This window comes from Paenibacillus naphthalenovorans, assembly GCF_001465255.1.
GTDB classification, from domain to species: domain Bacteria; phylum Bacillota; class Bacilli; order Paenibacillales; family NBRC-103111; genus Paenibacillus_G; species Paenibacillus_G naphthalenovorans.
In genome coordinates, this window is record NZ_CP013652.1 from 4,789,045 (window position 1) to 4,904,387 (window position 115,343).

Sequence of the window (115,343 nt, forward strand, 5' to 3'; positions counted from 1 at the left end):
TTTGCCCCGCCCCGCAAAAATCCGTAGCAATTCCGTCGATGTGACAGGAGGCTCACACTCCCAGATCACCTCCATGAGTTCCATTTCCGTATCCGATAGCTTCTGAACTTGGTTCACGGTGAACACCTCACTACAGTCGTTATGCGTCCATAACGAAATGAATTACTACACTACGTAGTGATTATAATTTACTACAGGTTGTAGTGGGTGTCAAGGGAGAGGGGATTTAGGACGATTTGTAGTGGGGGAAAGCCAAACCTAACTGGCTCCTGCTGCGTCTGCTTTTACAACGGAATTTATTTACTGAAGCTTTGAGATAGGCGTGAACTGATCTGTCTACAAATGCTATCATTTAGGTAGCTTGATTGAGGAAATGACGGATACCTGAGGAAAGGAGCGATCATATGAGTAATACGAACAAACAAATCGCTTATAAAGCACTAGTCAATCAACGGAAAAAAATGCACGATATGTGATCCTGCGCAATGCGAGCTGATAAATCCAGGACTGGTGCAGGACAAGTCCCTTGATACCAATAAAATCGGCCACTGGACAGAGTGGCAAGGCAGTCTGGATGCCAAAATAATGGTTGTTGGACAGGATTGGGGAGATTTCAACACACTGGTTGGACAAAAAGGGAAATCCAACGTAGAAGAAAGTGCGACGAACCGCGCATTGGTTCAATTGTTGAATATCGCTGGTGTGGACATTGACGAGCGTACTGCAAGAAACAGACACGAGGATTTATTTTTTACCAATGCGATATTGTGTATGAAAACAAAAGTCGGTTTAGCAGGTAAAGTGAGAGGATCGTGGTTTCGAAATTGCGTGTCCACATTTCTTAAGCCGCTCATCGAAGACATTATTCAACCTAAAGTTGTAATCACTCTGGGAGAGAAGGCTACCAGGTCCTTACTGTGTGAATATGGGCATAAAGGAATAAAATTCAGAGAATTGGTCGAACGTGATTCACCGATCAAGGTCAGCGGGAATACGGTTGTGTTTCCGGTATTTCATTGCGGCAGTTTAGGACGAAGAAACAGACCATTCGAACAGCAAAAGTTGGACTGGCTGCGAATCAAGCGTTACCTGGAAAGTCCATACGATGATAGAATGTCAATCTAGAAATGAAAGGATTGGTTCATTTTTGCATAGGAGTTGGTCCAGATGTTGGCACTGAAAACGATGATTTCAAGCTTTTTTCAGCATGTACAAGATCATAAAATCGAAATATACAACGAATTCAGCTTACAGCACGAGTTGGGGATTTACTTACGAGAAAGGCTCCCTCAATATAAAGTTCAGTTTGAGCGTAATGTTTCGTATTTTTCAAGCCAATCCAGCACCATTAAAAAGGAAATCGACATCTCAATATTTACGAAGGATTACACGGAGAAGTATGCAATTGAGCTGAAATGCCCTTTAAAGGGACAGTATCCTGAACAAATGTATTCCTTTGTGAAGGATATAAAATTCATGGAGCAGCTGAAGGCTCTAGGATTCGCTAAGACAGCTTGTGTTGCACTGGTATCCGACAAACCCTTTTACCAAGGGACAAATAATAGAGGCATCTACAAGTTTTTCAGGGAAGAGTATGCGGTTTACGGGAACATCTACAAACCTACGGGTTCCGGCAAAGATGAAGAATCCATGTCGCTATCGGGTAGCTATGCGATTGACTGGAAGGACTTAAATGCTCAAAGTAAATTTTATATTGTAGAAATAGAGTAGGGAGTAGGGGACAAATCTAGGTTTATGAGCTAGGTTAAACATAGAAGACATCTTATATAACCCTCTATTCACTAGAGCCTTTATGCTCTTCAGTTATGATAAAATAAAGATACATAATTAACCATGTAAAGGATGAGAATCTATGCCGGTATACAATAAGCTAGTTCGGGATCTGATTCCCCAAGTCATTGAAGCTACAGGCAAAGAATTTCGCACGCGGATCTTGGATGAGGAAGAGTATAAGAAAGAGTTGATACTAAAGCTGAAGGAAGAGTCGGAGGAATACTTTGCTGCTGAGAGTTCGAAGGAGTCGTTGGAAGAGCTTGCAGATATGCTTGAGGTCATCCGGGCATTGGCGGTTGTGCATGGAGCAACATGGGAAGAGCTTGAAGCCCTGAGAGAGAAGAAGGCGGAAGCTCGAGGCGGATTCCAGAAACGGGTGTATCTAATCGATGTCGACGACAACGCTTAATGTCAAGCTGATTACGGAAAACTTAGCAGATGATCTAATCACCGGGATGCAGAATGCTTCCGGAATCTATATTATGACTTCGTTCATTATGCAGTCAGGAGTACGATTGCTCGCGCCCCATTTGAAAGGTGCAATCGAACGGGGAGCTGAGGTTAAGGTTCTCGCTGGGGATTATTTGTTCGTTACGCAGCCGGAGGGGTTGCAGGCATTACGTGATATTGATCCTCGGCTGGAGGCAAGGCTATGGCGTAGTATGGGAACATCCTTTCATCCCAAAGCCTATTTGTTTGACTACGAAAACGGTGAAGGGCTCCTTATTGTTGGCTCCTCTAACTTCTCCATGTCCGCCATGAGAATGGGGATGGAGTGGAACCTGGCTATGAATGCAAAGGCCGAGCCTTATACGTTCCAAGTGGCATTAGAGAAGTTTATGCAAAACTTTTATCACGATTCTACGCTGCCGCTCAATGACAACACCATTGCTCTGTATGAAGCGGAATATCGGACGTACCATCGCAAAAATCCAGAGCTAATTCGAATGATCACCGAGATGGAGGAGAATGAGTACCGAACCGAAAACGCCAGCGATCCTGTAGAGGATAAGGTTCCGGAAGACGAACAAGCTTCGATTCATCCACGTTTTGCTCAGATTGATGCTCTTGACGCGCTAGAGAGAACGTTAGAAGAAGAATATGACAAAGCCATGGTCGTGATGGCCACCGGACTCGGAAAAACCTATCTTGCGGGCTTTTTCGCTCAGCGTTTTCAACGCGTACTGTTCATTGCGCATCGAGAAGAAATTCTCTATCAAGCCAAACGGTCATTCCAGCGCATCATGCCGGACAAAACTTTCGGTATCTATAATGGTGTAAAAAAAGAAGGGAACGCGGATTGCGTTTTTGCTTCCATCTACACGCTTGGGATGAAGAAGCATCGTGAATCGTTCGCACCGGACGGATTTGATCTTATCGTGGTGGACGAATTCCATCATGCAGCTGCAAACTCATACCAATCGGTTATCCAGTATTTTGAGCCGAAATTTCTACTAGGTATCACAGCTACCCCAGACCGAATGGACGGGAAGGATGTGTATGCGCTTTGTGATGGCAACGTCGCCTACCAAATTCATTTCATTGAAGCCATCCGTCGCGGCTGGTTGTCCCCGTTCCAATACTATGGGGTCTATGACGATACAGATTATTCATCCATCCGATGGCTTGGAACGCATTATGATGACGAGCAGTTGACTGCAGCTCAGTTGAGAGAGTCGCTGGCTGACAAGATCTACGATGCCTGGAGAGAGCATAAGCAAACACGGACGATTGGCTTTTGCTCATCAATCCGACAAGCGGATTTTTTGGCGGGGTATTTTCAAGACAGAGGAGTAGCTGCAGTCAGCCTTCACTCTGGTACCGTAGGAATTACGAGGGGAGAGGCAATAGACCGTCTGGATAGAGGAGATTTAGAAATCATATTTACGGTGGATTTGTTCAATGAGGGAGTAGATATTCCTAGTGTCGATACGCTGCTCTTTGTCCGACCGACCGAATCCTTAACCGTATTTACACAGCAGGTTGGCCGAGGACTGCGGTTATCAGAGCAAAAGACGCACTGCACAATCATTGACCTCATCGGAAATTATCGTAATGCAGACGTGAAGCTGCGATTATTCGCTAATGACGGTGAAGGGAAGAGAACGGCCAAGGAACCGGTCATCCCGACGGTACCGGATGGATGCGAGCTCCATTTGGAGACGTCTGTTATTAATCTGCTGGACGAATTAAGCCGTAAGAAGCTGCCGCATCGCGAGCGTCTACACCGTTCTTTCCTGGATCTCAAGAATGAGCTTGGTCGAATCCCTACCTATCTGGAGCTTCATCTTCATGGGAGCTCGAACAGCTGGGAATATCGGAATGAATTCGGTTCTTATATCGGCTTTCTCCTCTGGGCCGAGTGCTTAACGAAGGAAGAAGAGGACATCTATTATCGATATGAGGCTTGGATACGCGATGTCGAGAAGACCGTCATGACCAAGAGTTATAAAATGATCGTGCTCCTGTATATGCTCGAGCGTGGGCCTGAGCACTGGGCAGAACCGGTTACTTCTCAGGAGGTAGGGCCATTCTTTCACAGCTATCTAACAGAAAAGGAATACCGGAGGCGAATCGATTTCTCCGATAAGGATTCGAAGCGACTCTGGGAATACAATGAGATCGGCGTTAGCCAGCTCATTGAGCGGATGCCAATGACGAAATGGGGCTCGGCTAAAGGAAGCATGACCCGCTTCGAGGATGGTGTGTTTAGTCTAAGATTCGAACCTGCTCCTGAGCATCTATCCATACTGCACCGGTGGACGAAGGAGATTTGTCTGTATAGGTTGCATCATCATTTCGAGCGAAAAGAGGAAAAGCGGGGAGCTCATCTATGATATGTGGAATGGAGGTTATTACCTACCGAAAAAAGGAGATTTGCCGCTGGATGTTGGCAATCTCCTTTTTTACTATTCATTATTCTCCTTATTTTTCATTAGTTCGCTTGGTAAGTCAGCATCAAGATTCGACAAACCTTCCAAATAGGATTGTCTGAATTTTTTTGCATTGGAAATTAGAACTTCATCTTGTGTTTTGTCTTGGATAGCAGTTATAAAATTATCATGTACAATTAATTGTACAACATAACCCATTGCCATGGACCGAAATGAAGCGAACATGTTCTTTCAGTTCATCAACAAGCTTTATGGTCAAACATCGATTATTTTAACTTCCAACAAAGGCCCCGAAGATTGGGGCGAACTCTTGGGGGATCAGGCCATTACAACGGCGATCCTTGACCGAATCCTGCACAAAAGCGAGGTGATTCAGCTGAACGGAGACAGCTATCGCTTGAAGTATCGGCAGACGATTTTTCAGAACGTTTAGTGTTCAAAATTAATTAGCAAAAATTGTTCAAAAGGTCTTGACGGTTACAGGCAGATCTACACCTCTAATCCAGGGGGCTGGCCCCCGGCTATTTATCGCGAAAGAATGCTGGCACAAGCCGCTTAGTAATGGGATTTCAGTATGAGGGTGTTTTCAAACTGCACTTTTTTTGACAACTCCAGTGCTTTGCTCTTTCCAAATGATGAGCTCTCAATTGATCGTGGTAACGTGACATTTTCATGTGCCATTCGTGCATCTGGCGAATATAAGTGGCGTGGTCATGGGTATACATAGGCATTGCATAGTGAGTAAAAGTAAAATGGACTTACCCTGTTCCCTGCCTGTTTAATATATTTTTTAGTTCTAAAACAATCCAGACTAATACTGGAATTGCCACAGAGACTGTCGCCGATAACGGGTAAAGCGTTGTAACGTAAAGATCGTCGAAATGGCGATGATTTTCAATGCCTGCAAAGGTGATAACGAACACCGCAATTGTGATTGCCAGATGCACCGCCCACTCTTTTTTAAGTCCTAACCATTGGCGAATTCCGTTATTCAGAACAATCTGGAATGTTGACATCCTTATTACACAACCTAAAACCATGACGGCTATACCATAGACATCAAAACGTTCAATAAATCCGAACTTTACCATTCTAACGACGCTTTGAGCCGCATATTCAAGATTCTTAACTTGTTCCAGACCGAAAATCATTAGAGTACTCGAGATGGTCCCTAGAAACATGAATGTAATGAGTAAAACGAATACGGAGTTGGTAAAAAACAACGATTTCGATTTAGCGTGATCTTTTTTTAACTTCAGCATCAGCAGTATGATAAATTCCCCGAACAAGGCTGTAGTTACTAACATGCCGCTCATCAGAGGCATCAACCCTTGCTCGAATAAAGGAAACAGATTTTGGTGATCTTTTTCCGGTATCGTTGCAATTCCTATTGATACTCCGGTAAAAATAATAATTAACAGTAAAATTTCACTTATGCGCGCTATACTTTCGATTCCTGTATGAACTGCATACAATACCACAAGATAAAAAGCTGCCCCCAAAGCCCAACTAGGTGTTTCCGGCAAAAAAACTACTTGGATAAAATCGAGTAATGCGTAGAGTGTAATCACTAACATATACATAAAATAGACCAGGAATGCCAGTGAAAGAGCTTTTCCCAAAATGGTGCCGAACCCCAGCTCCGACAACTCAACAAGCGTTTTTGACGGGTACAGCTTATGAAGACGAAATAAAATAAAGCCAAATAATAAGCCAATGGGAATTGTACATAAAATGGCCGCCCATGCATCTCTTCCGGACAAGAGAAACATAGTATGCAAAAGTACCATATGGCCCATAACAGGCAAAATCATTGAAAGCAAAAAGACGGACTGTCGGTAGGAAATAAATTGCATATCGTCTCACCTGATTTTATTTTCCAGGGTTATTATTAATTAACCCATTTTTAGGAAGGTGGGTTTTCACACGAACATCCACTTCAATGGAGGGATATATCGTTTCCCAGTGCTGATGATGATTTTTCCAGTACTGTTTATCTTGACGGTTAATGACTCCTGCGAATCCGAAAATATTTGCTTTTAATTCTTTTTGAATTTTTCTTATCGCATGTTCGACTTCTTTTTTAACCGTCTGTGCATAGGATTGTTCAATTGACTTTATTGTCGTATCATTTAGTTCCAATGGCCTGGTTATACTGCCTAGGAATCCCGTCTCATTAATCTCTATAATGATTTTGGGTTTATTATCCATCACCTGACTCCGCATAGACGATTGAGATTTTTTAATCTCTATAGAAAGATAATTCGGCACTTCATCATTCCCGGGTTTATATTGGACCACTTGAAGTCCACCCTGAACTTCACCTACTACTCTTAACATCCCCCTCGTTTCCTTTGAATTTAACTCTCCCACCATTTTGTCGTCTTTAAAAACCGCCGTGCCGAAAATTTCAAAATTTTGCTTTCCATTCCGTATTATTGGAAGATAAGGATCTTCGTATGGTTCCATTAATTTTTGAATAAAATCATGCAATTCCACTTTCGGCGCCTTGGCCAAGCTTTCTTGTTCTTCCAAGGCAAGCTGCATTGCGGCGGCAGGAATGGGATTGATATTGCTTTTCATGTTTAAGAGATCCTTGGCCTTGCCCTTTGTGACAAAAACATTCATGCGAAAACGGGGTTCGTGATCTCGGGCCAAAAAATCAATGCGGGGGCGAACTCCGGTCTTGGCAGCTTCTTCACCTATAATATAGGCATTAATATGATGCCAGATTTGTTTTTTTCCCCCTTTTATAATTAAATCGCGTACCGCTTCAAAAACGGTAAAGCCAGTAGTACTATTCACAAGTACCGCACCTGATTTGTTCTTTTTCACCTCGCCGGGTTTCACTACCTGAGTCGTGGCCTCAAATTTATTTTCATCTTTTACATCAATGCCGACTGCAGCAACAATTCCAACATCCTTCAATTCAGACCTACCCCAACATCCTGTTAATACAAGTATAGAAATAATAAGAAAGACCCCACCCGAAATTCTCATTTATTTCGCACTCCTTTAATCATTTTCGTAATTTTTCGGAGGATGAGGTCTCTGTCCTTCGGCTTGTCGAATTTCATTTACTGTATTTAAAACTTCGGGACGCCGATTTAGAGCCCACAATGGAGTTCGAATAAATAAGTCCTTCCATCCGCTCCATGTAATCGGAAACAAAGGGGACATATATGGAATGCCGAAGGAACGAAGGGATGCTACGTGAAGCATCAATGCAGCAACGATTAAGATCATACCGTATAGCCCGAATGTTCCCGCAGCGAACAAATATAGAAACCGAAGTATTGCCGCGACATCGGCAAGACCGGTGACCAGAAACCCGGTAATTGCAGAAACAGCAATAACTATTACTGTCGGTGCTCCGACAAGACCTGCATTGACCGCCGCTTCACCGATCACCAAGGCACCCACAATGGAGACAGCCTGTCCGACCGGTCTTGGCATTCGAACTCCTGCTTCTCTAAGCCATTCAAATGTAATGAGCATTAATAACACTTCTATGGCCAAAGGGAACGGCACACCTTCTCTGGATGCAGCAATGCTGATTAATAATTCAGTTGGGAATATCTCCTTATGAAAATCCTGAAATGCCACATATGCACCCGGTGAAAGAGTGGTTACCAAGAAACCGGCCAGTCTGAGCAAGCGGATGATGGTTGCATAATAGGGACGCGAATAATAATCTTCTGAAGACTGAAACGATTCAAACATAAGATGAGGAATGACCAATACCGTGGTACTTCCTTCCACAAATATAGCTACTCTTCCTTCAAGCAACCGTGCGGCAACGACATCCGGTCTTTCAGTATTGGCGACCGTAGGAAATATTGAGAAGGGAACATCTTCGATAAATGCTTCGATATAACCGCTTTCCAATACGGCGTCAATTCGAATACGCTGGAGTCGTTTCTTAACTTCTTCTACAATTCCAGGCGAGACAATGTCATCAATATATGCGATTGCTACTTCAGTTTGTGTAACCTCGCCCACAACCATTTGGGTAATCTGCAGCTTGGGATGATGAATCCGGCGCCGCAGCATGGATGTATTGATACGAAGGGTTTCAACGAACCCTTCCCTTGGTCCGCGCACAGTGGTTTCCGTTACCGGTTCCTCAATGCCTCTGCTTTCCCAGGCCCGCACTCCCAGAACCAAAGCTTCGTTTAACCCATTAATGAATAGAAGTGAATCCCCTTTCATTAACTGCGCGGTACTTTTTTTCATTGAACTTTCTTTTTTTATACTGCTTATGTTAATTACGGTATTCTCAATATGCTTAAGAAGATCAGATTCATTTCCTTCTTGAAGACTAAGACTCATTAGCGGTTTTAGAACATGTTCATTTACCATCGTTTTATCGAACAGACCGTCGACTGCCACAAAAAAAGCTTCTACATCTTGATTTTTACCGATTGAAAAAGATCGAAAAACAATATCGGAGCTTTCTTGATATAGTTTTGTTAAAAAAGAAACATTATCAGATAATGTAGCAGATATGAACTGCTCTTCTATCTCAGGTTGTCTGCGTATTTCTTTTTGATACTTTATTTTACTTTTTATCCATTTAATCAAGGGAATCACCAATAATAATATTCCCTAAAAATGGGTAACTATTCAGGTACCCCTTAAATCCCTGCTGGACTCAGCGGGATTTTGTTTTAAACTCGAACCATGAAGATTCAAGGACGAAACCTTGCTCAAGAAAATATCGAATGGATCAGCGGTCTTATCGCGGATCATCCAGACTGGCATCGAAGCCGCCTTTCCCAGGAAATTTGTATAGCGTGGAACTGGGTGAATGCCAATGGTCAACTCAAAGACATGGCTTGTCGGACCATGCTTCTTAAATTAGAGCGAATGGGACAGATCACGCTCCCGCCACCACGCTCGGTTGGTGTTGGAAATGCGGTCAGACATCTTCGCTCTGTCCCCCATTCCACATATGACATTGTGTGTACGCTGCGCGAATTGACACCTCTGCGTATCGAGGCGGTTCGTGAGAAGGCCATGTCCCGCCTGTTCAAACATCTGCTGGCGGAATACCATTACCTCGGCTTCAGCGGTACCGTCGGCGAGAATATGAAATACCTCGTCTTCGATCGGCAGCAGCGTCCGCTTGCTTGTCTGCTCTTCGGTTCCGCCGCGTAGAAGGTCGCTTACCGCGATCAGTGGATCGGCTGGAATGCGGCTGCTCGGCAAGAGGCTCTGCCATTCATCACAAACAACATGAGATTTCTCATTCTGCCATGGGTCCGTGTTCCTCATTTGGCCAGTCACATTCTCGCTGCCATCGCCAAACGCGTTAGCGACGACTGGATGTACAAGTATGGACATCCCATCTATATGCTCGAAACCTTCGTCGATCAAGAGCGGTTTCGCGGCGTCTGTTACCGGGCTGCCAATTGGATTCGCGTCGGACAGACGCAGGGGCGCAGCCGCGACGACACGCAGCGTCTGTTCCAAGTCTCGAGTCAAAGATGTGTATCTGTATCCCCTCATCCCGCACGTAAGGGAGGTGCTCTCCGATGAAACGCGAAGATATTCTTAAAGTGTATGAAGCTGGTCCCGATGCCGTCGTCAATTTGGTTCAAGGGTTAATTCGGGAATTCACCGCCGAAATCCATGAATTGAAAGAACGAGTCAAAACACTTGAAAACCAATTGATCAAAATAGCCGCAATTCCGGTAAACCGCCATCATCGGACGGATTCAAGAAACCGAACTTGGACCATATTGAACCGGGGCGGTAGAGAGACCGTGGAATGGATGAACAAAAGTATAAGAATGAGTTTTTACGACAAGGAACGGGAGCTATTAGAAAGGAAAGGCACTAAAGAGACCACTTCTTCTATACAAGTAGATTCGTAACGCTTGTAAGGAACTAAAAAGTCCGGTAGCTCATGATGTATCTTACAACAACCGGTACAGCGTAATCTTCGAAGCGATAACACCTTGACTTCTCCCGTAGCATTCCTACTGATTCTTTTCCGACTCCCCACAACAGGGGCAGGGAACCACTTCCACACACCTAACAAAAAACGCCGGTAATCTTCTCAACCAGCTCATAATTTGATACAATGACCATGTTGAATTTTTGTGTGAGGATGTCTCCAGTGAACCTGCTCGAACAGGTACACGTTTATGGGGGCATCCTTTTCCTTTACTGTGATACGGTCATTATATTCGTCAATCCCTGGACAGGCAATTCAGTCAGCTATTGGGCATTATGATTCAGCGGCAACATTACTATATTTAGTATGTATTGACTATTACAATTTATACATATATTGCACATAATTGAATTTGTTACAAAAAAACATACGTGGAGGTTTTGTTATTGAATAAGATTTTTGGTAAGAAAAAATTGCTTTTAGCATCCACTTATACTACAGTTGCTAGAGCTCAGTTAAGTAATACTGCGGTTACCTACCAAAACAATGCACGCAGCTTGATTACGAATTTTAATAACTGGGATAACTCTGACCCAAGTTGGGGTGTAAGTGTAGTTAGCGGATTTTAAGTAAGTATTGACCTTTGTATCAAATAACAGAAGGAAGGAGAGCATTCTTATGGATAGATCAACATTATGGCGCTCTCTTGCTTTTATCTCCATAGGAATCATGTTATTGATAGATATTATAGGTGTTATTTACATTGTTATGAATAATGATCAGGTCATCAAAGGAACAGTCTATATAATTATATGGACTTCGATAATAATCTTTTGGTTATTTAGATTGCGTTCGTGGATTCGTGAAGGTAGATTTTAGAATTAAAGCATATGGCCCTAGCAGTAACACCAGGACAAGGTGCTGGTCAGATTGACGAGAAAGCCCCTTCTATTTGAAGGAGCTACTGAGAACGTACTAAGTTTTGTGTAAATGGTTAAACTTTCCATTAGGGAGATGATCATTTATGCAAGATGCAAAAGACAAGACATTGAAGGAATTAGCTAAGGATTGCCGGACGGTTGAAGATGTTCATGAGATGCTAAAGAATATGTGTCGCGACACCCTACAGCCAGTTGTTTGAAGCCGAAATAGACAACCATTTAGGCTACATCAAGCACAGTTCTGAAGGCGATCTAACAGGCAACAGTCGGAACGGCTACAGTAAAAAGACCATCAAAACAAAGTTTGGCAACACCGAACTGCAGATACCACGTGATCGAAACAGTGAGTTTGAGCCTCAAGTTATCAAAAAGCACGAAACGACCCTCAATGGCTTAGAGGAGCAGATTATTGGCCTCTACGCGAAAGGCATGTCTACTCGAGACATTGAAGATCATATGCGGGATCTGTACGGCATTGACGTATCGTGTCCTAGCTTCACTTTCTCAATAATGCCTAGAAATCGGTGCATGGTGCGGTTTCTAGGCGTTTTTTACTTTGGGACTCGCACCAAAACGCACTAATTTAGTTATCAACCTTAATATAACGAACTGCTCTATACCCCTATATTTAACACATATAACCTTCTAGATATGTTTTATAAGACCATTTTAATCAAAATCAATGTTTGACAATTTATAGGGAATTGATTAAGTTTGTATGTGGGTGTGTAAAAAAATGGAAAGTCAAATTGTTGAAAATTTCAAAGCAAGATATGAGAAGCTTGGTGATCGGACAAATGAAGAAAACATTAAGATTAGGGTAATAGCAGTAAGTTTCGGGAGAAGCTGAGGAAGATGGATTTGCTGATTCTCGATGAGATGGGATACGTCCCGTTCAGCCAAACGGGCTCAGAACTACTGTTTAACGTGATTGCGGATTGTTATGAACGGCAAAGCGTGATTGTGACGTCTAATCTGGAATTTGGACAATGGACGAGTATTTTGGGGACACGAAATTGACGTCAGCGCTGGTAGACCGGCTTGTACACCACGCTCACATTCTCTCGTTTACCGGGGATAGTTTCCGTCTGAAACAGGCGATGGAACGAATTCCGGGTTGATGATTCTACTGGCAAGTGTCTGTCGGCATTTTTCGCTGCCGAAATTAGCATTTTTCTCTTGCGAAAAACAAGCAGTCTGAAATCGAGCAACATTTAAAACAGGAATTGACCTCCGCGCAGTTCAAGCTCATCCTCGAATGGGAGGAAACGTTGAATTACCGACATACGACATACGATTGAAAAGAAATGGATGTACCGTGCCGGACTGCGGGACGGCATGCAAATGGCGCGGGTCTTTTATGCTCCACGATAAGAGGGCAAAGCCTAATGTCATAGATTCGTGTTCTCTATAAAGCTTGGCAATCGGTGTATGGTGCAGATTTCTAGGCTAGATTCATGCACAACAATTTTGATTTTGATAGTACTATCTATAAGAAGTAAGGTAGTTTATACTAAATTATTCATTGATATCAGTCGATAAATATATCAATTAGTATTTACACCTCGGGTGGTTTTCGTGAGAATAGCTCATAATATATCAGCATTAAATACATTAAATAGACTTAACAAAAATAATAGATCTATTGGGAATTCTTTAGAAAAACTATCCTCGGGTTTACGCATTAACAGAGCGGCAGATGATGCAGCAGGACTAGCAATATCTGAAAAGATGAGGGCACAAATCAGAGGATTAGAGCAAGCGGAGAGAAATATTCAAGATGGGATATCCTTAATTCAAACAGCAGAAGGTGGATTAACAGAAATAACTGATAATTTGCAACGAGCTAGAGAATTAGCTGTCCAAGCGGTAAATGATACATTAACTGATGAAGATAGATATATGATTCAGAAGGAAATAATGCAGTTAAAACAAGAAATTGATGATATTGCAAATCTCACTCAATTTAATGGGATTAACCTTTTAAATGTTGAAAACAGTAATTTAACGACAGTAAGCTTTTCTACATATGTTGGTGATAATATATCCTCACTAACAAGATCAACTTTGATTGGAAACAGTGAGAACATACATACGGCAAGTGGAATAAATATTATTTCTGGAGTTAATGATGGGTTGACAATCAAGTTTGATGGTACAGCGTACTCCATTAATATATCGCCAGGATTCTACAGCGGTTCTTCTACTGCATTATACAATGATATTAATACCAAGCTGTCTGCTCTAGGCGCACCTGTTACACTATCTGATGTATATAGTGACTGGGATGATACTCATATGAGAACGTTATTAACGAGTACAATTCCAGGTAACCATACGATTGAGGTTGAAGGGACAGCATTTAATGAGATATTTGCAGCAGAACCCCAATTTGGTGGAAATTATGAAGTTTGGGGAAGAGAAGCTGATTTTTCCGTAGGGTATACTGTTGAAGCAGGCATTAATGATACGTTAAACTTTATTGAAAATGGGGTATCTAAAACAATTGTTCTTACTGAAGGCTCGTATAGTAGAGATGAACTGATTGCGGAGTTAAATAATCAATTTGCCAATGTAGGTGCTAGTATTACCGCTTCAATGTCACCTTCAATTGGAGTAAATATGAGTGCTGGACCTGGAAATAAGCATTATATTCTTAAGCTCACACATAACTACAGTAGTTCGGAAAATGCAATTCAATTAGTGTCAGGCAATGCACTTAATCCCTTGTTTTTGCGTTTATCCCAGCTAGGAGATGTATGGACTCCAAAGACAACCAGTTATCTAAAAACGGATATTGATATTATAAGCGGAATAACGGTAAGAGCTGGACAGAATAAGTGGGAGTTTACTGTTGACGAAGGTATTAAAAAGGTAATAACACTATCACCTGGTTCATATACAGCTACGAGTTTAATCAGTGCTTTAAATAATGAATTCAATAATGTAAGTGCAGGTATAATCGCAGTAAACGATAACGGGGTTCTAAAGTTTGAAAGGGAAATGAATGGTAGTAGTTATACAATTTCAAACTTCAGAGTAATTAATGAAACAAGTAGCGTTACGTGGAGAAGTTTACAAATAGGTGCAAACTCAAGCGATACATTTCAAATCCTCTTAACTGATGCGAGAGCAACTGCACTTGATGTGGATAATATTGACATTTCAAACAGCCAAGGCGCAGAATCTGCTATCTCTAAAATAGATAAAGCATTAGAAAAAGTATCATCAGAGCGTGCTAAATTTGGTGCATATCAAAATGCACTAGAACACATTCATAATAATATTTCAAATTATAAAATTAATTTAACGGCATCAGAATCACGAATAAGAGATGTTGATATGGCAAAAGAGATGATGGAGTTTACAAAAAATAATATTCTCGCTCAAGCCTCCCAAGCCATGTTAGCTCAAGCGAATCAGCAGCCTGAAGCCGTATTGCAAATATTAAGTAATAGTTAACTGCTCTCCAATAATATGGAGGGTTTCTTATTTTTTCCTGCATATTGGGCCGGATCCGTTCCTTGCAGCGGCTTTACTTCGTCCGATGTAGCTGCCTTTGGCAGATGGCTTCCAAGTAGGCGGCAGCCAGCTGCGTGTCGGAGAACTGCCTTGTCACGCTTTCCAAATAAGCACGGATACCTTTGGTTCGGTCTCGTCGGTGATTGGTGTTTTGAATGAGTTGCCCTTTCAGAAAGGAACGTTCATGTTCGGCCAGATACTCTCTAGTATCCAAATCATAGATCCGCAGTCTGGTTTCACATGCTTGTACACCGACCTCTTTGGCAGTGCCGTCATATGTGCCAAGCGGAACCGAGTACCGGTTGCCTTCATACCAGATGGTATTGTCCTTTCGCACGGTCCTTGTTATACTCATTTTAGGAGATTTTATTTTTTCTAGGATCGGGCGAAGGATGTTGCTTTTCGATGGCAAACACTTCGGCTGGTATTTTTTTCGTCGTATGGTGAACCAGGGTGTTGCCGGTCCGATCCAGCCAGGACAAACATTCCTCATTGAGCTTATCTACACTGACAAACATCCGATGGCGGGCAAAGTTTTGTTTCACATATTTCACGACATTCTCCACACGCCCTTTGCTTTCGGGATCCTGTTTCCGGCACATGCGAACGTGGAAGCCGCGCTGGCGTACATAGGATGCAAATTCATGGGTCAGGATCAAGTCGCCGTAGTTTTTACTCGCAAGCAGCAAATGACTTGGTCGTACACAATCTTCCGAGTCATTCCGCCATAATAGACAAAGGCAAGTTCGTGCGCGTCGATCACGTCCTTGGTGACAAAGGGACGGTCTTGCCAATGGATGAATTTATACCTGGAGTGGGAGAGAACGAACGTGATGAACCATAACTTCACCGGGATGCCTTGCAAATTTTTTATTTTCACTTCTCCTAAATCCACTTGCATTTGCTCGCCCATTGGTGGACGTAACTTCTGACGGTGCTCGCTCCGATTTTTAAAATCGGCATGGCGCTCTTTCAGCCAGCCAGGATTTGTGTTGCGGACAGATCCGGGTATTCCCGCAGCCACTGCAAGATTTGCTGCTCATAAGGGTCTAACTTTTTTGCACGGGTTTCAAGCTCTATAAGTTCGTTTTCTTCTGGTGTACGGTTCCGACGAATGCGGAAGCGGATCGCGCAGCTTTCGTGGTTCGGACATTCATGAACAAATTTCGTTTGAAATAACGGTGAACGCAGATAGCACGCACCTCGCGACGGCGCTGCAATCGACTTATTTTCCGTTCAAGCAAAGGACGCCTGGCGGCATGTACAGCGATCAAGCAGTTTCCAATCTGATGGGAGATTTATTCAAATAATAGTTGATATTGAATCAATCAACATTCTTTTGGAGCATCCGCTTAACCCTTTTAATGTTGCTAAGAACACTGATAAGTGTCGATTGGTTTTCACATAACCAATATCAAGTAGAGCAACTAAATTCTTGGACGACAACATTTAACAACAAATTGAATGTACTAATTTCAAGGAGTTAGAAATTCTGAAATTTGACCGAAAAAAGCACTGCGAATATCAAATGTATGAAATATTTGGTTCCGATAATGGGTTCTGTGAGTGGAAAGTAAAAGCAAAAGGATTTGTCCTTTACTGGAATGATTTCGTGTCAGACGCTTGGTTTGTTAATTGGAACAAGCCCTACATAAAACATGGATTTGAATACAAAGAGCATATTTTTCAAAGAGCCGGTTGCCTCAAATATAAAGGTAACCGGCTTTTTGCATGAAGGTAGGAAAGTCAAGTGCCGAAGGTGATTGCTCTGGCCAACCAGAAAGGTGGAGTGGGAAAGACCACAACGGCGATCAATTAAGAAATCGGACTGGCTACTGAAGCGTGCATGTCCTGCAGGGCAACGCTCAGTCATTTTATAAAAATTCCCTTATAATTGGTAAGTCAGGAGGACGGGCTTCACGAGCACGGCCGCGAGGGATACCGGTTCCGCAAATTGCAAACCATCCAAAAAGACGATCAAACGGATTCAGTTCATTCGGGTGCTTAGATCGAATTTCTTTACTCAACCTTGTAATGCGATGTATTATTGTGATACGATGTAATCGGTTGATTTTGAAGGTGAGGTGCAGGTATGGACAAAGAGATCATGAAAGGCAGTATTGATATTTTGCTTTTGTCACTCCTAGATAAACGGGACATGTACGGTTATGAAATCGTAAAGATATTGAAGGAAAATAGTAATGAACTGTACAACATGAGTGAGGGAACGCTGTATCCCGCCTTAAAAAGATTAGAGAATAAAGAATGGCTGCAATCGTATTGGGGAAATTCCGAGAGCGGCGGGAGAAGAAAATATTACAGAATTACACAAGATGGAAAGAAAGAATTGGAAAAGAAATTAAAAGAATGGAATCAAATCAATCATTTAATAAAAGTATGTTCGGAGGGAATCGCGTGGATAAAAAAATCGAAACCTATATTGATAAAATTGTAAGCGAATTAAATTGCGGCGAGGAACAAAAAAGGGAAATCATTGATGAAATGAGGGATCATCTATACTTATTGAAAAATGAATATATAGAACAAGGTTTTACAAATGAAGAAGCGACGCAAAAAGCACTGGAAAATTTCGGGGAACAAAAACAATTGATAAATGGTTTACAAGAGTCGTTATTTCCCTTTTATAAGGTATTCAAGATGGGAACATGGATTTTATTTGGTCTGTACTCCTTGATCATTCTGTTTAAGCTGCTATTTCAGAGAATGATTATACGTATTACAGATTATGCAAACGGTTTTGCGAACCCCTATTATGTTTTTATTCCACCGAATTCAGAAGGATATTTTGATTTGGAAGCTTTAAAGTTTAATTCGAATATCATCCCTTTTAAAAATACGATGGAATACATAACTGGATATGACCGGTTTAACTTAGATATAATCATCAATAACACATTAGGGAATATTTTAATTTTTCTACCATTAGGAATTTTTCTTCCTCTGTTATTTAAAAAATACCAAACCTTCACGAAAGTATTTGCTGCGTCAATTCTAATCAGCTTTTCAATCGAATTCTTACAACTTGTTCTTAAAATTGGACAGTTTGATATCGATGATATCATTTTAAATGTCACCGGTAGTATCATCGGTTTTTTACTTATAGGGACAATAAAGAGTATGATCCATTTACCGAAAGGAAGTATATTCCGAAAAACAACAAATTAATTGCTTTTTCCCTTGGTTGCCTTCCGCAGCTGCTGGTGGTAGCTCTCGATCATATTGGTCGTGTAGATCAGCTTGCACAGATCAGGTGGATACTTAAAGAAGGTAGCGAGCTCGTCCCAGTTGCTGCACCATGAACGGATAATGTTGTGGAGTGCTGCTCACTGTTAGTCAGGAAAGACTAAGAGTTGAGATGTATTGGCGGATATCGTAACGGAGCGGGAGAATGCCCGCTTCTTTTTTTGAACTTATTATGATAGGGGCGGCTAAGGAAGACGCTCTTCTTCTACATACCCCCTCAGTGCCGAATGATTGACTTTTTTGTCGTTGTAACCCTTAACTTAAGCATAATTTTCCTTCGTTTGTTTAAAACCATTTCCATTATTTAATTACTAATGTTTTAACCAATGAGCAGGAACTTTTAAGTAACGAGGTAATCTGGTCTCTTTATTACCTTTAGCCGAGTTAACCTGAGCTTGAGTAAGAAAAATACTTCCGGTAAGATTTGCACCTGATAAATCAGCATCTCTTAAGTCTGAACCAATAAAATCCACTTTTCTTAAGTCAGCGCCCCTCAAATTAGATGCAATCAACAATGCCCCTCTTAAATTCATACCTCGTAGGTTAGCACCTTTTAAATTCGCACCTATAAAATCCTTGCGTATCTTGCTTTCCTTATTACTTTGAATGAATTCTTTTCGAATGAATTCACTTGTTTTGAGTAATAAATGATTCACGATTTCTCTATGAGCCGGTACATCTAAATTAAGAATATCTTTCGGATTAAGATTAGTTAGAGATAAAGTTTTATCGAAAACGCTTTGCAATTCATTCCGGATGGGTTGAGTTTCTTCTAAATCTAAAGCTTGACTTAAGTAGCAAAGCATCTCATGCAACTGTTGAACAATAGGAAATACTGCAAACATTTCCTTTGATAACTCTGGATTCTTTCTCCAATCTTTACCTTTAAAAATTTCTTGTGAAACATGTTGTCCAGCACCAAAACATTCATAGGAAACACACCCATGAAAACCTTGATCTCTTAGATGTTCATGTATGCTGCAACGATGATCTGGACACAAGTTACGACAAGGGACTCCGCCTTCTTTATTAAAAGCAAAATCTGCTGATTTTGTATAGGGTAAGGCCACACAACATAACCCAAAGCAATTTTCACAGTCAGACTGCAATTTACTATTCAAAAAATCACTTCCTAAATTAATTTGACCCGCTTGCCCGTCGCCAGCGGCGAAAAGCCAAGGTAAGCGTTCCATTTGGTTCATCGAATCATTCTTCTTGATACGTGACCATATAACATCATAATGGATGCTGTTCCATTTGTCACGCCGGCACAAATGTAGGGGCTCTCAACAATGAAACGTCTATATTGTCTAATCTATGAGATCTATCCCCAGCCCCTGGGGGACTACCCCAAGCTTGCGACTATCATAGTGCATAGATAGACAGGCAAAACAAAAAAACTACCCATTGCAGTAAGGTAGGTCTTATTTCTCAGCAACCTGGCGATCATATCACTGGGTATTTAGACCCATGGATTTGCGTCCCTATTTTTCGATAGGTTTGCCTTGTGTATAAATTTTATTGAAAAAAAATGTGCAACCTTCCATACTGGTCGTACAATGTTGATTATTCGACAATTTATTTATTGTACAATTATAGTCCTAAGGAACTCCATTTGCAACCATTTCCAATAAAATTCCTTATGCCAATAGGCCTATAAAATGTCCGCGAAACATTCCTCTACGTAATCAGGAGCAGCTTTGTTCAATTGTTCAATCGTATGTAAATACCTTTGAGTCGTATTAATGTGAGCGTGACCCAGATTTTCCTGAACTTGCTGCAAAGAGGCACCGTTAAGAAGAGCAAGCGTTGCATTCGTGTGTCGAAGCCAATGTGGGGTTGGTTCCTTTCTCAGATCGCTTTGTTTACGAACTTTCTGCATAATTCTTTCGACCTGCCTGACCGTTAGGGGAAACAGACGTTGTTCCGGTCGATAGTGGGAAAAACGTTCTGCATAGATCATCCAGAGTTTTTTGGGAACCTTCACTTCTCTTTGTTTACCCCCTTTGCCGTCAACGACGGTTAACCACATGGAAATGCCAGCGGGATCCGAGTGGAAATGCCCCCATTCGATTGCAACCAGTTCCGATACTCGTAATCCCATTAATATTAAAGATAGGCCAATCAAATAGTTGCGTTCACCTGATTTTTTTAGCTCGATTAGGAGATGTATTGCTTCCTTTTTCGTCAGATAATGATTTTTGCTGGTTACCGGTACTTTGGGGGAGCGGATGCAAGTTGTTGGATTTACCGTAAATAGACCAATATTCGGATCACTCCCCCATTTGTATAGCGAACGAATAGGAGCAAGGAAATTTGCTACTGAAGCAGGGGATAAGGGCTTTTTACTAGGACTGCAAAGCCCCTCAGATAAACTGATCTTGAATACCTCGACCTCTTTCCATGTTACTTCACGAAGCGGCTTGAAGGATAGAAATTGACGAAATAATTGGATCGCTCTGCTGTAATTTCTCAAGGTGAATTCAGATTCCATGCAAGTCATTTTTAGGAACATAGACACGATTTGGTCATCTGTGTACGTTCGATTTTTCTGCTCTGTTTGTTGTTCCGGTAATACCATAACTTGATTCATCTTGGTTGTTTCTCCTCCATGATGTCGAATAATCAACATTGTGCGACATTGTACATCGTGTTTCGCATTATTTGCAATATGTTCTAAACGGAGGGACACCACATTGAATCAACGAATCGCAAGTTGGCTGTCCAAATTGCGGTTACACGATTCGTCTACCTATCATCACAGTATTCGCGTTAGTAATATGGCAAGACGAATAGCCGCAGAATTAAATTTAAATCAAGAGCAAACCCAAAAACTTGTGCTGGGATGCATTTTACACGACATCGGTAAAATTTTCGTTCCAAAATCGATTTTAGGAAAATCCTCCGTACTGACCCACAATGAATGGGTCTTGATGAAGCAACATCCGATCTGGGGAAACGATTTTTTACGGAATGAGGGCATTACCGATCAGGATGTTACCGGCGCGGTTCTCTATCATCATGAACGTCCGGATGGAACGGGCTATCCATTCGGTTTGGCTGCCGGTGACATTCCATTCTGCGCCAGAATTTGTGCCATATTGGATGCGTTCGACTGCATGGTTTCGGGCCGGCCCTACCGTAAAAGCATCACGTTCGCGGATGCCAAAATCGAGCTATGGGAAAATAGAAACAAACAATTTGATCCGTATGTTTTGACCGTATTTTTACAGATGAGTGAATCGTACTTTATTGAACTGCACCATACCATGAATTCAGAATATGACAGACAGTATCTTTCCCAGAACGATCCGCCGTATCTTTTATCCGAATCCGCATTCCTTGGTTGAGTGAATATCTAGGGGGTGAAATAGTGGAAGTTTTACAGCAAGACCAGTATATCGTGATTGAACTGGGCACAGAAGAATACGCTCTAAAGATTTCTGAAGTTTATGAAATTATCAAAATGCAAAAAATAACAGCAATACCTAACAGTAGGGCTTTTTTGGAAGGTGTTACGAACATTCGGGGTAAAATTGTGCCGATCATCAGTTTGCGTAAAAGATTTCAATTGGGAGAGACGTCCGTAATTCATAAAGCGAGAATCGTAGTGGTGAATCATAACGAAGAAATGATCGGCATCGTTGTAGATGGAGTTAATCAAGTGATCAAATTTTCCGATATACAGCCCTCTACCGAAATTGTTTCTGGAGTTGATGGCAGTTATTTTCAAGGGATTGGCCAGTCGGAAGAAGGACTTATCGGCATTTTAAATCTAGAACATGTTCTTGTAGGGTAAGGGGGAAACCCATATGAATCGTTCGGAATTGATGGGAGTTTTCTTGTCTGAAGCGGAAGAATTGCTCCAATTACTGGAAATAGAGATCCTGAATTTGGAACAGCAAGGCGATTCCCCGCAAATCATACATAATATTTTTCGGATTGCTCATACATTAAAAGGTTCATCCGCTGCGATGGGTTTCGAGGAAATAAAACAATTGACCCACGAAATGGAAAATATTTTTGACAAGATTCGAAATCAACTTCTACCGGTGACGCAGCAGGTTGTAGATATCCTATTTCAATGTTTGGATCATTTAAACTGGTTGAAAAGAGAAATTGAACAAGAAGGTGTTACAAAAACAAATATCGATTCCATCGTGCATCAATTGCGGCAATTGGAAAAGAGGACGGAAGAGAACTTCGAATCGAATAGTAAGTTGTTTGAAGACAAAAAACAGAAATTAAAAAAGTGGAGATGTAAAGTTCGTTTATCCGAACATTGTGAGATGAAGCTTCCTCGGGCCCATATTGTGTTAAATCATCTTAAGAAGTGGGGATCCGTTATGTCGTCGGAACCGGAATTGGACAGCGTCATCGAAGAAACAAACCTCAATGAAATTTCCTATATCGTCAAGACGAACGCGGATTCCGATGCCCTTCAACATTTGCTGAGCCAGCTTATTGATGTTGAAGATGCCGAAGTGGTGCCTTTTTCAAACGACAATTTGGTTGATGCTTTCGTGCCATTGACAGATGCCAATAAGGACTCGGAGCCGGACAACCCGATCCCAAACCAGGGCAGAAAAGAAGAAAAGAAAATAGGACAAACGATTCGCGTCGATGTGGAACACTTGGACAGCATTATGAATTTGGTTGGTGAATTGGTCATCGACCAGACAAGAATCGCCCAAGTCGGAAATTTGTTGCGCGATCGTTACTCTACGGATGAAACGATCGATGATTTGGAGCGAATTTCCAATCATTTCAGCCGAATCATTGGGGAACTTCAAGAATCCGTGATGAAGACGCGAATGCTTCCCGTCGAGCGATTATTCAACCGATTTCCAAGAATGGTACGAGATTTAGCCCGGACGTTAAACAAGGAAGTCAATCTGCTGCTTGAAGGGAAAGAAACTGAACTGGATCGGACAGTCATAGAGGAAATTAGCGATCCGTTGATTCATCTGATCCGGAATGCCATAGACCACGGTATAGAAGAAGTAGAAGTTAGAAAAAAACGGGGAAAATCCCTTAAAGGTACGATAAAGATTAGGGCGTCCCATCAAGAAAATCAAGTGGTGCTGACGGTAGAGGATGACGGGGCGGGAATTAACGCGGAGAAAGTAAAAGAATCCGCCATACGCAAACAATTGATTACTGCGCAAGATGCCGAAATGATGTCGGAACAGGAATGGATTCAACTTATTTTTCTTCCTGGTTTTTCGACAGCCCAATCCGTAAGTGATATATCGGGACGCGGAGTCGGGATGGACATTGTCCGAAATCATATCGAGAAATTAAACGGATTGATCGATGTAGAAACCCGTTTGGGCGAAGGGACGAAGTTCACGATTAAATTGCCTTTAACTTTAGCTATTCTTCGAGGACTTCTGATCAAGTTGCAGGAAACAACTTATGCCTTGCCCATGAACAGTGTGATCGAAATCGTCCGTATATCGAAAAAAGAAATCCACTCCGTTAAGGGACAAGCTGTTGTAAAAATCAGAGAAAAAATTCTTCCACTCATCGGTCTTCACGATCTTTTTAGAATGTCCTGCGGCAAAAGAAAAACAAAGCATGTATTTATCGTGGTTGTCGGACTGGCAGAAAAACGGCTCGGTTTGGTTGTCGATGAATTGATCGGCAGCCAAGAAATTGTAGTAAAATCCATCGGTTCCTATATCGGACAGGTCGAAGGCGTTTCGGGGGCCACGATTCTGGGCGATGGAAGCGTAGCGCTGATCTTGGATGTAACCGGAGTATTCAAATTGGCAAATAACCTTAAGTCTATCGAATCCGAAGTAATGGATGATGTGGTCTAACCATATCCATTTTTCACAGTAAGGAGGGACTCATCGTTGACATCTGCCCAAGCCATCAAGCAGTTGGTTACCTTTCGGATAGAAACGGAGGAATTCGGGCTTCCCATTACAGATGTATATGAAATTATATTTGTTCCTCAAGTCACATCGATCGCAAAAGCACCCGAATCCATAGTCGGAGTTATCAATCTTCGCGGGGAAATCATACCGGTAATCGATCTTAGAATTCAATTTTTGAAAGAACCGATTAAGTCCAAAAAACAGCGCATTATTATAACCCGCTCCCAAGGAAGAGTTATCGGATTATTGGTCGACGAAGTGAAAGAAGTGCTGCGAATCGATGAAAACAGCTTGGAACCGGTTCCTGATACGATCGTTACTACACAAACGGCTTATATGGGAGCAATCTGTAAAATGGACAATCGTCTCATTATATTGCTTCATCTCGATCACTTGTTAAACAAGCTGGAAATAAATTTCATCATCAACGAAGTTGAAAAAAGGGAGGAAAACATTCCATGAGCACTTTGATGAAAAAACTTGCTCACAAATTTATGAAAGCTGCAGGAGTTTCCGAAACCATTGAAGCGGCTATAACCGATTCAAAAAGATTAGAGCAAAATCTGAAGGATCTTGCCGTCATGACGGAACAGATTTCTCATGGGACCAGCCAGCAGTCTTCAGCCATTGAATCCACATCCGACATTGTTGAAGAGATATCGAAATCCATTGAAGGGGTAAGCAAAAATTCAGATCGTCTGGCTGCTTCCGCCAGTGAAATATCGGAAGTCATCCAAGAAATGGTCGCTTCCGTTCAACAGGTTGCTGGCAATAGCCAAAGTACGGCAAGTTCAGTGGAGCAGATTTCCGCTTCCATTGAAGAAATAGGGCAATCGATCCAAGGCGTAGCCGATAATGCGGCGAGCCTGACCGCCTCGGCGGAAGAAGCTTCGAATGCCATCCAGGAGATGGTGGCTTCCATTCAACAGGTTGCCGGAAATAGCCAAAGTACGGCAAGTTCAGTGGAGCAGATTTCCGCTTCCATTGAAGAAATGGGGAAGTCGATCCAAGGCGTAGCCGATAATGCGGCGAGCTTGACCGCCTCGGCGGAAGAAACTTCGAATGCCATCCAGGAGATGGTGGCTTCCATTCAACAGGTTGCCGGAAATAGCCAAAGTACGGCAAGTTCCGTGGAGCAGATTTCCGCTTCCATTGAAGAAATGGGGCAATCGATCAAAGGCGTAGCCGATAATGCGGCGAGCTTGACCGCCTCGGCGGAAGAAACTTCGAATGCCATCCAGGAGATGGTGGCTTCCATTCAACAGGTTGCCGGAAATAGCCAAAGTACAGCGAGTTCTGTGGAGCAGATTTCCGCTTCCATTGAAGAAATGGGGCAATCGATCCAAGGCGTAGCCGATAATGCGGCGAGCTTGACCGCCTCGGCGGAAGAAACTTTGAATGCTATCCAGGAGATGGTGGCTTCCATTCAACAGGTTGCCGGAAATGCTGAAAGCACAGCCAGTTCGGTTGAACAAATCTCCGCATCCATTGAGCAGATGGGAAAATCGATTCGCGGCATTGCTGCCAATGCAGACCAATTGCAGAAAATCGCCGGCGATACCTCTGCTTCGATTCAGCAAATAGCGGCTTCGATTGAACAGGTGGCTAAAAATGCGCAAAATGTGAATTCACTTGCGGACCAGGTTCAAACGGATGCCAAAGATGGACAAAAGGCGGTTAGTCAGTCCCTCACGGGAATGAAAGAAATTGCGGATGTCGTAAAACAGGCCTCTGGCGTCATAACTAATCTGGGGAAAAGCTCGGAAGAAATCGGAAGCATTATTGAAGTCATCGACGACATTGCCGAGCAAACCAACCTTTTGGCACTTAACGCCGCAATTGAAGCTGCAAGGGCTGGTGAACACGGAAAAGGGTTCGCCGTTGTTGCCGATGAAGTGAGGAAGCTCGCCGAAAGAAGCGCAAAAGCCACCAAAGAAATTGCCCAATTAATTAAAGGAATCCAAAGCGAAACAACTGATGCCATCAAAGCCATCGAGATCGGTATGGTAAAAGTCGAACAAGGAAACAAATTGGCGGATGAAACAGGTATAGCCATCGAAAAAATAGTAACCGGAGTCGAAAAAATTACGAATGAAATCAGACAGATCACTTCAGCTACGGTTGAACAGGCTAAGGGAAGCGAACAAATCGTGATGGCCGTAGGCGCATTAACCACTCAGGCAGAAATGATGACTCAGGCGACGAAGGAACAAGCCGCCGGCGTCGAAGAAGTCATCAAGGGTGTAGTGAATGCCCGCGAACAAGTGCGTCAAATCACCATAGCAACTGGTGAACAGGCAAAGCAAGGCGAAAATATCGTAAGGGCGGTAGAAAATGTAACCAAACAGGCCGCGATGGTGACTCAGGCGACGAAGGAGCAGGCCGCCGCCGTCGAAGAAGTCGTTAAGGGCGTATCGAATGCCCGTGAACAGGTGCGTCAAATCACCGTAGCAACTGGTGAACAGGCAAAGCAAGGCGAAAATATCGTAAGGGCAGTAGAAAATGTAACCAAACAGGCCGCTATGGTGACTCAGGCGACGAAGGAACAGGCCGCCGCCGTCGAAGAAGTCGTTAAGGGTGTAGTGAATGCTCGTGAACAGGTGCGTCAAATTACCGTAGCAACTGGTGAACAGGCAAAGCAAGGCGAAAATATCGTAAGGGCGGTAGAAAATGTAACCAAACAGGCCGCTATGGTGACTCAGGCGACGAAGGAACAGGCCGCCGCCGTCGAAGAAGTCGTTAAGGGTGTAGTGAATGCCAGTGAACAGGTGCTTCAAATCACCGTAGCAACTGGTGAACAGGCAAAGCAAGGCGAAAATATCGTAAAGGCGGTAGAAAATGTAACCAAACAGGCCGCTATGGTGGCTCAGGCGACGAATGAACAGGCCGCCGGTGTCGAAGAAGTCGTTAAGGGTGTAGCGAATGCCCGGGAACAGGTGCGTCAGATTACTGCGGCCACAGTGGAACAAGCAAAACACGGAAAGGATATTGTAAAAGTCGTCGAAAATGTAACCAAACAGGCTGCCGAAGTAACAGAAGCGATAAAATTTCAAGTGAAAGAAAGGGACAAACTCGAAAAGGCGATATCCGATACGGAACGTGTTGTCCAACAGAATATTCAAGACGTGGAAGGGATGGTTGTGGTTGCGCGAGAATTGTCAGACCGATCCGCAACAATCAAAAATTCACTTCGAATATTGCAAGCCTAGCATCCGTCCGACGGAAAGCATCAGTTCTTTATTATTCTCTAATGCGAACCTTTGAGAGAGCTTTGAGGACCTTGTTAATGCGCTGCTCATATGGGAGATGTAACATTAATGAATATGGAGTTCATAAACGAAATTCAGGATAATGATATGTGCTTAAAAGATTTGGGGCAAATGATTTATGACTTTTGCGGACTGAATTACTTGGACAATCTTTCGTTGCTCGCCTCGAAGGTCTCGAAGAGACTATCCATTTTGAATATGACGTTCGGGGAGTACACCGAATTCTTAACAAGGAACCAGCAAGAATGGAATCACCTTGTTGAACTCATTACTAACAACGAAACCTATTTTTTTCGTGAAGAGAGTCAGCTAAATGAATTAAGCAATGCGATTCTTCCCCAATTGCGGAATAAGAAATGGATTCGGATTTGGAGTGCCGCTTGCTCAACGGGAGAAGAACCTTACAGCTTGGCGATGACAATCGCAGAATCAGGGATTGTACCGCTGGAATCTGTACATATCATTGCAACCGACATTAATAAAAAAGTTCTGCAAATTGCGAATCGTGGGTGGTACCATAAAAATTCGCTATGCTTCCGCCGGACTCCTAAGGAGATGTTGGATAAGTACTTTTTTCCGCAAGATGAAGGATTTCAAATCAAGAGCTTCATAAAAGACAGGATTGAATTCCGGCATTCGAATCTTTTACATGATGAGGATATGGCGGCGGTCGAAAAAGTCGATATCATTTTTTGCAGAAATGTGCTTATTTATTTCGATTCCGTAACTACAAGCCGGGTCATTGCGAAATTTTATCATCGTTTAAATCCAGGCGGATTTTTATTTCTGGGACATGCCGAAACGATAACGGGCTTGAACACCAATTTCGAAACCATAAATGCTCGTGCGACATTTTATTTCCGAAAAGGGGACGTTGAGCGTTCGCAATATTGAAGAGACGCCAGCTTCAGAAACTATTCTCATAAGGAGGCAAAGCCAATTGAGTCGGTACGGTGTGCTGATCGTCGATGATTCTGCATTCATGAGGAGGGCCATCAGCCTCTTAATTGAGAAGGATCCGGATTTTTTTATCGTGGGTATCGCCCGCAATGGCCTGGAGGCAATTGAAAAGATAAAGCGGTTCAAACCGGATGTCGTTACGATGGATGTGGAAATGCCGGAAATGGACGGAATAACCGCCTTGGAACAAATCATGAAATATCATCCGGTTGCCGTCGTAATGCTGAGCACATTAACAGGCGAAGGAGCGGAAGCCACTCTAACGGCATTACAATTAGGTGCGGTAGATTTCTTTCCAAAAAGCTCCTTGATGAAGAATCCTGCGGAACCTAAAATAATAGACGATTTTTTGATGAGGGTAAAGGCCGCCGCTAATGCAAAATTACCCTTACAAAACAATGTTGCATCTGTGAAAGAAGCAGTGGAAGAAAATAAGAAAAGAGGTTCCGCTTCCGTTGATCTGCTCATTATCGGGTGTTCCACAGGCGGACCGTCGGCCATACAATCCATACTTCCTCGATTTACACCCGACTTTCCTGCAGGAATTGTTGTTCTACAGCATATGCCGCCCGGATTTACCAAACCATTGGCAGACCGTTTCGATAACCTATGCAATTTGAAAGTGAAAGAAGCGGAAGATGGCGATGTCGTAATGCCAGGAGTCATTTATGTTGCTCCTGCAGGATATCAGACCTTGTTTCAAAAAACAAATGACGGGAAGACGACGTTCAAAATCGTGGTAGACGAGAGCAAATTGTACAAGCCATCCATTGATGTTTCGCTTCAGTCCGGATCTTCGATTTATCGCGATCGTTTATTGGTCGTTATTCTTACTGGAATGGGGACAGATGGGTTAATCGGTTGCGGTGAAGTGAAGCGGCAGCGGGGTCATGTGATCGTTGAATCTGAAGAATCATGTATCGTATATGGTATGCCAAAAGCGGTTTATGAGGCGGGATATGCTGATCGGCAAGTATCTTTACCCAATATATATCAAGAGATCCTATCATTTATTTAGATGCGGGCGATCGTTTTTTTGGATACCCAACCGAACATTTGCTGGCGAAGGGGATCCTCTTGCCCCTTTCATGCTTTTCATTGTTGAATACAAAATCCAAACGTTTTCAGACAAAGAGGAGATTGCGGCATCTTCACAAGTTGCTTGTTTCAATTGGCAGATGATCTCAATAATTTGGTATCCATGATTGCAAGGAGGCTCTAAAATGGAGAAAGAAAAGGAAATCCTCACTCCGGAAGAAATCGAGGAACTCATCCGCAAATTGGAGGTTGAATATCCAGAATTGGTAAATCCCAGACAAACCGAAAAATCAGATAAGGCGAGAGAAGTGTAATTGAATTGTTAAATATTCATCAAGCCGTAGAGAAGGATTTGTCTCCAGTTCTGGACACGATCCGTCCCTTTCCGTGTCACATCCATCGTAGCCAAATAGAGCATCTTGGGCAATGCTTCATCAGTTGGGAAAATGCTCTTGCCTTTGGTTACTTTCCGGAGCTGGCGATAATAGCTCTTGATCGGATAGTCGTATAAATGAAAGCCACGAGAGCCGCTATCAGAGCGGCCTTCGTGGCTTTGGTATTAACGTACAGCCTTACATTCCATTCTTGATTCACTATTTAAACGTATATCCGCTTTGAATCAGCAATTTTTTCACATCATCATTTGCTTTCTTCATGGCCTGTTCAACGGGCATCTGGCCGCTAACCGCTTGAGAGATTGCGTTCCCGATGGTATCGATAATTTGGAAGCTTTCCGGAATCCGAGGGCGGCAATCGGCGTAAGCTTTCTCGGCGGATTGGGCCAACGTATCAATCCAGTGGAACTTTTGTTTGATCTCGTTGTCGTTCAATTCGGATAAACGGGAAGGAGGTCCGCCTTGAAGAACAAATTTCTTATGGTTCTCTTTGTTGTTGGCCCATTTAATGAAATCCCAAGCGGCCTCTTTATTTTTACTGTATTTGTTAATGCTCATCACCCATCCGCCAAGAGGAGCCACCGGATCTTTGCCGGAAACACCAGGTACAAGGGCTGTAGCAAATTTATCTGAAACTTGAGAACGGCTTGGATCCAAAAGACCGGGGGTCACAACCGACCATGCGGCCATCATAGCTACTTTGCCCTGTGCAAAGGCTTGAGTACGATCATCCCAAGCGAAGTTGAGCGCGCCATCAGGCTGGTATTGCAGGAGCTCCTTGAACATGTTGACTATTTTAATACTTTCAGGCGAATCTATTCTCGGCGTCATGTCGGCATAGGCATCTTTGCTGCCTGGATAGTTGCTTTCAAAAGGCTTATCTACGTTAAAAATGTACTCAAACCAAGCCTGGCCTGCAGGCGCTCCTTTGGCATTATTCATGGCAATCCCGGACATTCCGGGATAGTTCGGATTGTTTGTAAAACGTTTGGCGATGGCCACCATTTCATCATAGGTTTTTGGAGGCTGAAGACCTTCCTTTTCAAAGAGATCTTTGCGATAGTGAAGCATCACGTAATAAGGCGCGAAAGGAACTCCGACAATTTGTCCCTTCCACTCGGCAACTTGGCGGAATGAAGGGATATAATCATCCCACTCGAGATCAGGCGTTGCTTCAATTCTTGCTTTCAAGTCCTCTGTAATTTGTCCTTCGGCAAATTCGCCAATCCAAGGGGAATCCAGGACTATGACGTCTGCAGCGTCCGACTTTTGGGTTCCTAACAGGACTTCTTTTTGGTGTGTTTGATCGTAGGAATAGGAATCGATTTGGACTTTGATTCCAGTGGCTTTCTCATATTCCGCCCCGAAGTTTTTCATTACGTCAACCCAGGGGTCGGCAATCATAATAATTTTCAAGGATTTTGGGGTTTCGTTGTTCGTATTTTCAGCCGCGGTTGAACCTTCCGGCTTGTCATTAGAGCAGGCGCTAGTAAGAAGCAGGGTACCGGTTAAAACGGCGGGTAGAGCTTTTTTCAGGTAATGTATAGATTTCATAGGAAGCCTCCTTGGAATTTTTAGAAATCGCTTACACAAGTGTTGCAATGGAGTGCAGTCCTGTTCGTTCATAAAATGCCATGAGCGAAAATAGGGACTGCACGAAGGATAGGGATTAGCTTTTATTTATCTTGTATCGTATCTTTTTTTTATTATATAATATAAGTTGTATAGTTTTTTTTTCTTTCGGTACTGTAGTTTCTTTTGGTTGTTACCATTGGAAATTCAGTACTGTTTTTTTCCATCCTCGATGTTCCGCAGCTTCTTTCATTACAGCGGCAAAGTCCTCTGAGGTTCGAATGGTGACATTCTGGTCAGGAAGCAATCTGCGCAAGGTGGTTTGAAAGCCGATATCTTTCATAGCAGAAATCAAAGGATGGTAATCGGAATAGGAGCTTCGACTGCTTCCGATGACCAATAAGCCCTTCTCCAATATATCCCTCGTATTCATTGGAACTCTCTCTTCGGTAACCCCCATTAATAATAAAGCACCGCCAGGACTTATAATATCAATCGCCTGATTAATGGCACTTTCGGAGAAGCGACCGCCTGTGCATTCAACCGCAATATCGAATGAAGCCGAATGGGTAAAATCGTATTCCTGCACCAACGCTCTAGAAGCGAATTGGAATTGCTCAAGCTTCTCTGGAATCGCACCAAATACGTGCAGCCGGTCTTTTGTAACCCCGAAAACATGATGCAAAACTGCGGCGGTCAAGTAACCTACGGGTCCGTCACCGAACACGGCGACACGACTTGCGGGTAATCGGTCGGCAATGCGGCTGGCTGCCTGATAGGAGACGGAACACAGTTCCGCCAATACGGCAATTTCGTCAGGAACCTCGTCCGGAATCGGTATGGTACATGCGGCCGGAAGGACGAGATGACTTTGAGCAATGCCGTCGAAACCGCTTCCCAAAAATTTGCCGTAATGGCAATAGTTTTCCCCCAATCCTTTTTGGCAGGCTGGACAGCAAACCTGCGGAGAAATGTTTCGAAGCAAATATCCTGGTAAATTAGGAACAATGATAACCCGCTGGCCCATTTGGATATCCGGCGAAGTGCTTTCAACAACGGTTCCGATGCCTTCATGGATCAAGGCCATCGGTAATTTTTTGGCCAGTGCTTCAGGCCGTCGTTGACCGGTAAAATACCTTAGGTCTGCATGACAGATGCTGCCCATGGACGGTTGAACAACAATTTCCCCATCGCGTATCTTGTGTTCGAGGGTCACCTCACTGATTTCTCCCGGTTTAAGTAATCTGTACGCGCGGGACTGAACGGATGTCTTGTTCTTGAGTGGTTGCAATGAAAATCAATACCTCCCTATAAGGATATGAATGATATAAGAAATTTCTTGCAGCCCTCTTCTGAGGCAGAGATCCGGAATGCAAGAAATGTCCTAACGCATGGCATTTTATTTAAACCGTAATCAACTGAATCCCTGAATCCTTAAATTGCTTTCGGACGGATTCGGATATGTCGTTACCGGTAATTATCGAATGAATCGATTCGATCGGAGCAACCGTATGAAGCGACACCTTGCCTACTTTCGATTGATCGGCGACCACAATGACCTCTTGAGCCGCTCGAATCATACCTTGCTTCGTGGGAACAAGCTGGGCCTCGGGATGAGTAAGCCCAAACTTAGGATGAATAGCCGGTGTCCCGATAAATGCTTTTTGCACATGTAAAGTATGAAGTACCTGATCTGTGAACATGCCGTTGAGCATAAAACTCGATTTATATAAAAGCCCCCCCGTAACGATAACCGTAACCCCCGGAGAGTCGCGCAGCTCACTGGCCACATTAATGTCATTGGTCACTAAGGTAATGTTGTTACGGTGAGTAAGATGCTTTGCGATATGAATCGTTGTTGTACCGGAATCCAGAATGACATGATCGCCGTCTTCAATCATTTCAGCCGCCTTTTTGCCGATCCGGATTTTTTCTTCTATCTGATCGATAGCCCGCTCGGAAAAGGATGGCTCAAAATTGGCCCCCTTATCCAAAACGACTCCACCGTGTGTACGACGTAACAGGCCTTCCTGTTCGATTTCAATCAAGTCTCTGCGGATCGTTGCCTCATGAACATGAAAATGTTTGGCGAGAGCGGCTACAGTGGCAGTATGTCGTTGTTTTACATATTCAACAATAAGATGCTTTCTTTCGGCAGCAAGCATAGTCGATGACCTCCACTGTTTGAAATTGCTCGTTTGTTTTCATAATTGCTTGATATAAGCTTATTATCGAACACGATGTTTTGTCAAGAGCTTATCATTTCAGCTAAAACCGTAAGATTACCTCTATGTTAAAACGAAATCACGAAGGTTACTTACTAAAAATCAAGCTTATTAATGTTTATATATGTTCGATAATGCGTATAAATTTTCGTTTTGTTGAAAATTAATCTTGATTTAACGGAAAGAAATCATTTAAAATAAACTCATAAATTCGAGTAATCGCTTTCAAGTAGGAATGATGAATTGGGTATGCGCGAAAATGTTCATTTTTACGTGAATGACTTTGCGTGAATAAACAACATGTTAGGAGTGGTCATATGCAGGCGAAATATATGGAGGGAGACATTAAGTTGCTAGCCAAAAAGAAAAAACTGGGGCGATCCCATTTGACTGGCTGGATCATGCTGCTGCCGGCACTGATTTATTTGCTGGTCTGGAATGTGTATCCGTTGGTTTATGCGCTTTACGTCAGTTTTAGCAATTTGAATCTGACCAGAATCAACGCTGCAAAGTTTATTGGATTCACGAATTACACGGTGTTGTTAAAAGATAAGACCTTTTATACCGCCGTTGGAAATACGTTGCTGCTTACCGTTTCGACGATTGCCATTGAACTCATTATAGGTTATTTCATTGCCAAGCTCTTTACGGCTGCCGATGGAGTAAAGGGAACCGGTATTCTTAGGACATTGTTTATGATTCCGATTATGGTGACGCCTTTAATTATAGGTTTACTTTGGTCGTACATTTTGAATCCTACCCTTGGAGTGATGAACTATATATTGGACTTGCTCCATTTGCCGACTCTGGCGTGGTTTGGCGACCCAAAAGTTGCCCTGTATTCCATTTTGGGTATCAATGTATGGCAATGGGCGCCTTTTATGATGCTTCTGATTATTGCCGGATTAAACAGCATACCGAAAGATTTAACGGAAGTAGCTCAAATAGAAGGCGCCGGTTTTTGGTCCAGACTGAAAAATATTGAAGCTCCATTTATATGGCATGTTGTCGTTCTTGGTATTTTTATCAGGGTGATGGAAAGCTTGAAAATGTTTGATGTAGTCTATGTAACTACTAACGGTGGCCCTGGAACCGCTACAGAATTGATGAGCTTGATGGCGTACCGGCAATCCTTCTTGTACTACCAGACGGGGAGCGGAGCCGCTGTTGCCATAATCATTTTGATAATAAGTACTGTGATTGTTCAGATGCTGTTTAAATACTTATGGAAGAGAGATGTGGTATGAACCGTAACTTAGTTAGAAATGCTGCCGGCGTATCGGTCTATTTGGTAACTGCTGTTTATATACTTCCGTTGATTTGGCTTCTGCTTGCCGCGTTCAAATCAAGAGCTGAAATGTTTACTATGCCTCCGTCTATTTTGCCAAAATCATTAAATTTTAATAACTTTGCCGTCGTTCTTTCCGAAACGTGGCCGTACTTTATTAATTCCTTTACCGCCGGTGTATTTTCAACCGTGATTGCCCTGCTGCTTGGCATACCTGCGGCTTATGCGTTAGCGCGATATACTCTTCGCGGCTCGAAACATATCGAATTATGGATCTTGAGCACGAAAATGATGCCCCCGATTGCCGTTATTATTCCACTATTTATTATTTTTCAAAAAGTTGAGCTTTTTGATACGCGCATGGGGCTGGTTTTGCTTTATACGGCATTCAACTTGCCTTTTGCCGTTTGGATGCTGGTCTCTTTCATTAAGAAAATGCCAAAAGAAATTGAAGAGGCTGCATTGATTGACGGGTGCAATCTGATGCAGACGCTGCTGTTCATCGTACTGCCATTAATTCGCTCCGGCATTGCTGTAGTGGTGATCTTCTCTTTTATTTGGACTTGGAACGACTTGTTGTTCGGGCTTATCATGACGCAGGATGCGGCCAAAACATTGCCGGTCGCATTGACCTCCTATACGAGTCAACTCGATATTAAGTGGGAGTTGATGGCGGCATTATCTGTTTTACAAACGATTCCTATCGTCTTGTTTACATTCTTTAGCCAACGTCATATTGTTTCTGGACTGACATTTGGCGGTGTTGAAAAATAATTACGGAGGCTATTGTCATGAATACTCCAACATGTTCGCTGGGAATTGATTTTGGCACGGAGTCCGGTCGTGCGGTTCTTGTGGATGTGTCGAATGGCGAAGTGCTTGCAAGCCATGTAACGCCGTATGCTCACGGGGTGATTACAGAACGTTTGCCTCATGCAGAATCCAACTCGTTTGTTCCCCCGGATTGGGCTTTACAGCATCCCCAGGATTACCTGGAGGTGCTTTACCGTTCCATTCCGGCTGTCCTTCAGGCGGCCGGCGTATCGGCGGAGCAGGTGATTGGGTTAGGAATTGATTTCACTTCATGCACGATGCTGCCGGTCGATGCTGCTTTTGAGCCGCTCTGTCTCAAAGCGGAATATTCGAATCATCCCCACGCTTGGGTTAAGTTATGGAAGCATCATAGTACCCAAGAGGAAACGGACTTATTAAATCGTATCACTCTGGAACGCAATGAACCTTGGTTAAAACGATATGGGGGGAAGATCTCCTCGGAATGGATGCTGCCCAAATGTCTTCAAATACTCCATGAAGCCCCTGAGATTTACCGGGATGCAGCTTATTTTATTGAAGCGGGAGATTGGATTGTCGCCAAGCTGATTGGTCAGTTGAAACGCAGCGGCTGTATGGCCGGATTCAAGTCGTTTTGGCATGAGGCCGAAGGGTATCCGGCTCCCGATTTTTTTGCGGCAGTAGACCCTCGCCTCCAATCGATTACCGATACCAAATTAAGCGGTGAAGTAGTGCCGCTAGGAAATCAGGCGGGGACGCTTCTGCCTCATATGGCTGCAAGACTTGGGTTAACTCCCGGCCTTCCGGTAGCCATATCGATGATTGATGCCCACGCGGCGGTTCTGGGCACCGGAGTATGCACCCCCGGGAAATTAGTTATGGTCATGGGTACTTCAACTTGTCACTTAATGTTATCGGAGAAGGAAATCTGTGTTCCAGGCATCAGCGGTGTTGTTAAAGATAGTATCATTCCAGGTCTTTACGGGTATGAAGCGGGCCAATCGGCTGTAGGAGATATATTTGCTTGGTTTATGAAACAAGGGATTCCGGTTCAAATCATCGAAGAGGCTGCAAAAGCACAAATGTCCGTTCAGGATTGGATGGAGCGGCTGGCGTCTGAACTGAAGCCTGGAGAAAGCGGGATTCTTGCACTGGACTGGCATAACGGCAATCGTTCTCCACTGGATGATGCTGAGTTAACAGGTGCGATATTCGGTATGACGCTGCGCACTCGACCTCATGAAATTTACCGGGCGCTGCTTGAAGCGACGGCATTCGGTGCACGCAGCATCATGGAAACATTTCGAAACAATGAATTGCCGGTTCATGAGCTTTATGCTGCCGGGGGCATACCTCAGCGCAACCGATTGCTAATGCAAATTTATTCCGATGTGATGAACATGGAAATCAAGGTGGCCGACTCTCCGTTTACACCGGCCATTGGCGCGGCTATTCTGGGCTCCGTAGCAGCAGGAGAGGCCGGGGGCGGATATAAAACCATTCAGGACGCAACGGCGGTCATGGGGAAAACAAAAAGCGGGGTGTTCAAGCCGATTCCCGAGCATGTTTCCATTTACGAGACGCTTTATAAGGAATACAGCACACTGAAGACATATTTTGGCGAGGGCGGCAATGACGTGTTAAAGCGTCTGAAAAGGATGAAATGATTGTCGCAAGTACGGGCATGGCTGCATTCGAGCACGCCTTGCACGGACAAGCCAATCCGTCATCGTAGCGCAAGCCTTCTCTCTGCGAAAGCGGGGAGGGGGCTTTTTCTTTTTCATACGATTCATATGAATTTACGTTCGGATTCGTCTCGTTATTGAGCATATGTGTCTGCATCCCGCAGGCAAATAATTATTTATGATAATACCATAGCAGCGAGAAAGACGAGTGTAAGAAGGAGGCATGTAAAGTGAAAATAATGGGGACTTGAGACTGCTTGGGCGGAGACGAAGGGGACGCAACTTTTTTGAAATCGAATTGTAAGCGTTTTAATTAAAGGAGGTATGTACAGATGGCGCTTAGCAAAATCCAGGTCGAACAGCATTCCAAAATTCAAGCGCTTCTCGCAAGCGCGGAAACGATCGGAAAGATCGCGGAAGCGGAAGCCATTGAGGCGGATCGCAATGCCCGCTTCTCCCCACGCGTGGCGAAGGCGATCGAGGAAGCCGGGTTTCACAAGATCATGCGGCCCAAAAAGTACGGAGGGCTGCAGATCGATCTCAAGACGTACGCGAAGATCATTCGAACCGTGTCCCGTTACAGCGTGCCTGCGGGGTGGCTCGTTTACTTCTACTCCGTCCATGAGCTTTGGGCCGCGTATCTTCCTCCGAAGGGCAGGGACGAGATTTTGGGCGGCGGAGAACTGCTGGCCGATGTTGTCGCTCCCATCGGACGCGTGGAGAAGGATGGAGAAGGATTCCGCCTATACGGGCAGTGGAATTTTTGCAGCGGGGTGCTCTGGAGCGGTTGGATCGGGCTCGGAGCCATGATGGAACTGCCGGACGGACAGGGACCCGAATATTGCTTGCTGGCGCTCCCGAAGTCGGATGTCAAAATCGTTGAGAATTGGGACACGATCGGTCTTCGTTCCTCGGGCAGCAACGGAGTTTTGGTGGACGGCGCTTATGTGCCGCCGCATCGCATTTTTCCTGCCGGACGGGTCATGGCCTCCGGAACGCCGGCCGGCGGCGAATACGATCCGAACGATCCGGTGTATCGCATGCCGTTTATGCCGCTTTTTCTCCTGGGATTCCCTATTGTCGCTCTGGGCGGCCTGGATCGGATTTTGTCTCTCTTTTACGAACGCACGGAGAAACGTGTCCGCGTCTTCAAGTTGGGAGCGAAGGAGAAGGAGTCTTCCGGCAGCCAGCGGCTTCTGGCCGAGATGAAGATGCAGCACCACGCACTGGAGGGAATCGTGGACAGTTACGTCCGTCAGTTGGAAGAATGTCAGGTGGAAGGAAAAACGGTCATGAACGATGAAGAACGGGAGCGGATGTTCGCCATGCGGGGTTACGTCGCGAGGTCCGTTTCTGAATTAACGCTTCGGGCGATGCTCACCTTGGGCGGAACATCCATCTTCAAGGGCGATCCGGTGGAGCTGTTTACAAGAGATCTGATTGCGTTGGCGGCTCACCCGAATCATTTGTATGAGGATGCCATGGCCGCTTACGGACGAACCATGTTCGGCCTGCCGGGGGACCCGGTCTGGTAATAAGCGTCTTACTGTCGAAGGCAGACACTTACTATATATAAAACAAGGAGGCAATTCAAATGCAAAAAGAACCTATGTTTGATGTCCATCAGTTGGCCCATGTGGAAATTTTCAGCCCGAAGCCGGATGAAACGTTGTGGTTTTTCAAGGAACTTCTCGGGATGGAAGAGACCGTACGTAAAGGCCAGTCCGTATACTTGAGAGCCTATGAAGATTTCTATCACCATACGCTGAAAATTACGGAAGCGAAGGAACCCGGACTCGGTCACGTCGCATGGAGAACGTCCTCGCCTCAGGCGCTGGAGCGCCGCGTTAAAGCGATTCAGGCGACTGGACTTGGCAAAGGCTGGTTGGAAGACGAAGAAGGCCACGGAGCCGCGTATCAATTCATAACGCCGGACGGGCATAAGATGGAACTTCTATGGGAGGTAGAGTACTGGCAGGCGCCCGAGCATCTGAAGACGCCGCTTCTTAACCGTCCGCAAAAGCGTCCGACCCGCGGCGTGCCGGTACGCCGCCTCGACCACGTAAACTTAATGGCGCACGAAATGAAGCCGAACGTAGATTTTTTGATGGATCAGCTTGGCTTCAATCTGCGAGAGCATATCCGTCTGAACAACGGTAACGATGCCGCGGCCTGGCTGAGCGTGAGTCCGCTTGTGCATGAGATTGCGATGATGGGAGACCCGCTTGGCGGCAAAGCGCGCATGCACCATATATGCTACTGGTACGGGTTCCCGCAAAACATTTCGGATATTTGCGACGTGTTCATCGAGAACGGCATAAAGATCGATGCGGGACCGGGTAAACACGGGATCAGCCAAGCGTATTTCTTGTATGTAATTGAACCGGGCGGAAACCGCGTGGAGCTGTTTGGCGATCCGGGTTACTTGATTTTCGATCCGGCCTGGAAGCCGATCACCTGGAAGGAAGAGGATTTGGCCAAGGGCATCATCTGGTTCGGCTCTCAGCTTCCGCAGGAATTCTTCATGTACGGCACGCCTGTCATTGACAACACACAAGAAGTGGCCAGCACGAAATAAATCTTCCGATCCGAAAAGCATTGCCGCTGCGTGGTAATGCTTTTCGGTCATCAGACTACCTTAATTGAAGGAGTTGAACGGTATGGATGATCGCGCGTTTCGGAACGCTATGGGCCAATTCGTAACCGGGGTTACTGTTATTACGACGAACGTCGGGGATGAAACGCACGGCATGACGGCCAACGCATTTCTGTCCGTTTCTTTAAACCCGAAGCTGGTTCTCGTATCGATCGGAGAGAAGGCCAAGATGCTTCAAAAAATCAAGGACGCGGGACATTACGCGGTCAATTTCCTGGCGGAGGACCAGCAGGAAATCTCCATGTTGTTTGCAGGACAAATCAAAGACGGGCGCTCCGTCGATTTCGAATGGCTGAACGGAATGCCGGTCATTCCCGGAGCGATCGGACGGGTCACATGCCAAGTCGTAAACGAATATGTCGTTGGCGATCATACGTTTTTTGTCGGTGAGGTTACAGGCATCGAACTGAACGACGGCGCCCCCCTGATTTATTTCCAAGGCAAGTACCGCGAGCTTGCGTCGATGAATGAAAACGAAACATTGCTAATATAAAGGAGGTTAGAGATGGCTGCTCCATTCGAATACACGGTGATTCCCCCGAAAGCGATCGAATCGGGGAAGACGTATCCGGCCGTTTTCGCTCTTCACGGGATTGGTTATACCGAGAAAGATATGCTGTCCGTTATTGAGCCGCTGAAAGGCGAGCTGTTCTTGATCGGCATTCGCGGTCATCTACCTTACGAGGCGGGACACGCCTATTATTATTTGAAGAGCTTCGGCAATCCGGAGCGTGACTTGTTTGACCGCAGCGTGGAAATGCTGCAGCACTTCATAGACGATGCCGTCCGTCGCTTTCCTATCGACCCGAGACAAGTCTATTTGATCGGCTTCAGCCAAGGAGCCATCTTGAGCTTGACCTTGGCTCTAACGCTCGGCAGTAAAGTCAAAGGCGTGATTGCAATGAACGGGTACATTCCATCCTTCGTAAAGGAGGAGTACGTTATTCTGCCGGCCGGTCATCTGTCCGTCTTTCTTTCCGACGGCGATTGCGATCCGATCTTTCCCCCTTCAGTAGGAGCGGAGAGTCATCAATACCTCAAAGACAAAGTCGAACGCATCCAGTATGTAACGTATTCCGCGGCACACGAAATTACCGACCGGAATAAAGCGGACGTCGTGGCCTGGATCGAGAAGGAGATTGCGCGTTAGGCGAATTAGGCGGCCCTCATCGGAGGGCCGTTTTCGTTAATGATTGTCCTGGCTATGGCTTTGGCCGGCGTGCGATGGAGTTTCGTACGATTCGTACGGAAAGATCATCTGCAGCCCCGGTATTCCCGCACAAATCGGCGTATTTCCAAGAACGGAGATGGTGTATAATTCGCCAGAGAAGCAAAAACGTAGTACAATGATTATTGAATACGCTTACAATGGGAAAGCATCAAATGCTTTCCATCGTAAACATGCAGAATCATCATTGCCAACTTTCAGTAAGGTGGGGAGATTATGAGGTCTGCTGATTTAAAGTTAAACGAGTTTTACAAAACGTCCTTCGATGCCGATCCCCGTTACGAGAAGATGATATCCATCCCAACGTCGGCGATCGGCACGCTGCGCAAGGAATTGATCGAAACGATCGGTCCGGAACGAATGAAAGGCTTTTTGATGCGATATGGCTGGCATTGCGGCGTCAGCGATGCACTGAAAATGAAGCAATTGGCTTGGGACGACCCGGCCGAAGCGCTGCTTGCCGGACCCAGGATGCACATTTTGCACGGGAACCTGGAAGAAGTGATTATTCTGCAGAACGACTTCGATTTCGAGAAAAAGGCGATGCATATGGAAGCGCTCTGGCGGAACTCCTATGAGGCCAAGGAGCATCTTGAGAAATTCGGGAAGGGCGGTCATCCGCAATGCCACACTCTGGTCGGCTATGCCAGCGGGTATTTGTCCACCATTATAGGCGAGAAAGTCATCGTCATCGAGCAAAGCTGTCAAGCCATGGGGAACGACTGCTGCTTCCCGATTTGCAAGACCGTGAAAGAGTGGAACGGCAAAGCGGACGACGTGTTGAAATATTATGAGCCTGACAGCTTGATCAACGAATTGGACCGGATGTTCGAGAAGCTGAGGATTGAACGGGACAATTTGAACAGAACGTACCAAGTGCACGAAAAATTAATGAATGAAGTGCTGCGGGAGAAGGATCTGTCGTCGATTGCCAAGGTGCTGTTTCAAACGACGGGCATTCCCGTGCTGATCGAGGATAAGCATCAAACGGTATTGGCGATGTCCGGGATTGAACAGCATGAGTTAGCGGAGCGTCAAATCAAAGGCTTGTCGGGTATTACGCGGACGGAATGTTTGTCGGTGAAGAATACGTGTTACCTGGTGACGCCTATTTTTTTGCAGCGGAATATTGTGGGGTATTGCTATTTTCTTTACGACAACGGACTGCCCCAGGAAGTCGATTGGATGATTCTGGAGCGTGCCGCCGTTACGTGTTCCATGTATCTGTTAAATGAGCGAACCCGCTTGATGGCGGAGCAGCGGATGAAGGGCAGTTTTCTGGATGAGATGATCTCCGGTCATCTCTGCCGGGAAGAATTCATGCGCCGGGCGCAATATTTCGAATTTGATGTGCGGCCTCCGTTTTTTATGGTGACGCTGCACGAGAAATCGAAAAAGCTGTCCTCAAGATATCCCCTTGATTTCAACGACGAGCTTGTAAACAGCTTATACAACTTCTGCAGAGACCGCCAAATCAACAACCTCATAGCAGATAAGTCCGGGAAGACAGCGCTGCTGTTCTCGGAAACGGCCTTAACGGAACGAGGGTATACGAAACGCGATGTAAGCAAAAAAATCGTGGAGTGTTTGCAGCAAAAGTATCCTCATTTGGACTTTAAGGCGGGCGTAAGCTCCTCCTCGGAACGGCTGGAAGAAATCGGGCAGCTTTTTGAAGAAAGCTTGGCCGCGCTGAAAATTACGAACCCGAAATCGTGCGTCGTTCATTACGACAGCCTGGGCATCGAGGGGGTCTTGTTCCAGGCCAGCAACGTGAATTTGATCGAGAAATTCGTCGACAAAAGACTGGGCAAGCTGATCCGGGAAGATCGGCATAAGGACATGGAACTGACGAAGACACTGTACCATTACGTCAGCAACGGCTGCAACGTCCACAAGACGTCCCGCAAGATGAATATTTCTATCAGCGGATTGAGATATCGCCTTCAACGGTTGAACGAGATTCTGGAGTGCGACATCAACCGGCCGGCCGTTACGTATCAAATCTATTTAGCGCTTCAATCGATGATTGCATTAGGAGAATTGGATATGAACCTGGAGCTTGAAGAATTGTGAATCGCTTTTAGCCCGGCCGATCGCGTCGTGATTGTTTTTTCGGGAAGGTTGTCGCCGGCGCGTTCGTACCTTTCATACGAAGAATGCCGCGATTTGGGCGGAAATCCAATAGGAATCGTCTGCTTACTTTGATCACGCCCTGTATTATGATCGGATTGTACGCACCGACGATGATTTTCATTAAAAGGGGGACGATACATGGTGCATTCCTTTGCAAAAGCGGCCGCGTATGCGGACCACCTGGCTGCTGCGGAACAAACGTTAGCCGGCGCCGCGCCGCTGACGGAGCTGGATCCGGAGCTTACGGTCGAGCAGGCGTATCTGGTGCAGCTGGAGACGATCGGGCGAAGAGTGGCCGGCGGAGCGAAAATCGTCGGCAAGAAGATCGGGCTGACCTCGCTTGCCATGCAGAAGCTGCTGGGCGTCGATCAACCGGACTACGGCCATTTGTTAGACGATATGGCCGTTGAGAATAACGGAGACATCCCGGCGGGACGGCTGCTGCAGCCGAAGGTGGAGGCGGAGATCGCGTTTGTTTTAAAAAAAGACCTGGCGGGCCCGAACGTAACGGCTGCCGATGTGCTGCTCGCCACCCAATACGTCTTGCCCGCTTTGGAAATCGTGGACAGCCGCATCGCGGATTGGAAGATCAAGCTGCAGGATACGGTGGCGGATAATGCTTCCTCGGGGCTGTTTGTGCTTGGCGGCAAGCCGGTGAGGGTCGATGAAGTCGATTTGCCGCGTCTCGGGATGGCGTTGTACAAGAACGGCAGCCTCGTCAATACGGGGGTCGGCGCGGCGGCGCTGGGGAATCCGGCATACTGCGCCGCTTGGTTGGCCAACAAGCTGCATGAGTTCGGGATTACGCTGAAGGCGGGAGAGGTGATTTTATCCGGAGCCCTCTCGGCCGCTGTGAACGCGGAGCCCGGGGATACGTTCTCCGCGAGGATTGCCTGTCTCGGACAAGTCGGCGTTTCATTTCGATGATCGGGGGATGGGATATGACAAAACTGAAAGCGGCTATTCTGGGTTCCGGCAATATTGGGACTGATCTTATGATGAAGCTGAGAAGCTCGCCTGTGCTGGAATTGACGGCCATGATCGGGATCGATCCGCTGTCGGACGGTTTAAAACGGGCGCAGGAACGAGGATACGCCACCTTTAGCAGGGGCTTGAAAGCGTTTCTTGAAGAGGCTCCGGATATGGCGGATATCGTCTTTGACGCCACCTCCGCCAAAGCGCACATTCGGCACGCCAGGATGCTTAAGGAAATGGGGAAAATCGCCATTAATTTGACGCCTGCCGCGGTGGGATCTTATGTCATCCCGTCTGTCAATCTGACTGAGCATCTGAAGGCGGAGAACATCAATTTGATCACCTGCGGCGGGCAAGCGACGATTCCGATTATTCATGCGATCGGCAAAGTCGTTCCGGTCAGCTACGGAGAGATCGTGGCAACCATCTCTTCCCGGAGCGCGGGTCCGGGGACAAGGGCCAATATCGACGAGTTTACGGAGACGACCTCTCATGGCATTCAGCTCATCGGAGGGGCAAAGCGCGGAAAGGCCATTATCATCCTAAATCCCGCCGAACCGCCGGTCATGATGCGGGACACCGTCTATGCGCTGGTCGAAGGGCAGGCGGACGCGTCGGCGATCGCCGCTTCCATTGCCGAAACGGTCGACTATATCCGGTCGTACGTGCCCGGCTATCGGCTGAGAACCGAGCCCATCATTGACGGCAATAAGGTATCGGTGTTTCTCGAGGTCGAGGGCGCGGGGGATTATTTGCCTTCCTATTCCGGCAATCTCGATATTATGACGGCGTCGGCTGTGAAGGTTGCGGAGGAAGTGGCGAAGAACCGGCTGTCCGAAGCCGCCGTATCATGAATCCGGGTCCGAGGGAGGAAGAGGGATTGAAGACGAATCAACGGATTACGATCACCGAGGTGGCGCTTCGCGACGGCAGCCATGCGATCAACCATCAATATACGGCAGATCAAGTGATCAGCATAGCGAAAGCGCTCGATGAAGCGAACGTTCCTTATATTGAAATATCCCACGGCGACGGACTTGCCGGGTCATCGCTGCAATACGGATTGTCGCGGACGAACGAGATGGAATTGATCGAAGCGGCCGTTTCTGTTTGTACCGCGTCGAAGATCGGAGTGCTGCTGCTCCCGGGGATCGGAACGATTCGCCATTTGAACGAGGCGGCGAAGTTGGGGATCGGCATGGCACGCATCGCCACCCACGTCACGGAGGCGGACATTTCCGCACAGCATATCGCAAGGTCTAAGGAGCTCGGGCTGCACACCGTCGGCTTTCTCATGATGTCGCATATGGCCCCGCCCCGGTTGCTCGCCGAACAAGCGAAATTAATGGAAAGCTACGGGGCGGATACCGTCTACGTGGTCGATTCGGCCGGAGCGCTGCTGCCCCATCAGGTGACGGAGCGAATCCGCGCGCTCACGCAGTCGCTCTCCGTTCCGGTTGGGTTTCACGGGCATAATAATTTGTCCCTTGCGATGGGAAATACGCTGGCGGCGATTGAGGCGGGCGCGACCTGGATTGACGGCAGCGTCCGCTGTCTCGGCGCAGGCGCCGGCAATACCCAGACGGAAGTGCTGGTCGCGGTGCTGGACCGTTTGGGCATCGAAACCGGCATCGACGTTTATAAAATCATGGATTTGGCGGAGGAGATCGTTGCGCCGATTCTGCTGAAGCCGCAGGAAATTACAAGAGGCAGTCTTATCCTCGGTTATGCGGGGGTGTACTCCAGCTTCCTGCTTCATGCGGAACGGGCGGCGGAGAAATTCGGGCTTGATGCCAGAGACATTCTGTTGGAAATCGGAAGACACAAGGCGGTAGGCGGGCAGGAGGATATGATTATGAGCGTTGCGGCCGAACTGGCGAAAGGAAAGCGGGAAGCGCCGGTTTAGGATGGGGGGATGTCCATGAATCCAAGTGGTTATGAGGAAATGGCCTTGTTTTTAATCGAGTCGGAGGTCGGCAAACGAGAAGTCGAGCGGTTTACCAAGCGGCGGCCCGAATTGACGGTGGAAGACGGCTACCGCATTCAGGAAGCGCTCATCGCCCGAAAGCTGGAGCAGGGCTATCGGGTGATCGGGCCCAAGATGGGGCTGACGAGCCGGGCGAAGATGAAGCAAATGAACGTTGAAGCGCCGATTTACGGATTCATTTTTGATTATATGGTCGTGGAAGGCGATGTGCTTCGACTCGATGAGCTGATCCATCCGAAGGTGGAAGCGGAAATCGCGTTTGTGCTGGCAGCGGACGTACAGGGACCGGGAGTGACGGCTGCGCAGGTGTTGGCGGCGACGGAATATGTCGTGCCTGCGCTGGAGATCATTGACAGCCGATATGAGGACTTCCAGTTTGCGCTGCCGGATGTCGTAGCGGACAACGCTTCGTCGTCTCGCGTGTTTATCGGCTCGGGCTTCAGAAGTCCCGTCGGCTTGGAGCTCGATTTGATCGGCGTTACGTTATCGATCAACGGAGAATGGAAGGACGCCGGAGCGGGAGCGGAAGTATTGGGCCATCCGGCCGAATCGGTGGCGATGCTGGCCAATATGTTATCCCGCAGAGGTCAGTCGTTAAAGGCGGGTCAGGTCATCCTGAGCGGCGGCATAACGGGTGCGCACACTTTGAAAGCCGGGGATACGGTCACGGCGATCTGGGACCGGCTGGGAACGATGCAATTCAGGGTGCAAGGTTGAAGTGCCGGCTTACATTCATATTATTTATCGGGGAGGTTGGCGTATGCAGGAGCAAGGATTGTATGACACGATCGGCGGTCATCGCGTGTATTATCATGAAGCCGGACAAGGGGAGCCGCTGCTTTTGATTCACGGTTCCGGGCCTGGGGTTTCGGCTTGGGCGAATTGGCGTTTGGTGTATCCGATTTTATCGAAGCATTATCACGTATACGCTCCGGATCTGATCGGCTTCGGCTCGTCGGAAAAACCCCCTTCGGCTCAATACGGGGTGGACGCGTGGGTGGAGCAGCTGATCGCATTCATTGAAGCGAAGCATATCGGGCCGACGTCGATCGTCGGTAATTCCCTCGGCGGCTGTCTTGCTCTGCATTTGGCCTATCGAAGGCCGGATCTGGTGAAAAAGCTGGTGCTAATGGGGAGCGTAGGTGTTTCCTTCCCTCTGACGGAAGGTCTGGACCGTGTGTGGGGCTATACGCCGGATCCGGAAACAATGAGACAGTTGATCCAAATTTTTTCCTATGACAAAAGCTTTGCCGAAAACAGCGATCTGGTGCATATGCGTTATCAAGCCACTTTGAACGAAGAAAACCAGTCGGCCTTCGCTTCGATGTTCCCCGCCCCGCGGCAGCGCCATATCGATGCGATGGCTTTAAAGGAGGATCAAATCAAACGGATCGATTGTCCGGTGCTGCTCGTGCACGGTCGGGAAGACGAAGTGATTCCGGTCGAACAGACCAGCTGGAAATTGGCGCAGCTGCTGCCGAATGCGGAGTTTCATATGTTTTCAACATGCGGACATTGGACGCAGATCGAAAAGACGAATTCGTTCTGCACATTGGTGGAATATTTTTTGCAAAAATAGATGCTTTATAACGGAAAAGAAGCCGCGCCGCAGGCTGCCGCGGGCGGCTTCATGGCGTGATCGCCCGCCCGTTGAATTGAAAAAAGGAAATGTGCAGTGTGAAGATCAGGCTGGGGCCCTGGTCTTTTTTTCGTTCCCGGCGGATCATTTTACAATCAAGATATTGGAAATTAATTTTCGATCGTTTATAATAAAAACCAGGTCCGTCGTCCTAGAAACAGGAGCGCGCGAGAAGCGGACTATTCCTCTTCATGAGGCCGAAAGGCTACCCGTCAGTCCCGGCAGCCGGCCCGGATAAGGGTGTCTTTCTTGGAGTATTGTGAACGCAATGATGATCATAACCCCCATCTTTGTGGAAGCCATGATCAGCCATTCTCAACTGGGCACTTGAATGGCTGGGAGCGAGTAGTGCAACCGACCCCATAATCTATAGGGTCGGTTTATTTTTTACAATGAATTTCGGTGGAGCCGAACCATTCCGGCGGCATCCTTCCAAATCAAATTTAACGGGTGATGAGAGATGAGAAATCAAGGTTCAAATCGTGTGTCCGTTTCACCAACATATCCTTTTTTGGAAAGCCCATTATTCGAAAAGGACGAGAAATTGAAAAATATTTTAAAGGAATTGGCCGATATCAGGCATGCCTTGGACCAGTCCTCCATTGTGGCCATAACCGACCCGCGCGGGATCATACTCTACGTTAATGAACAGTTTTGCAGAATCTCCCGATATGAAAGGGAAGAATTGCTTGGTCAGGACCATCGGATACTTAATTCCGGGTATCACTCCCGTGATTTTTTTAAGAACATGTGGGCCACCATCGGATCCGGAGATATTTGGAGGGGGGAAATACGGAATAAAGCCAAAGACGGATCATTCTATTGGGTAGATACGACCATCGTTCCTTTTTTAAATGAACAAGGAAGACCGTATCAATATGTTTCGATTCGAAATGATATCAGCCTCCGAAAACAAATGGAAGAAGAGATCAGGAAAAGCGAGGAAAGATACCGTTTAATCACCGAAAATTCGTCGGACCTGATTTCAATCATTGATGCGGAGGGGAATTTTTTGTATGTGTCTCCTTCCCACGCAAGCTTATTAGGACACGATTTGGCTGATTTTGAATCCAGCCAAATCCTTCAATGGGTGCATGAAGAAGACCGCGAGACGGTCGTTGATGCGATTGAGAGCCGGCTGGCCGCAAGAAAAGAGTCTCCGCCGCTGGAGTTCCGGGTCCGTACGAGGGGCGGCAGCTATTGCTATATGGAAACCAAGATCAATCCGATCCTCAACCAATCGGGCGAAGTCAACAGCCTGACTCTGATTATGCGGGATATCACCGAACGGAAAAAGTCGGAACAAACGATTTACCATTTAGCTTACCACGATACATTGACGGATTTGCCGAACCGGAGATTATTTATGGATCGGTTGCGTAAAGAAGTCCATCAAGCTAAGCGCCGTCATTCACAATTGGCCGTCATATTTCTTGATTTGGATCGGTTTAAATATATTAATGATTCGCTCGGTCATGAGGCCGGAGATCTTTTTCTCATCGAAGCAGCCAAAAGAATCAGTCATTGCATTCGTTCGAATGATATGGTCGCCCGATTGGGGGGCGATGAGTTTATCGTATTATTGACGAACCTGTCGAGTTCGGCGGAGGTCGAATCCATATCTCAAAGGATCCAAACCAGCCTCCAGGAACCGATCGAGCTGTTCGGGCAGCGCCATTGTATTTCTTGCAGCATGGGTATCGCCCTTTTTCCATCGGATGGGAGGGACCCGGATGAATTGTTAAAACGAGCGGATATGGCTCTATATGCTGTGAAGGATAGCGGCAGGAATGGAGTTTCATTCTTTCATTCGGATATGGAAGAGCGTTCTTTGGAACGCATCCTGTTGGAAAATGAACTGAAAAAGGCCATTCAATATGAGCAATTTCGTATTGATTATCAGCCCAAACTCGACCTTGCGACAGGGAAAGTAACCGGCATGGAAGCGCTTGTTCGTTGGGATCATCCCGAATTAGGGAGGATCGCGCCGAATAAATTCATACCTATAGCCGAAGAAACCGGATTAATCATTCCTTTGGGAGAATGGGTTCTTCGCCGAGGATGTGAGCAAAATAAACATTGGCAGGATCAAGGATACCCTCCGTTAAAAGTTTCCGTGAATTTGTCTGCCCGACAATTCTATCAACCTGACCTGTTGGACATGATCAGCAGGATATTGAAGGATACCGGACTGGAACCGCAATGGCTGGAACTTGAGGTTACAGAAAGTATTTTTGCGGACATAGACAATGCGGCAGCGATTCTGCAGGAAATCAGGAATTTAGGCGTTCATACGTCTATCGATGATTTTGGAACGGGATACAGTTCATTCAGTTATATCAAGAATCTTCCCATAGACACCTTGAAAATCGATGCTTCTTTCATCCGGGATATTCACCGGAATAAGGAAAGCCATGCGATTGTAAAGGCGATACTGACCATTGCCCAAACGTTAAATCTAAGCGTGATTGCCGAGGGAGTTGAAATTCCGGAGCAGCTGGCCGTTTTGAATGAGGACGGATGCGGTCACGGGCAGGGCTTTCTATTCAGCAAACCGTTGTCCAGTCAGGATTTTGAAAACTATTTGAAAGATTTGCCGATAACCACTTAGGCATTGTACCTATTTCTCCCCTATGCGGGTGAACAGGTCAAAGAGACCAAGAAAACGAATGCATTGGCCGAAGAGGGGATTCCCCTCTTTTTTGTTTTCATCGTATTTTTAAAGCCAAATGAGGGACTGGGGTGTCTAATAAGTGAAACCGGGAGGAGGGAGACGACATTTGGATACCATCAACCTTGTCCAAAAGGCGCAAAAGGGTGATGAAACGGCCTATTTGGAACTTTTTAGGCAGCATGAGGAACGGATTTACCGCATGGCTTTTGTCTATGTGAAAAATCAGGAAGATGCTTTGGATGTAGTCCAGGAAACGGCTTATCGCTCATTTAAATCGATAAAGACTTTAAAGCAACCGCAATATTTTAAGACCTGGCTTACAAAAATCGCCATTCGTTGTTCTTTAGACTTACTACGCCAGCGAACCAAGGTGATTCACTTTGAACCGCGGAAATGGGATTGCGTACGGACGGAAAACGAAGATGATGTAACGATCTCCATTATGCTGGAAGATGTCATCGAGAAATTGGATGAAACGGAAAAAAGCATCATCTTGTTAAGATTCTATCAGGATTACACCATCAAGGATGCAGCAGAGATGCTGGAGCTTCCATTAGGAACAGCCAAAACGGTTTTGTATCGGGCATTGGATAAACTTCGCGGGATGTGCGGGGAGGCGGAAGCGAATGGGAAATAACATCAAGAAGGAAATGGACAAAATAGAAATCCCGGCGGAGCTTCATCAAAGAAGTGTACTCGGTGTTCAAAAAGCAAAGCAGGAACTTGCCGGGCAAAGAGATGGGAGCGGTATGGGAATGAAACGGTTATGGCAAGGAATTGGGGGCGTCATCGCCGCTTCCGCCTTGGTCTTTGCATTAATGATGGCAGTTGAACCCGGCCTTGCATCATCCGTTAAGGGATACTTTAAAGATATAGTAAACGGGAGAGGGGCAGTAACGGGTACGGAATATAGGCAAGCGACCGATGAAATCAAGGTTGAACTTGGCGAGCCTGATATGAATGCAGAGAACGCCGTTGTGCCGCTGACCGTAACCATACTTCACGGAACCAGTGTACCTTATCGTGAGATCGAGGTGGTCTCGTTGGGGGAATTCACGATTGTCGGAAGCTCGGGTGAAATGTTGGATGATAAGGAAGTGACCGTTCAAGCGATAACGGATCAGGACTACAGCTTCGAGATCCGGGATTCCAGTAAACTTTTATCGGAAGCTGTACCCGACGACAATAGCAGTAAAAAATTTCAAGCCCGTCTGATCATACCAAGAGATATTTTTGAACGAAATCATCATCTTGCGTTAAGAATTCATTCTTTTTATGGGCATAAAAAGGGCGATGCGCCGTTGGAAATAAAGGGGGAGTGGGAAGCGCAAATTAAATTACAGGAGTCATAACAGGGATGATGATTTCGCTAATAAAGGCAATCGTTTAACGGAATGAGTTAATCCATAAGGCTTTGGACTGTGCACTTAACAATGGTTAGGAAATCATTGAGATGTAAAGAGGGGAATACCCCTCTTTTTTGTTTGGATTGTTCATGCCGTCAAACGTTTGGAATATCGTGTCAACTTGAGGATATTTGATGTTCCCAGTGAACAAAATAAAACAATCAGGTAATGGGGCTCGAAGCGGTCTATCCGAAGCGAACCTGAGCAAGCGTCTCCACGCCACCTATACTCGCCCCTACCTGCTCTGCTGCAAGCCGGAAATCATGAACAGCGACCAGGGCTCTCACTTCACATAAACGAATTCGAAGACCCTCGCGCGTTGCGTCAAGGGATAGCTCGTTATATCCAATTTTACAACGGGGAACGTCCTCACCAGTCCCTCGGCGAGGCAAGGCCCATAAGGAGGTTTTCACCATGACTCAATCGATTGAGCGTGCAAACATGCGACGCATCACAAGCAACATCTTCAAAGGATCGGTTGGAAATCTGATCGAATGGTACGACTGGTACGTATATGCAGCTTTCGCCGTGTATTTCTCGTCTGAGTTCTTCCCGAAGGGAGACCCGACCAGCCAACTGCTCAACACGGCGGCAATCTTCGCCGTCGGCTTCCTGATGCGCCCATTAGGGAGCCTGCTGCTGGGCCGCTACGCCGATCGTTATGGCCGCCGTGCCGCGCTGACGCTTTCCATCACCGTCATGGCCAGTGGCTCCCTGATCATTGCCTGTACTCCAAGCTATGGCACCATTGGCGTGCTGGCCCCCATTATTCTGGTGCTTGCACGCTTGCTCCAAGGGTTGTCGCTGGGCGGAGAATATGGAACCTCGGCAACCTACCTGTCCGAGATGGCCAGCAGCGGCCGCCGCGGCTTCTACTCGAGCTTCCAGTACGTCACGCTTATTGCCGGACAGCTGGTGGCGCTGGGCGTCCAGATCATCCTCCAGCAAATACTCAGCGAACCCGATATGAAATCCTGGGGCTGGCGTATTCCCTTCTTCATCGGAGCCGTTGGAGCATTAGCCGTATTGTGGCTGCGCCGCACGATGGACGAATCGGAGCAATTCTCCAAAATGGGATCTGAAAGCAGGCAGCGTGCCGGAACCATTCGGACCCTGATGAAACACCCCAAGGCGGTGTTGACAGTGGTCGGACTAACGCTTGGAGGAACCGTCGCTTTCTATACCTATACGACGTATTTGCAGAAGTTCATGGTGAATACGGTGGGCCTCAGCAAGGAGGTCGTCAGCTGGATCAACTTTATTGCCCTGCTGGTATTCGTCGTGCTTCAACCGCTCGCGGGCCTGCTATCGGACCGGATCGGCCGGCGCCCGCTATTGATTAGTTTCGGTATCCTCGGAACGCTGCTGACCGTGCCGCTGTTCCTGATCTTGGAGCAGATGAAGAACCCTATCGGAGCATTTTTCCTCATGCTGACAGGTCTCATCATTGTCACCGGCTATACTTCCATCAATGCGATCGTGAAAGCCGAACTGTTCCCGACCGAAATCCGCGCCCTTGGCGTGGGATTCCCTTACGCAATTACCGTTGCGGTGTTCGGAGGGACGGCGGAGTTCATCGCGTTATGGTTCAAGAGCATTGGAGCCGAGTCGCTTTTCTATTTCTACGTAGCCGCCTGCATTTTCGTGAGCTTCATCGTCTACTGGCGTATGGATGAGTCTTCCAAACATTCCCGTATCGAAGCTGAGCTCGACGGTAAAAGGGGCTAGCTGTCCGCGAACCTGGCTCAGGCACTCTGAAGCTACAATAAGTGGGCTCAAAGCGCCCCGTCAAAGGCCAGCTTTTTATTTTCTTAAAGACATTCAAAGCAGTCGCCGCGGCGGCTGCTTTTTCAGTGAAAGAAAAGACGGCGATTCCGGTGACCGGATGCTTCCCGGGGCAGATTCTTCTAGAATTTATGCATTTATTAATATATCTGATCAATCTTATAAGGTTATTCTAATTGACCTGCACCGCCAGCTGTGATAGGTTCAGAATAGTAGGAAATTATTAAGATGTGTATACTGGGAATTTCATATCATTTGGAAGCTTTGCGAGGTGGATATTGTTGAAACTGGAAGTAACAAACAGCCCTTTTAATCAGGAGCAAGTAGAACTGCTCAATCGCGTTCTGCCTCTGCTGACGGAAGCACAGCGTATCTGGCTGAGCGGATATCTTACGGCTCTTCAAGGTTCGGCGGCCGCGGTGACGCCTGTTCCTGCGCCGCTGGCGGCTTTGCCGGCGAATGAAGCGGTCGTTTCCAAGGAGGTTACCGTACTCTTCGGATCGCAGACAGGCAACAGTCAAGGATTGGCGAAGAAGCTGTCCAAGAAACTGGAAGAGCGGGGCTTTCAGGTATCGCTCTCTTCGATGGCCGACTTCAAGCCGAATAGCTTAAAGAAGGTCCAAAACCTGCTCATTGTGGTGAGCACCCACGGGGAAGGAGAGCCGCCGGATAACGCGATTGCTTTCTATGAGTTCCTTTACAGCAAGAGAGCGCCCCAATTGGAGGGCACGCAGTTTTCCGTGCTCGCGCTCGGAGATACGTCCTATGAATTTTTCTGTCAAACGGGCAAGGATTTCGACAAGCGCCTGGAAGAGCTGGGCGCAAGGCGGCTTACCCCGCGCGTCGACTGCGACGTGGACTTTGAAGAGCCTGCAGCAGAGTGGATGAACCGCGTCCTGGAATCCCTCAGCGGTGCATCGGCGGCCCCGGCCGTCGCAAGTGCAGCCGGCGCGGCGGTCGTGAGCGGGACGGAAACGGAATATTCGAGATCGAATCCGTTCCATGCCGAGGTTCTTGAAAATTTGAATCTGAACGGCCGCGGATCGGAGCGGGAAACTCGCCACGTTGAGCTGTCCCTTGAGGGATCCAATCTTCAGTATGAACCGGGCGACAGCCTGGGCATCTATCCGGAGAATCATCCCCGCCTTGTGGATGAATTGATCGAAGCGATGGGCTGGAAGGCAGAGGAGCCCGTTGCCATTAATAAGAATGGCGAAGAGCGGCCATTGCGGGAGGCGCTGCTTCGTAATTATGAAATCACCGTTCTGACCAAGCCGTTGCTGGAGCAAGCGGCAAAGCTGACTTCGAACCAGGAGCTGAAAAAGCTTCTGGAGGTAGGACGCGAACAAGAGCTCAGAGCGTATCTCAACGGGCGGGATCTGTTGGATCTGGTACAGGATTACTCGCTTAAAGGTGTGCCTGCGGGCGAATTCGTATCGATCCTTCGGAAGATGCCTGCCCGTCTGTACTCGATCGCGAGCAGCCCGAAAGCGTACCCGGGTGAGGTACACCTGACGGTTCGCGCGGTTCGCTACGAGGCTCATGGACGAAACCGGTACGGCGTCTGCTCCGTTCAGCTTGCGGAGCGGGTACAGCCGGGCGATACGCTGCCTGTGTACATTCAGCATAACCCGAACTTCAAGCTTCCGGAGAATCCGGATACGCCGATCATTATGATTGGACCGGGTACCGGGGTCGCTCCGTTCAGGGCCTTCCTCGGAGAACGGGAGGAGATCGGAGCCGAAGGCAAAACATGGCTGTTCTACGGCGATCAGCATTTCTCTACGGACTTCCTTTATCAGATCGAATGGCAGCGTTGGCTGAAGGAGGGCGTGCTGACACGTATGGATGTCGCGTTCTCCCGCGATACCGACAAGAAGGTGTACGTACAGCACCGTATGCTTGAAAAGAGCCGGGACCTCTACCAATGGCTGCAGGAAGGAGCCTGTGTGTATGTCTGTGGCGACGAGAAGAAGATGGCGCATGACGTCCATGCGGCTCTGATCACGATCCTCGAAAAAGAGGGAGGCTTGGGCCCTGAGGAAGCCGCGGAATATTTGACCCGTATGCAACAGCAGAAACGTTATCAGCGGGATGTTTATTAAGTCCGAGTCCCGAAGATCGCGAGAGGAGAAAATCCAACATGTCAGAAAATAATTTACTATCACCGAACAGTGCGCCGCACAGTGATGTAGAGGAAATTAAGAAAAGAAGCAATTATTTGCGGGGAAGCCTTGCAGAAACGCTGGAAGATGTGATCACAGGCTCCATACCCGAAGACGATAACCGGTTGATGAAATTTCATGGCAGCTACATGCAGGACGACAGGGATTTGCGCAACGAACGGCAGAAGCAGAAACTGGAGCCGGCTTATCAGTTCATGGTGCGCGTGCGTGCGCCAGGCGGGGTGGTTACGTCTGATCAGTGGTTGATGATGGACCGCATCGCGCAGAAATATGCGAACGGAACGATTCGATTGACGACGCGTCAGTCCTTCCAGCTGCATGGCGTACTCAAGTGGAACATGAAGAATACGATACGGGAAGTCAACGATGCGCTGCTGAGCACGCTAGCCGCTTGCGGCGACGTAAACCGCAACGTCATGTGCAACCCGAATCCGTACCAGTCGGCGGTTCACTCCGAAGTATACGAGTGGGCCCGCCGGATCAGCGAGCACCTCAATCCCCGGACCAGAGCCTACCACGAGATCTGGCTTGACGGGGAAAAAGTGGTGGATAGCCGGGATAACGGGGGAGAGCAGGAGCCGATATACGGGCCTGTCTATCTGCCCCGGAAGTTTAAAATCGGCATAGCCGTCCCGCCTTCCAACGATGTAGACGTATTCTCTCAGGATTTGGGCTTTATCGCGATTGTCGAAGATGGACGCCTGAAGGGCTTCAACGTCACGGTAGGCGGAGGCATGGGGATGACGCACGGCGATCCGAACACCTATCCCCAGATCGGTCAAGTGATCGGGTTCTGCTCGCCGGAGCAAGTCATCGACGTCGCGGAGAAGACGGTCACGATCCAACGGGATTACGGCGATCGCTCGGTCCGTAAGCACGCGCGGTTCAAGTACACGATCGACGACCGCGGCATCGACTGGTTCATCAATGAGCTAACCGAACGTCTAGGGTGGAAGCTTGAGGAAGCGCGTCCTTACCATTTTGACCACAACGGGGACCGCTATGGCTGGGTAAAGGGAACCAACGGAAAATGGCACTTCACGCTCTTTATCCAGAACGGCCGGGTCAAAGACGATGGCGGCTATCTTCTGATGACGGGTCTGCGGGAAATCGCCAAGGTGCATTCCGGAGATTTCCGGCTCACTCCCAACCAGAACCTGATCATCGGCAACGTAAGCAGCCAGAAGAAGAAAAAGATTGAGGAACTGATCAAGCAATACGGGCTTACCGACGGGGCCCACTATACCGCATTGCGGAGAAATTCCATGGCCTGTGTGGCGCTGCCGACCTGTGGATTGGCGATGGCCGAATCGGAGCGCTACCTTCCTACGCTGCTGGATAAGATCGAGCCGATGCTGGAGGAAGCGGGCTTGCGCGACGAGGAGATCGTCATTCGCATGACCGGCTGTCCGAATGGCTGCGCCCGACCGATGTTGGCGGAAATCGCGTTTATCGGCAAGGCGCCCGGCAAATACAACATGTACTTGGGAGGCGGCTTTGCCGGAAACCGGCTGAATAAGCTGTACAAGGAAAACATCGGCGAAGCGGAAATTCTGGAGTCGTTAAAACCGATTCTTACTCATTATGCAAAGGAACGGCGGGAAGGCGAGCACTTCGGCGATTTTGTCATCCGCGCCGGCTATGTCAAGGAAGTTCGTTCCGGTCAGGATTTCCATTCGTAAGTAAACCTGCGTTTGGATTAAATGCATCATAGGGCAAGACCAACAGGAGCAGTCTGAAGCTGTCATTGCAGCTTTAGACTGCTCCTTGCTTATCTCGCGGAGAGGCGATGAGGATTAAGGAAGCTCGACGACTTGAGCCGCCGCGTTCCATTGATAATGCATCTGCTGCCCATGGCTGGTGAGGATGAAATGCAGCCGGTTCCGATCCCAGAAGTAAGTGTGCGTTCCTTCCACTTTTGTGGCGGAGAGCGCATCTTCGAGCATGGATGCGGTACCTTGTTCGATGTCCAATAGAAGAACATGGGATTGGAACTGCTTATCATCGTCCGAGAAAAGATCCAGCGCTGCGTACCGGCCGTCCGGCGATACGATGATTCCTTCTACACCAACATTCTTCATGCCGTTCATGGCGGTGACATGCTCCAATAGCTTGAACGTTCCGTTGGCTATGTCATAAGTAACGACCTTCACGGAGGACGCCTGACCGATGCCCGGATCCTGTAAAACCTGGAGAGAGAAAATAACCTGATTCTGCTTCGAAAGGTAGGCTAACGACGAAATACGAAAATTTCCTTCGGGCCGAAGCTCGTTTGGAAGGGAATCAGCTGAAAAGAGCCTTTGCTTCGAGCCGTCATCCTTTTCCATCACGATGAATCCGTCCGGCTGCTGAAGTATCGATCCCCCTCCCGGCAGGTCCTTCGTTTCATCAATAAGATAACCTTGTTCTTTTGGCGTAAGATAGTATCGGACGTGGCTGAAGGAATAATACGGATTAGCGGTATAGGCCCAATGTTCTTCCACATCCACATAAGGCCTGTTATTCTCCGTTCCCGAACCTGTAATGGTATAGCTCACTTGGTGCGGATTGGAAACGATGAGGAAGTCCTGATGATCTTTCAAGAGACTCCGGGCAAAATCAAGGTCGCGCAGAATCTTCGCCTGATTAAAAGCACGGACCGTTTCTTCTTCCTGCAGCGCCTTTTTCGAGAAATCAATGCGCATCACACTCATGGTCGAGCCTTCCGAGTTCTTGCTTTTCAAAGCAAACAAGCTTTGGGAATCGCTGCTCCAAACGGGATGATAATAGCTGTACAAGCCTGTAACCTTGAGCACTTGCGGCGTATCGCCCGGCTTAAGTCCTTTAGGCAGGTCCTGTTCATGGATTTGGCGGTTTGGCGTATTGGAAGTTACCACTCGCTTGGTTTTGCCGTCAATATCGGAAATCCGGATTTGGTCTACCGTATCCTCCGCATACACATGGGATTGCAGCTCACGTCGGTTGTTCTCGGATGTAATATAGGCGATATATTTTCCATTGGGAGAAACGGCGGGATTCCGCCCTTCATCAATCACGGTCTCTTGGCCGCTGGCTAAATCTTTGAAGACCACTTCAGACCGGGTGTCTGCCGTTTTTTCAAATACGATGGCATTCTCTCCGTTAACATAGGAGGGAGATGCTCCATCGCCAAGCTTTGTCGGCGCCAGGCTGTCCAGAGTCATTTCGTAGATGCCGGATTCTTTCACTGTAAATCCATGCTCTTGTTGTTCCAGCACCTTTTTGACATACAGGATGGTTTGATGATCCTTCCAGGAAGGCTGTTCATAGAATACCGCAGAACCATCGCCTTTAAGGAGCTCTGTATACTTCTTTTGCGCAACATCATAAACGCCCAGCGTGCCGCCGGTTTGCAGAATCAGCTTGCTTCCGTCCTGATTGATTTTGGCCTCGTTGACTTCCTGCTGAAGCAGCTGGTGAAATCCGCTTTGGTCATAGGCGAACAAGCCCTTTCCGGCAACCGGGAGGTATACCGTTCCTTTGTACTCGGAAACTCCTAACGGGCTTCCGGAGCCTATATCGATAAAGGATATCTGGTTTTGCACATGCAGCTCCTGAGCCTGAACCGTTTGCAGCCCTCCCGGGCCCTGAAGCATAAATGTCCCTGCCAACAACAGGAGCGCCGCGGCAAGACCCCATTTTTGCAAAGTTCGTTGTCTTTGCCGCCGTTTGAACGCTTTTCCAAGCCGTTGTTTGAGTTCCATATTGACAGGTATCCGTTTTTTTAATTCCTTTAAAGCTTGCTCGACTTGATGATCATCCACCGATTTTCTCTCCTTCCAAACATTGCTTAACAAGCACGCCCAGCTTTTTGATTAAACGATAGACACGCGTCTTGATGGTTTCCTCCGACTTACCTGCAATCTCCGTCATCTCTTTGTACTTTAATTCTGCAAAATATCTTAGCTGAATGAGTTCCTGGTCTTCTTCGGAGAGAGAGGACAATGCTTTTTGCAGGCATTCCATATCCTCTTTAAGCTCTACCTGTTCTTCAAAGGAGAACGGCTGAATCAGCCTATCCATTCCCTCGCCGATGAACGAATCCTTCTTCTTGCGGTAAAAATCGATGATGGTATTGCGGGCGATCGTAATAAGCCATGCTTTCGCACTCGACTGCTCCTGAAGTGAAGCATAGCGTTCAAACGCCTTGCGGAAAATATCGCTTACGATGTCGTCGGTATCCCATTTGTTGCCTAATTTCATGTAAACATACCGGTAAATATCACTAAAAAAACGATCGTATATCTCGATAAAAGGTTCTTTCATCGGGGCCCCACCTCTCACACTAAATAACGAAGCCAAACGAAAAAAGGAACACGTTAGTTCAAAATAAATTAATAATCGGAATACAAAACAACAGGTTTTCGCTGTAAAAGTAAGAGGATGGAGTGCCGCGGCAAGGAATATGCAAATTTTTCTTGATCCCTTGGATCATCCGACGATACAATCATGATAGATCGTAACGCGTTAAGGCGTTATCGCGCGGCTAATCCCGCTTATGATTCATCATGCGGCCCATCATCATACCATGCCGTTGATGCTATTCATTTTATAATTCACCGTATGAAAAATGGAACAAATAAACCGGAGCATATCCTATGCGGAAGCGGTTGAGAGGATGTTTATGAAGACAAAATCCATTTATTTTCTGTTTGGCGTGTTCGCCAGTGCTTTCCTCAAATCGTTGTTTATGGCAGTAACCTATCCATCGAAGAGCGATTATATCCTTTTTCACAGCGAAGGGAAACCGCATTTGTTTTTCATTTTTCTGGGAACGCTGCTTCTTCTGGATGCGCTTGTGATTTGGTTCATACTGAGGCCTAAAGCGATCGGGTTTTGGTTAGCCCTCGCAAGTATCGCCGTATCCAAATTGGAGGAGTTTACCGCATTGCAAATCGCACTGAGGAATAATGATCTCATTAAACAACTGTTCATTGAACAAAGAGAAGCCAGAGGCCGGCCGATGGACGATAACGCGTTGCGGATGACCGACGTTCTCTTTTCGCCAACGGGGTTGTATGCAGGCTTCTTTTTGATGCTTGCAGGCTCACTTCTGGTGCTGCTCGTACTTTGGCGGAATAGGGATTACTTCTTTAAAAGCTATATATGGCGCTAAAGAGACAACCGTTTCCGGATTTGGTTATACGAATGACCTTAGATGCAAGGACCTTGCCGCAATAAAAAGACACAGATGAAAGGATAGCGGAGAATATGTATAATTACATATACATGGAAACCTCATTAGGTGGAATGTTCTCCTCGCCAATTATATTATAAAATATAAGCTTCCTTAACTTTATTAGAATGGGGGAAAGCCCTTGACAGTAACCTACGACGCTCACTATTATCCGTATCCTTCCCGGCGAAATGTGGTCTATGGACGAAAAGGGATGGTGGCCGCCTCTCAGCCGCTGGCAGCGCAGGCCGGTTTGCAAATCTTGAAAGCAGGCGGGAATGCCATTGATGCAGCCATTGCGACGGCAGCCTGCTTAACGGTAGTCGAGCCGACATCGAACGGAATCGGCTCGGACGCTTTTGCGCTTGTCTGGGTTAATGGAAGGCTGCATGGCCTCAACGCCTCGGGTCCAGCCCCCAAAAAGCTGACGATGGAAGCCGTCAAAGCGGCTGGTTATGATCATGAGATGCCTAAGCGCGGCATGATTCCCGTTACGGTTCCCGGGGCTGTCGGCGCTTGGGCCGAACTGTCGAGGAAGTACGGAAAGCTGCCTTTGACGCAGGTGCTGGCCCCGGCTATCGACTATGCCGAAAGCGGTTACCCTGTTTCCCCGACGCTGGCAAAGTTTTGGCAGCTTTATTATGAGGACTATAAAGAAAGCTTTAAAGGGGAAGAGTTCCGGCCCTGGTTCGATACCTTTGCACCAGGAGGAAGAGCTCCGAAGGCGGGGGAGATCTGGCGGTCGACCGGACATGCGGCGACCCTGCGGCTGATTGCCGAAACGAATGGAGAAGCCTTTTACCGCGGGGAGCTTGCCGAACGGATCGATGCCTTCTTTCAAGAACATGGCGGATTTTTGCGGAAGGAAGATTTAGCGGAATATGCCCCGGAATGGGTGGACCCCATTAAGGTCAATTACCGGGGGTATGATGTGTGGGAGATCCCGCCTAACGGGCAAGGCCTGGTTGCGCTCCATGCCTTGAATATCCTGAAGGGATTCGATTTCCCGGAGAAAGAGAGCGTGCAAACCTATCACAGGCAAATCGAGGCCATGAAGCTCGCTTTTGCCGATGGAAGGAAGTATATTACCCAGCCTACAGACATGAAGGTCACGGCAGAAGAACTGTTAAGTGAGCAGTACGCGGCGGAACGCCGCGCCCTGATTGGTGAAGAGGCTCTTGCGCCCGAACCCGGACATCCGCCGAGGGGAGGAACCTTTTATCTGGCCGCTGCGGATGGGGAAGGGAATATGGTATCCTTTATTCAAAGCAATTATATGGGATTTGGATCAGGTATCGTCGTTCCGGGTACAGGCATAGCGCTGCAAAACCGCGGCCATACCTTTTCCCTGAACCCGGATCATGCCAATGCGTTAAAACCGGGCAAGAAAACCTACCATACGATTATTCCGGGGTTTCTGACAAAGGACGGTCAACCGGTCGGCCCATTCGGTGTAATGGGCGGATTCATGCAGCCTCAGGGTCATGTTCAGGTCATTATGAATACGATTGACTTCCATTTAAATCCCCAGGCTTCCCTGGATGCACCGCGTTGGTTATGGATCCGGGATAAAACGGTGGAGGTTGAAGCGGGCTTCTCCAGCGAGATAGCCAGAGCATTAATACGCAAGGGGCATCAGGTGAATGTCGTATTAAAAGAGGATGGCTTTGGCCGGGGACAAATCATTTGGCGTGATCCTGAAACCGGCGTTTTATCCGGAGCTACCGATCCGAGGACGGATGGAGAAGTGGCCGCGTGGTAGGCCTGTTCCCAAAAAACGTCTGACGACCGCAAGATCGTCAGACGTTCTTCGTGCTTCGCTTTATCGATGAGCATCACACATAATATTTCAAATAGACCGATTCGTAGTAAGGGCTTGCAGGATTGGGGGTGACAATTTCGATCATATGTCCGTCAGGGTCTTTAAAGAAGACCTGACGCAATCCGCTGGGGGCGTTTTCCAGCTCATACCAGGGAATATTTTCGGATTCGACTTTTTGGATAACCTTTTGGAGTTCTTCTTCATTGTCAACAAAAAAAGCAACATGGGCGTCCTGTGCGGACAATTTCGCCCGATCAACATGCTCGGGCTGATCTGGCTGTTGAATGATATGAATCATAATATCGCCTAATTTATACCATATTCCGGGGAAGCTGAAATTGGGCCTTGGAATTTCCGGCAAGCCCAAAATCCGGCTGTAAAAATCCTTTGATTTCACGGCATCCTTCACGGACAAAGCTACATGATCAATTCGGGATAATTTCATTATGCATCACTCCTTTTTGGTTTTAAACCGGTTTACGTAAGGCCGTATAAACAGCCGTGTCCAATTTTTGGGACAAATCGGCAGCATACGTTTTGATATACTTGGGCTCGGAGGTAACCTTACCCCCGTAGAACATAATGTCGTCCGCTCTGTCAATGGCCAATTCCACACAAAGCATGGGAAACGGCATATCGGGAATGGGATCGGGCAGAACACGGGCAGTTCCCGTAACGGCTAACGTTTGCTCCGGAATGGAAAATAATATTTGCATCCTTGGACGCTCATTCACGTTGCGGATCAAGGGTGACTTGGGTGAAACCGCAAAGCGAATCAGATGGGGATTGACGGCCGCCAACCAGGAGATCGCCGTCGAATAGATTTCGTTGTCCGTATTGGTGGTGACCGCGAACGCCAATTTTTCTCCTTGAAGCTGATCGACGACCGCTTGAGGCAAAAGCGTGGTATCGGTTTTCATAAGTTAACTCCTTTCTTAATTATGATTTTTTTTCTAACCAGCCCGCGTTCACATCAAGGCCCAGGCTCGCCTTTCCGATAATTTCCAAGCATTTGTCGTTATTCGGCGGCATGACCATCCCGGCGCGGGCATCGCGGTGGATTCTTTCCAGAGGGAATTTTTTCATGTAAGCTCTGCCTCCGCATACACGAATGGCTAAATCGGTTACTTTGACGGAAACCTCTGTTCCGACATATTTGGCGATCGTTACAGGCAGAACCCGGTCTTCCGCGGTACCGTAATCACGTGCGTCCGCAGCTTGATAAAGCAGCTGCTTCGCAGCTTCAATTTCCAGAGCCATTTCAGCGACACGATGCTGAATCGTAGGATAATGGCTGATCGGATGAATTTCCGGTTTAAATGTGGTGTTTTGGGCATAACTGACGGTAAAATCCAAAGCGGCCTCCGCCAGACCTATGCCGACGGCAGCGAAGCCAAAGGCATAACCGTCACTCACATTTTTACGAACGGCATCCCCGGGTTCTCCGATCGCATTCGCTTCTTCTACAAAACACTCTTTAAAATGAATGGTATGGCTGGCCGTTCCCCGCATCCCCATGGCATTCCAGGTATCTTCAATCGTTACCCCCGGAGTGCTGCTGGGAATTGTCAGCATGATAAGGCCGTCTTCCACCGAGGTGGTGCCTTCGATTTGACACAGCGTATTGAAATAGTCCGCCGCAGAGCTTAACGAGGCGAAATGTTTTACCCCGGAAACGACGTAACCGCCGTCCACCTTGCGGGCGATGGTGCTTGGCTTGAAATTCCCCCTTAAACTGCTTGTAGGTTCACTGGTAACAGATGCGAACAATTTCCCATGCTCAACCACTTCCCCGAACAATCGCTGCTTTTGCTCCTCATTTGCCATTTCCTTCAAAATATTGATGACCGTACAATGCATATTAAATGTATTTGCGGTGGAACCGCACGCTTTCGCCAGTTCTTTAAGAACTTCCCCCATTAACCGGGAATTGGCTCCAAGCCCCCCATACCGCTCGGGGACCATGAGGGAGAGAATCCCGTGCTCCCGTAAATCCTGATAGTTTTCATAAGGAAAACGGCTTTCAAGATCGTATTGGCTTGCACGGGCGGCGAAGTTTTCTTTCGCCAATTGCTTTACCACACCGAGAATATGGCGGGCTTCCTTGCTATGTGTTAATTGCATGAGCATCCTCCTCGAATTTTACGTGTCAATGATATACACAGCATTTTCCATGCCAAACTTGGCTCCAATCATAAAATCATCGTCAACCTCAAGCCTTTCGTGCGTATTTCCCTGCATATGATGAAAAAGTTTGATCCTTCGGAAGCAAGAGGCTGCATGTTTCGATCAGTTTTTGGTGTTTTTTTGCACCGAATGGTGGTGAATTGCACCGATGGAGAAGGAGGCCGCACCAGCGAATGGAAGTGAAGGATGGGAATACTCCATTGATTCAGGAAAGAAGGTCAAAAAAGTAAAGCTGGCATGAAAATTGCTCTTTAAATGCTAATAGGGGATGGAAATGAAGCCGCAGAGAGTAAATGGAGGACGAACGGATGACGCAATTTTGGTTTTTCCTGTTGACGATAGTTGGAGGAGCGATATGGGGAGCCCAGGCTTCCATCAATAGTGCTTTAGGTAAAAAAATAGGCACGTTGGAAGGCGCTTTTGTCAATTTTGCAGTGGGTACGTTAATTTTGGCGATCATTGTTTTATTTTTTGGCAGGGGAAACCTCCTTCAGGCAGTGACGGTTCCGAAATGGCAGCTGGTTGGAGGACTTATGGGAGCGGCGGTCATTTTCACGACGATCATCAGCGTACCCCGGATCGGAGCGGCATCGATGCTTCTGGCCATGATTAGCGGACAAATCGTCATCAGCATGATCATCGATCATTTCGGCTTTTTCGGTGTTCCGCGAATCGCTTTTGATTGGCAGAGGCTTCTGGCCTTATTGTTAATGAGCGGCTCCTTATTTTTAATTTTCAGAAGCAGTATTTAAATGCATATTCATTATTGACACGAGAGGGAGACGGTTAGATGAGTTTTCCGAATCCAATGGATCCTATTCTGGGTATTCGCTTTGTGGTCTCGAGCTCTAACCTCCGGGAGTCCGTCAAATTTTATGGAGAGACTTTGGGTTTGAAGGAGGTTTCCTCCGGTTCAGAATTCACAAGATATGATATCGGTGGAATGAACCTGGATATTATTCCGGGAGCGATCAAAAAAGAAAAGCAAAATCAACTTGCCATCTCCTTGAGTGATCCTCATCTTGTGTTTGAAGTCGACCCTCAACGGTATGAGCGGATGAAATGGCTGTTGATACGGGAGGATATCACGTTATTGGAATTAAGCGACTTGGAAGGGAGGAACAAAATGTTTTTCAAAGACCCGGACGGCAACCTCAACGCGATCTTATCCGGTTAAGGCTTGATAACAAAATGGGCCGCGCCGCATTTCCCGGTAACGTTAAGGGGATGACTTTTATTCTTTCTTTCCATTATAATGAAGGATGTATTTCATAAATTATGGATGCAATCCCCGACATTGGAGGTTGACGAGCATGGAGATGGATGCGTCAAGCCTGCCTTCTGCAAGAGAGAGTGAATGGCATACCATTATAAACGCATTGTTCGATGGAATTTGGGTTGCTGATGGTGATGGCAGAACCGTACTGGTGAATAAAGCCTATGAGAAATTAACCGGGATTCGCATAGATGATGTGATCGGTCAACGCGCCCAGGATTTGGTTGAAGCAGGAGTGCTGTCGCAATCCGCCATTCCCGGTGTTATGGAAACCTTGCAAACCGTCACGATCATAAACAAAGTGAATGGAAAGCGCTTACTCGTCACCGGGGTTCCGGTTTTAAATGATGAAGGGGAATTATGGAGAATCGTATGCAGTGTCAGGGATATTACGAACCTTGCCGAGCTCCAGCAGGAAATCGAACGGAAAAGCGCATTAATTAAACACTATGAAACGGAATTATTAAAACTTCAACAGATCGACAATGGCCCTGTTATTCGCAGCCCGCATATGATCCGGTTGTTTGAATCGGCCAAGCATGTCGCAGCCACATCGTCTACGGTGCTTATTTTAGGAGAATCTGGAGTAGGGAAGGAAGTGTTGGCCAAATGGATTCACCAAATGAGCCAGCGGGTAAACCAACCCTATATGACCGTGAACTGTTCGGCTATCCCTGAAAATCTCATTGAATCCGAGCTTTTCGGGTATGAAAAAGGGGCATTTACAGGCGCACAGCCGACCGGGAAGGCAGGATTATTCGAAATGGCTCATAAAGGGACGATTTTTCTCGACGAAATCGGGGAGCTTCCTTTTGCCATGCAGTCTAAACTGCTCAGGGTGCTGCAGGAAAAAGAAATCCGGCGCATCGGTTCCGGAAAGCCTGTCCCTGTTGATGTGCGGGTGATTGCCGCTACCAATCGATCCTTGGAAAAGATGGTGGCGGAAGGAACGTTTCGAGAGGATTTATATTATCGCATTAATGTCATTCCGTTTACCATACCTCCGCTCAGGGAACGTAAAGAAGATATTCCTATATTAGCCGCACACTTTTTAAATGAATTCAACCAAATCTATGATCGGGATGCAGAAATAGGTCCCGTCGTATTGAACCGCTTGATGGGATATCATTGGCCCGGCAATGTGAGGCAGTTAAAAAATATCATTGAACGCATGATCGTACTGTCCAAAAGCAAAGAAATTACGGCAGACGATTTGCCTGAATTTTTGGGAACGGCCCCCGTATTGCAGCAGGACAGGGATACGATTGTCCCCCTGCGCCAGGCCCGGATGGAGTTTGAAAAGAACCTCATTATCCAAGCGTTGAAAAAAAGCAAGTCGATTCGTCAGACCGCGCAATTGTTGGAGCTGGACCATTCGACCCTGATTAGGAAAATCCAACAGCAGGATATCGATCCTGAGTCCTTCTTGGGACGGGAATGGTCTATCTAAAACGATAAATAACAACAAAACAGTCTGCCATTAGGTGAAACGGCACTCCATTGTTAGACATCGCTAACCCTTGGAGGGCAGTTCGCAAGGTGCAGACTGTTTTGATTATCCATACACGATTATTTGGGAACGATTAAAGTGACCTTGGTTCCTTCTCCGGGCTTGGATTGGACGGAAAACTGGCCATGCACGGACCGGGCTCTCTCTTCCATGCTGAAAAGCCCTACGCCTTTGGCGCCGGTTCCACGGATAAAGCCCTTGCCTTGATCCTCAACACTGACTTCAATATAATCATCGAACTCATGAAATCTTACGCGTGCCTCGGCCACATCCGCGTATTTTGCAAGATTGGTTAAAGCCTCTTGAATGACACGGTAAATGGTCGTCTCTTTTTTGGCCTCCAAGCGTCTGCGAAGATTGCAGTCAAAATGAACCTTGATGCCGTAGTGGTTGGAATAGCTGTCGATGTAGGAACGGATGGCCGGAACGACGCCAAGGTCGTCCAGGACGGACGGGCGCAATTCCCACGCTAATCCGCGCACATCCTCGATAATTCCTGCCACTCTGTTTCGCAGGTCGCCCAGCTGCTGCACTCCGGTTTCCCCGATTAAACGGTCAATTTCAATGAGCAGGGAAAAGAGGCTCTGTCCGATCCCGTCATGCAGCTCCCGTGAAAATTTGCGCCGCTCGTCTTCCTGAACCTGCATGACATGCCCCATCATATGCTTCAATTCTTCTTCTACCTTTTTGAGCCGGGTCACCTCGTTGCGAATGGCTAGATACTGGTAAGGACGCCCATTGTCGTCTTGAAACGGCACGATGGTGGTGTTTACCCAATAGTAGGTGCCGTCTTTGGCTTTGTTCTTGATGTCTCCCCGCCACACCAGTCCGGAGGAGATCGTTCTCCACAGCTCTTTCATGAACTCTTTGCTGTGAAAGCCGGAATTGATAATCCGATGGTCCTGACCGATCAGTTCATCGCGGTCATATTTGGAAATTCGGCAAAAATTGTGATTCACATATTGAATGATTCCGCGATGGTCGGTGACGGCAACAATAGAGGATTCGTCCAGTGCAAATTTGACATTCGCCAGCTGGTTTAACGATTGCTTCAGAAGATCGCGAAAGGATGGATCGGCGATATGGGTATCCAGCTGTTTTTGTAATTCAGCGACATTCTGGCCAATGACCTCAGGGTGAGTCTTGCTTGTTTTAGGCTTCAATACAATCCTCCTTCCTGCCGGGTTCATTTCTTATCTTAGCAAAGAAGGAAGAACCGGTACAATGCTCGCGGCGCAAAAAGTGAAACAAATCAAGACCGGCTAAGCTTGCTGCTGCCCGGTCTTGATTTGTTTTCCGAATGGATTATTTATGGGCCGGCACCTTCATGCGGCTTTTGGCTATCGGGTTATGCCCGCCGTTCCTATAATTCAGGTGAAACCATTTGCGCAGCAGCGGCAGCAAGTAATAGTCGGCGCCGAATTTGCCGGCATTGGCGCCCGCGACCAGCACGATTCCGCCGAGCAGGATCATCCACGGGTTTGTGCTTACCGTTCCGGCGAAAAGAAACATGAAGTTCATCAATAATCCAAAGCCGGCGGCGGCCGTCGTTAAGGCGCCAAGAATCAGACCGAGACCGACCAGCGTTTCTCCCAAAGGGATGATGAAGTTGATCAGTTTCGCGTTAGGCAGTGCGAAATGGTTCAAAAATGCAGTATAGTTAGGATAGATTAATTCGTTTGTCGCTCGATCGAGAACCGGTTTGTTTATTGCGTTGTTCAAAAAGCCTGTCGAGTCAAACTCACCTGTTAGCTTGTGCCAACCCGATGTCAGCCACATCCAGCCAAGATAGATGCGAAGGACAAGAAGCAGGCCGGCGGCATAAACATGCTCTCTTAAAACATTCATCATGACAACCATCTCCTCAACAGCAGTAGACTTTCCTTTCACGACTTCACTGTACATCAAGCGGTAAAGCTGCGATATGATTCGCATCACAGGATAAGAAAAAGTCTTTGAGTCTGTTGCTCCAAGGAACCTGATCCATACGTTTGGCCTCAAATACGGCAAATATGCTTCGGACAATTTTCACAGTGGCAGATATCGCGCAAATAAGTCAAATCCTTGATAATGAAATAACCGTTAACCATGTCGAGGATGTTTTCCTTTCTCATATCGTTCAGCATCCGGTTGACGCTTTCCCGGGTGGCGCCGATCATTTCGGCCATTTCCGTATTGTTCAGCTTAACCGAGATGCGGCTGTACTCACCGAAGGGCTCCCCGTAGGAATTGTTCAGGCGAATGAGAAGGGAGCAGAGCGCCCCGGGCTTACCGAACATCATCAAATCGCGGAATTTGGTTTGTGTCAGCAGGTGCATCGTCGCCTGCCAGCGCATGAATTCTACCGCAAGATCGCCATGCTGCCAAAGCAGAACCTCCAGATCCTTTTGCTGAATCAGGCCAAGGTCGCAATTCTCAAGCGCTTCTGCGCTGAGGAGGTAAGCAGAGCTCGCCATGCCGTCTCCATAGCCGATCAAGTCTCCGTCGTGGTGCAGATACAAGGTGAACGTACCGCCGTTATCGGCCGATTTGGTGATTTTGACGCTGCCTTGTTTGATGTAATACAAGTATTCGGCTTTATCGCCTTCCCGGAAAAGGCGGGAGCCCTTCTTCACCTTTTTCGAATACATGATACCGGTAAGCCGTTCAACATTCTCTTCCGTAAAATACTGCTGCAGCCCCCGGGTTTGAAACCGAACGGCGTCCGATGTATGATTAACCGGATAATGATGAATCATCCGCGCCTCCTCCTTTTTGCGTTCTTTGTATTTATTTTACCAACTCCAATGACCCGGCGTTATCGGGGAATCCTCTGATATTCAGGGGGGGAAATCCTGAATTGCGGCATATTCCCCGACCGTGAAATCAGGGTATTCCCTGACTTACAAACGAAGCTGCAGCGGTTACAATGAAAAGCATCGGGATATGGATTTCGGTTGGAGAAGTGCACGGAGCAGCATGGAGGGAGGCGAGAAGGGTGGACACGGAGCACAACCGGATTCTAAACGAGTTGTGTATGATCCGATCCTTGGTATCAGGAGACTTTGCCGCACTGGCCTTAGGCGTTGGCGATGGCCGTCTGTTTCGCTGGACATTGTTTTCCGGTAATGAGACAGAGCGGAGCGAAACGATGACGTTTCGCTCGGGGCGGGGTGTGGGCGGTCTGACGATTCGGATCGGACGGACGATAGCATGGAACGAAACCGATGAGGCTATGGTCCACCTGTATCGCGAATGTCCCCTTACGCTTGCGGAAAGATTGCGAACCTCCGTCACGGCTCCCGTTGTCGTACAGAGGGAGAGCCGGGGTGTGATATTGGTGGGTTCCCGTACGGGACGTCTGTTTAGCGAGGAGGATATAGCCGCGGTGACGCTGGCGGCGCAGCGGATCGGCAAGCTGATGGAGGATGAGCGGTTTTGAGACCGGGTATGATAAAGAGGAGGGTGATCGTATGATAAAAATCATGGTAGTCGACGACCATGCCGTTGTACGATCGGGGTTGAATCTGCTGCTCCACGGCAAACATGACATGGAAGTCGTAGGGGAAGCGGCGGACGGCGACGAGGCGATTCGCCTTGCCGGAGAGCTGAACCCCGATGTCGTGCTGATGGATCTAAGCATGCCGCACGGTAAGGACGGCCTGACGGCGGCCGCCGAGCTGAAGCAGAAGCAGCCGGATACGGCGGTGCTGATATTGACCATGCACGATGACGAGGAATATTTGTTCAGGGCGATTCAAGCCGGGGCGTCGGGCTATATTTTGAAAAGCGCGCCGCACGAGGAACTTCTTGCGGCCATTCAATCCGTAGCGGAAGGAAACGCATACTTGTATCCAAGCGCGACCAAACGTTTAATGGGCGAGTATCTGGAACGGCTGAAGCAAGGCGAGAACACAGGCCCTTTCGACACGCTATCCGAACGGGAGAAGGAAGTATTGGCGCTGGTCGCCAAAGGGTATTCCAATAAAGAGATAGCCGATCAATTGATTATCAGCGTCAAGACGGTGGAAACGCACAAAAGCAATGTGATGGAAAAGCTAAAGCTAAAGACGCGCCCGGAGCTTGTGAAATTTGCGCTGAAGAAGGGGCTTTTGAACTTCGAATAAAGACGGGAAATCCAATGAATAAGGAACAGGGGACTGCAGCGGCACGCGTGAAGAGCCGCTGCAGTTTTTTGTCTAAACTGTGACAAAAATCACAGCTTAAATCCGGGGTACGCGATATGCTGAATCCACCACATGAAGGAGGTCTGATTGATGGAACGGGGAAAAGATCGGTTCTTGAATGCTGCACGTCCATCGGATTTGGTTGTCATGTTGGAACGGATGAGGGACGAGCACTTGAAAATGAAACAAACCATAGCAGAGCTCGAAGCGGCGGTGGAACGGGCCGACCGGATGCCGGATGTATTGACGGTGGCGCATGAAATGCGGCGCATCAAGCAGCCGCTGATCGCGTATATGAATGAACTGGAACGCCATGCGACCTGGGAAGAGAAAGAACTGCAGCCTTTGCTCGACGATTATTTTTTTAATAAGCATGCGCCGAAGATCAAGGATTCGATCTGGGCAATGGAAAAAGACCACCAGTTGGGCACCGCCAGCCTTGAAACGTTCCTTCAAAGACTGGACGAATTCGGACTTCGGCCGCACGCAGCTGCGGTGGCGGAAGCGGTCGGCTGTTTTATGCAAGGCTGCGGCCTTCTTAAGAAGCATTTCAGACTCGAGGAGGAAGTCATAATGCCCCTGGTGGAACAAATGCTGAATGATTCGGATGCTGATGGTCATAGCAAACGAAAATGACTGGCAAGGAGGAAATCGCCATGCTGACAGGCCTTATTTTAGCCGGTGGGCCTAATACGCGGATGAACGGCGATCCGAAGGCGCTGCTTCCTTTTGGAGGGGAGACGCTTATTGAGCGGCAGATCAGGGTCATGAGGCAGATTTGCCGGGAAGTCATCGTCGTCACGAGGGAACCGGCTCCATTACTTCGATTGCTGGACAAGGAGGTCCGCATCATTACCGACTTTTTTGGCGGCAAAGGTCCCCTTGCGGGCATGCATGCCGGATTCAGTTTGGCCAAGTTCGATCAAATTTGGGTGGCGGCCTGCGAGATGCCGTTTCTTTCGGCGAAAGCGGCTGAATTGCTATTGGAATCCAAGAAAAGCGGTTGGAATGCGGTTCTTCCTGAGGTGAACGGCAGTCCATTTCCGCTGCACGCCGTTTATGATAAAGCCTGTGCCGGCCCCATAGCCGCTTTATTGGAGAAAGGGGACTACCGTCTTTCGGAGCTGTTGAAGTCCCTTCATTGGCTGGGGATACCGGAAGCGGCTTTTAGGGAAAAGGGGATTGACCTCCGGTTTACTGTGAGCATAGATACCCTTGAAGATTATCGGCAGGCGCTCCAAAGTGAGTAAGGTTACGGAGGCTACATGCAAGCCCGCATATTGCTAATATTTCACCGCTAGGGGGATGGATGATGGATTTATCGGAAAAACGCAAAAAGCAAATCGACTACTTGGGCATAACGGCGGATGACTTATTCCTTTTAGAAAGTAAAAAGGCGGAATTGACGGCGATCGCTGACGCTCTGGTGGAAGAGCTTTATAACCGCATTATGCTCCGTCCCGAGCTCAGGACCATTATTGAAGCGCACAGCACGATCGAGCGATTGAAAAAAACGCAGAGATGGTACTTTCTTTCACTGACCGACGGGAAAATCGATGAGGCTTTTATCGAAAAAAGACTATTGATCGGGAGCATGCACTCCAAAATCGGCTTAACGACGCAATGGTATTTGGGAACGTATATGCTTTATCTGGATTTGGCGGCCTCCCATCTCCGGCAAGTGCTTCCAAACGAGTGGCTGCCGGTTCTTCATGCGATAACCAAAATGTTTAATTTGGATTCGCAGCTTGTGCTTGAAGCCTATGAAGCCGAAGAGAAGCAGAAAGTGCAAAGACTTGCGGATGAACGCGGCCATCTCTTGGCCGGCATTAACGCGGCTGTGCAGGAGCTGGCCGCGATGATGGTTGAGCTTAGCAGCAGTACGCAATCCGTAGCGGAAACCGCCATCCATACGGCGGAATCCCAGGAAAAGTCGCTTGGTACGGTAAATGAGCTGACCCGGGAAATTCAACACATTCATCATATGGGATCATTCATGGAAGAGATATCGGAGCAAACCCATCTGCTTGGGCTTAACGCGGCCATTGAAGCAGCACGGGCGGGCGAGCATGGCCTCGGTTTTGAAGTGGTGGCCAAGGAAGTCCGCAAGCTCGCCGCCAGATCCAAAGACGCTCTTGTACAAATTCACTCCAAGCTGGATATGATTTCAAGATTGCTGAAAGAAGTGAAGAAGGAGTCCGAGCAGACGAGCATACAAGCACAAACGCAAGCAGCAAGCTCCGAAGAGCTGTCCGCGTTTGTTCAAATGATTGAGAAGGTGATCGCAGAGCTGGAGCAATTGAGGCAATAAGCTGTGAAAGGCATGGTACGGGATATCCCTTATCCATGAAAAGAAACGGACATCGCTTGGGATCCCGTATTGCTGCCGGGGGAGATGATATGAGGTTTTGACGCAACCAACGGATCGTTTTATAAGAAACGGCGGAAGCCGACCCTGCTAATGCAGCGATAGCTCCGCTAGAACGATCACTGCCGCAATGACAATAGACGGAAGCAGATTGGCGACATTGATGTTTTTGATGTGAAGGATGTTGAGCCCGATGCCAATAATCAATACCCCTCCAACAGCCGTAACTTCAGTGATGACGGCACTCAAGTCAGCCTCGCTGATAAATAGGGTAAATAACGTTGACGTAAGCGCAATGGTCCCTTGATATAAGAACACCGGGACTGCTGAAAGCGTGACGCCGATGCCTAAAGTGGAGGAGAGAATGACGGCAGAAATGCCGTCCAACATCGATTTGGTGTATAAAATATCATGGTTGTGCCTCAGTCCGCTGTCGATCGAGCCTAGAATGGCCATGGCGCCTATGCAGTAAATGAGCGTCGCCGTAACGAAGCCTTCCGCGATGCCGCCTCTATTCGTCGGACCGGTCTTCTCCTCCCGGCGGAATTGTGACTCCACCCAGTGACCGAGCTGGTTCAGCCGATATTCAATTCTCATGACTTCTCCGAGAATCCCCCCGACTGCGATACTGATAATGACTATTAAGAAATTCTCCGATTTAAGCGCCATCGTGATGCCAAGAACGGCAATTGCAATCCCCAGTCCTTGCATGACGGTATTACGAATTCCTTCCGGAATACGGGGCAGAACTAGACTGCCCAATAAACCGCCTACCATAATGGCAAGCGCATTGATGATGCTTCCCCATAAAGCCATAAATGCTAATTTCCTCTCTGTTCGGGCCAGGTATGTGACAAAATATCGGTCCGCTGTCTATTGATTAATCCTATAAACCATATACCATAATAACCATTTCTATTAAGCTCATCAATGATTGAATTGGAAAAATTTCTTAACACCGTTCGAGTGAGTGAAGCCTTGACAATGAAATTGATTATCATTACCATATATTTATAATAAAAAATGATAATGATTATCAATATCTTTGGGTTAGTCAGGATAAAACGACCAATGAAGCAGGAGGCTAAGGGTGGAAACCAATTCAATAATTGAAGACAGGTGTTTAAGTGACTGCCATGAACAGGACTTGTGTGCTGCGGTCTCCAAAATGGTCCGGGAGGATCCTATTGGTTCGGCGGCCGGGCATGAGCGTTATTTGTTCGTGGAAGTTCCGGTTCCCTGGGACTACGATGTCACGGCATCGAGGCATTTCCCGAAGGGCTTTATGGAAGTCCTCAAAAGGGCGGCCGAGAACGCGCCAAAATTCCGATTTTTATCTTTTGTATCCGATGCTCATCCCTCGCCCGCAGGGTACAGAAGAGTCATGTATTTTCAGAAGCCGCTTCCCCCTTTTGCCCGGTACGAAAAGAAGGAGTATGTAGCTCCCGAAGCAGAGTTAAACGCTTTAGCCGAAGCGCTGCTGAACGGCTCCGAGCTTATGAATCGTTATGAATCTTACAGGTTTCATTCGGAAAATGTCAGGGATTTGTTTGTCTGTACCCATGGAAGTCATGATGTGTGCTGCGGCAGGTTCGGTTACCCCATGTATAAAATGCTTGAAGATCATTATGCGGTGAAATCGTCCGGAAAGCTCAGAGTCTGGCGTGCCAGTCATTTTGGCGGTCACCGCTTTGCTCCTACGATTGCCGATTTGCCCGAAGGACGCTATTGGGCCCAAGTGGAGCCGGAAGATCTTGACACGCTCGTTCTTCGTCAAGGGCCGTTTTCCGATATCTCCCGAAAATACCGGGGATGGGGAGGTGTCGGAAAATATGAACAAATGGTCGAGCGTGAAATCTTCCTTCGTGAAGGATGGGGTTGGCTTGACTACAACAAGAAAGGCACGGTGTTGAGGGAAGAAGGACATTCCGCGGTGGTGAGAATAGATTATTCTTCCGCGGATGGAACGGTTTCAGGAGCATATGAAGGAACCGTTGTTTCCGCAGGTACGATCAAAATGGGCGGTTGCGGAAGCGCATTGAAAGATGTTCAGCAATATCAAGTCTCCCGGCTGACCAAGCTTTAATCCGGTTTAAAACATCATGACATAAGGCAGGAATTTCATAAAATGAAGAACAGCTCTGTAGTTTTCAAATGTTTAATTGTTTTTTTGTTGGGTTTTATCGCTGCCTGCGGGGTCAAGCAAGACCAGGCAGCGGAGAATCAGGGAGTGGCGGCTCCGGATCAAGTGAAGGCGGCACAGGAAGAAAGAACGATAAAGCACAAGATGGGGGAAACGAAAGTACCTGCCGATCCCAAGAACATTGGCGCCCTTCAGCCGTTTATCATGGATCATTTGTTGGCGCTGGGAGTCAAGCCCGGTTCCGGCGTGATGTTCGACCAGAAGTGGCCTGCGTTTCTTGCAGATGATTTAAAGGAAACGAAAGTAATCGGCAATGATGCGAACCCGAATCTGGAAGCGATTCTGGCCGCCGGTCCGGATTTAATCATAGGGCAGCCCTTTCAGGAGAAAGCCTATGACGGGTTATCGAAAATCGCTCCTACCATCATTTTGGACACGAATGCAAAGGATTGGCGCAGTACCTTTCTAGAGGTAGGCGAAATCACGGGTAAAACCAAAGAGGCCCGGTCCGTGCTGGAAGCTTTCGATAAAAAAGCCTCCGAAGCCAGGAAGACGCTTCAAGAGTCCATTGGTAATGAAACGGTCATGTTTCTGCGGGTCACCGATAAAGAGCTTCGTTATTACGGAATCAAAAATTATAAAATTTTGTACCAGGATTTGGGGCTTCAGCCTCCGAAGGAATTTGTGACGGACGAATCCAAAACATTCCAGGCGATTTCGATGGAAAAGCTGCCGGAGATTAATCCGGATCATATCCTGCTGCTCGTACAAAGTGAAGAAAAGCTGAATGAATTAAAGGGAAGCTCCCTGTGGCAAAACATGACTGCCGTGAAGAAAAACCAGGTGCACTCTGTCGATTATGATCTTTGGCTGCAGGGCTGGGGGCCCATCGCTTATAGCAAGCTGATTGATGAGACGCTTCAGTTTTTGGCGCGCAAATAACAGAGGCCTCCATGAAGATGCCTATGAAAAAGAAGAGGGGCAGACCATGAAGCAAACCTTATACTCGGAACATTTGAATATTGCTTATGCGGATCGGATGATTGTTGAGGATTTAAACTTGCACTTTCCAGAAGGGAAAATCACCGCGCTCGTAGGTGCCAACGGTTCGGGAAAGTCAACCATTCTGAAGGCGATGGCAAGAATTATGAAGCCTGAAGGGGGACAGGTATATCTCGACGGCAAATCGATCTACAGGCAGTCGACCAAAGAAGTCGCCAAACAGGTGGCCATTCTTCCGCAAAATCCAGCCGCTCCTGATGGATTGACGGTCAGCGAGCTTGTCTCTTACGGCCGGTTTCCGCATCAAAAAGGCTTTGGCACGCTGACGAAGGAAGACAAAGAAATCATTCAGTGGGCGATTCAGGTAACAGGGATGACGGAATTTTATGATCGCCAGGTAGATCAGCTTTCCGGCGGTCAGCGGCAGCGGGCGTGGATTGCCATGGCTCTGGCCCAAGGAACTCAAATTCTTTTTCTCGATGAGCCTACGACATTTCTGGATATGGCCCATCAGTTGGAAGTACATCAGCTGTTAATGAAGCTCAATCAGGAAGAACAGCGAACGATTATTATGGTAGTCCATGATTTGAATCATGCCTCCCGATATGCCCACCATGTGGTGGCCATTAAACAGGGGAAAGTGGTCAGTGAAGGAAGTCCGGACAAGGTCATGACCAGAGAAGTGCTCAAAGAGGTTTTTGGGATCGAAGCGGACATTATATCTGATCCGAGAAGCGGGGTTCCTCTATGCCTGCCCTTTGCGCTGGCTTAGGAAGGGATCTGCCGTGCGTCGCCCGTATTCGTATTGAAGTTATGAATTTATAGTGAGGATGTTTTAACGTGTCAATAACAGAAGCAACAGAGCCTATTGCGGATTCTTCAACCCCAAAGCTTCATTCGCGTCCCGCAGCCGCCGCCATCGTTTTGATCGGAGGTCTTGCCGCTCTTGTTCTCGGCATCGCGGCATCCATTTCATTCGGTGCGGCGGATATCGGATTGATGACCGTATGGGAAGCTGTATTCCGGTTTAATCCGGATCTTACGGCTCATCAAATCATCCAGGAACTGCGATTGCCGCGGGTGCTTGGAGGTGCCGTAGTCGGGGCCAGCTTTGCCGTCGCCGGAGCTTTGATGCAGGGCATGACCCGCAATCCGCTGGCCGATTCCGGTTTGCTGGGACTGAATGCCGGAGCCGGCTTCGTCATGGCGTTGTGCTATGCCTTATTTCCCGGCCTTCCTTTTATTTATCTGATGCTGTGTTCGTTTCTGGGTGCCGGACTCGGGGCAGGGCTCGTGTATGGCATCGGCTCTTCCGCGACAGCCGGGCTTACACCGGTTCGCCTTGTCCTTGCCGGCGCGGCGGTCACCGCCTTGTTGTCGGCGCTTAGCGAAGGGATTGCGATCCATTTTAATGTTGCCCAGAATCTGGCTATCTGGTATGCGGGGGGGCTGGAAGGCACCCGATGGATTCAATTGCAAATCATTTTTCCGTGGATTCTTGGCGCATTGCTCGCCGCCATGCTGCTGTCTCGTTCCATCACGCTGTTAAGCCTGGGCGAAGAGATTGCGGCGGGACTTGGCCAGCGCACGGAAGTAATCAAGCTTGCGGGACTGATCATCGTCCTTATACTCGCCGGTGCGGCGGTTTCGGTCGCCGGTACGATCGGTTTCGTCGGTTTGATGATTCCCCATGTAACCCGGTTTCTGGTTGGCGTCGATTACCGTTGGATCATTCCCTGCTCGGCTGTTCTCGGAAGTCTTCTGATGGTTTTAGCCGATCTGGCGGCGAGAATGGTTAACCCCCCGTTCGAGACGCCGTTAGGGGCGCTCATCGCTTTGCTGGGGGTTCCTTTCTTTCTCTATCTGGCGCGTAAAGAAAGGAGGGGGCTGTAATGGGAGCAACGCCGGAATCCGTCTTGGAAAACAGAAGAAAAAAAGGCGGGTTTACCGTCATGGCCGTTCTCGGCATACTGATTATCGCTGCTTTCATCATCAGCATGAACACCGGATATATACGTTTGTCGCCGCTTGATGTGATAAAGACGTTGTTTGGATGGGGGACCGGCAAGCAGGAATTGATTCTGTTTGAATTCCGCTTGCCGCGCATTGTCATTTCCGTTCTTGTTGGTGCCGGCTTAGCCGTGTCCGGCTGTATTCTGCAGGGCATCACCCGCAATGCGCTGGCTGATCCCGGCATTCTTGGCATTAACGCAGGCGCCGGTTTAACAGTCATGCTGTTTATTTTTTTATTTCCGACATCGGCAGCCGCCCCGGTACTTTGGCTTCCGGTAACGGCATTGGTTGGTGCGGGGCTAACCGCCGCATTGATCTGCATACTCGCCTACAAACGGCATAAGGGATTTGTGCCGACAAGGCTGCTGCTTACCGGGATTGCAGTGGCCACAGGCATCAAAGCGGCAATGATCGTACTGACGCTGCGGTTTGATCCGGATCAGTATCAGTTTGTGGCCACCTGGCTCGCAGGCAGTATATGGGGCTCGAGCTGGAAGTTTGTGCTCGCGCTTTTGCCATGGATTGTGGTGCTTCTTCCGTTTGTATTTTTCAAAGCCCGCGTGTTGAACGTGCTGAATCTTGGGGATCAGACAGCTGTTGGGCTTGGCACACCGATTGGGAAGGAAAGGCTTATGCTGCTGGGTGCAGCGGTAGGTTTGGCCGGATCGTGTGTAGCGGTAAGCGGAGGCATCGGTTTCATCGGGCTGATCGCTCCGCATTTGGCGCGAAGGCTTGTCGGGCCGAAGCATCAAATGCTTTTGCCGACATCGGCTTTGGCCGGGGCTTTGCTCCTTATCGTGGCGGATACCTTGGGCCGTTGGATTGTGCAGCCGTCAGAGGTTCCGGCCGGTCTCGTCGTTGCTGTGATCGGAGCGCCATATTTTCTTTATCTGCTGGCGCATGCGAAATCTTGAATCAGTTTGAATGTTGGAGGGAAATCTGTGTTTTTAATAAAAAATAGATTGTTGTATGTAACCTTGATGATCTGGCTAGTCATTGCTCTTGCTGCCTGCGGAGGCCAAGCGGGATCCGGGGCGTCGAATGCTCCGGCGGAGCAGACCGGCGATTCTTCCCCTGTGACCGACAAAAGCACGAAGATATTTAAAGCGGCGAATGGGGACGTTGAAATTCCGGTTCATCCGCAGCGCATCGTTGCGATCACGTTCTTGGGAGATCTGCTCGCGCTCGGGGTCAAACCGGTCGGCGCCGGTTCGATCGCGTTGAACAATTCCGTTCTTTTGGAAAAGGAGCTTGAAGGTGTAGCCGATGTCGGGGATGTCTCCGTGGAAAAGGTACTGGAGCTGAATCCGGATTTAATTATTGTACCGACGTATCTTCCGTCTGAAACGGTCGAGCAGCTGAAGAAAATTGCTCCTACCGTAGCGATTCCTTCCGTTGGCCTGGAGGGCGGAGATCCGCTGGAAGAATTGAAGACCTTCGGCGTGATGCTCGGTAAAGAAAAGGAAGCGGAAGCCTTCATTGCCCGGTATAAGCAAAAGGCTGAGGAAGCAAAGGCAAAATTAAACGGCATCATCGGTCCGGACGAAACGGTGGGAAGCTATTCCATTTGGGCGAAAAATCTTTGGGTATGGCCTAAAACGCGCGATGCGGGCTACAATCTGTTCGAGATGTTACAATACAAACCGCAAGACAAAATAGCCAAGGAAATTTTCCCGGATGGCAAAGGGAAGGACATTTCCTTGGAGGTGCTGCCCGAATTTGCCGCCGACCATATGTTTATTACGGTATACGAACCGGACGGAGGGGCCGAACGGGCGAAGGAAGTAGCGAATGGCGCCATTTGGCAAGGCCTGCCCGCCGTGAAAAATAACCATGTTTACTATTTGGATTATAAAAAATTCTGGATGATCGACGGGCTTAATTTGGAGAAGCAATTAGACATTCTGGTCGATCTCATCGTGAAGCAAAATCAAAAATAACCGGTCCCCCGGATATTCAAGTCTTGATGAAAAACCCGTCCTCACCGGACGGGTTTCGTTCGTTACATATCCATATCAGGCGTGCCACCGCTGCCTTTCCTTTTCTGTTCCGGTTTATCGCTAACGACACATTCCGTTGTCAGGAACATGGCGGCAACGGAAGCTGCATTTTGCAAGGCGGAGCGGGTTACTTTAGCAGGGTCCACAATTCCCTTCTCAATCATATGTACCCACTCGCCGTTGGCCGCGTTATAACCTATGCCCGCAGGCTCCCGTTGAATCCTTTCCACCACGATGGAACCGTCGATCCCGGCATTGGAAGCGATCGTTCGAATCGGGGCCTCCAGCGCATGACGCACGATGTTGATGCCCGTCGCTTCGTCGCCGCCGTCGGTTTTTATGTTTTCCACAGCCGAAATCACATTGATCAGTGCGACGCCCCCGCCTGCGACGATTCCTTCCTCGACTGCGGCACGTGTGGAGTTCAATGCGTCTTCGATACGTAATTTTTTCTCCTTCATTTCGGTTTCCGTCGCTGCGCCTACTTTAATCACAGCAACACCGCCGGCCAATTTGGCCAGCCGCTCCTGCAGCTTCTCGCGGTCGAATTCGGAGGTCGTTTCTTCGATTTGTTTTTTAATTTGTTGTACGCGCGAATCGATATCCTGCTTTTGTCCATAACCGTCGACAATCGTCGTGTTCTCTTTGGTTACTTGCACTTGACGAGCGCGTCCGAAATGTTCGAGCCCCGCATTCTTCAGGTCAAGACCAAGTTCTTCTGTAATGACTTGTCCACCCGTTAGCACTGCAATATCCTGCAGCATCGCCTTCCTGCGGTCGCCAAAACCAGGCGCCTTCACCGCTACGCAAGTAAACTTGCCGCGCAATTTATTAATGACAAGCGTGGCCAACGCTTCCCCTTCCACATCTTCGGCAATGATCAGGAGAGGCTTGCCCTGCTGAACCACTTTTTCAAGCGCGGGCAGCAAATCTTTGACATTGGATACCTTTTTGTCCGTAATCAAGATATAGGGCTCATCCAATACCGCTTCCATTTTATCCGTATTTGTAATCATGTAAGGGGAGATATAGCCGCGATCGAACTGCATCCCGTCAACCGTTTCCAGTTCGGTCGTAAAGCCTTTTGATTCTTCAACGGTGATGACCCCGTCTTTGCCGACTTTCTCCATCGCTTCCGCGATCAGTTGTCCGATTTCTTCATCCGCGGCGGAGATGGCAGCCACCTGTGCGATTTCATTTTTGTGATCCACCGGTTTTGCGATTTTCTTAATCTCATCAACCGCAACGCGAACGGCTTTCTCTATCCCTTTTCGGATGAGCATCGGGTTTGCGCCGGAGGTCACATTCTTAAGACCTTCACGAATCATTGCTTGGGCGAGTACAGTAGCGGTGGTAGTACCGTCGCCGGCTACGTCATTGGTCTTGGTTGCCACTTCCTTCACCAATTTGGCGCCCATATTTTCAAACGGATCTTCCAGTTCGATTTCTTTTGCAATGGTTACTCCATCATTGGTAATCAGTGGAGAGCCGAATGACTTTTGCAAGACCACATTGCGTCCCTTAGGACCAAGAGTCACTTTCACGGCATTAGCCAGCGTGTCCACACCGCGAAGCATAGCGCGGCGAGAATCTTCGTTGAACAGGATTTGTTTAGCCATGGGTTACCAGCTCCTTTTGACCTGAAGGTTCCAAAATCGCCAAAATATCCGACTCTCTAAGGACTAAATAGTTTTTTTGCTCAACTTTTATCTCGGTGCCCGCATATTTGCTGTAAAGAACGAGGTCACCTTCATGCACATCCAAGGGTATGACGTTACCCTTTTCTATTCGTCCTCGACCCACCGCAACAATTTTGCCTTGCACCGGTTTTTCCTTCGCCTTTTCGGGAAGTACGATGCCGCCGGCTGTCACTTCTTCCTGCTTCTGTGGTTCGATCACCACTCGGTCACCTAACGGTTTCAACATCGAGTACCAACCTCCCAACTGAATGTATTAGCACTCGTAAAGTAGGAGTGCTAATGCTGATAATTAATATACATCATTTGTATCGTCGATCAAAGGCGGTTTTCCCGTATGAAAGCTTATAAAAATGAATTCAGTTCGTGATTTTTTATCATTTCTCTTGATTTTGAAGGAATACTTGTATTTTTTACCGTGGACGCACAGAAAAAAAGAGAAAAATTAAGCAAAGAAAAGAAAGAAAAAGAAAAGCCGGGATTTTTTTGTTCAGGTTGCCCAAAATTAGCAAAATGTACCTTTGAAAAAAAGCAAAAAGAAAAAATATACTCAAATTAGCACTCGTCTCATTAGACCGCTAACAAAAAATGATATGAAGAAGACAATCATATTTGAAGCTTTTTATTGATCGTGGGAACATGACGGTAAAGAATTTCACCTATGATCATGTCTTCTTTTTTTGTGGGGTGAACCGGTATGAAAACATGATGAAGTGCGACTCTCATTGCCAGACAGGGGGTTGACATACAGGGCCTGTTATTGATTCATTTGATAGGAGGTATTTGCCGTATGAATGCATTACTGCTTGCCGGAGGTCTCGGAACCAGGTTGAAGCCGCTCACGGAAACATTGCCCAAACCGATGGCTTTAATCGCCAATCGTCCGTGGCTGGAGCATGTGATTGTTCATTTGAAAAAACAGGGTATTCAAAATTTCGTTATCGCGGTCAAGCATCATCCGGAGAAAATACAGAATCATTTTGGCAATGGAGAGAAATGGGGGATCACGATCCAATATGCGATGGAAGATTCCCTCAAAGGCACTGCCGGAGCCATCAAAAACGCGGAGCGTTATCTTGACGATCGGTTTATCGTGGTCAACGCGGATATCGTTCATGAAATCGACCTTAATCCCTTATTGGAATTTCACCGGAAGCACGGGGGAAATGTCACTATCGGCTTGACGGAGGTGGACGATCCCACCCAATATGGCGTCGTGCAGCAGGACGGGGCTGGACGCATCCTTCGGTTTGTCGAAAAGCCCCGTTTGGAAGAAGCGCCGTCACGTCGGATCAATGCGGGAATTTATGTGATGGAAAAAAAGGTGCTGAGCTTCATTCCCCCGGATCGGGAAGTTTCCATCGAGCGTGAAACCTTCCCTCTGCTGATTACCAGGAATGCAGGTGTTTACGGAAAAGTGATTTCGGGATACTGGATGGATATGGGAACCAAAGACAGGTACCGCCGAATTCATTGGGATGTGTTAAATCGCGTGAACAACCTTCCGATCCCCGGCAAAGAAAGCGGAAAAGGAATCTGGCTGGGCAAAAACTGCGATATTGGCCCCGGTGTACTGCTCATTCCGCCGGTTCTTATCGGAGATAACGTGGTTATCGGGGAACGCTCCATTATCGGGCCGTTCAGCGTAATCGGAAACGATTGTGTGATCGGCCGTAACGTGCGCTGTTCCGAAACCATTATGTGGGACCGCTGCAAAATAAACGACGCAACCCATTTAAGCAACTGCATTTTCGGTTACGATCTTGAGATGGGCTCGAAGCATATTTTGCATGAAGCGGTCATGAATCGAATGGGGGTGCTGCAAGCATGACTCGAGTGGCTTATGTCAGTACGTACGTGCCTCAAAAATGCGGGCTGGCCACCTATACGTTTCATTTAAGGCAGGCGGTCAATAACGCCAAGGGTTGGAAAGGGAAGGACCCCGTCGTTGTGCTCACGGAAAACCCGGCCGACCGGTCCGGTGATCCCGTTTTGTGGCCGCTTCAGCGCAATCAAGTTGAAGATTACGCCAAAATGGCGAGGAAAATAAATGGCTCCGATATCGACGTTGTTTCCCTGCAGCATGAATTCGGGATCTTTGGCGGTGAAGCGGGAGCTCACATCTTAACCTTTATCCAAAATCTAAAAAAACCTCTCATCACAACCTTTCATACGGTTTTCAAGAAACCCGAGCCACCCTACGCCTCGATCCAGAGGGAAATCGCGGAAAAAAGCGCAAAGATCATCGTGATGAACCGGAAGGCAATTGCCTATTTGCAAGAAGCGTACGGAATCCCGAAAGAAAAAATTTGCTTTATCCCCCACGGTACACCAGAGCCGAGTTCGGAAAAAAGGCAGCATGTCCGGGAGCAGCTTGGCTGGCAGAACCGAAAAGTGCTCATGACGTTCGGGCTGCTGAGCCGTGGCAAAGGCATCGAACTGATCCTGAAGGCATTGCCGGAAATCGCACGCAGGATTCCCAATGTTTTATATGTGATTGCCGGACAAACGCATCCGGAAATCAGGAAGCGGGAAGGAGAGTCCTATCGGAACGAGCTGCAGGAACAAATTCGAACCAGCGGTATGCAGCAGCATGTTGCAATGATTGACAAGTACATGGACGAGGACGAACTGATCAAGCATATTTCAGCATGCGATATCTATGTGACCCCTTACCCGGGGATGCAACAGATTACAAGCGGCACATTGGCATACGCTGTCGGGTTGGGGCGGCCGGTATTATCCACGCCCTACGCTTATGCGCAGGATTTGCTTTCCGACTATCCGGAACTGCTTTTGCCTTATGAAAATGAACAGGCATGGATCGATAAAACGGTCTCGCTGTTGACCAACGATCCTTTATTGAAGAGCTGGAACAAACGAATGGAGCGTATCGGGGAAACAATGCATTGGCCGGTAATCGGAAGGCAGCACGCAAGCTTGTTCGCCGAGGTGAGGGAACGTGAATCCGTCATCAGTTAGTTTTCGGCATATGTTTCGGCTGACTGATGATACCGGAATCGTAGAGCACGCTCTTGGCCGCATTCCCCGCCGCCAGGAGGGCTACAGCACGGACGACCAGGCCCGGGCGCTCTGGGCGTGCCTGGAGTGGCTTGATTATGTTCCCGAGAAGGAAGCTGACGGTTTACATTCGCTCATCGATACGTATCTCTCCTTTTTGCTTTGGACACAAAACGAAAACGGACATTTTCACAACAACATCGCTTTTGATCGGACGAGAGAAGCCGAAACGCCCTCGGATGATTGCCTGGGACGCTGTTTGTGGGCCAGTGCGCTCGCTTTTATAAAGCTGCAGGATCGGGAACGCGCGCTTGCGGCAAAAGAAATCCTTGAAAAGGCGATGAACCAGGTGGCCAATTTGCAATACCTGCGGGGATCTGCTTACGCGATGGCGGCGATAAGTCTCTTGATTCGCCATAACTATCCGCGCGACTTGGATGCTGTATTGGCGGCACTGGCGGCGAAATTGCTTCATGCTTACCGGACCCATGCCAGGCCGCAATGGTTATGGTACGAACCGGCATTATCCTACAGCAACGGGATTATCCCCTGGGGATTGTTTTGCGCGTATGAGGCTATGAAAAACAATGAGCTTCTTGACGTTGCTGTAGAAAGCCTGGATTTTCTAATCCGGTTATCGCTGAATGAGAAGGGGCATATTCGTCCGGTAGGGAATAGGGGATGGTGTACGCCAGAGTACAGAGCACTGTGGGATCAACAGCCGATCGATGTCATGAAGCTCGCTTTGGCCGCTTCCAAAGCCTACGAAATGACAGGAAAAGCCCGTTATGCAGAGATCGTAGGTAAATGCAGGGGCTGGTTTTACGGCGAGAACGATGCGGGGGTTCCGATGTGCAACGCGCTGGAAGGGAGCGGATACGATGGATTGGGGGAAAAGGGTCCGAATCTGAACCAGGGAGCGGAATCTACACTATCTTATTTATTGACAGAGGCTGTTTATCTGAAACTTAACGCGAACAAAAGAGGTGCAGAGAACTATGCGGCTTATCGATGCTAAACGTAACCTGCTGCCAACCCAGGTTTTTCGGGAATATGATATTCGCGGAAAAGCCTACGCGGAAATCGATCTTTCTTTCTGCTACTTGCTTGGCAAAGCGTTTGGGGAAAAGGTTAGGGCTACGGGAACCGACAAGGTGATTGTCGGCCGTGACAACCGTAAATCGTCTCCGGAATTTCATCGTGCGCTAATTTCCGGTTTGCACCAAGCGTCCTGTCACGTCGTGGATATAGGGGAAGTCACGACACCGATGTTTTACTATGCGCTTGAATTTCTAAAAACGCCCTGCGGTGTAATGATTACTGCAAGCCATAATCCCGGTGACGAGAACGGATTTAAGATTGCGATGGACTATTCGACCATTTATGGAAACGCGATTCTAGAGCTGCGGCAAGGGATGCGCCGGCTTTCGGAAGAGGAGGACATACCGCAAAAATACAGATGGAACATGCGTCTGCTGAAGCGCGAAGACGTGGAAGAGCCGTACTTGACCATGCTGGCCGAAAAAATAAAACTTGGCCCGAGAAAATTAAAAGTAGTGGTGGACTGCGGCAATGGCACGCCGTCTCCTTTTGTTCCGAAAGCGTTGAAAAACTGGGGCTGCGAAGTAATAGAGCTTTATTGCAAGTCCGACCCGGATTTCCCGAACCATCACCCGGATCCTGTGGATCCGGACAATTTGAAAGATCTGATCGACAAGGTGAGAGCGTCGAAGGCTGATATTGGTATTGCCTTCGACGGAGACGGCGACAGGCTCGGCGTCGTGGATGAGCAGGGGAACGTGTTATGGGGCGATCAATTAATGATTCTGTTCTGGCGCGAAATTCTTCCCCGATATCCCGGCTGTGACGCTTTAATTGAGGTGAAATGCTCAAAGGCGCTGGTGGAAGAAGTCGAGAGACTCGGCGGCAAGCCGGTGTATCACCGCACCGGGCATTCGCATATCAAAGCTACGATGCGCAGGCTGAATACGCCGTTCAGCGGCGAAATGTCTGGTCATCTATTTTTCCGTGACGAATACTACGGATTTGACGACGCCCTGTATGCGGCCGGTCGGCTCCTACGGATATTGACCCATACGGATAAGCGTCTTTCGGATTGTTTTAAGGATGTACCCCGTTATTATGCAACACCTGAAACGAGAGTTCCGTGCAGCGACGACGCCAAGCTTCGCATTTTGAACAAAGTGAAGCATTACTTTCATGGAAGTCATGAGATGATCGAGGTGGACGGAATTCGTGTTTTGTTCCCTGGAGGATGGGGGCTTGTCCGCTGCTCCAACACGCAGCCGATTTTAGTATTGCGTGCGGAAGCGGAAACGGAGGAAGGGTTGAATGAAATCAAGTCGGAACTGGAAAAGGCCTTGAAAACTGCATCCGGAAGCCTGCAAGTCAACTGGTAATTGGCAGTGCCCGGTTAAGGAGTGGAACATGGATTTGGACTGCTTGGAAGGGGGTTACATGCAATGAAAGTATCCCGATATATCGGCAACCCGATCATTGAGCCCAAAGATATTCGTCCATACCTTAAAGATTATGAAGTCATAGGCGTTTTTAATGCCGGTGTCATGCGTTACGGAGATGAGATCCTGCTGCTTCTGCGCGTAGCGGAAAGGCCGGTACACCGCGATCCGAACGTTGGATTGAGTCCGTACTACGACGTCGCCAACGGCAGAATGGGGATCAATCAACTGGAAAAGGGAGTCCCGGGATATGATTTTTCAGATGCTAGGGGCATCGCTACACCGGAAGGCTCATTGCTCACGTCCCTTTCCTATTTGAGAATAGCGAGGAGCAAGGACGGCGTTCATTTTGAGATCGATGACCGTCCCGCTTTATTTCCGGAAAACCAATATGAGATTTACGGAATTGAGGATTGTCGGATCACTCAGATTAACGATACGTATTTTATCAATTATTCGGCCGTGTCCAACCTGGGAATTACAACCTGCCTGGCTTCCACGAAAGATTTTGCATATATTCAACGCGAGGGCGTGATTTTCCAACCGGACAGCAAAAATATCGTCATCTTTCCGCAAAAAATTAACGGCAAATATTATGCCCTTCATCGGCCTTCCAGCTCCAGCTTTGGCAAACCAAGCATGTGGTTGGCGGAATCTCCCGACCTGCTTTGCTGGGGGAATCATCGTTTCTTGATGGGCTGCCGGCCGGGCCTGTGGGATGAAGCACGAATAGGGGGAAGCTGCGTTCCTATTAAACTCGAACAGGGGTGGCTGGAAATTTATCATGGCGCCGATCGCAATAATAGATATTGCCTGGGGGCCGTGCTGCTGGATTCGGAACAGCCCTGGCGCGTCATCGCCCGCAGTACGCAGCCTTTTTTGGAGCCGGAAACGGACTATGAAAAAGAAGGTTTTTTTGGCAATGTCGTTTTCAGCTGCGGGGCGCTTTATGAAGACGGCAAGGTAAAAATTTATTATGGCGCAGCGGATACCTCTATGTGTTATGCTGAGGTAGAAATGAGTGAAATTCTGGAGCAATTGGAACAGGTTTGACCGGCAACCCGGCGATGAAGGAGCGAATGGAGACTGTTTCACAAGAAAGACATCAACTTTTGGGACAGTCTCTTTAGCATCTTTCTAAACGTATTCAGTCCGAACAGGTCACACGTCGTTTGAGGATGACTCTTTTTTCAGCGGGCTGTTACCTTTATGATGATGTGGTTATAATAGTTATATATCTTGAATACGTTTTAAAATGAAGCGGCGGTTTTATAATGGGGAGTGAGTGTTATGAATAAGAAGAATGTGAAATTAAGAGTAGCCTGGATCATCCCCAATATATGCTTATATTTGCTTTGTATTGCGGTCGGCGTCTTTGTGATGGCGAATGCCAGTGGATTAAGTGAGATCGATAGATTAGGTACTTGGGTGGTTTTGTTGCTTGCGCTTTTATCGGTCGCCCTCATTGGCACGCTCAGAATCGTATTTTGGATTAAAAAAGGTAAGATGTGATCCTGTGGGAATATTTGTAATATATTAGCATAAATAGTAGTAAAAGCGTTTCTTTGATTGACGAATGTTTAACTATTAGGTATTATTATAGTACGCTTAATTTCCGAGTCATCGGAAAGCGGGGGAACCAATTTTCTGGGGCGAATCATGATGTAGGGAACCATCTTTCCCGAGCCCGGCAGCTAACCTCGTCAGCAGTTAGATGGGTCAAATTCATTTTTTATTCGAATGATGGTTTACATTGACCCGTATTGCGGGTCTTTTTGTTTTGTTAGACCCGCCATATAGCTGCTGATCGTCAAAGGCATCTGCGGTCATGCTGCTTATTGCGGGTTTTTTGATGCGGCGAATTTTAAAGGAGGAGTGGAGCAGGAGAGGACTCTTCTTTAAAAGGAGATGCTGTAAAGCTATGATTATGAAAACAAGAGATGGGAAAGTCGTTGAAATTTTATATAAGGATGAACAGGGATTTTGTTATTGTGATGATGGGATGACCCGGCCTAAAAGCGAATTAACCGTACCTACCAAAGAAGAGGTTTTGGATAAACGTAAAAGCAATAAACTAAAGACAGAGGAAAGGAACATGCCATGATTCAGAGAATTACTGCCGCTCATTTACAGCAGCTATCCAAAGAACAGCAAGAAAAACTGCGCGAACAATGGCATCCGGAAGAAGGGGAATATATCTTTTACAGCGGACAAGAAGAGATGATCTACTACATGGGCGGTTTTCATAAAGAGAAAGCGCTCCCGTTATTGACGATTGGTCAAATGCTGGCGTATTTGCATCAATATGACAGCTATATTCGCATTGATAAGATTTACGAAGAATGGCTGATCAAGACTTCAAGCCTTGAAGTGAAGGGTCGCGAGCTGTGCGATGCGCTGTGGAATGCCATGATATTGATCTTATAATGAACCAAGATCCCCCATTTCCAGGGGGATATTTTTATTAACTCCATTGACACTCTCTATGTCAGCAGGTCATAATCAATTTTGAACCGGTACAAATATGTATTGGATGGATGAAGTGAATACAATAAAGAAAGAGGTGTTTACGATCGAAACAAACCCGCGTGAAATATATGGCAGCCTGGTTTCAACGGGGGAATATGTATGCGTCAGCATTGTCGGCGAACGCATCTTTTCCGTCACGCCCACAGAGAAACAAAAGCGTGCCGATAACGAAAGGGAAGTCTGGATTTGTCCCGGTTTGATCGATCTGCAAATTAACGGTTTTGCTGGCTATGATCTGAATAGGGCTGATGCGGACCTGGAGGAACGTGTGGAAGCGATTCGGCAAATGACACGGGAAGTGCTGCGAACGGGTACGACTTCTTTTTGTCCGACGATTATTACGGCCGGATTCGAACAGATTCATTCCAGTTTAACGGCGATTCGTCTGGCCTGCAGCCGGGATCCGATCGTAGACAGCTGCGTGCTGGGCGTCCATTTGGAAGGACCTTACTTGTCTGATCAGGACGGTCCGCGAGGCGCTCACCCCCGCGAACATATTAAGGATCCCGACTGGGAAGAGTTTACCGCTTGGCAGGAAGCCTCGGGCGGGCGCATCCGTATGGTGACATTGGCGCCGGAACGCACGGGAGCTGTCGAGATGATTCGCAGGCTTGTTCAAGAAGGCATCCTCGTATGCATAGGCCATACCGCCGCGTCTCACGATGAAATTATTGCGGCTGCCGATGCCGGTGCGAGAATGTCCACTCATCTGGGGAACGGAGCGCATGCACAGCTTCCCCGGCATCCGAACTATATTTGGTCACAGCTTTCCGACGACCGTTTGACTCCGGGCATCATTTCCGACGGACATCATCTGCATCCTTCTGTCATGAAGGTGATGGCGCGGGCAAAGAATAATCAAATAGTTCTTGTCAGCGATGCGGTGCATTTGGCCCATATGAAGCCGGGCATTTACAAGACGCACGTTGGCGGGGAAGTGGAGCTGCTTCCTTCCGGGCGGCTGCAGATGGTTGCCGATCCGCTGCTCTTGGCCGGAGCGGCCGTATCCCTTGCAGACTGTGTGCAAACCTATATGCGGCTTACTTCAGCGAGTCTCCATGAAGCCATAAGGTTGGCTACGATCATGCCTGCCCGCTTAATCGGAGAGCCGCTGCTTGGACAGGTGCGGCCGAATGGAATGGCGGATTTGTTGACCTTTACTCTGAATCCAGAGGACGGCAGGATCGATATGCTTGCCGTTACAAAACGTGGACAAACGGTATATTCAGCTGCGCAGGAAAATTTGTGAATAAAGAAATCTACCATTGACGATAAAAAATGAAAGCGCTATAATTTGATTTGAAACGGTTCAAAAATTTCGTCCCAAAATGGTCGAAAATGATGTTAAATGGTTGAAGTTGCAAGCCATTTAACAAATTTAAATCCATTTGCAAGCGCTTGCATAATTGTAGAAGGTGATTGGTTTTATGGCAATCGTCTAATATCCCACTAGAAACGCAAAGGTCACAACATTAACACGACAAATTATGTTATATATATGTTATTAATTTTATGTTAATCAAATTTATATTGATTAATTCCGTTTTTTGATGTTAATATAAATAACATAAATTGCTTGAGAGCAGCGTATTATTTTTTTAGTCCTTATTTGAACCGGTTCAAAAAATGAGCCGAATCAATAGTATTCACTATCAGAAGGGGGAAGTGATCATCCGCTGCACCCACGTCAGGAAGTGTAAGTAGTCGCAAGTTAGAAAGCGTGAGGTAAACTTCTGCTGGTTTTCGGTTTTGGCATGACATGTTCGATGGCGAAACGTAAATAACTTAGGGGAGTGATTGCAAAATGGCATCTAAAAAAGCAGTCTCAAGCGGTCTTGCAGGTGTGTTGGTATTATCGGCAATGTTGTCTGGCTGTTCGGGCGGCGGCGAACCGGCCCCCGCAGGCGGAAATGCACAGGGCGGTGGGGGCCAGCCGGCAGATCAAGCGGTGAGTCTTTCCATCTGGACAGGATGGCCGGAGCTTGATCCGTATTTCAAAAAAATGGCTGAGGAATACAAAAAAACAAAGCCGAACGTATCCATTGAGGTCTCTTCTTTCCCGCTGCGCGATTACGAAAAGAAGGTGGCTGCGGCGCTTCCGTCCAAAAGCGCAGCGGATATCCTCCCCTTAAATCCAAACCTGGCGCTCCGCTACATTGAGGGAGGCTTGATTCAAACCACCCCCGAGGATCTCGTGAAGTACGTGAATTCCGGGATTCACGAGAAGTTGATCGTCGATACGACCAGCGTGAACGGTAAACCATACGGTGTGCCTTCTTTCATGGGGGCCGGAGCGATTTATTACAACAAAGACATGCTGAAGGAGGCCGGGCTGACAGAGCCGCCTAACGTCGATAATCTGCTGGAATATGCCCAAAAACTGGCCAAACGCGATGCTTCCGGCAATCTGGAGCGGGCGGGAATGAGCTTGCGGTTAAGCGGCGGCGGCAGCGGCGTCGGGGAGAAATTCTGGAACCTTCTGGCCCAGCGCGGCGGCAGTATCGTCAAGGAAGTGTCACCGGGAAAATATACGGCGAATTATAACACCGAAGAGGGTTACCAAACGTTGAAGCTGTATGTGGACATGGTGCACAAGTTCAAAACGGACGATCCGAAGCTCAAGCACGACACGGAAGCGTTCCAGACGAACCTGGCTGCATTCTATATTCGTGAATCCAATGTCATTATGGACACGAAGAAAAAAGCTCCCGATCTAAATTATGATGCCGCTCCGCTCAAAGCCAACGTCATCAGTCTGATCAACTATTATGTCTCTAGTACGGATAAAGCGAAAGCCGAGGCGGCATGGGATTTCATCCGTTTCCTGACCAAGCCGGAGAATCACAAGCAAATCATCACGATGAGCGGCTGGCTGCCGGCCCGCAATGATCTGGATCTCAATGACGTGTATAAGGAATATCCGCAGTATAAAGCGTTCTTTGTGAAGCAGGACCTGCAAATGTATCCGCCACTGCCCGAATTCGATGAAATTCTGACGAAATTCGCCGACCGTCTGGCAACCAAAGGGTTTACGGATCCATCCTTTGTTGATAATCCGGATAAAATGAAAGCTTTCCTGAATGATGCGGCAAAGGAAACGAACGATATTTTGAAAAAAGCAGGCCGATTGGCGGAATAAAAGGAAGTTTATGATCGAAATCATTAACAACCTACAATTTTAGCAGTACTAACTAAACCGCAGCCGGGTCCGATGGTCACGGTCGGGCCCGGTTTGCCAGTTGGGGTGGGAGTATGCCGGACAAAATCAGATTCGCTATCGTGGGTGCCGGTGTGATTGCAAAGTATCACGCAGAATCCATCCGTCAGCATCCGGATGCAGAGTTGGCGGCGGTCGCCGACAACAGCACCGAGAAGGCAGGACGGTTGACGGAAGGACTTACGGACGCTCGCTTGTTTAAGGATTATCGGGAAATGCTGAAGATGGAGGACATTGATGTGGTCTGTGTTTGCACGCCGAGCGGTTCTCACAGCGATGTGACGATAGCCGCCGCCCAAGCGGGAAAGCACGTGCTTTGTGAAAAGCCTCTGGATATCAACGGCGACCGGATGACCGCGATGATCGATGCTTGCCGCAAAGCGGGAGTGAAGCTCGGATGCGTATTTCAAAGACGCTTGATGCCGGCCATGCTACATGCCCGTCAGGCGCTGCAGGACGGCAAAATCGGCAGGCCCGTTCTCGGCAATGCTTATCTCAAGTACTACCGCAGTCCGGAGTATTACAAGAGCGGCGGCTGGCGCGGAACCTGGAGGCTCGACGGCGGCGGGGCTCTTATGAATCAGGGGGTTCACGGCGTAGATTTGATTCAGTATATCATGGGTGAGGTCGAGTCGGTATTCGCTTACACGGCCACGCTGGCTAGGGAGATTGAAGTGGAAGATACGGCCGTTGCGGCATTGAAATATAAGAGCGGAGCGTTCGGCATCATTCAGGCCGCGACCTCCGTCTATCCGGGTCAGGAGACCCGGTTTGAGATTCACGGAGATCAAGGGACGATCGAATTCGGTGATGAAGGCATCAAGCAATGGACGTTCATGGGGCATGACGAACCGGCCCCGGTGTTGGAAGATACGCTCGGCCTGGCCTCAAGCAGCAATCCGCAGCAGATTTCCAGTGCCGGTCACTACTTTTACGTGGACGATATGATTCAGGCGATCCGCGGCAATCGTGAGCCTCACGTGAACGGCGAGGAGGCCAGAAAGTCGGTTGATCTGATTCTGGCCATATACGAATCGGCAAGGTCGGGTAAAGAAGTCAAGGTGTAGACGCCAAGGAGGAGACGGATGTGGTAAAATTGGCAATAGATGGGGGAAGTCCGGTGAGAAAGAAGCCATTCCCGGAATGGCCGATTTATGACCAGTTGGAAGAAAAGCTGCTGCTTGAGGTTCTGCATTCGGGAAAGTGGGGTGGAGCAACCCGCAGCAAGCTTCCCGAAGCGGAGAGGCTGTTTGCCGAGCTTCATGATGCGAAGTATGCGGTGACGGTCGTGAATGGGACGGTGGCCATCGCTATAGCCCTTCAAGCGGCCGGAGTAAGAGCCGGTGACGAGGTCATTGTACCTCCTTACACGTTCTTTGCTACCGCAGCGGCTCCGCTCCTGTTCGGAGCGATTCCGGTATTCGCCGATGTGGAGGAACAAACGCTTTTGATCGATCCGGATCAAGTGGAGGCGCTGATTACCCCGAGGACAAAGGCGATTGTACCGGTGCATATCGGGGGAGCGCCGGCGAACATGACCAGGCTGAAGGCGATTGCCGAGAAGCACGGCTTGCGCATCATCGAGGACTCGGCGCAAGCGGCAGGGGCCCGCTGGAACGGAACGGGTGTAGGCGCTATCGGCGATTTGGGCACATTCAGCTTCCAGTCGTCCAAAAATATCAATTCCGGCGAAGGCGGCATGATTCTGACCAACAACGAAGCCTTGGCGGATCAAGCCTGGTCGCTGGTCAACGCGGGCCGCATCCGTGACGGTGCTTGGTACCAGCATGAAGTGATCGGTTGGAATTTACGCATGACCGAATTTCAGGCGGCCCTGCTTATCGGTCAGCTCAGCAGACTGGAACAGCAAATGGCCGTCCGTGAGAAGAATGCCCGCCTCCTGAATGAACTGCTTCAAGATGTGGATGGCGTAAGTCCGTTGGCAACGGACCCGCAGGTTACCCGGCACGCTTATCATCTGTATATTTTCAAATTGCATAAGGATCTGGCCGACAAGCTGAATAAAAGCGATGTATGCCGTATGCTGAACGCGGAAGGCATTCCCGTTCATGAAGGCTATGTGGCTTTAAACCAAAACCGCGCGATTTCGGAAGAGATTCGCAAGAGGACAGGGCAAGCCCGCAGGGATTCTTGTCCGGTAGCCGAACGCGCATGTGAAAAAGAAGCCCTGTGGCTTCCACAAAATGTTTTATTAGGGGACGAACAAGACATGCACGATATTGCTCAAGCCATTCGCAAGGTCGTGCAATCGGTTTAGTTCCTGCAGGAAGGAGAGTACCCTACCCAATGATATGGGATCGTGTGGGCGTGTTAACCGACGAAGTATCCCCGCATGTGGAGGAAGCTCTGGATTGGATTGTGGAGCATCAGCTAAAGCATGTGGAAATTCGCATGGTTAACAGAAGGAATGTCATGAATTTATCCGACGAAGAGTTGGCAAACCTGCGCCGGGAAGTAGAGAAGCGGGGATTGTTTGTCTCCGCCATAGCCTCACCTGTATTTAAATGCGCTTTAGACCCGGCGCGTCCGGTTTCAGCCGGAGACACGTTTGGTCAGCCGGAGGAAGCGGTCGAAGCGCATTACCATAAATTGCACAGGGCAATTCAAATTGCCAAACAACTCGGGACGAGAAGAATCCGCATTTTTTCGTTCTGGCGGGAACAGGATCCGATGAAGTATGAAGCCGACATCGTCGCGCATCTCAAGGCGGCGGCAGCGATCGCGGAGCGGGAGGATGTCACCTTGCTATTGGAAAACGAGCCTTCCTGCAACGGAGGATACGCGGAGGAAGTAGGGCGTTTCGTCCGCGGCGTGGCATCCGAAGCCGTCAAAGTGCTTTGGGATCCTGGGAATGAGGCCTATGGGGGAAAGCCTGCATTCCCTGACGGATATGAACAGATTAGAGATGTGCTGGGTCATGTACACTTGAAAGACGCCCGGGTAGAGCCCGACGGAACGCCGCGCTGCGTGCCGATCGGAGACGGCCGTGTTCCGTTTGCGGCTCACATTTCCGCTTTGGAGAGAGATGGTTACCGGGGGCTGTACACCATTGAGACGCATTACATTCCCGAGGGCGGGACGGCTGCGGAAGGAACCCGGTTGACACTGTCAGGCTTGCGCAGGGCGCTCTCACAAGGGGAGGTGCAGCTATGAACGTGACGATCGCCGATATTGCCAAAGCTACGGGCCTCGCGAAAAGCACGATTTCCGGAGTGTTGAACCAAAAAAGCGGTTTTTCCGAGAAGACCCGCCAGAAGGTGCTGAAGGCAGCGGAACAGCTTGGGTATGTGCCTAACGAAATCGCCAGAGGCTTATCTTCAAGATCGACCGGTTCCATTGGATTGATCATCAAGGATATCACAAACCCTTTTTACAACCACATTACCAAAGGGGTACAGGAAATTGCCGGTGAGCATGGGTACACCGTATTTCTATGCAGCAGCGGCGAGGATCATCAAGCCGAGATTGATCACATTCAGGCCATGGTCCGCAAAAGGGTAGACGGTTTGATCATTGCTCCGCTCCTGGAGGAAGTCACATTCGACCATTTTTTTGAATTGAAAAAAACGAACGTCCCGTTTGTGCTGCTCGGCAAAATTCCCGGCTTGTCCTGCGATACGTATGAATTCGACGATTATGACGGCGGACGCCAAGTGACGGAGCACCTGTTGTCCATGGGGCATACCCGCATTGGTTTTGTACGCGGCCCCAAAACCTCCAAAGCGGCCAAAATGCGCTATGCCGCATTTGTGGATACGATGAAGGGGCAGGGCATTGAGGTGGATGAAAGGTTTGTGTTTCATGATGCGAACGGAATAACGGACGGAATGGACATAGGCCATCGGATCGCCGAAATGACGGATCGGCCTTCCGCGATCATCTGTTTTGATGACGTGATTGCCATCGGTGCCGTTAAAGCGCTGCTGGAGGCCGGACTCCAGGTGCCGGAGGATGTCTCCGTCGTCGGGTTTGACGACATCGAACTGACTACGTTTCCGCTGACAACCGTGTCGATTCCGACTTATGAAGCGGGGAAAGCATTGGCCTGGACGCTGTTCGACCGTATTTTCGGGCGGCGCGTTTCAGGGTTTCAGCATATCATGTTCGAGCAAAAGCTCATCGTTCGATCATCGGTCAGACGGTTACATCATCTTAAAGAAACGGAAGGTTGATCTATGGAGTCCACAACAATTCATCAACTGACAGTATTGCGTCATACGACGCGCGAAGCGATGGGTAAGGCTGTAGCGCTCGATGTTGCGGGCAAAATGAAAGAACTTCTTGGGCAAAAAGAGGTCATTTCCATGGTGTTTGCTTCGGCTCCGTCCCAAAATGAATTTCTTGATGCACTTCGAGACGAGGAGGGCATCTTCTGGGACCGGGTCATCTGCTTCCATCTGGATGAATACGTCGGGTTACCAGCCGATGCGCCGCAAAGCTTCTCCTTATATCTCAGGGAGAGGCTGTTCAATCATCGCCATCCCAAGCAATTTCATGCCATTAACGGCTTGAACGATCCGCAGGAAGAATGTAAAAGATATTCGGAATTGCTGGCTTCCCATTCCATCGATATTGCCTGCATTGGAATCGGAGAGAATGGCCATATCGCATTCAATGATCCCCATGTAGCGGATTTTCAGGACCCCTTGAAAGTGAAAGCCGTCCAGCTGGATGAATCCAGCAGGCAGCAGCAGGTAAACGATGGATGCTTTGACGCATTGGACCATGTTCCTGTTCAAGCCATTACGTTAACCATTCCGACGATTTTATCGGCGTCCGCTATCTTTTGTACCGTGCCGGGCGACAGGAAGAGCAGGGCCGTGCATGAGACGTTGTATGGTCCAATCGATGTGCAGTGTCCCGCTTCGGTGCTGCGCAGGGCCGAATCCTGCCGCATTTATTTGGACGAAGACAGCGCTTCGTTATTGTAGGCCGAATCGATGGTGAACGGAAAGGGAAGGAGGGGCTAGGGAAATGGAAGCATCTGTGAAAAAAAGGTTTCGGCTGAAGCCGGGTCACTGGTTTTGTATTCTGGCATTGGCGCCGATCATCGCCCTGTATACGTATCTTAGATTCATACCGATCGCCAAAACGATGTACATCAGCTTGTTTGAATGGGACCTGATATCGGTCAAAAAGCCTTTTGTTGGTTTGGAGAACTTTATCACGCTGTTTCAAAGTGAACCTTTTATTATTGCTATCCAAAATACGTCGATCATTGCCTTTGGCATTCTCATCTTTAGCGTGCCTACCGCGCTAATCATCGCCTCTATGCTTCATAAAGGCATCCGCTTTAAAGCATGGTACGAGGCGCTTTATTTTCTGCCTGTCATTACGCCGATGGTACCGGTGGCCGTAACCTGGAAGTGGATCCTTGATTCGCAGCACGGTTTGTTCAATTATTTTTTATCCTTTTTTGGGGTGGCGCCGAAGGCTTGGCTGTTTGACCCGGTACTCGCGATCGTATCGGTGATTATGCTGACCGTATGGAAAACGGTGGGATATAATATGATCATTTTTCTTGTGGGTATGACGGGGATATCGAAGGAATTTTACGAAGCCGCTGCCATTGACGGGGCGACGGGAGCCAAAGCATTCCGGTACATTACTCTTCCGATGCTCAAACCGATCACGGTATTCGTGTCGATCATCACGCTGATTCACGGCTACAATGTGTTCAGCCAAATCTATATTCTGGCTTCCGACATTCAGGGTTCCCCGGGATATGTTGTGCGTGTGCTTGTGTATGACATGATCGAAAACGGATTCCGTTATTACAAGATGGGGTACGCCTCGGCCGAAGCCGTTGTGCTTTTCCTGATCGTGCTTGCGCTGACGATGGTACAGCTTTGGTTGGCTAAGGATAATACCACGTCTGGAAAGGGGTTGAACCGATGAAACGGAGAAATCAGATCATGACGGCCTTGCGGATGCTCCTATTGACTCTGGGAGCGATCCTGATGGTCATCCCTTTCCTGTGGATGGTATCGACGGCGTTTAAAACGCCTCCGGAGCTGAATATCTATCCTCCGTCATTTATTCCGCAGCAGTTTAATTTCGACAACTTTGTTGCGGTGTTTGAAACGGCGCCCTTTCACCTTTACTTTTTTAACAGCCTTAGAATGGCGGTATTCTCGGCGCTTGCCATTGTGTTCACCTCTGTGATTGCCGGGTACATTTTCGCCAAATTCCGGTATTATGGTCTGGCTTTTATTTTTTCATTATTGCTTGCAACAGCGATCGTCCCTTTTGAAATCTACATGATTCCGCTTTACTTGCAGATGCAAAGTCTGGATTTGCTGAATAAATTCAGCGGATTGGTCCTGCCGTATTTGGTCATGAGCTTCGGTATCTTCTTTATGCGTCAGAACGTCATTCAGCAAATTCCGGATGAAATTCTGGAGTCGGCCCGGGTGGACGGAGCGTCGGAGTGGCGCATCTTTTTTCAATTGGTCGTCCCACTGCTGGTGGCGCCGATGAGCGCCTTGGGGATTTTCGCGTTTATCGAGGCGTGGAACGCTTTTGTTTGGCCGCTTCTTGTCGTCGGCGACAAGTCTTTGTTTACGATGGAGCTGGGTCTGGCGATGTTCCAGTCGTCCTTCTCGATCGATATGACGGTAATGTCCGCCGGATCGGTGATTTCGGTGATTCCGATATTGATTGTGTTTATCTTCCTCCGTCGTCACATTATTCAAAGCATCAGTATGACAGGCAGCAAGTAAATACTGCAGCATATTCCAGAGTTGATCGGGGTGGGCCATGAATCATTTATTGTCGTTTTACCGGGAGCATGCGGAGAAGGTTCTATTGCCCTTTTGGTTTCGGGCTATCGACCTTGAGCGCGGCGGAATTTACACTTGCTTCAATAATGAAGGTACGGAGCTTGTCAGTACCGACAAGTATACGTGGTCCCAGGGGCGGATGATTTGGATTCTTGCCCATATGGCGTCCATGATCCAAAAAAATCTCCTCTCGGGAGATGCGGACTTTTGCTTGCGGAACGCCCGCAAAACGATGGATTTTCTGCGCGATCATGTATTCCTGGATAATGGGAACTGTGCTTATGTGCTGACGGCAGACGGCGGGAAAAAGGAAGCGATTCCGGGGTTGGGGTACGATATCAGCTTTTATGCGGATTGCTTTGTCGTACTCGGCTTCGCCAAATTTGCCCAAGCGGCCGGAGATTCGGCGGCGCTTCAGGACAGCTTGCGTTTGTACCGGCGGATCATGGAGCGGGTAGCGGAGGGGGATTTGCGAAGCGAGCCGTACCCGGTGCCCGAAGGGTATGAAGCCCATTCCGTTCCGATGATTCTGCTCAATGTCTCCCAGGAGCTTGCCGATGCGCTAGATGCGTTCTCGCATCCGGAGGTACAGGCCGTGCGGAACGAGGCGATTTCCTTCGTGGATACGATCATGGACCGGTTTTATGATCTCGACGGCGGCATCATCCGTGAAATGCTTCCGGCCGATCGGAACGAAGCGGATACGCTGCTCAGCAGGCATGTGACGCCGGGACATTCGCTGGAGTGCATGTGGTTTGTGATGACGGAAGCGGTGAAGGCCGGCAGCAGGCAGCGGGTGGAGCAAGCGGCTGCAGTGGTCGAACGGGCGTTCGATTTGGGCTGGGATCCGCAACACGGAGGACTGTTTCGTTACGTCGACCGCGAGGGAGGGGAGGTACGCGGCCGCAGAAGCGGCGGGCGCTATGAGGCATTGGTAAGCGACACGTGGGACATGAAAATATGGTGGCCCCACTCCGAGGCGCTGTATGCTTTGCTTCTCGGCTATCGACTGACGGGCAGAATCGATCTATATGCGAAGTATGAGCAGATGCACGATTATGTGTTTCGTACGTTCCCCCATCCGGATCAAGCGGTCGGCGAATGGATTCAAATCCGGGATCGGAGCGGTCAGCCGGTACAGAAGACCGTGGCCCTTCCGGTCAAAGATCCCTATCATATTTTGCGAAACGTATTGTTGATCATTGAGCTGCTTGCTTCGGAATAAAGGGTTTGCAGTTGAGGGGGAAGAGACCATGACAAACCATAACGCGGTTTTCTCCGAGAAACCGGACGGGTTGGCGCCATCTTATGATCTTCAGCTTGGCTGCTCCAAGGTCGACATCACCCCGCAAAGCCCGCTGCCGCTTGCGGGCTTTGCGCATAGACAAGGAGATTTTGAACGCGTCGAACGTCCTTTGTATGCAAGAATCTTGTTTTTTCAACAAGGCGGGACTGGAAGCGCGCTGGTGATATCAGCCGATTTGCTGTGGTGGGGGGCGGAACGCGTAGACAGCCTGAGGAACAAGCTGAATGAACGCTTTGGACTGAGTGAAGCGCAGATCGTGCTGCATGCCACGCATAATCATTCAGGTCCGCAAACCAGCGGCTTGTTCACGCCTTCGCTTGGCCGCCCGGACCCAGAATATATCGCTTTTTTGGAAGAACGTATCTTGGACGGCGCAGAACAAGCGGCACGGGCTTTCGAGCCTGTGACGGCGGAGCGGGGAATCGGGAGCTGCCGTCTTGGCATTTACCGCCGGAAAAGGGTAGACGGGAGTATACGGATGGCGCCGAACCCGGAAGGGCCTGCAGATCCTGAAGTAACCGTTATTCGTTATGCGTTATCCAACGGCAAAACCAAGGCCCTTCTGGTTCATTATGCCTGTCATCCTACCACATCGGGTGACAATACGGTATCGTCCGAATTTCCGGGGCTGGCCATGGGGCTGATTGAAGAGCAGCTCGGTTGTGGAGCGGTCTCGGCGTATGTGCAGGGCTGCTGCGCCGACGTTCGGCCGGCCCTTGTACGGGACGGCGAATTTTATCGCGGCGGCGATGAGGATGTGCGCAGCATCGGGCAGGCACTGGCTAGCGAGGTGTTGGCCGTTTTGACAAGGCCGATGAAGCCGCTTGCGCCGCGGATGCTGCATTCACGAACGGTGCGCGTTCAGCTCCCCTTGCAAGAACCACCTTCTCCGGATGAGCTCAGGAAGTGGGCCCGCCTGGAACCGTCACAGAAGGAACTGGAGCTTGGCGGGGGAAAAGCCGGCGAAAAAGCCGGGGACGCGGTTGGAACAGATCGTCCTGATGCCCATGCGAATCCCATCAAGCAGCTCGCGCCGGACGAAGATATTCTGGAGCAGTGGAGCAGACTGCTGCTTTCCAATCATCACTACCGGCAGCGCACCGTCGAGTTAGAGCTTTCGTATCTCGAATTGGCTGAGGGGTTCGCGCTGCTTGCGACCAATGCGGAAATGGCTGGAGACTACGGCCGCTTCGTCAAGATCGGCTTCGGAGGCAGGGTGCTCCCCGTGTGCTACTCCAACGGCATGATCGGGTATATCCCTACAGCCGGCCAGCTGGCCGAGGGGGGGTATGAAGCGGTCGATTATATTTATTATTTTGGCCTGCCCGCTCCGCTTGCTCCGGAAGCGGAGGAAATCATACGCAGCGGAATCCGAACCTTGGTTACCGCTTAGGAGGGCTTTGGACGAGACGCTCACGCTGACCGGGCCCGCATAGCCAGACCCAAACAAGCGCCTTCCGGCATCGTCATGTACGATCGGAAGGCGCTTCGCTTGTCGCGATGCTTATTCAATCCACTGCACAATATCCTCCAGGTTTTGTCTCGTTTTTGGACGATGCGGGTCTTGGGCCCGGTATCCGAATGCTACCATGACCTAAATGTCCAGATTCCCGTTTTCCAACAGTCCCTCCTCGTCAAGAATCTTGTGTACCTCGTCAAAATCGAATCCTTCGATGGGGCAGGAATCAATTCCGATCGGAGCCGCAGCGGTCATCATATTGCCAAGGGCGATATCCGTTTGCTTGCAGGCCCAATCGAACAAGGTACGCTCATTGTCCAGCAAATGTAGATCGGATTCCTGGAATTTTCGATATACGGTAGGGATGCGTTCCAATCCTTCCGGGGGCATCTGTTTTACATTTTTGTACAGGTTGAGCACATAGTCGGAATCGTATCTTACGTTTCTCCGGGCCAGAATAATCACAAAATGACTGGCTGTCGGAAGCTGTCCTTGTGTTCCCCAGGATACCTTTTTCAGCTTTTCTCTCAATCCATCGTTCTGGACGATCAGGAACTTCCAGGGCTCAAAGCCGACGGAGCTTGGAGACAATCTTCGGGTTTCGAGAATAAACCGTTTCGAGAATAAACCGGAAATCCTCGTCGGAAATTTTTTTCGTCGGGTCGAACTGTTTGGTAGCATGTCTGAAATAGAAGGCGTCCAGTATTTCCTGTTTTTTGATCGCTGTCTGGTTCAAGGGTCATACTCCCTTTCCCGTATTTTTCCATGATCTCTTCATCATACCACATATCACTTATTTTAAGTAATCGCCCGAAGCTGCCGGTGCGGTTTCGAGGGGAGAGCGGCATATTATCCACAATCTTATCCACATCATCAACAATCATTTTGCTTATATGACGCATGTATTCCTGCAGCAGTGTCAACATATCCACAGTTCAAGTTATCCACATATGACGGCGCCGCAAGAACAACCATGTTTATAAAATCCACCGGGGGTTAATTAAAAGGTTGCGGAGGATTCATTTTTTCCAACGGATTTTTTTAGCTGTGAAAAATAGTATTGACAAAAGAAAAATTAACTTGCTAATATGTATTTCAGAAATCATTTTCTGATAGCGGTTACAAAATGACATCTATAATTTATGGCTGAGTATATTTTTTTAACCATTTCAGAAATCGTTTTCTGAAACCGTTTACTGATGATTGTTTCATCAAAATGGGAGGTGCTTGCTTACCAGTTTTGGTTTACAAACGAGGCCTGAAGATTTGAGACTTCAAGTTCAGTCAGAGGAAGCCAATAAGGTTTACAAATACTGAGGGGAGTTAGGAATATGTTAAAAAAATCCAAACCATTCATGATGTGCATGGCTTTGACTGCGGCCGTTTCGCTGCTCGCTGCAGGCTGCTCTTCTTCGTCTTCTTCTTCCAACGGTTCCACCGCGCCTTCGGGAGAGGCCAAGCCGGTAAATTTGCGTCTCGGTCATGTTTTTGCCGCCAACAGCGTCACGGATCAAGCCTCCCAAAAATTTGCCGAATTGGTGGGCCAAAAAACAAACGGCGCCGTGAAAATCAGCATTTTCCCGGCAAGCCAAATCGGGGGGGATGAAGCACTTGGGCAGAATCTGTCCCGTGGTACCCTGGATATGGCCTTTTTGAATCAAGGATCGCTGGCAGGGATGGATCCGCTGCTTGACTTCAGCTACTTGCCTTACATTGCGGAGAACAACGAACAGGCGGATCAGCTCTTCTATGGCAGCGGCATTATCCCGGCGACGATTAAAGAAACGCTGAAAAAACACAATATTCATGCTCTGGGCTTTTACGAGCTGGAGTTTAGAGGATTGACGAACTCGAAGCATACAGTCAAAACACCTGCGGAAATGAAGGGACTTAAGCTGAGAGTTCCGGGTTCCCGCGCGATCAAAGGATTCTTCGAAGCGGTCGAATCCCAAGCCGTATCCATTCCTATGCCGGAGTTGTACACCTCACTGCAGCAAGGCGTTGTTGACGGGCAGGATAACGGCCTAATTATTACGTATGACAATAAGCTTCACGAGACGAACAAATACGTCACCCGTCTGAATCATGTTTATGCGTCCGGTACGATCAGCATCAGCCAAAAAATGTGGGACAGCCTGACACCGGAACAGCAGAAGGCATTTGAAGAAGCCGCTAAGGAAACGCAGCAGTGGCAAATTACGGAGAACCGCAAGCTGATCGATTCCTACGTACAAAAAATGAAGAATGAAAACATCGAGGTCGTCGATTTGTCGCCGGAGGAAATCGCGGCTTTTAAAGAAATCGGCCGTTCCTTATGGGATAAATTTGCCGACGTCTATGGCGCTGATCGGATATCGAAGCTGAGAGAAGAAATTGCAGCATTGAAATAAAACATCCGGGTCAGCGAATCTATGTGCCCGGATGCAGATACATTTTATGATACGGCGGTGGTTAACTGTGTTGGAGCGTATTGAAAATACAATGGCACGGATCGAAAAAGCGGTCGTCATCATTGCCTTTGTCGTCATGCTGATTTCAATCTTTCTGCAGGTATGCTTTCGAGCCTTCGGCTGGCCTTTGTTGGGAACGGTCGACATCGGTTTACTCAGTATTTGTGTATTGACCTTTATCGGATTCGGATTGGCCGTTTATACGAAAGACCATATAACGATCGAAGTGACCGATTTGCTGCGAAGTCCGAGACTACGCAAGGTGATTCATTTTTTATCCGAGATTCTCATGCTGACCTTCAGTGTTGCGCTCATTTCGATTGTGTATCCGTTCTTTACCTATATCGCCGAGTCCGGTGAGAAAACCATCGAGCTGGGGATTCCGATTATGCTGCCGATTGGTGCACTGGTGATCGGTGCAGGCCTTGCCATCTTCCATGGGGTGATCCAATTGCTTTTGATGATCCGTGAGATGCGTCCTACAGCAGAAATGAGGTGACTACTTCATGACCCTGGTTATCGTTAGTGTCTTCATTTTATTGATTCTTGCCGTACCGATCGGTGCAGCCTTTGCATTATCGGCTTTTCTCGGAGCGAAGATGAACGGGCTGCCACTCGATACCTTTGCATCGCTGCCGTACCAGACGATCAACTCCTTTCTTCTTCTGTCCATACCGTTCTTTATCTTGACCGGACAAATCATGAATCAAGGCAAGCTGATCGGCCGGCTGATAGAGATTGCCGAAATGTTCCTGTTCTGGCTGAAGGGCATGCTCGGATATGTGACGATTCTGGCCAGTGCATTTATTGGCGCGATCACGGGTTCTTCGGTAGCTACCGTGGCTGCCATCAGCAGCATCATCGGCAATCGGATGGTCGATAAAGGATACAAACGTGGCTATGTAGCGGCTCTGATGGGATCCTGCGGGCTGCTTGGCGTTTTGATTCCGCCTTCTATTCCTTTGATCGTGTACGGTGCGGCCGTGGGCGCTTCGATTTCCGATTTGTTCCTTGCGACACTGCTTCCGGGCATCCTGATGGTCTTTGCCTTTTCCATCGTGCATTTTCTGCTTCTTAAGAGGGTGCTGAACCATCCGGAAGGGGAGCAGGGGAGCGGAGAAACTCCGGTCTTCAAGCAGAGCAAGAGGATCGCCTTTGTCCAGTCGATTCCCGTACTGCTGATGCCCGTGATCGTGCTCGGCGGAATATACGGAGGGATCTTTACGCCGACAGAAGCGGCTGCGGTGGCTTGTGTGTACGGCCTGGTGTTGGCGCTGGCGGGCAAAACGATGAAAATGCGCGAGCTGTCCGGAGTGTTTTATAAAGCGGCACTGACGTCCATCTCCATCTTATGCATCATTGCCTTTACGTCTGTGTTTAACAATTTCATGATTCTGGAGCAGGTTCCTCAGATGCTTACGGGTGCGATTCAGAACATCACGGACAACAAGATCATGTTTTTGATCATAGTCAATTTGATTTTGTTTTTGGTCGGCATGTTCATGGAAACGAACGCTGCCGTGCTGCTGATGGCCCCGCTTCTTTATCCGGCGGCTATGCAGTTCGGTATGGATCCGATCCACTTCGGTATCATGCTGGTGACCAACATCGAGCTTGGACTGATTACCCCTCCTATGGCGGCTAACTTGTTCGTGGCGGCAAAAACAAACAACAGCTCGCTGGTGGAGATGATGCCTTACGTCGCTTGTTTTTTTGCAGCGGCAGTCATCATCCTCGGGATGATCACCTTTATGCCGGGATTAAGCCTTTGGTTCAAATAACTCATCCAAGACCATCGACAATGAAAGGAGTTTATGAACAGATATGCAGCTACCCAAAACGTCTCAATCGGCGGTCGTACGCGAATTCGGCAAGGAAATCGGAATTGAGGAGGTTCCGGTGCCGCAGCAGCTGGAACCCCGGTCGCTGCTCGTGCAAATCGACTGTTGCTCGATCTGCGGTACGGACGTGCATCTGTGGGAAGGCACGCTTTCCCTGAAAGTGGATTTGCCTGTTATTCTTGGCCACGAAATGGTGGGCAGGATCGTGGCAATGGGCCCGAACGCCGACCAGGATTCCGTCGGGCAGTCCCTCCAGATTGGAGACCGGATCATCTGGTCTCATACCAGTTGCGGTTCGTGTTACTACTGCACCGTAGAAAGACAGCCGACGCTTTGTCATCATCGCCGTGCTTATATGTACGAAACAATGGAAAAGCCTCCTTATCTGATGGGAGGGTTCTCACAATACGGATATGTCGTACCGGAATCGGGACGGATAAAAGTGCCGGATTCTGTCGAGGACAAATTGGCAAGTCTGAGCAGCTGCGCTTTCCGCTCGGTTATTAACGCGTTCGATCAGGTCGGCACGATCCGTCCGACGGACACGGTGCTCGTACAAGGTACGGGACCGTTAGGCTTATTGGCCATCGGGGTGGCCAAAGTATCGGGCGCCAAAAAAATTATAGCCATCGGCGCCCCGGACAGCCGTTTGAAGCTGGCCGAGGAGTTCGGCGCCGACTGCGTGATCTCCGTAGATCAGCATGATCCCGCAGCACGAAAGGCTATTGTCATGGAGGAAACGGGAGGCCGCGGGCCTGCAAAGGCATTCGAATTTTCCGGTCATCCCGGCGCTTTCGCGGAAGGGCTGGAGATGGTGGCCAAGGGTGCGCGCTATATGGTCGTCGGCCAGCTCGGCGAAGGGAAGGTGACGATCCAGCCGTCGATGATTACAAAGAAAAACTTGAAGGTGTTCGGTTCGTTTTCCGGGGATATCAGCCATTATTGGAAGGCGCTGCAGTTCATCGCCAAACATCAGCGGGATCTGCCGTTCAGCAAGCTGATTTCCAACGAATATTCGCTCAAAGACGTTAACGTCGCATTGAAACGAATGCAGTCGTTCCAGGAGATCAAGCCCGTGCTTTATCCCTGGAAATAATTTATACGAAAAGACGAGGTGACGAGGATGGACGATCAGAAACGAGGCGAGCTGCCTCTTGCAGGATTACGGGTGGTCGATGCCTCGACGATATTGGCGGGGCCTATGCTGGCCACCTACCTAGGAGATTTTGGAGCGGAGGTCATCAAGGTTGAGCATCCGTCGGGTGATCCGCTGCGAAACGCCGGCCGGCAGAAGGAAGGCAAGTCGCTAGAATGGAAGCTCGTTTCACGCAACAAAAAGCCGATCACCTTGAACTTGGGTAAACCCGAAGGTCAGGAATTGTTTATGAAGCTGGCGGAAACGGCGGATATTGTCATTACCAATTTTCGGCCGCAAACCTTGAAAAAATGGGGGATCACCTACGAGACGCTGAGTGCCCGCAATCCCGGCCTGATACTTGTACAGGTATCCGGCTTCGGTGTGGAGGGTCCTTACAGCGACAGACCGGGATTCGGCACCCTGGCTGAAGCGCTCAGCGGATTTGCCGAAATCAACGGATATCCCGACCGCGGTCCGCTGCTGCCCAACCTGGCTCTCGCCGATCAGGCGACGGCACTGCTTGGAGCGTATGCCACGATGGTGGCGGTATACGAGCGCGATCATTCCGGGAATGGCAAAGGGCAGTTTATCGATCTGCCGATTTATGAGGCGCTTATGGGCATGCTTGGCAATCAGGTGATGGAATACGACCAGCTCGGTATTCTCCAGAAGCGAATGGGCAACCGTACCCAATGGACGGTCCCGCGGAATTTGTACCAGACCTCCGACGGCAAATGGGTGGCCATTTCGGGCAGCTCTCAGCCTATTGTCGAACGCATCCTGAAAGCGGTGGAGAGAGAAGATCTGATTACCGATCCGCGATTCAAAGACAATCAAGCCCGGCTGCAGCATGCGGAAGAAATCGATGGTGTCATCGCGGAATGGATGTCACGCCACACGCAATCGGAAGTGCTGGCGCGTTTCCACGAGTGCGATGCAACCATCGCGCCGACCTATACGATCGAAGACATTTTCAAGGATCCGCATTTCCGGGCGAGGGGCAACATTGTTGAGGTGCCCGACGGAGATTTCGGAAAGGTCAAAATGCTGAATACAGCACCGAAATTTTCCCGTACCCCGGGGCGAATCCGGCACAGCGGGCTGGAAAAAGGGGCCTGCAATGACGAAGTGTTCGGCAAGCTCGGGTTAAGCAAAGCTGCGCTGGATGAACTAAAGAAAAACGAAATCATATAACTTACCAACCGGGAGGATGACTATGGAACAGTATCAGCTTTATATTGGCGGGCAGTGGGTGGAGGCACAATCGGGAGAGCGCTCCGAATCCATCAATCCTTATACGAACGAAGCCTGGGCGAGCGTCCCCGTCGGTGCGGAAGCGGATATCGATCTGGCCGTACAGGCGGCGCGCAGGGCGTTTGACGAAGGTCCATGGTCGAAAATGTCGAACAGTGAAAGAGGACGTCTTCTCATCCGTCTGGCGCATTTGATCGAAAACAACATCGAACGTTTGGCGCAAATCGAAACCCGGGACAACGGCAAGCTGATCCGGGAGACTACAGCGCATCTGAAATCGCTGGTCGATTATTACATCTATTTCGGCGGCATGGCCGATAAAATTCACGGGGATGTCATTCCGCTCAACAAAACATCGGTGCTGAACTATACACTGCGTGAACCGATCGGCGTCGTCGGGGCGATTACGCCGTGGAATTCGCCGCTCCTGCTCACAACATGGAAAGCGGCGCCTGCATTGGCTGCCGGGAACGTCATGGTGATCAAGCCTTCCTCCACGACACCGTGCTCGATTCTGGAATTCGCCAAGCTGGTCGAGGAAGCGGGGTTTCCGCCAGGCGTATTCAACGTCGTTACCGGACCGGGTAGCCGCATCGGCAATTACCTCGTACAGCATCCGGGTGTGGACAAAATTTCGTTTACCGGCGGAACCGATACCGGACGTTCGCTGGCTTCGCTCGCGGGCAAGCACATTAAACGGATCACACTCGAGCTGGGCGGCAAATCGCCGAACATTGTGTTTGAGGACGCGAACCTTGATAATGCGGTCATGGGCGTCATGGCGGGAATATACGCCGCCTGCGGCCAAACGTGCAGCGCCGGGTCCAGACTGCTGCTTCAGCGTTCGATCTACGATGAGTTTCTGAACAAGCTGGCGGAACGCTCACGTCAAATCAAGCTCGGCGATCCGAGTGATTGGCATACGGAGGTCGGTCCGCTGGCCAACCGTTCGCAGTTGGAAAAAGTGGCTTACTATGTGGACATTGCCAAGCAGGAGGGGGCCGAGGTGCTGCTGGGCGGTAAACGTCCGGAAGCGGCGGAGCTGCAGCAGGGGCTGTTCTATGAACCGACAATTCTTACGAATGTCACCAACGACATGCGTGTGGCGCGTGAAGAGATTTTCGGGCCGGTCTTGTCGGTCATTCCGTTCGAAACCGAGGACGAAGCGATTCGCATCGCTAACGATTCCGATTTCGGTCTGGTCGCCGGCGTATGGACGAACCACATCTCCCGCGGACACCGGATGGCGCACGCGATCCGCAGCGGTACGGTATGGGTCAACACCTTCCGCAATGCCAACTATGCTTCTCCTTTCGGCGGTTACAAGGCGAGCGGCTACGGACGCGAGAACGGTCTTGAGGTGTTGAAGGACTACACGCAGGTCAAAAGCGTATGGGTGGAAACGGAAGAGAAAATGAGAGATCCGTTCGTCGTTGGTTAGAATATGAAGGATAGGGGTGGATACCTTTGTTATATAGAACGATGATGTTTACGCCGGGTAACCGGCCCGACAGGCTGATCAAATCGTTGGATAGCCCGGCGGATGCCCTGATTTGGGACGTCGAGGATGCGGTCCACCCGAATGAGAAGGAGGCGGCCCGTACGGTGATCCGGGATGTGCTGGACTCTATGGACGATGCTCCCTCCAAGCCGATTTTCATCCGGGTCAATCAAGCAGGTACCCCGTGGTTTGAAGACGATGCCCGTCTGGCGGGACATCCGCTGGTTCGCGGCTTGCTCCTGCCCAAGACGGAGAGCGCCGCACAAGTGGAGCAGGCCTGGAAGCTGATGGGCCGCAAGGGCGAGCTCATCGTCCTGATCGAAACAGCTGTTGGCGTTCGCGACCTGGAGAACATTCTGGAGTCGCCGCTGATCACCGGTGTCGCTTTAGGCGCCGTCGATTTGGCTGTCGATCTGAATTTGACACTGACGGATTCCGGGTTGGAGCTGCTCTACTTCAAGTCCCGTATCGTAACGCTGGCCAGAGCTGCAGGTATTCAAGGCATTTATGATTCGGTATTTCCCGATTTTAACAACTTGGACAGCCTCCGCATACGAGCCGCGCTGACGAAAACAACCGGATTTACCGGACAAATGTGCATCCATCCCGTGCAGATCCCGATCATTACTGAAGTCTATACCCCCTCAGCGCAGGAAATCGATTGGGCTAAGCGGGTCATCCATGCGCTGAAGAATGAAGCGAAGGGACTGGGCGTCTTTACGATTGACGGCAAAATGGTGGATCGCCCGGTGATCGAAAGGGCAAAACAAGTCCATGAGGCGGCCGTTCGCTGGAAATTGGCCTGAAAGCACCCGGTTTATTGACATGCGGTTAGTTTCATTCTATACAATAGAGGTATAACTTTTTTCGTGAATGGGAGCAATGTGGATGAAGGTAACCATCGATGATGTAGCGCAGAAGGCGGGGGTATCCAAAGCGACGGTTTCGCGCGTACTGAACAAAAACTATCAATACATTTCGGATGATACGAAAGAACGCGTGCTGAGAGCGGTCGAACAGCTGGATTACCGGCCGAACGCGCTGGCCAAAGGCTTGAAGTCGTTAAAGACGAACGTAATAGGTCTCGTGCTCTCCAATCTGCGAAATCCGTTCTGGTCACAGGTATTGGAAGGTATCGAGGACGTGTGCAAACATTACGGATATAACCTGATGATCGCCAATTCCCGCGACAGCCTGGAATCGGAGGAGGATCACATCAGGGGCTTCGGCTTACGTCAGGTAGACGGCATCATTGTGAACCCTGCAACAGGTATGAATCCATTATTCGAGACCCTGTCCGAAAAACAATTCCCTCTGGTATTTCTCAACCGTAAAGTGGAAGGCGTAGCGGCCGATACCGTCGTGGTAGACAACATCAAAGGCTCCAGGATGGCCGTAGAGCATCTGCTGCGGCTCGGGAAGCGGAAAATTGCCATTTTCCTGTATCCGCCCAACGGAATCAGTCCTCGTCTCGAACGGATTGAGGGGTATCGATTAGCGATGGAAGAAAACGGTTTGCCGGTCCATCCGGACTGGATCAAAATCGTGCGGAACAAGCAGGAGTGTCAAGTCGAAATCGGCAAGCTATTGGAAACGGGGCTGCCGGATGCGATCTTTTCCACCAACAGCATTCTTACCCTGGAGATTATGGATGCGCTGAAGGAGTTGGGGCTTTCGGTACCCAAAGACATCGCCGTATTGGGCTACGACGAGACAGCCTGGGCCAAGCATCTCGATCCGCCCTTGACGACCATCGAGCAGCCCGCTTACGAAATGGGGAGGGTGTCCGCCGAGCGGCTGATCCGGAGAATGGATAACAAAACGGATGCAGCTTTGGAAACGATTCTGTTGGAGCCGGCGCTCATTGTCCGCCGTTCCTGCGGGGAAACCTAAAGGACCAGCGATCCGCATAGGAAAAAATAATTCAACCGTCCGCCCGCGGCATGCTTGAGAGAGCAGCCGCGGGTGGACGGTTTTTGGACTGCCGGACAGCTGGACTGGACCGGCAGCCTTCAAAGAGCGGGAAGACGGACGGAGAACGTGCAGCCTTTACCGGGTCTGCTATCGACGCTGATCGTGCCGTCATGGGCTTCCACAATCGATTTGGAGATCGAGAGTCCAAGTCCCGCACCCCCATGCTTGCGCGTTCGGGACGCATCGCTGCGGTAGAATCGCTCAAAGATATGGGGAATATGCTCTTCGGCAATGCCGATACCGTTATCGCGGATCATCAGGTCCGCTTGATTCCTGCGGGACGACAAGCTTACCTTAATCACTCCGTGTTCCGGGTCGGTATGCTGAACGGCGTTATGGAACAGGTTGAGGATGACCTGTTTGATTTTATCCGAATCGTAAATCCCCCGGATGCCTGCCGTCAGGTCGAAATCAACGGTCCGGCTTCCCGCCAGCATCCGCAGGTGCGGCTCCATTTCCCGGATGAGTTCGTCCAGCCTTGTTTCCTTCAATTGAAGCTCCGGGGAACGGTCGAGCTTGGCCAGCATCAGCAAATCCTCTACGAGCTTCTTGATGCGTTTGGATTCGCCATGCATGCTTTTCAAGGCGGGATACAGCTGTTCCGGCCTGTCGGCCGCCCCGCGAAGCAGCACCTCCAAAAAGCCGTGAATCGACGTCAAAGGCGTTCGCAGTTCATGGGAGGCGTCGGCAATGAACCGCCGCATCTGTTCTTTGGCTTCCCGTTCGGCCTCAAAGGAGGTCTCAAGCCGTTCCAGCATGCCGTTAAAAGAGTCAGCCAGACGGTCGATCTCCAGCTGCCCTTGCGGACCGGGGAACCTTTCGGCTAAATTTCCGGCATCCGTCCGTTCGACCGCCTTTACCATCATATCGAGTGGATTCAGCGTACGGCGAAGCACA

At 48.5% G+C, this 115,343-nt stretch carries 105 protein-coding genes, 7 pseudogenes and 3 riboswitches (2 of these 115 only partly in view); of the genes and pseudogenes, 85 read left to right on the plus strand and 27 right to left on the minus strand.

Features of this window, described 5'->3' with window-relative positions:
- Nucleotides 1-117: the start of a BlaI/MecI/CopY family transcriptional regulator gene (locus tag IJ22_RS23620; protein ID WP_054820277.1), read on the minus strand. Its footprint begins 258 nt before the window's first position; the window shows 117 of its 375 coding nt (coding positions 1-117); the start codon lies at nt 115-117; its stop codon lies off the left edge, out of view.
- Between the two features lie 393 nt (nt 118-510).
- Here IJ22_RS23620 and IJ22_RS23625 point away from each other — a divergent pair, with 393 nt between their 5' ends.
- The 5 genes and pseudogenes from IJ22_RS23625 to IJ22_RS23650 all read left to right on the plus strand — a co-directional run.
- Nucleotides 511-1,125 (plus strand): uracil-DNA glycosylase family protein, encoded by a 615-nt coding sequence (locus IJ22_RS23625; RefSeq protein WP_145862563.1) that lies wholly within the window; start codon nt 511-513, stop codon nt 1,123-1,125.
- 42 nt (nt 1,126-1,167) lie between these two features.
- The gene (locus IJ22_RS23630) at nt 1,168-1,731 is read left to right on the plus strand and encodes a hypothetical protein (RefSeq protein ID WP_062410529.1); all 564 of its coding nucleotides are present in this window, start codon (nt 1,168-1,170) and stop codon (nt 1,729-1,731) included.
- A 142-nt stretch (nt 1,732-1,873) separates the two neighbouring features.
- Nucleotides 1,874-2,203 carry a nucleoside triphosphate pyrophosphohydrolase gene (locus IJ22_RS23635; RefSeq protein WP_054820274.1) on the plus strand — a complete coding sequence of 110 codons (330 nt, stop codon included), beginning with the start codon at nt 1,874-1,876 and terminating at the stop codon, nt 2,201-2,203.
- Entirely contained in the window at nt 2,184-4,631 is a 2,448-nt protein-coding gene (locus IJ22_RS23640) for a DEAD/DEAH box helicase family protein (RefSeq protein WP_062410530.1), read from the plus strand. The genes IJ22_RS23635 and IJ22_RS23640 overlap by 20 nt, the downstream gene beginning before the upstream one ends.
- 253 nt (nt 4,632-4,884) lie before the next feature.
- Nucleotides 4,885-5,121 (plus strand): annotated as a pseudogene (locus IJ22_RS23650) (ATP-binding protein); the annotation flags it as partial.
- Between the two features lie 325 nt (nt 5,122-5,446).
- Here IJ22_RS23650 and IJ22_RS23655 read toward each other — a convergent pair.
- The 3 genes from IJ22_RS23655 to IJ22_RS23665 are packed head-to-tail and all read right to left on the minus strand — an operon-like array spanning nt 5,447 to nt 9,272.
- On the minus strand, nt 5,447-6,544 hold the full coding sequence (locus IJ22_RS23655; RefSeq protein WP_062410532.1) for a GerAB/ArcD/ProY family transporter: 1,098 nt from the start codon (nt 6,542-6,544) through the stop codon (nt 5,447-5,449).
- A 16-nt stretch (nt 6,545-6,560) separates the two neighbouring features.
- The gene (locus IJ22_RS23660) at nt 6,561-7,688 is read right to left on the minus strand and encodes a Ger(x)C family spore germination protein (protein WP_062410533.1); all 1,128 of its coding nucleotides are present in this window, start codon (nt 7,686-7,688) and stop codon (nt 6,561-6,563) included.
- Nucleotides 7,689-7,703: 15 nt separating this feature from the next.
- On the minus strand, nt 7,704-9,272 hold the full coding sequence (locus IJ22_RS23665) for a spore germination protein (protein WP_074727470.1): 1,569 nt from the start codon (nt 9,270-9,272) through the stop codon (nt 7,704-7,706).
- Between the two features lie 285 nt (nt 9,273-9,557).
- Here IJ22_RS23665 and IJ22_RS26870 point away from each other — a divergent pair.
- Together IJ22_RS26870 and IJ22_RS26875 are read left to right on the plus strand one after the other, a co-directional pair.
- A pseudogene (locus IJ22_RS26870) lies at nt 9,558-10,229 on the plus strand (Druantia anti-phage system protein DruA).
- A pseudogene (locus IJ22_RS26875) lies at nt 10,226-10,410 on the plus strand (DUF6444 domain-containing protein); the annotation flags it as partial. The pseudogenes IJ22_RS26870 and IJ22_RS26875, both read left to right, overlap by 4 nt.
- Nucleotides 10,411-10,491: 81 nt before the next feature.
- On the opposite strand, the gene IJ22_RS26880 reads toward IJ22_RS26875, so the two are convergent.
- Nucleotides 10,492-10,725, minus strand: coding sequence for a DUF6431 domain-containing protein (locus IJ22_RS26880; protein ID WP_335338494.1), 234 nt, complete (start codon nt 10,723-10,725; stop codon nt 10,492-10,494).
- A gap of 311 nt (nt 10,726-11,036) precedes the next feature.
- Here IJ22_RS26880 and IJ22_RS26155 point away from each other — a divergent pair, with 311 nt between their 5' ends.
- From IJ22_RS26155 to IJ22_RS26920, 4 genes and pseudogenes are all read left to right on the plus strand, one after another.
- Entirely contained in the window at nt 11,037-11,219 is a 183-nt protein-coding gene (locus tag IJ22_RS26155) for a hypothetical protein (RefSeq protein WP_137671250.1), read from the plus strand.
- Nucleotides 11,220-11,614: 395 nt separating this feature from the next.
- Nucleotides 11,615-12,017: pseudogene (locus tag IJ22_RS23685) on the plus strand (transposase); the annotation flags it as partial.
- 333 nt (nt 12,018-12,350) lie between these two features.
- Nucleotides 12,351-12,652: pseudogene (locus IJ22_RS23690) on the plus strand (ATP-binding protein); the annotation flags it as partial.
- 457 nt (nt 12,653-13,109) lie between these two features.
- Nucleotides 13,110-14,993, plus strand: coding sequence for a flagellin N-terminal helical domain-containing protein (locus tag IJ22_RS26920; RefSeq protein ID WP_062410536.1), 1,884 nt, complete (start codon nt 13,110-13,112; stop codon nt 14,991-14,993).
- Nucleotides 14,994-15,066: 73 nt separating this feature from the next.
- Here the strand turns inward: IJ22_RS26920 and IJ22_RS23700 are convergent, their stop codons facing one another.
- The 3 genes from IJ22_RS23700 to IJ22_RS23710 all read right to left on the minus strand — a co-directional run bounded on the left by IJ22_RS23700 (nt 15,067) and on the right by IJ22_RS23710 (nt 16,077).
- Nucleotides 15,067-15,390 (minus strand): Mu transposase domain-containing protein, encoded by a 324-nt coding sequence (locus tag IJ22_RS23700; RefSeq protein WP_062410537.1) that lies wholly within the window; start codon nt 15,388-15,390, stop codon nt 15,067-15,069.
- Nucleotides 15,391-15,409: 19 nt separating this feature from the next.
- On the minus strand, nt 15,410-15,607 hold the full coding sequence (locus IJ22_RS23705) for a hypothetical protein (protein ID WP_145862565.1): 198 nt from the start codon (nt 15,605-15,607) through the stop codon (nt 15,410-15,412).
- A gap of 101 nt (nt 15,608-15,708) precedes the next feature.
- Entirely contained in the window at nt 15,709-16,077 is a 369-nt protein-coding gene (locus IJ22_RS23710; protein ID WP_145862566.1) for a DDE-type integrase/transposase/recombinase, read from the minus strand.
- Nucleotides 16,078-16,812: 735 nt separating this feature from the next.
- On the opposite strand from IJ22_RS23710, the gene IJ22_RS25895 reads away from it, so the two are divergent.
- From IJ22_RS25895 to IJ22_RS23725, 3 genes are all read left to right on the plus strand, one after another.
- Nucleotides 16,813-16,872, plus strand: coding sequence for a ParA family protein (locus IJ22_RS25895; protein WP_249929688.1), 60 nt, complete (start codon nt 16,813-16,815; stop codon nt 16,870-16,872).
- Nucleotides 16,873-17,145: 273 nt separating this feature from the next.
- Nucleotides 17,146-17,508, plus strand: a complete 363-nt coding sequence (locus IJ22_RS23720; protein ID WP_054820355.1) for a PadR family transcriptional regulator — start codon at nt 17,146-17,148, stop codon at nt 17,506-17,508.
- Nucleotides 17,469-18,239, plus strand: a complete 771-nt coding sequence (locus IJ22_RS23725) for a VanZ family protein (protein WP_062410540.1) — start codon at nt 17,469-17,471, stop codon at nt 18,237-18,239. The genes IJ22_RS23720 and IJ22_RS23725 overlap by 40 nt, the downstream gene beginning before the upstream one ends.
- Nucleotides 18,240-18,241: 2 nt before the next feature.
- On the opposite strand, the pseudogene IJ22_RS26160 reads toward IJ22_RS23725, so the two are convergent.
- The 3 genes and pseudogenes from IJ22_RS26160 to IJ22_RS23735 all read right to left on the minus strand — a co-directional run.
- Nucleotides 18,242-18,382: pseudogene (locus tag IJ22_RS26160) on the minus strand (transposase); the annotation flags it as partial.
- A 246-nt stretch (nt 18,383-18,628) separates the two neighbouring features.
- Complete coding sequence (locus tag IJ22_RS23730; RefSeq protein ID WP_054820286.1) at nt 18,629-19,438, minus strand: pentapeptide repeat-containing protein; 810 nt, start codon at nt 19,436-19,438, stop codon at nt 18,629-18,631.
- Nucleotides 19,439-19,747: 309 nt separating this feature from the next.
- A riboswitch (cyclic di-GMP riboswitch) is annotated at nt 19,748-19,832 on the minus strand.
- A 139-nt stretch (nt 19,833-19,971) separates the two neighbouring features.
- A complete protein-coding gene (locus IJ22_RS23735) occupies nt 19,972-20,910 on the minus strand; it encodes a tyrosine-type recombinase/integrase (protein WP_062410541.1) in 939 nt (312 codons plus the stop codon).
- Nucleotides 20,911-21,013: 103 nt separating this feature from the next.
- Between IJ22_RS23735 and IJ22_RS23740 the strand changes: the two genes are divergently transcribed.
- From IJ22_RS23740 to IJ22_RS27040, 8 genes are all read left to right on the plus strand, one after another.
- Entirely contained in the window at nt 21,014-21,667 is a 654-nt protein-coding gene (locus IJ22_RS23740) for an HD-GYP domain-containing protein (protein WP_074727449.1), read from the plus strand.
- Nucleotides 21,668-21,690: 23 nt separating this feature from the next.
- Complete coding sequence (locus IJ22_RS23745; RefSeq protein ID WP_171005960.1) at nt 21,691-22,116, plus strand: chemotaxis protein CheW; 426 nt, start codon at nt 21,691-21,693, stop codon at nt 22,114-22,116.
- A 13-nt stretch (nt 22,117-22,129) separates the two neighbouring features.
- Entirely contained in the window at nt 22,130-24,142 is a 2,013-nt protein-coding gene (locus IJ22_RS23750) for a chemotaxis protein CheA (protein ID WP_062410542.1), read from the plus strand.
- A gap of 36 nt (nt 24,143-24,178) precedes the next feature.
- Nucleotides 24,179-24,664 (plus strand): chemotaxis protein CheW, encoded by a 486-nt coding sequence (locus tag IJ22_RS23755; protein ID WP_062410543.1) that lies wholly within the window; start codon nt 24,179-24,181, stop codon nt 24,662-24,664.
- On the plus strand, nt 24,661-27,411 hold the full coding sequence (locus IJ22_RS23760; protein ID WP_235594208.1) for a methyl-accepting chemotaxis protein: 2,751 nt from the start codon (nt 24,661-24,663) through the stop codon (nt 27,409-27,411). Before IJ22_RS23755 ends, IJ22_RS23760 begins: the two co-directional genes overlap by 4 nt.
- A gap of 108 nt (nt 27,412-27,519) precedes the next feature.
- Complete coding sequence (locus IJ22_RS23765; protein ID WP_235594209.1) at nt 27,520-28,365, plus strand: CheR family methyltransferase; 846 nt, start codon at nt 27,520-27,522, stop codon at nt 28,363-28,365.
- Entirely contained in the window at nt 28,346-29,449 is a 1,104-nt protein-coding gene (locus IJ22_RS23770) for a protein-glutamate methylesterase/protein-glutamine glutaminase (protein WP_235594210.1), read from the plus strand. Before IJ22_RS23765 ends, IJ22_RS23770 begins: the two co-directional genes overlap by 20 nt.
- A gap of 205 nt (nt 29,450-29,654) precedes the next feature.
- Nucleotides 29,655-29,783: a hypothetical protein gene (locus tag IJ22_RS27040; protein ID WP_256380576.1), complete on the plus strand. Its 129-nt coding sequence runs from the start codon at nt 29,655-29,657 to the stop codon at nt 29,781-29,783.
- 279 nt (nt 29,784-30,062) lie between these two features.
- Here the strand turns inward: IJ22_RS27040 and IJ22_RS23775 are convergent, their stop codons facing one another.
- From IJ22_RS23775 to IJ22_RS23785, 3 genes are all read right to left on the minus strand, one after another.
- Nucleotides 30,063-31,418, minus strand: a complete 1,356-nt coding sequence (locus IJ22_RS23775; RefSeq protein ID WP_062410545.1) for an extracellular solute-binding protein — start codon at nt 31,416-31,418, stop codon at nt 30,063-30,065.
- A 211-nt stretch (nt 31,419-31,629) separates the two neighbouring features.
- Nucleotides 31,630-32,727, minus strand: a complete 1,098-nt coding sequence (locus IJ22_RS23780) for an alcohol dehydrogenase catalytic domain-containing protein (protein WP_062410546.1) — start codon at nt 32,725-32,727, stop codon at nt 31,630-31,632.
- A gap of 112 nt (nt 32,728-32,839) precedes the next feature.
- Nucleotides 32,840-33,601: a DeoR/GlpR family DNA-binding transcription regulator gene (locus IJ22_RS23785; protein WP_062410547.1), complete on the minus strand. Its 762-nt coding sequence runs from the start codon at nt 33,599-33,601 to the stop codon at nt 32,840-32,842.
- Between the two features lie 377 nt (nt 33,602-33,978).
- On the opposite strand from IJ22_RS23785, the gene IJ22_RS23790 reads away from it, so the two are divergent.
- The 20 genes from IJ22_RS23790 to cysI all read left to right on the plus strand — a co-directional run bounded on the left by IJ22_RS23790 (nt 33,979) and on the right by cysI (nt 57,777).
- The gene (locus IJ22_RS23790) at nt 33,979-34,908 is read left to right on the plus strand and encodes a carbohydrate ABC transporter permease (RefSeq protein ID WP_062410548.1); all 930 of its coding nucleotides are present in this window, start codon (nt 33,979-33,981) and stop codon (nt 34,906-34,908) included.
- Nucleotides 34,905-35,723, plus strand: a complete 819-nt coding sequence (locus tag IJ22_RS23795) for a carbohydrate ABC transporter permease (RefSeq protein WP_054819817.1) — start codon at nt 34,905-34,907, stop codon at nt 35,721-35,723. Before IJ22_RS23790 ends, IJ22_RS23795 begins: the two co-directional genes overlap by 4 nt.
- Nucleotides 35,724-35,740: 17 nt before the next feature.
- The gene (locus IJ22_RS23800; RefSeq protein WP_062410549.1) at nt 35,741-37,408 is read left to right on the plus strand and encodes a ribulokinase; all 1,668 of its coding nucleotides are present in this window, start codon (nt 35,741-35,743) and stop codon (nt 37,406-37,408) included.
- 350 nt (nt 37,409-37,758) lie between these two features.
- Nucleotides 37,759-38,961 (plus strand): acyl-CoA dehydrogenase family protein, encoded by a 1,203-nt coding sequence (locus IJ22_RS23805; protein ID WP_062410550.1) that lies wholly within the window; start codon nt 37,759-37,761, stop codon nt 38,959-38,961.
- A gap of 59 nt (nt 38,962-39,020) precedes the next feature.
- Entirely contained in the window at nt 39,021-40,004 is a 984-nt protein-coding gene (locus tag IJ22_RS23810; RefSeq protein ID WP_062410551.1) for a catechol 2,3-dioxygenase, read from the plus strand.
- Nucleotides 40,005-40,086: 82 nt separating this feature from the next.
- The gene (locus tag IJ22_RS23815; protein ID WP_062410552.1) at nt 40,087-40,575 is read left to right on the plus strand and encodes a flavin reductase family protein; all 489 of its coding nucleotides are present in this window, start codon (nt 40,087-40,089) and stop codon (nt 40,573-40,575) included.
- Between the two features lie 12 nt (nt 40,576-40,587).
- Complete coding sequence (locus tag IJ22_RS23820; RefSeq protein ID WP_062410553.1) at nt 40,588-41,232, plus strand: alpha/beta hydrolase; 645 nt, start codon at nt 40,588-40,590, stop codon at nt 41,230-41,232.
- A gap of 294 nt (nt 41,233-41,526) precedes the next feature.
- A complete protein-coding gene (locus IJ22_RS23825; RefSeq protein WP_062410554.1) occupies nt 41,527-43,383 on the plus strand; it encodes a XylR N-terminal domain-containing protein in 1,857 nt (618 codons plus the stop codon).
- Between the two features lie 198 nt (nt 43,384-43,581).
- A complete protein-coding gene (locus tag IJ22_RS23830) occupies nt 43,582-44,370 on the plus strand; it encodes a 2-keto-4-pentenoate hydratase (RefSeq protein WP_062410555.1) in 789 nt (262 codons plus the stop codon).
- A 14-nt stretch (nt 44,371-44,384) separates the two neighbouring features.
- Nucleotides 44,385-45,272, plus strand: coding sequence for an acetaldehyde dehydrogenase (acetylating) (locus tag IJ22_RS23835; protein ID WP_054819824.1), 888 nt, complete (start codon nt 44,385-44,387; stop codon nt 45,270-45,272).
- A 26-nt stretch (nt 45,273-45,298) separates the two neighbouring features.
- A complete protein-coding gene (dmpG, locus tag IJ22_RS23840; RefSeq protein WP_235594211.1) occupies nt 45,299-46,324 on the plus strand; it encodes a 4-hydroxy-2-oxovalerate aldolase in 1,026 nt (341 codons plus the stop codon).
- A gap of 15 nt (nt 46,325-46,339) precedes the next feature.
- Nucleotides 46,340-47,122, plus strand: coding sequence for a 2-keto-4-pentenoate hydratase (locus IJ22_RS23845; RefSeq protein WP_062410557.1), 783 nt, complete (start codon nt 46,340-46,342; stop codon nt 47,120-47,122).
- Nucleotides 47,123-47,165: 43 nt separating this feature from the next.
- Nucleotides 47,166-47,984: an alpha/beta fold hydrolase gene (locus IJ22_RS23850; protein ID WP_062410558.1), complete on the plus strand. Its 819-nt coding sequence runs from the start codon at nt 47,166-47,168 to the stop codon at nt 47,982-47,984.
- Nucleotides 47,985-48,329: 345 nt separating this feature from the next.
- Nucleotides 48,330-48,413, plus strand: a riboswitch (cyclic di-GMP riboswitch).
- Between the two features lie 91 nt (nt 48,414-48,504).
- Nucleotides 48,505-50,655 (plus strand): sensor domain-containing protein, encoded by a 2,151-nt coding sequence (locus IJ22_RS23855; RefSeq protein ID WP_082660935.1) that lies wholly within the window; start codon nt 48,505-48,507, stop codon nt 50,653-50,655.
- Between the two features lie 169 nt (nt 50,656-50,824).
- On the plus strand, nt 50,825-51,355 hold the full coding sequence (locus tag IJ22_RS23860; RefSeq protein WP_062410559.1) for a sigma-70 family RNA polymerase sigma factor: 531 nt from the start codon (nt 50,825-50,827) through the stop codon (nt 51,353-51,355).
- Entirely contained in the window at nt 51,345-52,070 is a 726-nt protein-coding gene (locus IJ22_RS23865; protein ID WP_062410560.1) for a hypothetical protein, read from the plus strand. Before IJ22_RS23860 ends, IJ22_RS23865 begins: the two co-directional genes overlap by 11 nt.
- Nucleotides 52,071-52,443: 373 nt before the next feature.
- Nucleotides 52,444-52,542, plus strand: coding sequence for an integrase core domain-containing protein (locus IJ22_RS26415; protein ID WP_160327404.1), 99 nt, complete (start codon nt 52,444-52,446; stop codon nt 52,540-52,542).
- Nucleotides 52,539-53,852: an MFS transporter gene (locus IJ22_RS23870; protein ID WP_062410561.1), complete on the plus strand. Its 1,314-nt coding sequence runs from the start codon at nt 52,539-52,541 to the stop codon at nt 53,850-53,852. The genes IJ22_RS26415 and IJ22_RS23870 overlap by 4 nt, the downstream gene beginning before the upstream one ends.
- Nucleotides 53,853-54,190: 338 nt before the next feature.
- Nucleotides 54,191-56,014 (plus strand): assimilatory sulfite reductase (NADPH) flavoprotein subunit, encoded by a 1,824-nt coding sequence (locus IJ22_RS23880; RefSeq protein WP_062410562.1) that lies wholly within the window; start codon nt 54,191-54,193, stop codon nt 56,012-56,014.
- Between the two features lie 38 nt (nt 56,015-56,052).
- Nucleotides 56,053-57,777 (plus strand): assimilatory sulfite reductase (NADPH) hemoprotein subunit, encoded by a 1,725-nt coding sequence (gene cysI / locus IJ22_RS23885; protein ID WP_054817285.1) that lies wholly within the window; start codon nt 56,053-56,055, stop codon nt 57,775-57,777.
- A gap of 114 nt (nt 57,778-57,891) precedes the next feature.
- Here the strand turns inward: cysI and IJ22_RS23890 are convergent, their stop codons facing one another.
- Both IJ22_RS23890 and IJ22_RS23895 read right to left on the minus strand, forming a co-directional pair.
- A complete protein-coding gene (locus IJ22_RS23890; protein ID WP_062410563.1) occupies nt 57,892-59,877 on the minus strand; it encodes a TolB family protein in 1,986 nt (661 codons plus the stop codon).
- On the minus strand, nt 59,870-60,379 hold the full coding sequence (locus tag IJ22_RS23895) for an RNA polymerase sigma factor (RefSeq protein WP_062410564.1): 510 nt from the start codon (nt 60,377-60,379) through the stop codon (nt 59,870-59,872). The genes IJ22_RS23890 and IJ22_RS23895 overlap by 8 nt, the downstream gene beginning before the upstream one ends.
- A 358-nt stretch (nt 60,380-60,737) precedes the next feature.
- Here IJ22_RS23895 and IJ22_RS23900 point away from each other — a divergent pair, with 358 nt between their 5' ends.
- Both IJ22_RS23900 and ggt read left to right on the plus strand, forming a co-directional pair.
- Nucleotides 60,738-61,229 (plus strand): hypothetical protein, encoded by a 492-nt coding sequence (locus IJ22_RS23900; RefSeq protein ID WP_062410565.1) that lies wholly within the window; start codon nt 60,738-60,740, stop codon nt 61,227-61,229.
- Between the two features lie 202 nt (nt 61,230-61,431).
- A complete protein-coding gene (ggt, locus tag IJ22_RS23905; protein ID WP_062410566.1) occupies nt 61,432-63,051 on the plus strand; it encodes a gamma-glutamyltransferase in 1,620 nt (539 codons plus the stop codon).
- A 73-nt stretch (nt 63,052-63,124) separates the two neighbouring features.
- Here the strand turns inward: ggt and IJ22_RS23910 are convergent, their stop codons facing one another.
- From IJ22_RS23910 to IJ22_RS23920, 3 genes are read right to left on the minus strand one after another with little or no spacing between them, the layout of a single operon-like run.
- Nucleotides 63,125-63,556, minus strand: a complete 432-nt coding sequence (locus tag IJ22_RS23910; protein WP_062410567.1) for a VOC family protein — start codon at nt 63,554-63,556, stop codon at nt 63,125-63,127.
- A gap of 22 nt (nt 63,557-63,578) precedes the next feature.
- Nucleotides 63,579-64,031: a PNPOx family protein gene (locus IJ22_RS23915; protein ID WP_062410568.1), complete on the minus strand. Its 453-nt coding sequence runs from the start codon at nt 64,029-64,031 to the stop codon at nt 63,579-63,581.
- A 19-nt stretch (nt 64,032-64,050) separates the two neighbouring features.
- Nucleotides 64,051-65,235, minus strand: coding sequence for an acyl-CoA dehydrogenase family protein (locus IJ22_RS23920; RefSeq protein ID WP_062410569.1), 1,185 nt, complete (start codon nt 65,233-65,235; stop codon nt 64,051-64,053).
- Between the two features lie 371 nt (nt 65,236-65,606).
- Between IJ22_RS23920 and IJ22_RS23930 the strand changes: the two genes are divergently transcribed.
- From IJ22_RS23930 to IJ22_RS23940, 3 genes are all read left to right on the plus strand, one after another.
- Entirely contained in the window at nt 65,607-66,050 is a 444-nt protein-coding gene (locus tag IJ22_RS23930; protein WP_062410571.1) for a DMT family transporter, read from the plus strand.
- A gap of 38 nt (nt 66,051-66,088) precedes the next feature.
- The gene (locus IJ22_RS23935) at nt 66,089-66,475 is read left to right on the plus strand and encodes a VOC family protein (protein ID WP_062410572.1); all 387 of its coding nucleotides are present in this window, start codon (nt 66,089-66,091) and stop codon (nt 66,473-66,475) included.
- 136 nt (nt 66,476-66,611) lie between these two features.
- A complete protein-coding gene (locus IJ22_RS23940) occupies nt 66,612-68,024 on the plus strand; it encodes a sigma-54 interaction domain-containing protein (protein WP_062410573.1) in 1,413 nt (470 codons plus the stop codon).
- Nucleotides 68,025-68,143: 119 nt separating this feature from the next.
- Here IJ22_RS23940 and IJ22_RS23945 read toward each other — a convergent pair whose 3' ends face one another.
- The 3 genes from IJ22_RS23945 to IJ22_RS23955 all read right to left on the minus strand — a co-directional run bounded on the left by IJ22_RS23945 (nt 68,144) and on the right by IJ22_RS23955 (nt 70,822).
- Complete coding sequence (locus IJ22_RS23945) at nt 68,144-69,274, minus strand: PAS domain-containing sensor histidine kinase (protein ID WP_062410574.1); 1,131 nt, start codon at nt 69,272-69,274, stop codon at nt 68,144-68,146.
- A gap of 115 nt (nt 69,275-69,389) precedes the next feature.
- On the minus strand, nt 69,390-69,935 hold the full coding sequence (locus IJ22_RS23950) for a DoxX family protein (RefSeq protein WP_074727423.1): 546 nt from the start codon (nt 69,933-69,935) through the stop codon (nt 69,390-69,392).
- A gap of 146 nt (nt 69,936-70,081) precedes the next feature.
- Nucleotides 70,082-70,822 (minus strand): Crp/Fnr family transcriptional regulator, encoded by a 741-nt coding sequence (locus tag IJ22_RS23955; RefSeq protein ID WP_082660938.1) that lies wholly within the window; start codon nt 70,820-70,822, stop codon nt 70,082-70,084.
- 239 nt (nt 70,823-71,061) lie between these two features.
- Here IJ22_RS23955 and IJ22_RS23960 point away from each other — a divergent pair, with 239 nt between their 5' ends.
- From IJ22_RS23960 to IJ22_RS23980, 5 genes are all read left to right on the plus strand, one after another.
- Nucleotides 71,062-71,505 carry a GAF domain-containing protein gene (locus tag IJ22_RS23960; RefSeq protein ID WP_054817297.1) on the plus strand — a complete coding sequence of 148 codons (444 nt, stop codon included), beginning with the start codon at nt 71,062-71,064 and terminating at the stop codon, nt 71,503-71,505.
- Nucleotides 71,506-71,536: 31 nt separating this feature from the next.
- Nucleotides 71,537-72,190, plus strand: coding sequence for a response regulator (locus tag IJ22_RS23965; protein WP_062410575.1), 654 nt, complete (start codon nt 71,537-71,539; stop codon nt 72,188-72,190).
- Between the two features lie 150 nt (nt 72,191-72,340).
- Nucleotides 72,341-72,886, plus strand: a complete 546-nt coding sequence (locus IJ22_RS23970) for a hemerythrin domain-containing protein (RefSeq protein WP_062410576.1) — start codon at nt 72,341-72,343, stop codon at nt 72,884-72,886.
- Nucleotides 72,887-72,906: 20 nt separating this feature from the next.
- The gene (gene mobA / locus IJ22_RS23975) at nt 72,907-73,500 is read left to right on the plus strand and encodes a molybdenum cofactor guanylyltransferase (RefSeq protein ID WP_054817300.1); all 594 of its coding nucleotides are present in this window, start codon (nt 72,907-72,909) and stop codon (nt 73,498-73,500) included.
- 59 nt (nt 73,501-73,559) lie between these two features.
- Nucleotides 73,560-74,561, plus strand: a complete 1,002-nt coding sequence (locus IJ22_RS23980; protein WP_062410577.1) for a globin-coupled sensor protein — start codon at nt 73,560-73,562, stop codon at nt 74,559-74,561.
- Between the two features lie 147 nt (nt 74,562-74,708).
- Here IJ22_RS23980 and IJ22_RS23985 read toward each other — a convergent pair whose 3' ends face one another.
- A complete protein-coding gene (locus IJ22_RS23985; protein WP_062410578.1) occupies nt 74,709-75,434 on the minus strand; it encodes a DUF554 domain-containing protein in 726 nt (241 codons plus the stop codon).
- A gap of 274 nt (nt 75,435-75,708) precedes the next feature.
- Between IJ22_RS23985 and IJ22_RS23990 the strand changes: the two genes are divergently transcribed.
- The 6 genes from IJ22_RS23990 to IJ22_RS24015 all read left to right on the plus strand — a co-directional run bounded on the left by IJ22_RS23990 (nt 75,709) and on the right by IJ22_RS24015 (nt 81,716).
- The gene (locus IJ22_RS23990; protein ID WP_062410579.1) at nt 75,709-76,704 is read left to right on the plus strand and encodes a ferredoxin family protein; all 996 of its coding nucleotides are present in this window, start codon (nt 75,709-75,711) and stop codon (nt 76,702-76,704) included.
- Nucleotides 76,705-76,746: 42 nt separating this feature from the next.
- Nucleotides 76,747-77,703 carry an ABC transporter substrate-binding protein gene (locus IJ22_RS23995; protein WP_062410580.1) on the plus strand — a complete coding sequence of 319 codons (957 nt, stop codon included), beginning with the start codon at nt 76,747-76,749 and terminating at the stop codon, nt 77,701-77,703.
- A 46-nt stretch (nt 77,704-77,749) separates the two neighbouring features.
- Complete coding sequence (locus IJ22_RS24000) at nt 77,750-78,535, plus strand: ABC transporter ATP-binding protein (RefSeq protein WP_062410581.1); 786 nt, start codon at nt 77,750-77,752, stop codon at nt 78,533-78,535.
- 68 nt (nt 78,536-78,603) lie between these two features.
- Nucleotides 78,604-79,656: a FecCD family ABC transporter permease gene (locus IJ22_RS24005; protein WP_062410582.1), complete on the plus strand. Its 1,053-nt coding sequence runs from the start codon at nt 78,604-78,606 to the stop codon at nt 79,654-79,656.
- Nucleotides 79,656-80,690 carry a FecCD family ABC transporter permease gene (locus IJ22_RS24010; RefSeq protein ID WP_062410583.1) on the plus strand — a complete coding sequence of 345 codons (1,035 nt, stop codon included), beginning with the start codon at nt 79,656-79,658 and terminating at the stop codon, nt 80,688-80,690. Before IJ22_RS24005 ends, IJ22_RS24010 begins: the two co-directional genes overlap by 1 nt.
- Nucleotides 80,691-80,717: 27 nt before the next feature.
- Nucleotides 80,718-81,716, plus strand: a complete 999-nt coding sequence (locus IJ22_RS24015; RefSeq protein ID WP_235594214.1) for an ABC transporter substrate-binding protein — start codon at nt 80,718-80,720, stop codon at nt 81,714-81,716.
- A gap of 62 nt (nt 81,717-81,778) precedes the next feature.
- Here the strand turns inward: IJ22_RS24015 and groL are convergent, their stop codons facing one another.
- Complete coding sequence (gene groL, locus IJ22_RS24020; RefSeq protein WP_062410584.1) at nt 81,779-83,395, minus strand: chaperonin GroEL; 1,617 nt, start codon at nt 83,393-83,395, stop codon at nt 81,779-81,781.
- Complete coding sequence (gene groES, locus IJ22_RS24025) at nt 83,388-83,702, minus strand: co-chaperone GroES (protein WP_062410585.1); 315 nt, start codon at nt 83,700-83,702, stop codon at nt 83,388-83,390. The genes groL and groES overlap by 8 nt, the downstream gene beginning before the upstream one ends.
- 561 nt (nt 83,703-84,263) lie before the next feature.
- Between groES and IJ22_RS24030 the strand changes: the two genes are divergently transcribed.
- The 19 genes from IJ22_RS24030 (at nt 84,264) to IJ22_RS24120 (ending at nt 104,222) form a co-directional block, all read left to right on the plus strand.
- The gene (locus IJ22_RS24030) at nt 84,264-85,304 is read left to right on the plus strand and encodes a nucleotidyltransferase family protein (protein ID WP_054817305.1); all 1,041 of its coding nucleotides are present in this window, start codon (nt 84,264-84,266) and stop codon (nt 85,302-85,304) included.
- On the plus strand, nt 85,301-86,455 hold the full coding sequence (locus IJ22_RS24035) for a glycosyltransferase family 4 protein (RefSeq protein WP_062410586.1): 1,155 nt from the start codon (nt 85,301-85,303) through the stop codon (nt 86,453-86,455). Before IJ22_RS24030 ends, IJ22_RS24035 begins: the two co-directional genes overlap by 4 nt.
- Nucleotides 86,436-87,512, plus strand: a complete 1,077-nt coding sequence (locus tag IJ22_RS24040; RefSeq protein ID WP_145862568.1) for a glycoside hydrolase family protein — start codon at nt 86,436-86,438, stop codon at nt 87,510-87,512. The genes IJ22_RS24035 and IJ22_RS24040 overlap by 20 nt, the downstream gene beginning before the upstream one ends.
- Complete coding sequence (locus IJ22_RS24045) at nt 87,493-88,914, plus strand: phosphomannomutase/phosphoglucomutase (RefSeq protein WP_062410588.1); 1,422 nt, start codon at nt 87,493-87,495, stop codon at nt 88,912-88,914. Before IJ22_RS24040 ends, IJ22_RS24045 begins: the two co-directional genes overlap by 20 nt.
- Before the next feature lie 63 nt (nt 88,915-88,977).
- Nucleotides 88,978-90,027, plus strand: a complete 1,050-nt coding sequence (locus IJ22_RS24050) for a glycoside hydrolase family 130 protein (protein WP_062410589.1) — start codon at nt 88,978-88,980, stop codon at nt 90,025-90,027.
- A 237-nt stretch (nt 90,028-90,264) separates the two neighbouring features.
- Entirely contained in the window at nt 90,265-90,486 is a 222-nt protein-coding gene (locus IJ22_RS24055) for a hypothetical protein (RefSeq protein WP_062410590.1), read from the plus strand.
- A gap of 83 nt (nt 90,487-90,569) precedes the next feature.
- A riboswitch (cyclic di-AMP (ydaO/yuaA leader) is annotated at nt 90,570-90,698 on the plus strand.
- Between the two features lie 197 nt (nt 90,699-90,895).
- Complete coding sequence (locus IJ22_RS24060) at nt 90,896-91,078, plus strand: hypothetical protein (RefSeq protein WP_062410591.1); 183 nt, start codon at nt 90,896-90,898, stop codon at nt 91,076-91,078.
- Nucleotides 91,075-91,401, plus strand: coding sequence for a hypothetical protein (locus tag IJ22_RS24065; RefSeq protein ID WP_054817310.1), 327 nt, complete (start codon nt 91,075-91,077; stop codon nt 91,399-91,401). Before IJ22_RS24060 ends, IJ22_RS24065 begins: the two co-directional genes overlap by 4 nt.
- Before the next feature lie 115 nt (nt 91,402-91,516).
- Nucleotides 91,517-92,752 (plus strand): N-acetylglucosamine-6-phosphate deacetylase, encoded by a 1,236-nt coding sequence (locus IJ22_RS24070; protein ID WP_160327405.1) that lies wholly within the window; start codon nt 91,517-91,519, stop codon nt 92,750-92,752.
- A gap of 555 nt (nt 92,753-93,307) precedes the next feature.
- Nucleotides 93,308-94,642, plus strand: coding sequence for an extracellular solute-binding protein (locus IJ22_RS24075; RefSeq protein ID WP_062410592.1), 1,335 nt, complete (start codon nt 93,308-93,310; stop codon nt 94,640-94,642).
- Between the two features lie 113 nt (nt 94,643-94,755).
- Entirely contained in the window at nt 94,756-95,787 is a 1,032-nt protein-coding gene (locus IJ22_RS24080; RefSeq protein ID WP_062410593.1) for a Gfo/Idh/MocA family protein, read from the plus strand.
- Nucleotides 95,788-95,807: 20 nt separating this feature from the next.
- A complete protein-coding gene (locus IJ22_RS24085; RefSeq protein WP_062410594.1) occupies nt 95,808-96,998 on the plus strand; it encodes a DegT/DnrJ/EryC1/StrS family aminotransferase in 1,191 nt (396 codons plus the stop codon).
- 29 nt (nt 96,999-97,027) lie between these two features.
- Nucleotides 97,028-97,894 carry a sugar phosphate isomerase/epimerase family protein gene (locus tag IJ22_RS24090; protein ID WP_062410595.1) on the plus strand — a complete coding sequence of 289 codons (867 nt, stop codon included), beginning with the start codon at nt 97,028-97,030 and terminating at the stop codon, nt 97,892-97,894.
- The gene (locus IJ22_RS24095; protein ID WP_062410596.1) at nt 97,891-98,913 is read left to right on the plus strand and encodes a LacI family DNA-binding transcriptional regulator; all 1,023 of its coding nucleotides are present in this window, start codon (nt 97,891-97,893) and stop codon (nt 98,911-98,913) included. Before IJ22_RS24090 ends, IJ22_RS24095 begins: the two co-directional genes overlap by 4 nt.
- 3 nt (nt 98,914-98,916) lie before the next feature.
- Nucleotides 98,917-99,672: a glucosamine-6-phosphate deaminase gene (locus IJ22_RS24100; RefSeq protein WP_062410597.1), complete on the plus strand. Its 756-nt coding sequence runs from the start codon at nt 98,917-98,919 to the stop codon at nt 99,670-99,672.
- A gap of 43 nt (nt 99,673-99,715) precedes the next feature.
- Nucleotides 99,716-100,639: a carbohydrate ABC transporter permease gene (locus IJ22_RS24105; RefSeq protein WP_062410598.1), complete on the plus strand. Its 924-nt coding sequence runs from the start codon at nt 99,716-99,718 to the stop codon at nt 100,637-100,639.
- A complete protein-coding gene (locus tag IJ22_RS24110; protein ID WP_062410599.1) occupies nt 100,636-101,463 on the plus strand; it encodes a carbohydrate ABC transporter permease in 828 nt (275 codons plus the stop codon). Before IJ22_RS24105 ends, IJ22_RS24110 begins: the two co-directional genes overlap by 4 nt.
- A gap of 37 nt (nt 101,464-101,500) precedes the next feature.
- On the plus strand, nt 101,501-102,748 hold the full coding sequence (locus tag IJ22_RS24115; protein WP_062410600.1) for an AGE family epimerase/isomerase: 1,248 nt from the start codon (nt 101,501-101,503) through the stop codon (nt 102,746-102,748).
- A 28-nt stretch (nt 102,749-102,776) separates the two neighbouring features.
- On the plus strand, nt 102,777-104,222 hold the full coding sequence (locus IJ22_RS24120; protein ID WP_062410601.1) for a hypothetical protein: 1,446 nt from the start codon (nt 102,777-102,779) through the stop codon (nt 104,220-104,222).
- A 111-nt stretch (nt 104,223-104,333) separates the two neighbouring features.
- On the opposite strand, the pseudogene IJ22_RS24125 reads toward IJ22_RS24120, so the two are convergent.
- A pseudogene (locus IJ22_RS24125) lies at nt 104,334-105,024 on the minus strand (NAD(P)H-dependent oxidoreductase).
- 595 nt (nt 105,025-105,619) lie between these two features.
- Here IJ22_RS24125 and IJ22_RS24130 point away from each other — a divergent pair.
- The 8 genes from IJ22_RS24130 (at nt 105,620) to IJ22_RS24165 (ending at nt 114,365) form a co-directional block, all read left to right on the plus strand.
- Nucleotides 105,620-106,678 carry a TRAP transporter substrate-binding protein gene (locus IJ22_RS24130; RefSeq protein WP_137670745.1) on the plus strand — a complete coding sequence of 353 codons (1,059 nt, stop codon included), beginning with the start codon at nt 105,620-105,622 and terminating at the stop codon, nt 106,676-106,678.
- A 70-nt stretch (nt 106,679-106,748) separates the two neighbouring features.
- Nucleotides 106,749-107,237 carry a TRAP transporter small permease gene (locus tag IJ22_RS24135; protein ID WP_160327406.1) on the plus strand — a complete coding sequence of 163 codons (489 nt, stop codon included), beginning with the start codon at nt 106,749-106,751 and terminating at the stop codon, nt 107,235-107,237.
- Between the two features lie 7 nt (nt 107,238-107,244).
- Complete coding sequence (locus tag IJ22_RS24140) at nt 107,245-108,519, plus strand: TRAP transporter large permease (RefSeq protein WP_062410603.1); 1,275 nt, start codon at nt 107,245-107,247, stop codon at nt 108,517-108,519.
- A gap of 43 nt (nt 108,520-108,562) precedes the next feature.
- Nucleotides 108,563-109,675 (plus strand): zinc-binding dehydrogenase, encoded by a 1,113-nt coding sequence (locus IJ22_RS24145; protein ID WP_062410604.1) that lies wholly within the window; start codon nt 108,563-108,565, stop codon nt 109,673-109,675.
- Between the two features lie 27 nt (nt 109,676-109,702).
- Nucleotides 109,703-110,911 (plus strand): CaiB/BaiF CoA transferase family protein, encoded by a 1,209-nt coding sequence (locus tag IJ22_RS24150; protein ID WP_062410605.1) that lies wholly within the window; start codon nt 109,703-109,705, stop codon nt 110,909-110,911.
- A gap of 22 nt (nt 110,912-110,933) precedes the next feature.
- A complete protein-coding gene (locus IJ22_RS24155) occupies nt 110,934-112,412 on the plus strand; it encodes an aldehyde dehydrogenase (RefSeq protein WP_054817331.1) in 1,479 nt (492 codons plus the stop codon).
- Nucleotides 112,413-112,438: 26 nt separating this feature from the next.
- Nucleotides 112,439-113,278 carry an HpcH/HpaI aldolase/citrate lyase family protein gene (locus IJ22_RS24160; RefSeq protein ID WP_062410606.1) on the plus strand — a complete coding sequence of 280 codons (840 nt, stop codon included), beginning with the start codon at nt 112,439-112,441 and terminating at the stop codon, nt 113,276-113,278.
- An 82-nt stretch (nt 113,279-113,360) separates the two neighbouring features.
- The gene (locus IJ22_RS24165) at nt 113,361-114,365 is read left to right on the plus strand and encodes a LacI family DNA-binding transcriptional regulator (protein ID WP_054817333.1); all 1,005 of its coding nucleotides are present in this window, start codon (nt 113,361-113,363) and stop codon (nt 114,363-114,365) included.
- Nucleotides 114,366-114,484: 119 nt separating this feature from the next.
- Here the strand turns inward: IJ22_RS24165 and IJ22_RS24170 are convergent, their stop codons facing one another.
- Nucleotides 114,485-115,343, minus strand: the 3' portion of a protein-coding gene (locus tag IJ22_RS24170) for a sensor histidine kinase (RefSeq protein WP_054817334.1). It continues 632 nt past the right edge of the window; only the last 859 of its 1,491 coding nucleotides appear in the window; the start codon falls outside the window, past its right edge; it ends in the stop codon at nt 114,485-114,487.

Coding starts and splice junctions, on each gene's coding strand:
- IJ22_RS23630 (WP_062410529.1), top strand. CDS start 1,168: ATGTTGGCACTGAAAACGATGATTTCAAGCTTTTTTCAGCATGTACAA.
- IJ22_RS23635 (WP_054820274.1), top strand. CDS start 1,874: ATGCCGGTATACAATAAGCTAGTTCGGGATCTGATTCCCCAAGTCATT.
- IJ22_RS23640 (WP_062410530.1), top strand. CDS start 2,184: ATGTCGACGACAACGCTTAATGTCAAGCTGATTACGGAAAACTTAGCA.
- IJ22_RS23655 (WP_062410532.1), bottom strand. CDS start 6,544: ATGCAATTTATTTCCTACCGACAGTCCGTCTTTTTGCTTTCAATGATT.
- IJ22_RS23660 (WP_062410533.1), bottom strand. CDS start 7,688: ATGAGAATTTCGGGTGGGGTCTTTCTTATTATTTCTATACTTGTATTA.
- IJ22_RS23720 (WP_054820355.1), top strand. CDS start 17,146: ATGGACAAAGAGATCATGAAAGGCAGTATTGATATTTTGCTTTTGTCA.
- IJ22_RS23735 (WP_062410541.1), bottom strand. CDS start 20,910: ATGAATCAAGTTATGGTATTACCGGAACAACAAACAGAGCAGAAAAAT.
- IJ22_RS23750 (WP_062410542.1), top strand. CDS start 22,130: ATGAATCGTTCGGAATTGATGGGAGTTTTCTTGTCTGAAGCGGAAGAA.
- IJ22_RS23760 (WP_235594208.1), top strand. CDS start 24,661: ATGAGCACTTTGATGAAAAAACTTGCTCACAAATTTATGAAAGCTGCA.
- IJ22_RS23765 (WP_235594209.1), top strand. CDS start 27,520: ATGAATATGGAGTTCATAAACGAAATTCAGGATAATGATATGTGCTTA.
- IJ22_RS27040 (WP_256380576.1), top strand. CDS start 29,655: ATGGAGAAAGAAAAGGAAATCCTCACTCCGGAAGAAATCGAGGAACTC.
- IJ22_RS23775 (WP_062410545.1), bottom strand. CDS start 31,418: ATGAAATCTATACATTACCTGAAAAAAGCTCTACCCGCCGTTTTAACC.
- IJ22_RS23785 (WP_062410547.1), bottom strand. CDS start 33,601: ATGCTTGCTGCCGAAAGAAAGCATCTTATTGTTGAATATGTAAAACAA.
- IJ22_RS23790 (WP_062410548.1), top strand. CDS start 33,979: ATGCAGGCGAAATATATGGAGGGAGACATTAAGTTGCTAGCCAAAAAG.
- IJ22_RS23795 (WP_054819817.1), top strand. CDS start 34,905: ATGAACCGTAACTTAGTTAGAAATGCTGCCGGCGTATCGGTCTATTTG.
- IJ22_RS23800 (WP_062410549.1), top strand. CDS start 35,741: ATGAATACTCCAACATGTTCGCTGGGAATTGATTTTGGCACGGAGTCC.
- IJ22_RS23805 (WP_062410550.1), top strand. CDS start 37,759: ATGGCGCTTAGCAAAATCCAGGTCGAACAGCATTCCAAAATTCAAGCG.
- IJ22_RS23810 (WP_062410551.1), top strand. CDS start 39,021: ATGCAAAAAGAACCTATGTTTGATGTCCATCAGTTGGCCCATGTGGAA.
- IJ22_RS23815 (WP_062410552.1), top strand. CDS start 40,087: ATGGATGATCGCGCGTTTCGGAACGCTATGGGCCAATTCGTAACCGGG.
- IJ22_RS23820 (WP_062410553.1), top strand. CDS start 40,588: ATGGCTGCTCCATTCGAATACACGGTGATTCCCCCGAAAGCGATCGAA.
- IJ22_RS23825 (WP_062410554.1), top strand. CDS start 41,527: ATGAGGTCTGCTGATTTAAAGTTAAACGAGTTTTACAAAACGTCCTTC.
- IJ22_RS23830 (WP_062410555.1), top strand. CDS start 43,582: ATGGTGCATTCCTTTGCAAAAGCGGCCGCGTATGCGGACCACCTGGCT.
- IJ22_RS23835 (WP_054819824.1), top strand. CDS start 44,385: ATGACAAAACTGAAAGCGGCTATTCTGGGTTCCGGCAATATTGGGACT.
- IJ22_RS23845 (WP_062410557.1), top strand. CDS start 46,340: ATGAATCCAAGTGGTTATGAGGAAATGGCCTTGTTTTTAATCGAGTCG.
- IJ22_RS23850 (WP_062410558.1), top strand. CDS start 47,166: ATGCAGGAGCAAGGATTGTATGACACGATCGGCGGTCATCGCGTGTAT.
- IJ22_RS23855 (WP_082660935.1), top strand. CDS start 48,505: ATGAGAAATCAAGGTTCAAATCGTGTGTCCGTTTCACCAACATATCCT.
- IJ22_RS23865 (WP_062410560.1), top strand. CDS start 51,345: ATGGGAAATAACATCAAGAAGGAAATGGACAAAATAGAAATCCCGGCG.
- IJ22_RS23870 (WP_062410561.1), top strand. CDS start 52,539: ATGACTCAATCGATTGAGCGTGCAAACATGCGACGCATCACAAGCAAC.
- cysI (WP_054817285.1), top strand. CDS start 56,053: ATGTCAGAAAATAATTTACTATCACCGAACAGTGCGCCGCACAGTGAT.
- IJ22_RS23895 (WP_062410564.1), bottom strand. CDS start 60,379: ATGAAAGAACCTTTTATCGAGATATACGATCGTTTTTTTAGTGATATT.
- IJ22_RS23900 (WP_062410565.1), top strand. CDS start 60,738: ATGAAGACAAAATCCATTTATTTTCTGTTTGGCGTGTTCGCCAGTGCT.
- IJ22_RS23910 (WP_062410567.1), bottom strand. CDS start 63,556: ATGAAATTATCCCGAATTGATCATGTAGCTTTGTCCGTGAAGGATGCC.
- IJ22_RS23915 (WP_062410568.1), bottom strand. CDS start 64,031: ATGAAAACCGATACCACGCTTTTGCCTCAAGCGGTCGTCGATCAGCTT.
- IJ22_RS23920 (WP_062410569.1), bottom strand. CDS start 65,235: ATGCAATTAACACATAGCAAGGAAGCCCGCCATATTCTCGGTGTGGTA.
- IJ22_RS23930 (WP_062410571.1), top strand. CDS start 65,607: ATGACGCAATTTTGGTTTTTCCTGTTGACGATAGTTGGAGGAGCGATA.
- IJ22_RS23935 (WP_062410572.1), top strand. CDS start 66,089: ATGAGTTTTCCGAATCCAATGGATCCTATTCTGGGTATTCGCTTTGTG.
- IJ22_RS23940 (WP_062410573.1), top strand. CDS start 66,612: ATGGAGATGGATGCGTCAAGCCTGCCTTCTGCAAGAGAGAGTGAATGG.
- IJ22_RS23945 (WP_062410574.1), bottom strand. CDS start 69,274: ATGAACCCGGCAGGAAGGAGGATTGTATTGAAGCCTAAAACAAGCAAG.
- IJ22_RS23950 (WP_074727423.1), bottom strand. CDS start 69,935: ATGATGAATGTTTTAAGAGAGCATGTTTATGCCGCCGGCCTGCTTCTT.
- IJ22_RS23955 (WP_082660938.1), bottom strand. CDS start 70,822: ATGATTCATCATTATCCGGTTAATCATACATCGGACGCCGTTCGGTTT.
- IJ22_RS23965 (WP_062410575.1), top strand. CDS start 71,537: ATGATAAAAATCATGGTAGTCGACGACCATGCCGTTGTACGATCGGGG.
- IJ22_RS23970 (WP_062410576.1), top strand. CDS start 72,341: ATGGAACGGGGAAAAGATCGGTTCTTGAATGCTGCACGTCCATCGGAT.
- mobA (WP_054817300.1), top strand. CDS start 72,907: ATGCTGACAGGCCTTATTTTAGCCGGTGGGCCTAATACGCGGATGAAC.
- IJ22_RS23980 (WP_062410577.1), top strand. CDS start 73,560: ATGATGGATTTATCGGAAAAACGCAAAAAGCAAATCGACTACTTGGGC.
- IJ22_RS23985 (WP_062410578.1), bottom strand. CDS start 75,434: ATGGCTTTATGGGGAAGCATCATCAATGCGCTTGCCATTATGGTAGGC.
- IJ22_RS23995 (WP_062410580.1), top strand. CDS start 76,747: ATGAAGAACAGCTCTGTAGTTTTCAAATGTTTAATTGTTTTTTTGTTG.
- IJ22_RS24000 (WP_062410581.1), top strand. CDS start 77,750: ATGAAGCAAACCTTATACTCGGAACATTTGAATATTGCTTATGCGGAT.
- IJ22_RS24010 (WP_062410583.1), top strand. CDS start 79,656: ATGGGAGCAACGCCGGAATCCGTCTTGGAAAACAGAAGAAAAAAAGGC.
- groL (WP_062410584.1), bottom strand. CDS start 83,395: ATGGCTAAACAAATCCTGTTCAACGAAGATTCTCGCCGCGCTATGCTT.
- groES (WP_062410585.1), bottom strand. CDS start 83,702: ATGTTGAAACCGTTAGGTGACCGAGTGGTGATCGAACCACAGAAGCAG.
- IJ22_RS24030 (WP_054817305.1), top strand. CDS start 84,264: ATGAATGCATTACTGCTTGCCGGAGGTCTCGGAACCAGGTTGAAGCCG.
- IJ22_RS24035 (WP_062410586.1), top strand. CDS start 85,301: ATGACTCGAGTGGCTTATGTCAGTACGTACGTGCCTCAAAAATGCGGG.
- IJ22_RS24045 (WP_062410588.1), top strand. CDS start 87,493: ATGCGGCTTATCGATGCTAAACGTAACCTGCTGCCAACCCAGGTTTTT.
- IJ22_RS24050 (WP_062410589.1), top strand. CDS start 88,978: ATGAAAGTATCCCGATATATCGGCAACCCGATCATTGAGCCCAAAGAT.
- IJ22_RS24055 (WP_062410590.1), top strand. CDS start 90,265: ATGAATAAGAAGAATGTGAAATTAAGAGTAGCCTGGATCATCCCCAAT.
- IJ22_RS24060 (WP_062410591.1), top strand. CDS start 90,896: ATGATTATGAAAACAAGAGATGGGAAAGTCGTTGAAATTTTATATAAG.
- IJ22_RS24065 (WP_054817310.1), top strand. CDS start 91,075: ATGATTCAGAGAATTACTGCCGCTCATTTACAGCAGCTATCCAAAGAA.
- IJ22_RS24075 (WP_062410592.1), top strand. CDS start 93,308: ATGGCATCTAAAAAAGCAGTCTCAAGCGGTCTTGCAGGTGTGTTGGTA.
- IJ22_RS24080 (WP_062410593.1), top strand. CDS start 94,756: ATGCCGGACAAAATCAGATTCGCTATCGTGGGTGCCGGTGTGATTGCA.
- IJ22_RS24090 (WP_062410595.1), top strand. CDS start 97,028: ATGATATGGGATCGTGTGGGCGTGTTAACCGACGAAGTATCCCCGCAT.
- IJ22_RS24095 (WP_062410596.1), top strand. CDS start 97,891: ATGAACGTGACGATCGCCGATATTGCCAAAGCTACGGGCCTCGCGAAA.
- IJ22_RS24100 (WP_062410597.1), top strand. CDS start 98,917: ATGGAGTCCACAACAATTCATCAACTGACAGTATTGCGTCATACGACG.
- IJ22_RS24105 (WP_062410598.1), top strand. CDS start 99,716: ATGGAAGCATCTGTGAAAAAAAGGTTTCGGCTGAAGCCGGGTCACTGG.
- IJ22_RS24110 (WP_062410599.1), top strand. CDS start 100,636: ATGAAACGGAGAAATCAGATCATGACGGCCTTGCGGATGCTCCTATTG.
- IJ22_RS24115 (WP_062410600.1), top strand. CDS start 101,501: ATGAATCATTTATTGTCGTTTTACCGGGAGCATGCGGAGAAGGTTCTA.
- IJ22_RS24120 (WP_062410601.1), top strand. CDS start 102,777: ATGACAAACCATAACGCGGTTTTCTCCGAGAAACCGGACGGGTTGGCG.
- IJ22_RS24130 (WP_137670745.1), top strand. CDS start 105,620: ATGTTAAAAAAATCCAAACCATTCATGATGTGCATGGCTTTGACTGCG.
- IJ22_RS24140 (WP_062410603.1), top strand. CDS start 107,245: ATGACCCTGGTTATCGTTAGTGTCTTCATTTTATTGATTCTTGCCGTA.
- IJ22_RS24145 (WP_062410604.1), top strand. CDS start 108,563: ATGCAGCTACCCAAAACGTCTCAATCGGCGGTCGTACGCGAATTCGGC.
- IJ22_RS24150 (WP_062410605.1), top strand. CDS start 109,703: ATGGACGATCAGAAACGAGGCGAGCTGCCTCTTGCAGGATTACGGGTG.
- IJ22_RS24155 (WP_054817331.1), top strand. CDS start 110,934: ATGGAACAGTATCAGCTTTATATTGGCGGGCAGTGGGTGGAGGCACAA.
- IJ22_RS24165 (WP_054817333.1), top strand. CDS start 113,361: ATGAAGGTAACCATCGATGATGTAGCGCAGAAGGCGGGGGTATCCAAA.